This window comes from Vibrio penaeicida (assembly GCF_002933855.1).
Classification (GTDB): Bacteria; Pseudomonadota; Gammaproteobacteria; order Enterobacterales; family Vibrionaceae; genus Vibrio; species Vibrio penaeicida_A.
In genome coordinates this window covers 57,195-149,995 of record NZ_BFAQ01000017.1, presented here as the reverse complement: position 1 = coordinate 149,995, position 92,801 = coordinate 57,195, and the positions used below count along the sequence as shown (strand labels likewise).

Here is a 92,801-nt window from a genome sequence, read left to right as displayed (position 1 = left end):
CGAAAGAATTCTACGCTAACTAAAAGGACGAAATGATGAAAGAACTGAATGCACAAGATGTACAAGACGTAAATGGTGCATGCCTCAACAATGTTTGTGTTTTCGACATTATTGACCGGTTGATTAACTAGTCACTTCAGTTAGAGATAAGCCTGGATCTTTTCCAGGCTCTCAATTCAACCAGACATCAGTGATTAAAACTACAGTTTATCTGGTGCAATAACGCCGCCAATGATGGCTTTAGCGATAGCATGATGTCGGTTGACCGCATCCAATTTATTGATGCAATTCTTGATATGGAAATTGATGGTACTTTCAGACACACCAATGATTTGAGAAGCTTCCCAAGAGGTTTTACCCTCAGCGGTCCAAGTCAGTACTTCTTTTTCTCTGTCTGTTAAGGTTTTTGGCTCACACACATTCACTCGGCTCATAGCAGAATGAAGATAAGGCCAAATAGAAAGCATGTTCGCTTCAATTTCAAATGCTTTATCATCTGGTATATGTTCACTGTTCGCGACAGAAAATACACCGATGGTGCCACCTTTCCCATGGATAGGAATGGAAATCCCATCTTTTAGCCCATATTCGACGGCTTTTTCCATGACTTCTTGTTGGTCTGTTGGCATAGCATCAAAGTCGCGGTGCCACAATATTGGAGCGACTCCACTTTTGGCATACTCTAATACAGGATCGCTTTGGCGGTAATTGTGTTCGAAGTACCACTCCATCCAGTCTTCTGGATAGTTATTGATCAAAAACACATCATAATGCTGTGTGTTCAATGGGGTAAATAATGCGATTAGGTAGTAATCGACTCCGAGTGTTTCAGTAATGTCGGCACATAGCCGCTTTAACTGAGGTTGAGTGGTCACTCCGTGACTACTTGAAATTAACTGTTTAACCATTCACCAGTTCCCTCTCTAATGGTTATTTATTCCCTGAATTTGTAGCATTATTCAATGATTAAGCGGTCGATAAGTATAATCTTGTCAATCGTTTAGATATTTATGTCATGCCGCCAATAGTAATAAAGTGCGAGTGATCTCACTGCATTTCGCTAAATTATTTGAAACGGGCTGATCAAAAACAAAGAAGTTGTCCAATATTCCACAGGGTGAATTGAGCGAAGGTTCGAGAGTCAACGTGGTGTATGAGAGTTTACCCAGCGTTGCAAAAACTGAATAAAGGCTAAAAGTGCTTCACTGTGCTTGAGTTGCTGAGGGAAAACCAAGTAGACCTCTCTTTTTTGGGTATAGTAAGGCTCCAATATTGCTGAAAGCTGACCTCGGTTCAGTGCTGGTTTAACAAGATAATCAGGCAGTTTAATGATGCCTTCACCCTCTATTGCGGCGTCATAAAGTAAAAAGTTGTCGTTGGCGTAAAACGTTCCTTTTGTTTCAGTTTCCTTTATCGTCCCTTGATCGGTGTATTGCCATGTGGTGAGGTGTGGGTCTGACAAACAGTTGTGTGAGCTCAAATCATCAGGTGTTAATGGCGTACCAAAAGTGTTGAGATAATCTGGTGATGCACAACATACATGTCGGTAATCCATTAAATGCTTGGCTATCATGTTTTCTGGCGGGGAACTCGTGGCTCTTATCGCAAGGTCAAAGGGCTGTTGAGTCAGATCTTGATTTGTGTAGCCAACATCGATATCAAAAGTGATGTCTGGATGGAGTTTACGAAAGGCTCGGCACGCAGGTACTAAATAACGTTGCCCAAAAATTGCCGCACTGGTGATGTTTAACTTCCCTTCAATTGCAGAAGCAGACTGCCTAATTTCTCTCTCCATAAGATGCACGGAAGAGGTAACACCTTGCATTTGCAGCAATACTTTTTGTCCTGACTGAGTCAGTCTAACGCTTCGCGTTGTACGTATCAGTAAGGTGACATCAAGATCACGTTCTAGGGCGTTAATCTGGGTAGACAAATAGCTGCGTGAAATCCCCAATTTATCGGCGGCTTGCCCAAAATTCAGGCATTCAGCCACAACACTAAATAAATAATAGCGTTCGAATCGTTTATGCAATCGCATTTCTTGTGGCAGTTTCATCTTTCACTCAAATCTTGAAGCGTCTATTGTTCCTTATAGTACATTTTATTGTTCTCTATAGAGAATAGTTAATTCTTAATGTGAGGTTTAATCGCAACGAAGCACCGTCTAATATTTAGGTATTACGTTTATGAGGTTTGAGGTAAAAATGTCTAATAATCAACAAAATAGTTTGGGCGTATATCGAAACGATCCGTTAGCTGATATTGAATTTATACAAGGGTACTGGCGAATGGGTGAGTGGGGGATGTCACCTGTTCAGAGGCTGGAATTTGTTAAGCAGCACATAGAGTTGGGAATAACCACCGTAGATCATGCTGCTATTTATGGTGGTGATGTCCCTTGCGAAACCTTGTTTGGTGAGGCACTAGCACTTGAGCCCTCCATCCGAGAGCAACTCCATATCATCACTAAGTTAGGCATTATCGCTCCTCAAACCGAAGGGGGAATTGCCTACTATGACAGCGGTCGTGGTGAGATAATCGGATCGGTAGAGCGCTCACTCAAGCAGCTGGGTGTAGAGCATGTCGATACACTGTTACTGCACCGACCTGATATTTTGCTTCAACCCGAAGAAGTCGCCGAAGCATTTGAAGTGTTAAGACGCTCAGGTAAAGTGTTGAATTTCGGTGTTTCTAACTTCACGACACATGAATTTTCTTCTCTTCAATCCTATTTAGATGTCACGTTAGTGACCAACCAAGTAGAGATTAACCCCATCAATATGCAAAGCCTCGAAGACGGAACATTGCATCAGTTGCAAGCCCAACGTCGCCGCCCAATGGCTTGGTCATGTTTGGCTGGAGGCAACCTTTTCAACCCATCAACTGAGCAAGATAACCGCGTGTTGACTGTGCTGGAAGAGATAAAAGAAGAAGTGTCAGCCGAATCGATTGATCAAGTGGTGTTTGCTTGGGTGATGGCATTACCATCTCGCCCAATCCCTATCATTGGAAGTGGTAAAATAGAACGCGTAAAAACCGCAGTCGCAGCCAAAAACATCTCGTTAACCCGTGAACAATGGTATCGAGTATGGACAGCTTCAAAAGGGCATGGTGTCGCGTAACTTATTGAAAGCAAAAAGGAGGCTATTGCCTCCTTTCTTCTTTAACTTTCTAACTATCAGCGATTTTTTGCCATTTCACGTAGCGCTTCTTTCTCGGCTTCGGATAGGAATGCGATGTCCAAGCCGTTGATTTGTGCTTGGCGAATTTGCTCTTGGCTCAAGCCTGCTGCTGGAGCTGCCACTTCAAATTCATAAGGCTGTTCGATGCCTTCAACTGCTGGGTCATCGGTATTAATACACGCTTTCACGCCATGCTCTAGGAACGTTTTCAGTGGGTGGTTAGCCAGTGATTCAACGGTGCTAGTTTGGAAGTTAGACGTTAGGCAAGATTCAATACCAATACCGTGTTCAGCAAGGTAATCCATCAGCTTAGGATCGTGAATCGCTTTCACACCGTGCCCGATGCGGACTGCGCCAAGTTCTTGAATTGCTTGCCACATACTTTCTGCGCCTGCCGCTTCACCTGCGTGAATCGTGACTTGTAGGCCTGCGTCTTGAACCTGTTTGAAGTGATTAACAAAGCGATCGCCTGGTTGACCAAGTTCATCACCTGCTAGATCAATAGCAACCAATTTGTCTTTGTGTGCAAGCAAACCATCCAGTTCTTGTTGGCAAGCATCTTGGCCAAATGTACGGCTCATGATTCCGATAAGGTTGGTTTTTACACCGTAGTCGCGCGAACCAGCTTGTACCCCATCAATAACCGCTTCTACTACACCTTCAATAGGCAGTTTATGTTTCATTGCCATGTAGTAAGGCGAGAAACGAAGTTCAGCGTAATCGATTTGAGCATTCAGTGCGTCTTCTACGTTTTCGTAAGCAATACGACGGCATGCATCCAAGTCACCCAGTACGGCTACACCCCAGTCTAACTTGGACAGGAATGCAACGAGTGAAGGCTCAGCTTCAACAATCTGTACGTGCGGACGAAGCGCTTCCAAATCGTATGCGGGAAGTGCCACGCCAAATTTTTTGCCAAGATCAAGAATCGTCTGGCTACGGACGTTACCGTCAAGGTGGCGGTGAATATCAGTTAAAGGCAGGTTTTTGGTGATCATGTTTACTTCCTAAATGCGACGAGTTTCGGCTAATTCGCCTAAGTATAAAAATCATTTAGTAAACTGTCAGTACCATAAGAACAGATTATTGTTTGATCAGTGCTGCTTTTCTTTAATGTTCACTAAATCTGTTGGCCATTCTGAGAAAGGAACCGGTCGGCTAAACAAAAATCCTTGCGCTTGAGGGCAGTCGAGTAAGCGAAGCAGTTCGGCTTGTTCTGTGGTTTCAACTCCTTCAGCCACAAGATTCACCTTGAAGCCTTTTGTGATGTTCACAATAGCGGCGACGACAGACGTCTCTATTTGTTCTCTTTCCAATTGAACGATGAACGATCGGTCGATTTTTAAGCAATCAAAGGGCAGTTTGTGGAGGTAGGCAAGCGATGAATAACCGGTTCCAAAGTCATCAATGGCGATCTTAATGTTTAAGTCTTTAATGGCTTGCATGTTTTTCAAGATGATTGGGTCGTTATCGACGATTCTTGATTCTGTAATCTCAAGCGTTAAGTTTTGGGCGTTTAGCCGCGTGTACTTAAGTACCATTTCCAATTCTTCGGTAAACCCTGGTTGGGACAATTGATTAACTGAAAGGTTAACGTGCAAGCTGAATTCGGAATGCCACTGACCACTTTGAATGGCATTGGCGGTATCACTGCATGCTTTCAGTAAGATTTGCGAACCAATGTCGCCAATTAAGCCGCTTTCTTCTGCAATAGGAATGAAGTCGAGAGGTGGTACGACACCATTTTCTTCAGAAACCCAACGTGCCAAGGCTTCAGCACCTAGAATTTCGCCACTTTCTAAATCAATGATGGGTTGATAAAACGGGACAAATTCACTGTTGGCAATCGCTTCATTTAAGTTGGCGAGAGTTTGTGTTTTCTTGCGAGAAACATCAGCCATTTCAGGGCGGTAGTACACAACGCGGAGCGCATCCTGTTTGGCGTGACTCAAGGCGATACTGCTATTGCGTAGCCACGTGCTCATATCATTTTTATCGCACGATAGAACAATACCTATGGAGACATTGACGACTACTGTTTCTGTACCCATATTGAACGGTGAGCTAAACGATTGCTTAATTCGGGTAATTAACTGCTCGACGGCCATTTCAGAGCCATTTCTCGGATCATAAATGGCGAATTCATCGCCCGCGACTCTGGCAAGCAATACGCGTTCGTGGCAGATATTCTTTAGTCGTTGAGCAATAATAGTTAACAGTTGGTCGCCACTGTAATGACCTAGGCTGTCGTTGATGTCTCGGAAGCGATCGATACCAATGAGTATCAAAGATCCGGGCAGGGAGGATTTCAGGTTACTGCTTGTTTCGATAAGACCTTGGCGGCTGTACAGCTGAGTTAAGGAGTCGTAGACCAATTGAGTTCGTAATGCTTCAAACGACGTTTTAAGGTTTTGAGTCATGTTGTTGAATGCCGACACCAACATACTGGTTTCAAATATTTTTCCAGGCTCTGGCATGGGGCTGTCCCAATCGCCTTTGGCTATTTCTCGTGCCGCATTTGCTGTCGTTGTAATCGGGTGTGTGATGCGATTAAACACCAATACGCCGATCAAAAAGCCCAATAAGCTGAAGGTCATACCAATAAGCCAACCACGCTGCTGTTGCTCTGGTAAATCGCCTAACAAATCGTGTTCAGAGATGGTAACGACGATGTACCATTCCAGCCCGTATGGGTTGGTGTAGCGAGACAATTTATTGAAGTAGCGTTCACCATTGGCAACGTAGTCAAACATAGCCGGTTGGCTTTTAGCTTCCAATTGGTTGCTCGCAATGTACTTTGCACTGGTTTGTACAATAGGGTTGGTGCTCTCTGTCGTTTGTAGCCGCTGCCCTTTTATGGTCATCGGCGTGCCTTTAGAAACCACACTCGAATTATCCGAATGCGCCACTAAGCTGTTATTTTGGTCGAAGATAAAAATTGAGGCAGCTGTTCTCTGCTTTTGATCAACAAGGAAGTTGTTGAATGTGTCGATTTTAATATCAGCGACCATGACTCCAATCAACTCATCGCTCACAATCACAGGAGTCGTTGCGGATAAGGTAATCTCTTGGCGTTCATCCGCATTGGTGTAGATGTTAGACCACGATGGGGAGCGCGATTCTGCCGCTGGGACATACCATGGGCGAATTCTGGGGTCGTAGCCTTGGAAGGTGGATTTGGCACCTGATTCGACATTTCTTCCAGAGTAGATAATTAAATCATATTTGGTGCGTTTGTCTTGAAGCATCAAGGTAAAATCAGAGGAGGATTCTCGTCTAAAGCCGACAAACTCACCTTCTTTGCCACCAAAACCCACCACATCTAAGTGGGGTATGTTTTTGTATAAATGATTAAAACTTATGGAGAGGAAGTTCTCGATTTGATCGAGATTACCGGTCTGATATAGCTCGTTAAATTCGACGGATTTACTTAACGTAATATTGGCTTGATAGGGCTCATCTAAAAAGATCGATAAACGGCTTTTCACGTTCTCAGTAAAAGCCATGAGCTGCTTATGGCTCAAATTAGACACCATATTCTCGAAGCTGCTCTTTTGTACGAATGCAATTACCCCAAATGTGAACATGAATACGATCACAAAGGGTAAAATGACAGCCATGCGTAAAGTAATCTTTTTATTCGCCATTGCCCTACATACAGTTAGTGAACGACATTCTGTAATCAAGATAAGAGGCGCTATTGTAAAGGCTAGATATCAAGCTCGCGAGTCTTTTTTGAACAATTCGACTAAATGTTTAACTCTTTTAGCTTTCTGGTGAGCGTATTCCGTCCCCATCCTAGAACTTTAGCGGCATCCTGCTTATGACCGTTAGTATGATTTAGCGCTGTTTTTAAAAGTATACGTTCAAATTCAGGGAGTGCATAAGAAAGGAGCTCAGTTTCGCCGGAAGTTAGAGCTTCTTTCGCCCATTCTTCAAGTTGAGACTGCCAACCGTCATTTTCATGCGAATTGGGCACGGATTTTGTCTCTTCGAACAATTCTCGCGGTAAGTCAGAGGGCAAAACTTCATTCCCGCTGGCCATTACGGTTAGCCAACGGCAAATATTTTCTAATTGACGAACGTTACCAGGCCAAGGCAGTTGATTGAGGTTAAGAACCGTGTCTGGATGTAAGGTTTTCATTTCTACGCCCAGCTCTTCTGCTGCGAGGTTCAAAAAGTGTTGCGTGAGTTTTTCAATGTCTTGCTTGCGTTCACGTAGGGCAGGGATGTGTACGCGAATAACATTCAAGCGGTGGAAGAGATCTTCACGAAAGTCCCCATCATGAACCAGTTTTTCTAGGTTTTGGTGTGTGGCGGCGATAATGCGTACATCCACATTGATAGGAGAATGACCACCAACGCGGTAAAACTGCCCGTCTGCCAAGACTCGCAGCAGCCGAGTTTGAATATCGAGTGGCATGTCACCAATTTCATCTAGGAACAAAGTGCCGCCGTTGGCCTGTTCAAAGCGCCCCTGCCGAACTGTGTTCGCTCCTGTAAATGCCCCTTTTTCATGCCCAAACAACTCGGATTCGATCAAATCTTTAGGGATCGCAGCCATGTTCAAGGCGATAAACGGGCTTTTGGCTCTAGGGCTATGGCGATGCAGAGCATGAGCGACCAGCTCTTTACCTGTACCAGATTCTCCGTTTATTAAAACGGAAATAGAAGAACGAGATAAACGTCCAATAGCACGAAATACTTCCTGCATAGCAGGGGCTTCGCCGATGATTTCTGGGGCGTCGCTGATAAGGGGATCAGTGCTTTCCTGATGCCTTTTCTGTTCGTGGCTGTGCGCGATGGCGCGTTCGACGAGTGTTAGGGTTTCATCAATATCGAAAGGTTTGGGCAGATATTCAAATGCCCCTTTTTGATAGGCATTAACCGCGGCGTCGAGATCCGAATGCGCCGTCATAATAATTACAGGCAAATCTGGGTATTGCTGATGAACTTCTTTAAGCAGATCTAAACCATCGATGCCGGGCATACGAATGTCAGACACCAGTACATCGGGTACTTGTCTTTCTAATGCCATAAGCACGCTTTCGGCATCGGCAAACGTTTCACACTGAATTTGTGCCGAGGATAAGGTCTTTTCCATAACCCAGCGGATAGAACTGTCGTCATCAACGACCCATACAAAGCCTTTACTCATTGCGCTCTCTCCTAACAGCAATACCTGATCATTTGATTGGTAAAATTATGGTGAATGTGGTTTTTCCTGGCCAGCTTTCGACATCGATTTTTCCCTGATGCTGGTCGATTAAGTTTTGTGAGATGGATAGTCCGAGCCCCGTGCCGCCCTCGCGTCCACTAACCATGGGGTAAAATAGTGTGTCTTGAAGCTCTCCAGGAATACCTGGACCGTTATCGATAATGTCTAACTTGGCAGCCAATTTGTAGCGCTGCCCATGAATGTTGGCTTGATGCACCGTTCTGGTGCGAAGCACAATTTCCCCGTGTTCTTGGTCGCCCAGAATTTGTGCTGCGTTACTGACAATGTTCAACAATGCTTGCTCAACTTGGTCTGAATCCATCATGAGCGGCGGTAAACTCGGATCGTAATCGCGCCGAATGGAGAGGGATTTTGTAGAATCTAACTCAACCAGCTGGCGGACTTTTTCTAGCGCGAGGTGAAGATTCGCTTCACGCTTTTCACCTGGTTTTTGTGGACCAAGTAGACGGTCGACCAATGCGCGAAGCCTATCGGCCTGTTCGATGATGATTTGCGTGTATTCACCAAGGCTTGGATCGGGCAACATTTTGGATAAAAGCTGCGCCGCCCCGCGAAGCCCCCCTAACGGGTTTTTGATTTCATGAGCTAGACCTCGAACCAGAACTTTTGCTGCTTGTTGCTGAGCGTGTTGATTCAACTCTTGGCTTAATCGGCGTTGCTGACCAATCTTTCGAAGCTCAACTAATAGGAGCAGTTGTTTTTCCCAAGTGAAAGGGCTGACCGTGACTTCGACCATTGTCGGTTTTCCATCAATCACAAAGGTGACGTCGCTGTCTGTGATGCTTTGGCCTGTCTGTAATGGTTGGGTCAGCATGCTTAAATCCATCGAAGCATGCTGGATCAGTTCTGCGAGCTTGTAGGTTTGAAGGCGTTTTGCACTTTGTGAGAAAAGCAGCTCTGCAGCAGGATTGGCGTAGTGCACAGCTAGCTGCTCATCCAGCAGCATGGTGGCTGTGACGATGTTCTCTAGAATGGCGGTAGAGCGCAGATCGAGGGTGGTCATGTCCTTACCTTATGGTTTGCACCAAAATGGTGCGACGCTTGTTTAGTATGGGGCATGAACCTTAAAAGAAAAAGTTAATAAGCCGAAATAAGCTCGTTAATCCTTATTATCCCGTGGATTTCACCCTCGCTCGATGCAAATGCACCGTTACTAAAGAGGTAGATGCAATAAGCTTGCCGTCTCTAATTGCTTGTACAGCAAGCACATGAGTACCTCTATCCACATTAACAAGCTGCCACAGTGGTTTATTTTGTGGAGCACCATAAGGCTTACCATCGAGCATCAATTGGAGCTGTTCACCAATACCAAGTTTTCGGTTTTGATCCACCTGAATATTGATGATGCCGCGATTGCTCCGGATGGTTTGATCTTGCTCTAGATTACTGATGGAAAGAGACAGTGGAGCCGCCTTCTTCGGCTTTTTCTTTTCATCAACCTTGGTCTTAGCTGTTTGTTTACTTTTCAGAGGTTTTGCCGGCGTAAAAACCGGATCTGGAGCACTTGTTTTGGCGTTTGGTAAAACAAACGATTCTTTTTTATTGGCAGGACCATCGGGTGGTGTGTCGCTGATGTGAAGGATGCCGTCGTCATCGACCCATGAGTAGACAGTTTGGGCAATGGCGGCAGGAGCAATCATCAAACTAAGCACAGGAAGTAGGGTGATCAGTTTCATTGTAAGCACCAGTGTAGAGTACGTTAAAAGTTATAAGCTGCGCCTCTTATTTTGTTTTTAAGTAAGGTAGGGCGTCACGCTAAAATGCTTGAGTTTTAACCTAATGCTAAGGGCTTGTTAATTAAAGTGAAATATAAAAAAGGCCCGCCTGCGAGGCGAGCCTAATAATTATGTAAATAATTACATCAATTTTACACTGAGTAGTAAAGTTCAAACTCAAGTGGGTGAGTCGTCATGTTGATTTGCTCAACTTCTTTAGACTTCAATGTGATGTAAGAATCGATGAAGTCATCAGAGAATACGCCACCTGCTGTTAGGAACTCACGATCTTCGTCTAGTGCTGCAAGCGCTTCTTGTAGAGATTCCGCAACTGTTGGGATCTCTGCCGCTTCTTCAGCTGGAAGGTCGTAAAGGTCTTTATCCATTGCTTCACCAGGGTGGATCTTGTTCTTAATACCGTCAAGACCAGCCATAAGCATACAAGCAAACGCTAGGTATGGGTTTCCTGTTGGATCTGGGAAACGTACTTCGATACGACGTGCTTTCGGGCTTGGTACCACAGGGATACGGATAGAAGCAGAACGGTTACGTGCAGAGTATGCAAGCATTACAGGTGCTTCGAAGCCAGGTACAAGACGCTTGTATGAGTTCGTAGAAGCGTTCGCGAATGCGTTGATTGCGCGAGCGTGCTTGATGATACCGCCAATGTAGTGAAGCGCCATTTCAGATAGGCCGCCGTACTTGTCGCCAGCGAACAGGTTAACACCGTCTTTCGCTAGAGATTGGTGTACGTGCATGCCGCTACCGTTGTCACCAACAAGTGGTTTAGGCATGAATGTCGCTGTCTTACCAAATGCGTGTGCAACGTTATGTACAACGTATTTGTAAATTTGGATTTCATCCGCTTTTTCAGTCAACGTGTTGAAACGTGTAGCGATTTCGTTTTGACCAGCAGTCGCAACTTCATGGTGGTGTGCTTCAACAACTAGACCCATTTCTTCCATGATCAAACACATAGCAGAACGGATATCTTGAGATGAATCGACTGGTGCTACTGGGAAGTAACCACCTTTAACGCCTGGACGGTGACCTTTGTTACCGCCTTCAATTTCAGAACCTGTGTTCCAAGCCGCTTCGATGTCGTCAATCTTAAAGAAAGAACCAGACATGTCAGTGTTGAATTTCACGTCGTCAAATAGGAAGAACTCTGGCTCAGGACCAACAAGAACTGTGTCTGCTACGCCAGATGAGCGCATGTATTCTTCAGCACGTTTAGCGATAGAGCGAGGGTCACGGTCGTAGCCTTGCATAGTAGCAGGCTCTAGAATGTCACAACGTACGTTTAGCGTTGCATCTTCAGTGAATGGGTCAAGAACTGCGCTTGATGCATCCGGCATCATCACCATGTCTGACTCGTTGATGCCTTTCCAGCCAGCAACAGAAGAACCATCGAACATTTTACCTTCTTCGAAGAAGTCTGCATCGATTTGGTGAGCAGGGATAGAAATGTGCTGTTCTTTACCTTTAGTGTCGGTAAAGCGTAGGTCAACAAACTTAACTTCGTTTTCTTGGATTAACGATAGAACGTTTTCTACTGACATCTTGGATAACCTCCAGTGTTATTAAAGCGTTGGTGCACAAGTTTAGTTAAACCGGCATTGATTAATATAAACATTTAATAGCATTAATCGATGACAGTTCTGTGAAAGCTAAAAGTGTGCCAAAAAATAGATCCTTTAAATATCATGTAGTTATAAGTTCATTCGCAATTTTGGTGCTTCATGTTGCACCATAATGATCTGCATTTGCACTTATATGGTGCAAACAAAATGAACTTACTAACACGATAGAGTCAGACCTATTCAGCGATCAATTGGCATGTTTGTCAATCGACTTTTTACGACCCGAAAATCAAGTTTTTTGGCTTTAAAATGGTTTAATTAACTCAAATGTTACAAATAGCGCCACTTTTCGCCGCTTGAGATCACATATTCCTAGGCTTTTTCCTAAAATCTGGTACATTATTGACCGTTTTTTAAATCAAGTAAGCGGCTATTCGTCATGACACAAATGTGATGGGGGAGGCGGCTTCTTTTATAAGTGAATCTAGATCCATGGCTACCCCACAGATTGATAAATTGAGAAATATCGCGATCATCGCGCACGTTGACCACGGTAAAACGACTCTGGTTGATAAATTGCTACAACAATCAGGCACCCTTGAGTCTCGCGGCGAAGCGGAAGAGCGAGTCATGGACTCGAACGACATCGAGAAAGAGCGTGGCATTACCATTCTTGCTAAAAACACAGCAATTAACTGGAATGACTACCGCATCAACATCGTAGATACCCCTGGACACGCCGATTTCGGTGGTGAAGTTGAGCGTATCATGTCGATGGTTGATTCTGTTCTGCTTATCGTTGATGCGGTTGATGGCCCAATGCCTCAAACGCGCTTCGTAACGCAAAAAGCGTTTGCACACGGACTTAAGCCGATTGTTGTTATCAACAAAATTGACCGTCCTGGTGCTCGTCCTGATTGGGTTATGGATCAAGTATTCGACTTATTCGACAACCTAGGCGCAACCGACGAACAGCTAGACTTCCAAGTGGTTTACGCATCAGCACTTAACGGCTGGGCTACGCTAGAAGAGGGCGAAGAAGGCGAGAACATGGAACCATTGTTCCAAGCAGTTGTAGATACTGTTGAAGCGCCTAACGTTGATATCGACGGTTCACTTCAAATGCAAATCTCTCAACTTGATTACAGCTCATACGTAGGTGTTATTGGTGTTGCTCGTGTTACTCGTGGTTCTGTTAAGCCAAACCAACAAGTGACCATCGTGAGTTCAGATGGCAAGCAGCGTAACGGTAAAGTGGGTACTGTACTGGGTTACCTAGGTCTAGAGCGCCATGAAGTTGAACAAGCAAACGCTGGTGACATCATTGCAATTACAGGTCTTGGTGAGCTGAAAATCTCAGACACTATCTGTGATCAAAACAACGTTGAAGCAATGAAGCCGCTTTCTGTTGATGAGCCAACAGTAACCATGACGTTCCAAGTAAACACTTCTCCGTTCGCGGGTAAAGAAGGTAAGTTCGTGACGTCTCGTAACATTCTTGAGCGTCTAGAGAAAGAATTGGTTCACAACGTAGCACTGCGTGTTGAAGAAACGGATAACCCAGATCGTTTCCGTGTATCTGGTCGTGGTGAGCTTCACCTATCTATCCTAATTGAAAACATGCGCCGTGAAGGCTTCGAGCTAGCGGTATCGCGCCCTGAAGTTATCATCAAAGAAGAAGATGGTCAGCTGATGGAACCGTACGAAACGGTAACCATCGACGTGCTAGAAGAGCACCAAGGTGGCATCATGGAGAACATCGGCTTACGTAAAGGTGAGCTAACAGACATGTCTCCAGATGGTAAAGGTCGTGTACGCATGGACTTTATGATGCCTTCTCGTGGTTTGATTGGTTTCCAAACGGAATTCCTAACGCTAACGTCTGGCTCTGGTCTTCTTTACCATACGTTCGATCACTACGGTCCACACAAAGGTGGCGTAATTGGTCAGCGTAACAATGGCGTATTGGTTTCGAACGCAACAGGTAAGGCACTGACTTACGCACTGTTCAACCTACAAGATCGTGGTCGTCTATTTGCAGAGCACGCAGACGAAGTTTACGAAGGTCAAATCATCGGCATTCATAACCGTTCGAACGACTTAACTGTGAACTGTTTGAAAGGTAAGCAGCTAACTAACGTTCGTGCATCTGGTACAGATGAAGCGCAGGTTCTGTCTCCACCAATCAAGTACACGCTAGAGCAAGCACTTGAGTTTATTGATGAAGATGAACTAGTCGAAGTAACGCCAGAAAACATTCGCATCCGTAAGAAATTACTTACTGAGAACGAACGTAAGCGTGCTGCGCGTCCAGCAAAGTAATTCATAACGCCGGAAAATAATGAAGCCCTGTCAGTTTTGCTGGCGGGGCTTTTTGTTATATTGGATCCAAACCCTCTCTTGCCATTTCAAGTTGTTCTAAGTTGTTGGACTTTGGGTTAATATTAGATTTATAAAATTGATAATATGCGACGATCGCCATAATGTACTTTTCCAATTCAATATAAAGGAAAACGTTATGATCAGAACTTCGCTACTGTTATCGTCTATGTTGTTATCCTCTGCGGCGTTCGCCGATTGCCAGGTTCCGGAATCTCTCGCAGGCATGACACTTGTGAGTGTGGTTGACCCCATCTATAGCCAACAAAACCCTAATGCAGGCGCAATTGCTAAAGTTTCGTATTCTGCTGAAGAGTACCTTACTGAGTTCCTCAATCGAGAAATAGGTCCCTTCAAAGGGAAATATCGATACAAAGTATTAGATAAAGACAACGGTATTGGTTTGTATATTGGTGATGAATCTTTACCAGAAAATAAACCCACTCATACTGTTCTATTCAAGTGCCTAACAAACAAACGCGGTTTGGCTATCTTTACCCAAAGAGTTGGACAAAATGAGTCTGTAGGTCGGCAAAACTCTCTCGTCTATACCATCGAATCTCATCGTTAATTTGATGTCCCTAATCGTTGTTATCATTAGGGGCTTCCAACAGCTTCGGATTGTTAACCCTTTCAAATATCGAAATTTTTGAGTAACTATTCAGTCAATATCTTTGCTTGGAATTTGTCCTAAATTGGATGCGCCTCATGATCAATAATCAATGATGACTTTGTCATTTTCACATTCCTCACATCATCGACACATATTTCCTAAAAAGCTCTCAGTCAAATTTGTTGAATCAAAATTCTCCTTCTAAGTGTTAATAGCCTTTGGGTAGTAGGCAGATGCATTGGGCATGGAAGTTTAATCAGTAACGTGCCTTTAACATTAAAAATCAATGGAGTGTAGAATGAAACTCAACACCACTGGGCTATTTTTAGCCCTTTCAGTCACAAGTGCGTTAACGTCCCAGGCTATTGCAGCCAATCGAGTCAACTTGGATGAAGGTGCGGAAAGAAGCCAACTAATGTCTATTTCAGAGCTGGTCGAGCAACATCAGTTTGAAACAACGGCTTCAGTAAAACTCAATAATGACATCTCAAAAACCAAGCTACAGCAAATGTACAAAGGGATCCCTGTTTATGGTGAAAGCTTAGTTTCGACCGCGAGTGCACTTCGGTCGGCAGAGAGCTTTTCAGGCGATTTGATCACGGGAATCGAACAAGACCTTTCCGATGTGATCCCATCAATATCAGAAAATGAAAGTGTTTCCATATTGGCTCAGCATTGGAATCACGACCTGATAAAAGTGTCCCAACCTGAGAAGAACTTAGTGGTATGGTTGGACGAAAAAGACACGGCACATTTGGCGTGGCAAGTCTCTTATGTCGTCTATGCAGAAGATCCGTCCCGTCCTTATGCATTTATAGATGCTAAAAGTGGCGCTATTTTAGATACGTGGGATGCGATCGCTTTTGCACAAGGAACCGGACCTGGGGGAAACGCGAAAACAGGTCGCTATCATTTTGGTACCGATTACCCTGCGTTTGACGTGAAAGAGATAAATGGCACTTGCAGCCTTGATTCTGCCAATGTTGAAACGCTAGATATGAAGCAGCAGCAAGCGGGCGGCTCAATCCACTCCTTTAACTGTTATGAAAACACCAGTCGCGAAGTGAATGGCGCCTATTCACCACTGAACGATGCCCATGCCTTTGGGCAAGTGGTGTTCAAAATGTATAAGGACTGGTATCAAACAGCGCCGCTAACCCAAAAGCTTAGGCTACGCGTTCATTACGGTAACAGTTACGAAAACGCATTTTGGGATGGTCGCCAGATGACCTTTGGTGATGGTGCGACGCGCTTTTACCCATTAGTCAGCTTGGATGTGGTCGCCCACGAAGTCAGCCATGGTTTCACTCAGCAAAATTCCAATCTTGAATATAAAAACCAGTCAGGTGGGATGAACGAAGCGTTTTCTGACATTTCTGCTGCTGCCGCAGTTTATTACCATACCGGGAGCTTTAACTGGAAAATCGGCGATCAGATATTCAAAGGCTCAGGTTCTATGCGCTACATGGATACGCCATCACGTGATGGTAAATCCATTGATCATGCTAAGGATTACCGCCAGGGGCTGAATGTGCATTATAGCTCTGGCGTATATAACCGTTCATTTTATCTGTTGGCTAATACCCAAGGTTGGGATATTCGCAAAGCCTTCGACGTATTTGTGTTAGCTAACCAGATGTATTGGACACCGCGATCGACTTACGACCAAGGTGCCGTGGGTGTTGTGAAAGCGGCAGTAGATTTAGGGTACTGTGTCGATGACATCGTTTATGCCTTTAACAAAGTGGGAGTGAATGCTGGCGCACTGACAGGGCAAGGATGTAAGGATATTCCTACAGATCGTCCTCCTTTAGCGGTTTTTGACGCTTCTGTATCGGGTAAGCAAGTCACGGTCACGGATCGTTCATCTGATGACAAAGGAGTCGCTGGTCACCAGTGGTCGTTCGGTGATGGGGCGATGTCCACACAACCTAATACCGCGCATACTTACAATGCTGCAGGGAGCTATACGGTTACCCTAACGGTCACTGACACCACAGGGCAGACCAATTCGTCGAGCCAGTCCATAACCATTGTTGATAACGGGAATTGTACGACACCGCTGTGGGATGCAGACACCATTTACCTGAAGGGCGACAAAGTTTCCCAAGCAGGTAAAAACTACGAAGCCAAATGGTGGACTCAAGGTGAAGACCCCACTCAAACAGGTACATGGGGAGTTTGGCGAGACTTAGGGGCTTGTCAGTAAATAGAAGAAAGTAAAAGTCAGTAACTAAAAGCGAGAGGGGGCATTTCTGCTCCCTCTTTATAATACGCCGAGTAAGCTGAGCCCGTAGACGCAAAGCCAAGCTGCAATACCCGCCAAAATGTCATCCAACATAATGCCTAGCCCCCCTTTTAGCTTTTTGTCTGCCCAACTGATCGGATAGGGTTTTAAAATGTCAAAAGCACGGAAAAGGAAAAACGCTGCGAGCAAGTAACCCCATTCAAACGGAAAGGCGATCATCGCTATGTAAAACCCCGCCACTTCATCCCATACGATCATTTGCGGGTCTTTTTCTCCAAGCTCTTTTGCGGTTTTATCGCAGCAGAGAATGCCATACACGCAAATTACTAGCCCTAGAGCGAGTTGCCACATCACGCTGGTTTGGCCTACGACATAAATAAGTGGAATAGCGGCTAACGCACCAATGGTGCCAGGTAGTTTTGGTGCAAGCCCAAGCCCAAAACCGAGGGCGAAAAATTGATGTGGTTTAAGAAGATTAATTTTCCCTGAAGTATTCATGCAAAGTCTCTTTGTAAAAGTTGATAGCCCAATTTCTTTCTGATCGCCCGCATTGCTAATCCATTTTGAATGAAGAGCGAAAAAGTGCAGCCAAGCGCTGCCCCGTAAGCACCAAATTGCCAGCTTAATGTGAGGGTCACAAATGCACTGAGTATGCAGCTGTAAATCAGTACCCAACTGAAACTCTTCTCGTTATGCGTCATCATCAAAATGACTCCCACCGACCCTGACCAAACGTTAAACAATTGACCAAGAAGAAAGACAAAAAAATAAGGTATCGCTGATGAATACTGTCCCCCAAGGTAGTAGAGAGCGATAGCTCCAATAACACAAATGGCGAAAAAATAGGGAGGTAACCATGCTCTTAAAATTCGAATGGATAACGCTACGAGTTGCCTTAATTCACCAGATGCTTGGTCTAAATAAGCGGCGGCGAGCTTAGGGGCAATGACGTAATTCATCGAAAACAGCGGAATTGCCAAGGTCACAGAAAGCTTTTGTGCGAGAGAAAGGAGAGCAAAGTCCGAGTCACTAATAAAAGGGCTTGCCAGTAGTAAACCGCCCCACATGAGCCATTGCTGCATCAGCGCATTGAGCGCGAACGTTTTCCACGATTTGTGGTTTGCATCTTCAGTTTTACTATTCGAGTTAGGTGAAGTGCCGGATAACAACCAAACAGTAAATGATAATGCTGTAACGGAAGCACAACTCATTAAATAGAGCTCCAAAAGCTTGGTGTGTTCCAGTGAACTTTTAGATTGGGAGAGGAGTAAAGTGCCCATAACAATAGGAATAGCAAAAAATTGCAGTGAACTTGCCAAAATAGGACGATTTTTTCCTTGTAAAAGCCCGCACCAAAGAAACAAAAATGTTGTAAGTGAAGTGCAACTAACAAGAAGGAGCATGACTTTGGTCAGATAATCACGATTCAGCCAACTGGTCAAATCTGATGAGTATTGTACGAAAAAAAGACTAAAAAGGGTCGTGACCGCCGCAACTATTGTAAATAGCTTGCCGATTTCTGGTGTCCAATTTTTACCGTTAAGCGTTTGGCTCAATCTCACCAAGAGCGGAGGTAAGCCTAAAGTCAGCATGCTTGAAAATAGTTGTATAAAAGTTAAGCCAAACAAAAACTTACCGATTTCATCTGCCGTTCCTCGACTGGTAATGAGTGAAAGCATAATGAACTCAATGGCTGCACTGCATAGGATGATATTTCCGACCAATAAAACCTTTCTTTTTGTCTCTTTTGTTTTAATTGTCAATACTGACCTCTATTTTATAAAGTAATTGTTGGTTATTTGAATGGTATTTCAGCATGTTTACAGTAAGTTTTCATCATATTAATATTTTGTTGCATATTGGTTGGCTAATGAAATTATCTATAAATCATTCATTTATAAAACCCGCTTGAAATTCATGACGGTTGGATAGGTGGAAGTAAGATTTACAGAATGGATTTCTGCATATACGGATATTTATTGATATTTAAGGATGATTGATGGGAAAGATTAAGGTTGCGATTGCAGGCGTTGGTAACTGCGCCAGTTCACTGATTCAGGGTATTCATCACTACGGAAAACCAGAGAACCAATCCGTATCGAATGGTCTTATGCAAGATAAGATTGGACCGTGGCGTTGTAGCGATATTGAGGTGGTCTCGGCTTTCGATATCGATGAGAGAAAGGTTAACCAACCACTCCACAAAGCCATATTTGCCAAGCCAAACTGCACTCAGGTATTTGCTCCGGATGTTCCTAAGTCTGATGTGATTGTTCAAATGGCACCCGTGCTTGATGGATTCAGTAGTCACATGGAAGAGTACCCAGACGACCACGCTTTTCGTATCGCTGATCAAGCGCCTGTCGATATCGTCAATACACTGAAGGAAAGCGGTGCTCAAGTGCTGGTTTGCTACCTCCCCGTTGGGTCGGAGCAAGCGGTAAAGCATTTCGCAGAAGCGTGCCTAGAAGCCAAAGTTGCCATGGTGAACTGTGTTCCTGTTTTCATTGCTTCTAACCCTGAGTGGGCAGAACGCTTTCGCCAAGCGGGCGTACCGATCGTCGGTGACGATATCAAGAGCCAAGTGGGCGCAACCATTGTTCACCGAGCGCTGACGAAGTTGTTTGACAATCGAGGTGTCTCACTGAAACGTACTTACCAGTTAAACACCGGTGGAAACACAGATTTCTTGAACATGCTTGCTCACGAGCGTTTGAAATCGAAAAAAATCTCTAAAACTCAATCCGTTAATTCTCAGCTGGATACACCGCTGGATGCGAGAGACATCCACATCGGTCCTTCCGACTATGTGCCATGGCAGGAAGACAACAAGCTGTGCTTTATTCGCATGGAAGGCGAAGGCTTTGGAGGGCAACCACTGGAGTTAGAGCTTAGATTGTCGGTACAGGACTCTCCGAACAGCGCGGGTGTGGTTGTGGATGCTATTCGCAGTGCTGGATTAGCTGTTCAACGTGGATTAGGTGGCCCTATTGAGTCGGTTAGTGCTTACTTTATGAAGAGCCCGCCAGTACAAATCCCCGATGCACGAGCCCATGAATTAGTCGAAGCCTTCTTTAGGGTTCAACAGGATGTTGAAGAACCTGTCGCGGAACTTTCAACCTGCTAATCAAGTTGAAGAAGACATCTGGGAAAGGGATTTATGATCACCAGCTATAAGCAGTTTTTCAGCGCGACGTTTAAAGCGCCTATTCATTTAAGTGCCAAATTGACAATTAAATGTGGATTCAATGCCAATGCCATCACGCTTTTGGCGTTACTGCTCGCCATTGCCGCCAGCGTTATGCTGGTGGTAACGGAGAACTTTCTTTGGTTTGCTTATGCCGTAGCAGGTATTGGGTACTTAGACTTGTTAGATGGTGCGGTGGCGAGAGCGTCCAATACATGCAGCCGTTTTGGCGCGTATTTCGATGCCATGTGCGACCGTATTGTGGACGCCGTCACCGTATTTGCTATCGCATGGGTGAGTGGATTGTGGCCTCTGTGTTTCGCGTATGTGGTTGGCTCACTGCTGGTGAGTTATGCCAAATCGCGTGCCGCGATGGAAGTGTCTGTAAGCAATACTTCTTGGCCAGATCTCATGGAGCGTACGGAGCGTTTTATTCTATTCACACTCATTCTCCTTACCTACGGGCTGTTCCCAGACTTTCTTTTTGCGGGTTATAGCCTTTTAGCTTGGGGCTTTGCGGTGAGTTGCGTTCTGATTTACTTAACATTGCTTCAACGTTGGTATCGAGCTTGGAGGTTGTTGCAGTGAGCGGGTTACAACCCATTGCAAGTTGGACCCATACTTGCGCCACTCGCACACAGGTATCTCAAGCCCCTGCGCTTAACGAACCTAAGCCATACATTGCGCGAGGTGGTGGATGCAGCTTTGGTGATGCGGCTTTTTTGTCGAACGATTTAACGGTCACCAATATTGCCAAGCCCTCCATTTCCATTAATGCGGATACCTTGAGTTGTCGAGTTTCTGCAAACTTTGAAATGGGAGAGTTGCACCGAACATTGCTCATGAATGGATACCAGTTCCCCGTTTATGGTGGAACGCAATGGGCAACCGTGGGAGGAGCAACGGCAAGCGACATTCACGGCAAGAATCACCATCGAGTAGGAAGCTTTGGTCGGCATGTGAATGCCATTGAGCTTCAACTGGCGAGTGGTGAAGTCGTCATTTGTAGCCCCTATGTTAATGCAGAGCTTTTTGCCGCAACGATAGGGGGAATGGGGCTGACGGGTATGATTCTAAACGTCGAACTAAAAATTCGACCCGTTGAGTTCACATCCGTTGTTGAGCAAAAAGTGCTTTTCTCTAGCTTTGATGAAATGCTGGCACTTCTAAAGCAGAACCCAGACTTTCATTATGCGTGCCTTTACGTTGTGGATGAACCGATAAACGGGTGGTACCTCAGCGCGAATTACAGCGATGAACAATGCGATATACCAAAGCAGCCCAAAGATTGGACGTGGTTGCCTCACCTGCCAATTGTTCGCGACTCTACATTAAAGTTGGCGAACCATATCGCCCGAAAAAATACACATAACAAGCAAAAGATAAAGCACGTGTTTGGGTATAACTACGGCGGTCCTCACCAAATGGTGAAGCAAGCAAACCGTTTTTTGCCGCGTTCTGGTGTGATTGAATTTCACTACCATCTTAGTGATGAGTATTTTGCTCACTCATTGGAATTGCTGGTAGCAATGTCGCGCAGTGCGAATGTCCAACTCACGCATTTGGTGGTCAAGAGAATGGGCGATTTTGAATCTCCCGGAATGCTTTCGTTTACTGCGTCTGGCTGGGCTATCAATTTTCAGCTTCAGGACTCATCAGAATCGAGAGCGTTCTTATCTGTCTTTGCCCACGAACTCTCTCCTATGAACCCTCGATATTATTTGGCGAAAGATTCGAGCATCAACGCTGAACAGTATCTTGCCTCAGAGCCGAATTTAGCACGCTGGCAGGCGCTAGTGAAAAGTGTTGATCCAACGCATTTGCTTCGTTCCGATCTTTCGCAGCGGCTTAATTTAAAACCTTGGTAAAAAAGGATTTGCCATGAAAATTCTGGAAACGGAAATCATCATAGATTCGAATATTGAGCATGTTTGGGATGTGCTCACTGATTTTGAAAAATACCCTGAGTGGAATCCGTTTCTAACTCAGGTTAAAGGCGCACTAAAACCACTTGAAACTCTGACGGTGACGGCTCATCCAAGCTCGTCGGTTGCAAGAACATTCTTTCCACAGATGGTATCGGTAGAAGACGGTGTTGAGTTCAGTTGGCTTGGTCAGTTCCATTACCCCAAACTATTGGATGGTCATCATATTTTTCGTCTAGAAAAACTCGACGAAAACCGCACTCGCTTTGTTCACAATGAAAACTTTAAAGGCTTTCTACTGTTCGCCCACTTACTGTTGCGCTGGAAACACACAGAATTGGGTTTCAATGAAATGAACGAAGCTTTGAAACGTCGATGTGAGGAACAAGCAAAGCAGGTTGAAGGGGTCGCAGCATGACGGCAAAAACAGATCTGGATAATGACCTTTGGCTGTGGTTTAGCGTTCGGTGGCAACGCTTTGTCGACCAAGCTCAATTTTCTTTGCAGAAGAAGAGTATTGCGACCGATTTTGAGCAACTGAAAACGTGTGCATTATTTATTGGGTATCCGCGCAGTGGTCACAGCATATATGGTTCAATACTGGACGCGCACCCAGACATGTTGGTCGCACACCGCTTGGATGCCTTAGCGTGCGTAGGCAAAAAGCCAAACATGCAAAAACTCGGATATCTGATTAAACGCAATTCTGAGCGATTTGCTCAAAACAGCCGAATGCTCACGGGTTACGCTTACGATATCGACACAGGTTGGCAAGGCAAACACAGAAATTTGGTTGCCGTTGCCGATCAAGAAGGTAAGCGTACAACCCTAAAATTGGGAAAAAACCCCGACATGATAGATACGTTACTTGGGCAAGATAAGCCTCAAGTGAAGTTTATTCATATCACTCGCAATCCATTTGACAACATTGCTACCTGGTCGTTGAGAATGGGGCGTTCTTTGGACTACACCACAGACAAGTATTTAGAGCTTTGTCGTCACAACCAAGCGATCATCAGCCGGTTACCAGAAAACAGGATATTAACGCTTCGTCATGAAGACTTGATCGATGGCTTTGATAATACTGTCGCGACGTTACTCGATTATCTGGCATTGGAAAAAGATCCGCACATTATTGAAAAGTGCAAAGAAAGTGTTTATTCCAGCCCAAATAAATCCCGCCATAAGGTGAACTGGTCGCCAGAGTTGGTTCATCGTATTGAAACGTCCATTCAGGAATTCGATTTCATGCGCGAATACCACTTCGGAAATTGATGAGGGACCGAACATGATGATTCCCCGTCATTCTGTGGGCATGAAGTATTCCGACTATTGGCCCTACATAGCGTCTCGCTTTGCCCCGTGGATCTACCGAAGCCAGGATATTTCAGCAGTGACTGCCTCTTTGATGCCAAAGGCAACTACGTTGGGTACACCTACTGGACGCCATGCTTTGTGGTATTTTCTCGATTTGAAAGACTACCCGTTGGGCAGTGAAGTGCTCATTTCTGCTTACAACTATTACGTTGTCGTTAGGCTGGTGGTTCAAGCGGGTCTGGTGCCTGTATTTGTCGATATAGAATCCGATACTTTGTGTATGGATCCAAACGACCTCGCGAAGAAAATTACCCCTAATAGCAAGCTGATTATTACGACGCATATGTTTGGGAATCCGGCGGATATGCCAACAATATGCGAGCTCGCGAACCAAAACAACATCGATATTTTTGAAGATTGTGCGCATGCGGTAGGAAGCTATATTGGTGAGACACATATGGGGCAGTTTGGCTCGGGGGCGTTATTCAGTTTCGGAGTCGCCAAAATAGTGAACTGCTTTGGTGGTGGAATGTTGGCTCTCACGGACAGTAGCGATAAAGCGTACCAGCCCCCTACACACGGAGCCGGTTTTCGCCATTCCATGACAGATACCTTTGCTCGTGTCCTGCTCACCACTATCTATCACCCCAAAATTTACAAAATGACCATGTTGCCATTGGTGAAGTGGGGTAATGCTCTCAGTCGACGGGGTAAACATTGGCTTCGAAATCTTATTGCGCCTTCTAAAAATGACGGAGCGTGGTTTTTCGAGCCAGATAAACGCGCCGAATTTAAACCTTTCATGGTGAGTATGCTCAGCCGTCAATTGTCGAGAATTGAAGAAAACGTCAGTCAGCGTCGAAGAAACGTGTCGAAGATGAAATCCGAATTGGTTCATCACCCTGAAATTCAGTTGCTCAATGAAGACAAGCACGGTCACTCAAATGGCTCTTATTTTGGGGTGTATTGTGAAAGTAAGCAGCAGCTCTCCGAATATTTATTGGCTCACAATGTGGATAACAACCCACAAGAATTTTTCGATTGTTCGGCGCTGGCTCAGTTTAGTGAATTCAAAGCAGACTGCCCCAATGCGCAGTATGCGTCTCAGCATCTAATACGTTTGCCAAGTCAGCCCACCTTGGAAGTGCATCAACTCGATACCATTATTCGTCTACTAAAAGGATTTAGTACAGATCATGCCCGTAAGTGAAAAAATGAAACGTAGAATTCCTACGGCACCCGGTTACGCACAATACAAAGACGATGCCATTCAAAGCCGATTAGAATGGTGTGAGCAAGTGTCTGAAACGTCGCTTTCCCACGTCAATCAAAGCCACCTCGATCCTCAATCACTGGCGGGGAACATTGAAAACTACATCGGTGCGGTACATGTGCCAATAGGGTTAGCAGGCCCGGTCAAAATCAATGGTGAATTCATCAAAGGGTATGTGCCTGTTCCGATAGCAACAACGGAAGGTTGCTTGGTGAGTTCCATTTGCCGTGGCGCTAAGGCGTGTGAGCTGGCGGGGGGGATAGATGTTCATGTTATCGCGCAGAATATGGTACGCGCGCCTGCCTTTATTTGCGATGACATGGCATCTGCGGTTGCGTTGCAGAAATGGGTCGAAGCGAATCATTCCGCGATCGCTGAGAAGGCAGAAAGCGTTTCTTCTGTTGCGAAGTTAACGCGTATTGAGCCTCAGGTTTTTGGCGACAGTTTGCATCTGCGTTTTTGCTACGAAACGGCTGATGCCGCAGGGCAAAATATGACGTCTGCAACCACTTGGATTGCGTGTGAGTGGATGATGGAGCAGTTGAAGTCTTTGCCTCATATCGGTGTGAAGCAATATCTGATTGAAGGCAATATGGCAGGCGATAAAAAGGTTAACGCGCTTAGCCTGACTCGTGGCCGTGGGGTGAGCGTAACCGCGCACTGCCGTATTCCTGATTCCGTTCTTAAACGAATTCTACGTGTTACCTCCGACCAATTGGTTGAGAGCTGGCACCAAGGCGAAATTGGTGCTGCGTGCGCCGGTATGGTTAGCACAAACTTGAACTTTGCTAATGTAGTGGCCGGTATATTTACCGCGACAGGGCAAGATATTGCATGTGTTCATGAATCGTCACTCGGCACACTCAAAGCTCGAAAAGAAGGGGACTCGCTGGTGATCAGCGTTTACATGCCTTCACTGGTGATCGGGACGGTCGGTGGTGGCACAGGGCTGCCTACTCAAAATGAATGCCTGTCTTTGATGGGGTGCGCGGGTAAAGACAAAGTAAAGCGTTTGGCAGAAATCATTGTGGCGACGTGTTTATGTTTGGATTTGTCCACGGGGGCAGCCATTGTATCCAACGAATTTGTGCAAGCGCATGAACGCTTAGGGCGAAACCGACCTAAGCCTGATCAAACGCTCTCTCCTGAGTACCTTAATCAAGTGCTGTATCCGGAATACGCTTGGCTGACCGATCTCAAAAGATTGGAGCTAGACACCCAAAATGGGGTAATTAATACCTTGGTATCCAATTCAGAGTCGGTGTATGGGATTCATCGATTACAAGTGGATGAAGCCGCAGCTGATAAAATAGGGTTTGAGACGTTCATTGCCAAAATCAAACCGCACAGTGATGAAATTAAGTTGCTGGGTGCACAGCTTGCACATATCTCTGGAGACGATACGTTATCTGGCTTATATCAAGCGCAAGCTAAGGTGTTGGGGTTCGATAACGCACATAAACGCGAAATCGCTTTGTTTTCCCATCTGAATGCGCTGGGTGACAGTGAGCTTTTGTCTCTGTGTCCGACGGTATTTGGTAGCCATGCCGACGACAAAGCACAGTTGTATACCTTGTTAATGGAAGATCTCAGCCATTGTACGCATTTGGATACCATCCATATGCCAACGTTGTGGCAGGACAACGAGATCAAAACCGCATTAAGAGGGCTTGCAAAGATTCATGCCAGTTATTTCGACAATGTGGATGCGCTTGAACCTCTGGTGATAAGTGGTGTGCTCGACAAATTCCATTCAGCGGCGTTGCTAGAATCCAAAACGTTGTTGAATCGAATCACGGAATATAACCATCAACGCTACCCTGATTTGGTACCGGAGTCGTTAACGAACCGAGTGTCTGACCTGCTCGATTCTAACTCGCCTCTGTTGGCTGCAATGTCTGACTTCCCTCTGTGTTTGAGCCACAACGATTTCAATATCCGTAACCTCGCACTTCGTCATTCTGAAGATGGTGCACAGCTGGTGGCGTACGATTGGGAGTTGGCTTGCATTCAAAACCCACAGCGAGACTTGATTGAGTTTTTGATCAGCGTGATTGATACCCTCGACACCGGATCGGATGTGCAGAGCTATATCGAATTTTATCGAACTGAGTTGTCGGCGTTAACAGGGTATCAGTGGGAATCAGCGCAGTTCCATGAAGTGCTATTGGGGAATGCTCTATATCTATTTGCAACGCGATTCAATGCGTATCTTCTCACCAATAATGTCTTTAAATTGGATTTCATTCCTCGCCTCACAACAAACTTGCTGAACTTCATTGAGGTTGTTGATGCCCAGCTTTCGCACGCGAAACTGGAAGGTATTGCATGATCAGTTGGGGAGATATTGGTGCCATCCTGTTCTTACTACTGCCCATTATCGCAGCGGGTATTTTCAATATGGTTTTCGTCAAACTGCCCGTGCTTAAAGCCATTCATGTTCCTATGGATGGCGGCAAGACGTATCGCGATGGTCGGGCATGGTTTGGTCGCAATAAAACATGGAAAGGTTTCATTGGTATGGTGGGGTTTTCCGCCCTTACCTTTTGGTTGATGGGTATTTGGGTCAACCAATCAGAAAGCTTACAAGCCCTTTCTTTGATTCCCTACTCGCAATTTAGCCAGCTTGAGCTGCTATTGTTAGGAGCAAGCTGTGGACTGGGTTATGTCTTATTTGAACTGCCCAACAGCTTTATTAAACGACGATGCAATGTGCCTCCCGGTGGTAATATTCGTGGAGTAAAAGGTGTGCTGTTTAACTTTTTCGATCAATCGGATTCTGTGCTCGGCTGTTTGTTGTTCTTAATGCTGTTCTACCGCCCGGAATTACCAGTGTGGATCGCCATATTCATTACTGCGACATTGGTGCATTATTTTATGAATATCGTTCTATATACCCTTAGGTTAAAGTCGAGCCCTTGGTAGAGACTTTTGCTACATCTTTGAAACAAATTGAATCAATATATTCAAAATATTGTTGGTTGAATCGTAATTATTCGTAACGACACTTGATAAGATAGTGGAAAGTTCTTAACTTGAAGAGTTAATTTCGACCTGTTCGAATCGACTCTCAGTTGAGTCTGCTTGGCAGGAAGCCAAGTAAATCCGGTTTTCACTTATTTCATTTCGACGAGTTTTCAATGAGTTCCGATAAAAATACCAACGCATGGCAAGCACCTATGCCAGCTTCCCAGTTTGAATTTATGGCTGATATCTTAGACGCTCCATCTCCAATTGGATTTGAAGCAGCGATGAGCTACGGCGTAATCAAGCCTGAATTTGAATCTTTCATGCCGAAAGACTGGGGTATTCACCAATTCAAAGGCAATGCAGGATTAGTCTTCGATTCACACCCTGGACGTGATGATTTGGTCAGCGTAATGATCGTTGGTCACGCGGACAAAATTCGTATGCAAGTACGTAAAATCGATAGCGATGGTAAAGTTTGGATCAACACTGATTCTTTCTTGCCAACCACGCTGATTGGTCACGAAGTGAAAGTCTTCTGTCAGAACCCTGAAAAAGCAGGCGAGTTCAAGACAATCGAAGGCTGTACGGTAGAAGCCTTGGGCGCTATCCACTTCTCAACTCCGGGTCAACGTTCAGGCGATCAAGGCATCAAGCCAGAATCTATCTACCTAGAACTTCACACGCACGGTGAAGATCGTAAAGCACAAGTTGAAGCACTAGGCCTACGCCCAGGTGACCCAATCCTGCTTGATCGCCGCATCAAGCGCGGCGTGTCTTCAGACACGTTCTACGGTGCATACCTAGATAACGGTTTGGGTTGTTTTTCTGTAACTGAAATCGCACGTCTATTGGCGAAAGAAGGCTTGGACAACGTTCGCGTTCTTTACACGATTGCAACGCACGAAGAAATTGGTCGTTTTGGTTCAACTGCTGTAGTTGGTGAACTAAGACCAGACGTGCTTATCGCGACAGACGTAAACCACGATTACGAAGCTGCACCAGGCATTGGCGCAAGAAAGATGAACCCGCTGAAAATGGGTAATGGCTTTACCATTGGTCGTGGTTCTGTTGTATCTGAGTTCCTAGTGCAATCACTAGAGAAAGTATGTAAAGAAAACGACATTCCATACCAGCTAGACTTCAGTGGTCGTGATATGGGTACCGACGGCATGGCGGCAGTATTGGCGGGTGTTGATAGTGCAGCAATCACGGTAGGTTACCCTATCCGTAACATGCATACAGCATCTGAATCAGCGCATACTGGTGACCTATTAGCTTCTATTCATGGTTTGACTGAATTGCTTCGTCACTTCAACAGCCTAAACGATGGCAAAGGCATCACGCGTGATGACCTACTAAACAGCCATATCCGTTTGGATTAAGTTCTACCTAGAATCAGTAACACTTAAACCAAAAGGGCAACCTAGTGGCTAATGCCGGTCAGCTAAGACGTTAATCGGCAAGTCAATTGAATGACCCTACCAGTATGTAAAAAATCCGATGAACCTTGTTTATCGGATTTTTTTATACACGTTTCCAAACTCTCGACATCATTAATCGGTACAAACCAAGTTGAGACACTCGCTGATCTCCTAGAAAAACAATGCCGCTCACCTAAGTGAACGGCATTAGAGCAGGAGCTCTCTTTAGTGTTGGGTTGCTTACATCGGTTTAACGACCGTGATTAATCTTCTTGTCGTAGAACTTTTGCCAGTAAGGATAGCGCCGCCGCAAGCAATACAATGTCTTTCAAGAGGAATTGACCCGGTACGACAGAGATTGCTGGGAAACCACCTAAGCTTGCTTCCGCGATTGGCGCGGTAAACAGAAAGCTTGTTGTAACGGCAAAGATAACCGTAGCACTAGCAGCGCCGACGAGTGCAAACACGCGATGCACTGGCGCGAGCAACAAAGCAACCGCGGTTGCCACTTCAACCAAACCGATGAGGTTAGAAGCACCTTGTAAGCTGAAGATACTGTATAACCAGCTGGTCAGTGGGCTTGATGCCACAAGACCTTGGATTGCATTTGCTTCGTAGCTGGTAAACTTCATTGCCCCAATCCATGCCAGGACGATGATGATAGAAAAACGTACCGCTTGGTCAGAAATGTTGGTCAGTGACTGTGTACCTGCTACTCGATGATTGACGGTGTTATTGAAAGTTGTCATGGTCTTGTTCCTTATCATTTCTTTGAGCTATTTGGCGTTATTTGTGATGCCTTGGCGCTCTAATATCTGTTCAAAATCGCCACTTCTGATGCTGGCGACTAAATCATCGTTTCCGCCAATATGGTGGTCGCCGACAAAAATCTGTGGAACAGTTCTTCGTTGGCTACGGTTTTTCATCTCGTTTAGTCGCGTTGGGTTATCACTGACTTCAATTTCTCGATACGTTAAACCTAAACGCTTTAAAGTGTGCTTTGCGGCTTTGCAATGAGGGCAGTAGTGTTTGGTATAAATTTCGATTTTTGCCATGGTGTTTCTCCGCTTGTTGTCTGTAGGGTTAATTTAGCTGTTGCGGAAAATACTATCTATGCATGATAATCTTGATTTAATACACAGATCGTCTAGCTAACCTCTTGTCCCGAGTTCAGGTTAGTTAAGGGAGAGGCTAAATATGGAAGTGATGAGCGACATGCTGCGCACTATTCGTGTCGTCGGCAGCGTCTACTTTTGCAGTCAGGTGGAAGCGCCGTGGAGTAAAACCTTTAATGACCTAGAGCACGCCAGTTTTCATTTGATTCGACGCGGTGGTTGCTGGGCGATTATTGATGATCAAGTGGAACGATTGGAAGCGGGAGATTTGATCTTCTTAGGTCCAGGGCAAGACCACGTATTGTCGAGTCAATCTCCGGATAGAGGCCAGCCAGACCTAGAAGAACCAACGTTGTTACTTTGTGGTTCTTTTAGCTATACGCGAACAGTGACGACGCCAATACTGGAGATCTTTCCTCGGGTGACGATAGTGCGTGATAAAGACCTAGCGCAATATCCTTGGTTGCGAAGCACTTTTGACCAGTTGAGTTCAGAATACCTATCTCAAGGACCAGGCTCGGAGCTGATCGTCAATAAGCTGACCGAAATTATCTTGGTCGAACTGATCCGAATTAACTTTGGGCGAGAGCAAAAAAGCCCGTTTTTAGAAGCGCTGAACGACAAACGTATTTCTCGCGCTCTGCAACTGTTGCATGACCATCCTGATAAGAGTTGGACGTTGGAGTTGGTTGCAGGCGAGATTGGTATGTCGCGCGCAGCGTTTGCTAGCCGATTTTCCGCTTTGGTTGGACAACCGATGTTTGAATACTTAACTAATCTCAGGATGGGAAGGGCACAAGAACTATTGCGTGAATCGTTGTTGTCGATTGATGACGTAGCTGAGCAAGTTGGCTATGAATCGGAGCGCGCTTTTACGCTCACGTTTAAAAAGCATATAGGCACAACCCCCAAGCGCTTTAGAGCGCAGCAATAACTCGGTATTGCTTGATATACAGATAACAAAAAAGACCCTAATACTGATTCAGTTAAAATGTTAATCGGCAGGTCAATTGAATGGTCCTATTAGTATGTGAAAATCCGATGGACCCTGTTTATTCTGTGGATACAGAATAAACAGGTTTAACCCGTGCATGCACTTGGGGTATCTACTGAGTATCGTTACGCTCGCACTTTGTCAGCATGCACTTTAACCCAGCGACCTGACATCAAACGCTGAATACACAAGCCAATTTTTATGACCTCTTCAACGATCATCAACAAAAGGATTTGCTTTGGTTCAATACCCGTCGTGATGAAGTAATAGGTAAGAGGCAGTAAAACGATCCACTGGCAGAATACATCCACGCCTAGGCAGTATTTCGCATCTCCACCTGCACGTAAAATGCCGATCATAAACATGAGCGACAAGCCTTTTAGTGCCATTGCTGCCATCAATATTTGATAAGCAAACTGAGCGGTATCGTGCAACGTTGAATTGTCACTCGCGATAAAATCAAGCACCAATGGCTGACACGCGTAAAGCAGTAAAGAGAGCATCAAACCAGAGATTAAACTCAGCCCCAGATAACGCGGCAGTAAGTATTGAATCTCATCGGTCGCTTTTTGCCCAGAGTGATTGCCAATAACAACGGAAGCAGCACTCGCAAAGCCGATCAGGAGAGCCGCTGCAATGGATTCTATCGGTGCTAACGCGCCTAAAGTGATGAGCAAGTCATTACTTTGTTTCCCGATCAGTGAATGGAAAACATACAAACCCAGCGACCAGATAACACTGTTAAGAGCAGCAACAGCAGAAAGCTGAATAACCACGACCGCGTCGCTTAGGTGTGTGGACGCCCAAACTTGCTTGATTTGTGTGAGCGAGAACCAGCGCTTGAACATTACAAATCCAATCAGGAGTAAGGTTTCTACACACGCTGCGATCAAAGAACCAATTGCGACACCAGCAATGCCCCATTTAGGAATGAAGCTGATGTTGAGGGCAATGTTAAGTGCTACACCAACCAAGCTGACCACTGTCGCAGTCATCGGTTTAAACATAGTGCGCAGCACCGTTGCCAATGAGAGTGTAATGGCGAATAACACAAAGGTCGGCGCAATGATTTGTAGATACAGGCTACCTTGCTCAATGATGGTGCCGTCACTGGTACCAAAGACCACACTGCCCACTAAAACGAATCCAGCACAACCAAGTGCAATGATCACGGCTAACACGAGCATAATTAAGCAAACGCGAACAAACTTGTCGTTGACCTTGTCGCCGTAACATTGCGCCGCAACTTGCCCACCGCCAATCGCGACACCAATAATGCAAAAGCTCAACACCATGTGTGCTTTGGTTGCCAGTCCCATTGCTGCCATATCCAGCGGGTTGAGATTGCCGAGCATGATGGTATCAATCATGCTTTTACTGGAAAAAAGCGCGGTTTGAAATGCGATAGGCAGTGCAAGGCTAAGCAGTGCAAGCAGCCAATGCTTTTGCGTCTTCATTGTTGCTTCCTTGTTCAAGGTATTTCACGACTACTGCTGGGTTGCCGATGGCAATGGCGTTATCCGGAATGTCTTTGTACACCACACTGTTGGCACCAATGACAGCATTGCGGCCAATGGTCACGCCCTTCAAAATGGTGGCACCCACGCCAATCCAAGCGCCAGAGCGAATGGTTACCGGGGCTGTGCGAGTGCGTTCTACTTCATCCGGTTCACCTCTGCCTGTCACTGGGTGACCACTGCAATCCATTATGGTGACGCGCGGACCAAAGCTGACATGGTCCTCAATTGTCACTTTTTCGTAACTGACGATATTGGTTCCCTGCATGATCACATGGTTGCCAATCTCGATTTTTCCGGCCGGACGGTGGTTGGCTTTGACCAGTGTTAAGCGGACAGGGGTATTTTCAAAGGCAATATCATTTTGCGAGTAGATAAGGTTGTGCTCGCCAATCGAGATACGACCAATAAAATCATCACTGTTGATCAACCCAGTTTCTTGAGGCAATGCGCCATAACTTTCATCGCGAACAAAGGTGAACCCTACGTGTGGTTGACCGATTAGTGAGCTCGTTTTTCCTATGGTGAAGTGCGGCTGATACTGGGGTAGAACCTGTGGTGTCGCGGAATCTTGATCCATAGGGTAAAGGTTTTCATAAAAGGTGGTCATGTATCTTCTCTTTGATAGCAACGACAGACCCTAGCGGATTGGAAAATCGTTAACGAATGTCGAAATAGAATCTTGCATTAGGTGCCACTGCTTGTATGTTCATCACGTGAGCAAGCACCTAGAACTTGAATTTAATTTGGTGGTCGTTGAAATTAACCAATGTCCATAAATTGGAATGCCTTGAAGGCTGGATTTTCTTGTGGACGATGCAACTTAATGATGCGATTAAGTGGGACACCACCCTCGCGGTGATCAATGTTATAAAAGCTGGTCTGCCAGATGTTGTATTTCTCATGAATACGTTGTGCTGCGCTGTTTGAATGTTCATCGCTGTCTGCGACTTCTTTAGGGTGTGGCCAATGCAATGAGCAGATTGCCTTATTCATCACATATTTATTTTTATTGAGGAATAAACGGATACCTAAGTCGACATCTTCTCCGCCCCAAGTGTTGAATGACTCATCAAATAAGCCCGCTTTTAGTAACTCATCTCTTTCTGCAGACACATGACAGGTCCAAAATAGATCGAACGGTGCTGGCCATTTACTCAAGTCTTCACCCATAATCTTGTATTGATCGTGGCGAATATCATAAGCACCGTTTTTCTTTAGGTGCATCAGTGTTTTATCTACATCTTTGCTATTGAGGTGGGGTTTAAGTGCTTCAAGTTCTTCGGCACCTACGTCAAAGCCATAAACGTAGCCGACTATGGTAATCGGCGTATCTGCTTTTTCATGGGCTTTTAAGTGTTCTTCTAGCGTGATACTTGAAAGTAATACACCCGTATCAATATAAATAATGTATTTTCCATCGGCAATCATAGTACCGACATTACGTGCTTTACCGGCGCGAAAACCTTTATCGGGTTGCCAAAAATATTGTAAATCCAATTCTGATTTATATTTCTCAATAACGCTCTCGGTATTATCTTGGCCACCATCATTAACAACAATGACTTCAAATAGATCTTTATCGAGTGTTTGTGCAACTAATGAGTCAAGTGTATAAGCCAATAAATCTTCTCGATTATAAGTCGGAATAACCACACTGATCTTTTTCATTTTATTCCCTTAAATATTTAACGTTCTGTTTGATAACGTGTTTATATCGTTACAATAAAATATGTGCAAGGTCTCATATTTAATGTTTTTTCATTGAAAGCAACTAAAGTGCTATTTTTTTGTTTAAAAAACAATCACTTGAATAAGGTGATTTTTATTCCAAAAAATTAATGTAATGATGGGTTTTTTACATGAAAAAGAAACTTATAATCAATTATTTATATTATTTTAATGATATAAAGCATTATATCGGGTTGAAAAATGCCCAATATTTATTTTATAGATTACTATTTAATTTAAATAATGATGAGGTTGCGAGGTGTATTTATATTTTATGGTGTTGTTTTTTGATGAGATATTATCTTTAATAAAGGCGAAAAGGTCATTTATTGAACAGATTGTAGGCTGTGTTTTATTCTATTTTTAATAAAGGTGTTCTTTTGTTAATATTAATAAAATTCAACATGCCTATATTCTACTGTTATATTTTTCATATTAAGATGCTTGAGAAATAATAGCCTTGTCACATTGAAGCACTAAACAACTTCATAAGTGGTTTTGGGAATATTTTTCTGAGTAACCTTACTTGGGAAAAATGAGAACACTTTTTCAGGCGCACTTGCATTCAAACGCTGAGTCACGTTGCCATGAATAAAACCGATTTTATCTTTTGCTACTCCAGCATCATCTAATGTCAGTTTCAATGCCAATCCATCCTTTCCACTTTCAGCAAATACGATGTCGTTTAAATCTAGCCAAATCATATAAGGGCTATAAATCGACTGATAAAAATAAGTGTTGGAGATTTGGTTTGCCATATTGATGAACCAAGTCCTGCTCTCGTTTGGTTTATCTGACGTTGAGTCTGTATTTAGACCAATTGGTCGAGATACGTTGTGCATTACGCTAGCAACCCCAGCAATTGCGGTGTCATTGTTGCAGTCTCGCTGTAAATGGCGAGTGTAGTAGGACGCTCTAACAAACCGATCTATGGAGTTGCTTGTACCCGGTAGGTTTATCGGCCACTTTTGCACAGATTTGTATTCATTGGTGAGTCGCCAGTAGTTGTTGATTTCAATTTGCTTTGAAAAATCGGGCTCATTTGTCATCACACAAATTTCGCGAATATCGTAATAGTGATAATTTGGAATATCACAATCAGGTACAGCATTGGAGCTGATATGCAATTTGCCATCTATATACTCAAAAATGGCCACTTTTCCGCCTTTGTCAGCAACAGCTAGGTGGCATAGTGCTTCTTTGTTGGAAGAAGGCAACACGCAGTCCTGAACATAGACGTGCTGCATCGCTTCAATGGCACTTTCAACTGAATCACAAATATCCAAAATGAACTGAGCCCAAATGCTCACACAAATTGGCTTTTTGTTTGTAGGTTGCTTTTTAAGTTTTGGGTATTGAGCGTCGGTAAACCAAAGTAAATTAGCGACTAACCCTTTTTCATTTATTCCATCGTTTACTGCTCCTGTAAGGACAGAATCTATTTCATCAACATAGGCAGAAGTTACAGCCGAACGATATTTAGATGTCCAATTCCATGAGTGGTTAGGGCAGGAGTTGTTTCTTTTCAGTTCATGAGGAAACACCCAAAGATCGGGTTTTAGAGATTCATACCAATCCAGTGTTCTGCCAGAAAATACCCCTTTTTCGGTGATATGGCTGATCCGTGTGCACATGATGGTTTCCTGTGTTTGCCTAAGTGAAAAGTTCTCTACTCACTTTAGAAAAGGTAAGAGTAAATGGCGATTACACGGGGTTACACGAAGGTTGGTTGAAACAAGAACTCAACGAGCAGACAAGGAACATGTCTACTCTTAGTTCTGGGTGAAAGTTATTGAGGACTGCTGACTATGTTGATCCTTACTTCACGAATTTCTTCTGGTTCTTGGCTACCTGGAGGGCAGTGTTGAAATAGTATGGCTCCAGTGCCTTCGCGAAGTGTTTTAAATTCATAAATCGCTTTTCCGGGGGTGCCCAGCAAGCCAATCCTAGTTTCTAAGTTTAGTATCTCTACTAACTCATAAGTGCCAGAATTGTCAGGTATTACTGACCAGTAGGATCCCGTAGAAGGGTTGGTCTCGACAATAAATCTAGCGGACTGACCTAAATTGACTGTGTTGATCGCATCGGCAACGAGCAGTGTTTCGTTTTTCTCAATAACCATTTCTTTCCCTTAGATCCAGTTAAGATAATAGAGCTGGCACTGTTATCAGTGCCAGCGGCTCAAATTAAGGTGCAATACGCTCAATTTGGGTAATGGAGTAATGGATTTTTCCTTCTGAATCAGGAAGGGATGCAAAGACAGTTGCTCGAGTTAAAAACGCCTCAGCTTCTGGGTAGACTGGCTGAGCCTTACAGAAGAAAGCATAGTTTAACCCAGCAACCACTTGTTTTTGAGCGGCAAGAGGAGTGTATTCAACACCAACAATAGAATGCAAAACTTCCGCAGCATTGATCGTTTGCTCATCAAAATCTTGCGCCAAAATTAGAGTACCGTACCCACCAACTGTGTTTTCGAATGACATGTGTATCTCCTTTTTTAATTGTCTTTTACTGATTAGGTTGAGTACCAGTTTACCCACCGAGTTGGAAATGACGATTACGCGGAATTACACGAACGTCATGCACGTTTTCGAACAGTAGATACAATTTGTCCTTCTCTATTGAGAAGGACAAATTGGTTTGAAGCCACTAAGTGGATGAGTGATTCACAACGAGTGATGTCTTTTGGGTGAGGTAAACATTCAGTGTATGTTTAACCTACGATTCCATTAATCACTCTTTCCATCGGTCGACCTTCTTCCATTTCCCATTGAACGCCATATGGATCTATCCAGTAGAAGAATGTTTGAGGATCCGGTGTCAGCTTCTGAGGAGGAGAGTCATTAAGCATTCGAACGCCGTCTTGCTCCTTCAACCAGTGATAAAGTTGCTGGATATTATTGACCGCTAGCGCGACGTGCCTAATACCTCCTACATCATTCGTGTTGTGGAATGAAATTTCTTGGCAACCTTTTGGTGATTCGTAATACATCAATTCCAGATGAATCTGAGCGTTAGGATGAACAAGGAATCTCACCATCACTCTGCCGTTACTCTCATCAAATCCAGCATCAACCATAAAGTGTTCACAGGATTCTGGAGACAGCCAAACGCTCCAGGACTCTCTAAAGCCGAGGGTTTTCTTATAAAACTCTGTCGCTTCATCCATCATCTTTAAGTCTTTGACTATGATGTTCAGGTGCGATAAACCCAGCACAAAAGAGGCAGGATCCATGTTGTGAGATGTAAAGGAATAAGGTTGAGGAATCCCTCTAGGTACGGTGTACTCAAGTACTTCTTTGGCCAGAGTTTGCATTCTGTCCAACCCTTGGTAGAGGCTTACAATATGAAGAGACAATGCAATACCGCAAGTGACACCGCCAGAGGTCATAAACTTCGATGACGGGTCGTGAAGGTATTGTTCGGCATTCCTTGTGTCATAGACACTCAAGCCAAGGTCATACTTATCGCTCAACTCTTTTAGTTGGTCGAATCTTGTATGGTGTGTGGTAGCTGGCGTGTTTCTTAGTAGTTTTGTCTGCGCCAGCAGGAGTGCGCCTGAGCAGGTTGCGGCGACATACTCGACGTTGGATGAGACACGACGAATCCAATTTGTCAGGCAAGAGTTCTTTTCTTCTTTAGCCAGTACATCATCCACGCCTGGACCGCCAATAATGTAAAGCACGTCAATTTCTGGATGATCGCTTAAGGTGTAGTCCGGAGCGAATTGGAAAAAACTGCTTGGTGATCCTTTTGGTTTCACACCTGAATTACAGGTAATCGGATTTTTGCTCTCAGCAATAGTAAAGACATTAAATACCGAAGAGTTGTCGTCATTTCTGGCGGCTGAGAACGTTTCGAATGCGGCTGAGAAATCTTGAATCTCCACTTCATTGAAGACTAGAATGGCCACATTTTTCTGTACGTTCTCCCCGGATAGAGGTGTTAGCGGAGAGTTCACTGCCTGAGCGAATAGTTCTTTAAACTCATTGGACGAAATGGAAGTCACAACCTCTATCTCTGGTACGCTTGCATCACGTGTTCTGTAGGTTCTTCCACACGTATTGTCTTGCTGATACTCCGTTGTTTCAACGGCAACTCGTATCATTTCAGATCTTGATTTCTTTGTGTCATTGGTCATTTCAATCGCCGCTAGCGGGTCAAAAACAGGCAAAGGAACGTTTTCTACGGCATCTCCCATCGTTTTCTGATAGAGCATGTTGTAAACAAATGCCGCAACATCGTCTTTGAACTTGTATTTATTGTCTTCACCTTCCACTTTGTCTTTACTCACAAGGTCAAGGTAGCTTTTGTCTAGAATTGCATAGTTGCAGGCATCTAGGGGTACCAGCTTAATTGGAATACCGGAGTTAAACGTCACTTTTGCAGACATTGGGTCGAGGAAAATATTCCATTCTGCATAGGCATTGGAGGAGTAGGCTGCACCTTGATCAAACCCGTGTTGATCGTCCGAGTTATTGAGTGCTGCGACATTTCCATCCACATCAATAGCACCACCCATGACAACAATACGTTCAATATTTTTAATATTCGGCTCTGGCGTCATTTCAAGAAGGCGTTGAATGTTCGTTAAGCCTCCCAAAGATAGGATAGTGATTTGGTTTTCCTGCTTGGCTAATTCGTCTGCAATGAAACCCCAAGCTTTGCGGTGATCGGGCTTACCAGCTGCCTTTGGAAGGTATTTTTGCAGACCACAGGCATCATCCATTGTGTCACGGAATTGTTTAGGGAATTGATGGTCATACTGCCCAGGCTTGCTTGCTCCCGCGCATACTACAATGTTTGGCTTTTTGGCTAAGGTGACAAGTTGAAGTGCCAGTTCTACCCCTTTGTCCAAATGGGTTTCACCACAGCCTGTGACGGTAATGCCAAGGATATTGTAATTGGGGTTTTTGAGTAACAAGAGTATCGCTAGGATATCGTCCCAACCCATATCTGTGTCGATAATCAAGTTCTTAGTTAGTCCAACTTTATTCATATTTACCTTTCCAATTGGTTTATGGCGAATGAGCTTTCACCGTTTGTATCGATAATAATCCTTATTTATCAGGTTCTTTTTCTCAATTACGCGGGGTTACACTTACGGGGATATTGAAGGCATAGGTGAGTAAAATTAGGTCTGAATTAGTACATATCATTGAAAACTCACGTATGCCAGCCATAAGCATACGTGAGTAGAGTTGGTTTAAAAATTGATAGGGTTATTTGATTAAATAATTGTTTTTATTGATCTTAATTGGTTGTAGTCGAGGCTCTGTTGTACTGTTTCCAGTTGGCTGCCTTGTATTTGGGTATATTACCTAACACGCAACGCGAAACTCAAACGGCTTAGAAGGTTTGAATAGCGACACGGCATCTCCAGCTACATGTTTGTTGTCTGGCATCATTGCGACTCCCAGATTATTTAGCGCTAGCTTGTGAGTTGTAGACAGCTGATTTAACCCACATTTGGTAAAGTCAAACCATATCATATAGGGGCTGTGCAAGGCCTGATAAAAATACCGTACTTCTAAACCATCATTGATAGGGGTACGCGAAGAAATCGTGGTATACCAAGTAGGATATTCATTAGGTTCGTCAAATTCTTTAGGCGGGTTGACTCCTACAGGTTGTGCAACGTTTCGCATTACACTTAATACACCTGCAATTGCAACTGTACTGTCAGTGTCTTCGCTTAGTCTATTGACATAGTGCGACGCTCTAACAAAACGAGCTGGTGAAGCATTAGATCCTGGCAAGTGAATTGGAAAACCTTTATTCTCATCGCGGCTATTCGTTAGTTGCCAATAGCGATTGAGCGCGAGTTGATCTGAAAATACTGGACTATTAGCTATCACTTTCATTTCATCTCGAGTATGTTCGTGATAAGTCTGATACAGATCTAAGTTTTCTCTCAATTTCGATTGAGGATAATCAGAGTGTATATTCAGGTAGCCATTATCATATTCAAAAAACGCTGTGTAACCGTCAACATCGGTCGTCACAAGGTGGCATCCTGCTTCGCGTTGAAAAGCATCTGGTATAGTGACTCCACGAACGTAAAGCGAGCACATGGACTCTATCGCCTCTGCCACGTTGGCACACCTATCTAACATATATTGGGGCCAGATTGATAGACTCAATACCAAAGCCCTTCCATCTGACTTTACAATCGCTTCATTGACTTTATCGTCAGACGGATATATTGATTCTCCGAGCCAAAGTAGACCTGCCGTCAGACCTTTTTCATTCACTCCATCACAGGTAGCAAATTCATATATCGAGACGGTGACTGAATTGTATTTAGAAACCCAAGAAGCTTCATATTTGCAGTAAGGACTTTCAGCATTTATTGCACCATCTCTGGATAAACCTTTGGGGTAAAACCATATATTTGGTTCAGCCGAATCATACCAATCTAAGTTTCTCCCTGTAAAAATTCCCGAACTATTTGCGTCTTTGATTGAATGGGTAATACTTGTACACATAACTTAATGCCTTGTTTTAATTTTTTACGGCGTCTGTCCCTATTTTGTTCTGCCGTTTATTATTTATTGAGGGGGATCACACAGAGAACCCTATTTTTGAAGTTGGTAATTTACTCTAGCTGAGTAACAAGTAGATGCTCGTCGTTACCTGAATCTAAATTGTATGAAACAGAAGAACTAGCATCCCTTACTGCCCATTTTCCTCCACTGACAACGTGCATTTTTATTTCTCCCAGTTCTTTGCCCTCAAAATTAGTCAGTAACAAGGTAAAATCTCCAGCATCAGGAATGAGGAATTTTGCATGCCCTTCTACACGCTGGCTTTTTGATGTACTTCCTGGCTCAACTCTCAACCCAATTAATCTTTGAATATTATCTACTTCATGATAGCTAGGAACTTTAGTTATGATTTCTTGACTACTATCATTGCGTACTCGTACAAATAATCCACGTCCCATTTTTATTTCCTCTAGTTTTATTCAATATGTTTGTAAATAACAAAAACTTAGCCCATTTTTATTTAAGCGGAATACTCATTCTGCTAAACCAGACAATTTCTGCAAAAGTTTATGATTTTCCTTTTTATTCTCCGTGATTACTTTTCTTAAAACGCTTGCTCCAGAGGTATCCCCAAGAGTCTAATCGTAGATAAAGGCATTACACCTGATAACTCATGCAGTTGCTGTAGTTAACTGGATGGAGCTTAATTGGTATAGAACTTCCTTGTTGGAAGGTCTTAGGTGGGGTTTGGCTGACCTTGAAATTATTACCGAAGTAAGTTCAATTAATTAGCAGTGACCCCAAATTGTCCAAAGAGCTTGGCTTCTAACATAAACAGTCGCTTTGACTCCCATTGTTGTCAGTAATCTTCGAAGAATATTGTCTTCGAGAGGGATAATATGTATTCATAAACTGGATGGCGATTACGCGGGGTTACACTTACAGGGGCATTGAAGACATAGGTGAGTAAAAATAGGGGGAAACACTGACATGTTGTACAACAGAAGATTGAGTTTCAGATTAATATCATTGAAAACTCACGTAGACCAGCCATAAGAATACGTGAGGCGAGTTGAAGTGTCAGATCTAGTCGGAACTAATTTATATAAGCTTCAAATAAAGTGTCTTGTTTTTGTTCCTCACTGATTTTCGTTTGTTGGATATAAGCAAGTAAACGAGCCTCTCTCACTATCCACTGATCAAATTGTACAACAGTCATATCTGTGGAATGGATGGCTTGGCTCACCTTTTGAAAGTCAGGTTGTCCGTCCTCTTTTAAGCACTGCCACTTAGTGGCGATCCTGAGAAATGCCGTGCGGATCCAAGGTGTTTCATCAATACTATTTTGTTCAGCGTGCGCCAGTGCGCCAGCCCTTAATCTACTGATCCATTCTGACTCGTTTTGCAGCGACCGATGAATATCAAAAGTTTTGACGGCCTCAGCCTGTTTTTCTCGCTCAACATTGATGATAAGAGTTTGCCATGCATCGTTTTCATTAAAGGCAAAGTCGACTACTTTGGCGGGAAGCGCAGCCAGATCAACGGATGCAATGATTTGAATCAGTGCGACGGCATCTTTGTTTTTCAGCGAAGGTGGGTTACGACCTAAGAACAGGGTGAGCGAATTCAACTCTTCTTGAGAAAGGTAAGGTTTAGCGAATTCGTACAAAGCTTCAAGAGTTCGGTTGGGATACCATAAGGCTTTTAAATCGTGCTCTATGCAAGTAGCCAGCGATGTGGAGATCAGGTTACGCTCAGTGGTTCGAGATAAATCGTTACGCAAATCGACCATGGCTCTGGATATTGGTTGATACCCCAAATGAGCCGGTGCGTGGATGAGCGCGACTTCATCATCGTCTTCTAGTTTACCGGAAGTAAACTGCTGATAGATTTCACCTATACCCACCATGCCAAAAGAATCCAGTTCTGCTGCCCTTAATGCCCCCATACTTGAGCTGCCATAAACGTGAATACCTCGAGACATCGCATATAAAATTTCTTTGTGCCACACCGCAGGTACACGCTCAAAAAAACCATCGATCAAAGCGATAATCTTAGGTTCTTCCTGAACGGCGATATAAATATCCCCTTGTTTTGCTGGCGGTCTAATATCGGCATCTGGAAGGTGATGTTTGATGTCATCTATAGAGATGGAAGGTCCCGAAAATACAATGATGCTCATGGTGTTTGCCCTTTGAATTCTTGCATAACGCGTTGCCCCCGCAGGCCAAATACATACCCCGGTACCTCGTGCAGCCCTTCAAGACCGGGGGCAATAACACGAACCACTGGGATTTCAAATTCTGGTTTGGTGAGATCGACAGCAATGGGGTTAGGGAGGGCTTGTTGCTCCAACTGAGCACAGAGTAAAACCAAATCCTCTTCGAGCGTATCGTTGTCCCAGCTATCAATGGTGTCAAAGTTGATATATGAAGGCGCACTCATTATTTCGTCGCGAATATAGCGCTGTTTTTCGAGTTGTTGTCGAGACTCGTATTTGTTCAAGCTGATGTCATCGCGTGACCCTGAAATTAGGGTTAAACGGGATTGAATGGCTTCGGTTATGGCTCGCATGATGGCGACGTGTTTGTCAGGGTGTGTTCCTGAGCCTGATATAGCGTAAAGGGGACGATATTGATTTTCATGTTCGTTGATGATCATACAAAAGAAGGTGGGTGTGCCAATGTTGGACGTCACGTCCCAAACACCGATCATGACACCTGCTTGATCGATTTGCTCTAAAAGCGCTCGAATGGTTGGGTCATTAATGGTCGAGGTATCGACTTTCTTTTTTGCTTGATGCGTTTTGGGTAACAGAGACCATAAGGCGAGTGCATCGCGCTCAATCACTTCACAAAGCGCGTGGCAGGTGGCTTCTTCAATGGTATTTCCAGATGCCAGCCCATTAGTACTGAGCTGAAAACAGCCACTTCCTTGCGGTAATGGGAGAGTAAAATCGCAATGCACCAGATCGTAGGGAACAAATTGAGCTCGCTTTGATTGAATCTGTCCGCCTTGAATCCAAACCCGCCTAGAATCTGGGCAAAACGAACTCACGTCCATTTTGGGTAGAGTGCGGATGTCCACCACTTCATTGCTCTTAGTCAATTCGTTATAGCTGGTAAAATGAACGGGAAGATTTATGTTTTCAGCGTGGTAAGTCTCTATCGCTTCCATCGCTGCAGACGTTTTTGCGGCTGCCAGTGAAACGCCTTTGCCTTGAGATACGGCGACGGCTTTTGCATTGGGTCGACAAGCGGTGACAACAGGAATACCGATGTCATCCAGCCCGGTAACATTGGCAAGTCGGGTAATGCCCATAGCAGAGAAGAGCGGACGAATCCGCTCCAATGTTTGCTCGGGACTGACGGTACGGTGAGTGCCAATCCGATATGTTTTCATGAATCAGCCACTCAATCAGGACTTGAATGTTCTAAGGTTTGCAACATAGCAAGCCGCAGCGGAACCACCTCTAAGATACTGACTACTTTCAAAATCGTCAGGGTTCATTGCGCCAGACTGGACACAAGTTTGCCCATAATAAAATTCTAAGAGCGACTTAGTGTCTTCTAAGCTGGCAATCTTATTGTCAGAAATTTCATATTCATCTAAGACACTTGCTGGAATATAACTGATGCAATAGCCGTAGGCATTGTTAGGTGAGCGCACCTTGGCAGGGTGTTTATAAAATGCGATGTAAAGGTTGTCTTCATCAGGGTTTTGCCCCAATTGATACAGTCTGTTTTCTGGCACTTCTTGTAAACCGTCACGCGCGTCACTTGTTAGCGGCTTGTCTCGCTTTAATTTGCTATCGGGCTTTAAGTTTAACAAATCTAGGCGATTCAGTGTGATACGGCGGAGGTCAATAAAGTACCCAGGTTTTTTTTGTGGGTGTGAGCTAGGTTGATTTTCTAAATTCCAATCAATGACTTTGGTCACGTTAGGACCGGCTAAGTTGAGTGGAAAGCTGCCGTTTTTATCATCTGTAAAGAAGTACTTTCTTTTGTCTGCATTTCGAGTGATTGACTCAATGATTACGCTTTCATTGGCGTAATCCTCGTATTCAAGGTGCGCAATCTTTCCATTAGCGCGCAATATGAAAATATCATTCATGGACTCGATGGCGGTTTTTTCTGGTGTATCTGACATAGTGTTTCCTTTTACTACTTAAATAAATTGATGTGATTTAGACAGAACGGACAGCTCCATAAGGTATGTGTGTCGATTATCTCTACTGGAATGAGTGAGATTTTCGAGGCAGCTTTCAATGTCACTTGGTAATTGTGCTTGGTGCTGGTTTAACAAGCAGGTTGCTAGCATTGATATATCTGGTGAGCATTCATTAGCAACACTGTCGTCGACTAGACAAATTGCCATTGCATGAAGGTGAGAAAGCCATAGGAACGGGAATTGAGTCGAGGGGGTGTTCCATATATTTAAACACTGATCGAGATATGTATTGGAAAGGCTAATATCTCCTTCTCTATAGCTGCACCATGATAGGTTTGCGAGAGCAGCGGCGACGTAGTCGTGCATTGATGCGCTCTCGGATAAGCTCAGCGAATGGGCGGCGAACTCGCGTGTTTTTTGAGTATTTCCCATCAACCGATAAGCAACGGCTAAATAGGTGTAACACCGAGTTTGAAGAACTTTATCGTGCAGGCGCTCTGCGTACTTTAATGCCTCTTCCAAATAGACCAAAGCAGGCTCGATATCTTGAAGGTGGCACAAACAAAAACCACGGTTAAATAGAGCATTGGCAATAAGGGGTTCATGCCCACTCAGCTTGGCTGCTTCTAATCCTTTTTGTGCTATCTCCAATTGGTTGTTATCGAGAACGTATCGCTGTGTGCGTAGGTAAAAGAGAAGTAAGTTGTTGTAGTGCGCCGATATCTGCTCATGGTCCGACAACGCTAACACGATAGGCTCTACCTCTGAGTGGATAGCGTGCATGTTCTCGGTGTTTCCTAGCCAATACTGAACATATAATTCGGCATTTTTCAGATCCAGCCAGGTTTGCCACCATTCCGATTGAGTTGGTTCTGGAGAATGTTCGAGTTGCTGGAGCGTAATTTTTGCTCTCTGGTAGTAGTCCAATGCTTGCTGGTGTTCGTTGACGACTTCGTGGGTTTTTCCTTGCGCTAGCTGAGTTTTGGCTAGTACTAAATGGTGATGATTGATCTGATAGATAACGGATAAATCTTCAAAAATCTCACGTGACTCTGTGTGCTGCCCATCGAGCACTAAGTTGGACGCATAACCTTCCAATATCCTGACTTTAAGCTGAGCTTGCTCCTGAGTTTCGTCGCAGGAGAGACAGAGAGGCAGCGCCGCTTGGTACAACGTGATGGCGTCTTCAACGGCGTAAATGGCGGAGGCGCCCTCAGCCGCTTTTTCGTACCACCAGCTTGCCTCAAAGTGTTTTTCGGCTCGATTAAAGTGCAGGGCAATTTGGTGGCTAACCAATCTGTCTGGTTTTTCGAATAATGAAGCCATGCCGCGTGCAACTTGTAAGTGCATATCGGGACGGGTTTGTGCTGGTATGGTGTCGTAACTCACTTCTTGAATTAAGGCGTGTTTAAAAAGGTATCGATCACCTTCTACATTTCTTTGTTGAATAATGATTTGATTTTCGAGAAGCGCTTCAAGATCGTTTTGGACTTGAAGGCGACTTAGTAAAGACACCTCTGTGAGTATCTGATAATCAAACTCTCGCCCCAGTGTTGCGGCGAGTTGCAGTGTATCCTTAGCGTAGGTCAGCCCATCAATTTTGTTTTGAATCGACTCTCGCAGTGTCAGCGGGATTTGGAGCGTTTTTTCTGAATCTTTAAAAGAGACTTTTCCATCAATGACGTGAGTTAATTCGTGTTTCTTTAGCATTTGTACCAGCTCTTCGATAAAAAGCGGTACGCCATCCGTCCGAGTGAGAAGAACTTGGTTTACCTCTTCAGATACCAGAGCACCATCAAAGAGGGTAGATATGAATTGGTGAGTATCCGGTGTCTGCAGAGGTGCTAATTGCATCGAAGTGATGTCGCATTCCTCTAGACATTCTTGAAGTGGAGAACGCGATGTCATGAGCAATGTTTTATCTGTGCCAGCATTTTGTGCGATGAGGTAATGGATAAACTCTAACGTCATTGGATCTGCCCAATGCGTGTCCTCAACTACATAAAGGGTCGCCTCTGGATTTGACTGTTGCAGAAGACAGTTGAGACCTTCAAACAGCAGCGATTTGTGTACGGATGGGTCGATGTTTGAGAGCGTCTTTTTTTGGGAAGACTCTATGCTTAACCAAGCAAAAAGCAACGTGGTGATTTCGTCTTTTTGTCCTGTTACTTTCCCCTTCTGAATCAACTCGGCCAGCCGTTCACCACTATCTCGGGTATGCCTGAACAATGTGTGTTTGAGAAAAGCCAAAATGGGAAACAGAGCATTGGATTTGTGCTCCGGCAAGCACTGAAAAATCAAGTGGGGTCGATTTTGGTGAAACTCATGAACTAACCTTGATTTCCCAATTCCCGCCTCTCCTTGAAGGTGAATAGCAGGTGTTGTTTGATTTGTGGTGAGTGTTTTCAGCTGGCTCACTTCCAGTGAACGACCAACCATGGAACGTTGGTTGCGCGTACCCCGAAGGAACCCAAATGCTTCGAGAGTTCGTTCAGACTTCAGTGCGACATGCGCTATGTTTTCAGACGCTGTGGCCGTCTCTTCAAAATGATAAAAAGATTGCAGTAAGGTTTCGCTATCGCTAGAACAGAGAATGTTTCTGTCTTCTGCTAATCGCACCAAATCAGTGACAATATGGTTCGAGAGTCCATCAGGCACTTGATTATTTCTAACCAAATATTGATCGCTATGAATGGCTATATGAAACTGGAATCGATACCCGTATTGCTGCCGAATGTAAGAATCTTGTTGATTGGCTAGGCTGATGATCTCCAGTGCAGTACGCGCCGCAAATCGTGTGTCATTGTCGCTGGCAACAGGGTAGCCGAAATAGAAAAGGGACAAATCGCTTAAGTTGCCAACGTGAAACCCACCGTATCGCTTGGCAATATCAATGCATTTATTGCGCGTCGATTGGAATACAGCCTCGATGATGTCGGCGTGTTCCGATTTACCCTCAATGCTTATAGCGCTAATGCGCAATGCTAGCGAAGCTATCTGTTTTTTGTGTGAAGAATCGACTTGGACCGCTGGAAAGTGTGTCGAGTCATCTTGCCTTAGCGCAACGGTTATCTCTTCACTTGACTCGTTTTTTTGAATAGGGCAGCTTTGAATGAGATTGGTGTGAATTCGACCGACCAAATTGCTGACGATCATACTATCGAGTTGGTTGTAAGTTTCTTCAGCGCTTACGGTTCGTTCACTGACTCGTTTTTGTAAAACTTGCCGCAGCAAACTCCCAAGAGGATGAGACAACAACTCCTTAGGCACAGGAATAGGCGTATCGCTTAGGTGTTGGTGGTAAGTCTCAGCAATGCCTCCCCCTTTTACGGCTGGCGAGCCCGTCAGGCATTCAATGAAGACCAAGCCCCACATATAGAGATCGGAGCTAAAGGTAACGGCTTCTCCCCGTAATTGTTCCGGCGCACAATAAGTTGGTGTGCCCAGTGTTTCTTGGTCTAGCGTGAGCGTTTGGTAACTGGATGTTCTATTTTCAAACGCTTGTGTACTGATGCCAAAATCGAGCAATTTGGCATGAAGCTTGGCGCCGTTGTGAGACAGCATGATATTTGAAGGCTTGATATCGCGATGGATAACGCCACATTGATGTGCATGAACAAGGGCATCTAAAACCTGAAGCATGATGGAGCGGGTGCTTTCGATATCAAGTGCACCGTAGGTATGAAGGTGCTCGTTCAGCGGTGTGCCTTCCACATATTCAAACACACTGTAGATACAGCTTGTCGCGACGCTTCCCTTATCCAAAAGCCGCACAATATTGGGGTGGCTAAATTGACTAACAAACTGGCTCTCGCGATCAAAGCGCGCGATTTCTCGTTGTCTTTTTTGTTCGTTGAACCCCGTGTCTAGTTGCAAAAACTTTATCGCAACGCTTTGTTCGGTATTCAAATATTTGGCTTTATAGACGGAACCAAAACCGCCTTCGCCAATCTTGTGTTCTAATTCGTACCCTTTTGCAGACAATGCCTGCCGGATTTCTAGATTAGGTAACATAACGGGGCATATCGGCTTAGCTTTCGAATTTGCGATTGTGGGTTAGCTTTCATTCTTTCCGCTTTTCACTATGTCTATGTTGGCGGTATTTAAACGAACTTCGCCTCCTTGAAGCTGTAAGATTTGGCAAGCATCTATGCCGCTAAAGCTGGCTGTATCTCTTAAGCGAGTACGCAATCGATGAAGGCGTATTCGGGTATTTTCAGGTTCGATGCCGAGTGAATTGGAGAGCTCATTCAAATTCACCCATCCGCAATGAGCAGGTTCATACCCTTGCGCGCGATCAGAATTAGATTGTCTAGCCAAACAAAGGAACAAATAGAGTTGGTTGTATAGACGGTGCCCACCAATGGTTGCCGTGTGTTCAGAATCATTAATCGATAACTGAATTTCTTCTTCATCACTGGAAACATTTATGTGGAACGTCAAATCTTCAATGGTTCGCACTACCGGACGGTTCTGGCAGGTTTTTTCTTCTATGCGGTTGGTTTGAAGTGTGTATTCTCCACCATCAATGTGAATGGTGTCGCCATCATAAACTTTGGTGCTTTCCCAGTTGTCGCCAACCAATGTTTCTAGATACCAAATCCCATTTTCACAGTAGAGAGAAAGCTGCTTGGAGAGTTTGGTGAACGGCTTATTCAAGCAAATGGAAGGAAGAGACTTGGAATTAATCAGCATATCGCTTGGTTCATCGCTCGATACCAATGTGAAAGCATCACCAGCCTTTGAAGATAAAGCGATCTTATCGTTTTTCTGTAGAGCGACGGTTTGGTCTTTAGTGATTCTTTTACTGTTTACCCAAACACCATTTGTGCTTTTATCTTGAATGTACCAACCGTTTTCTTGCCAAAACATGACGGCATGTATTCGAGATATATCGTTTCGTGATAATGGCGTATGGCAATCTTTTGAACGACCAATCGTGTGGTACTGCCTTAAATAGATGCTGTCACCCGAAGATGAATTCAGTATCCCTCCATGAAAATAGACGCTTTCTGATAATGGAGAGGCTGATGCACTATCGGATGTAGATGGTTTCTGATCGAATGATTGAGCTTTATGATTGATCGACATGAGTATGTATCCAGACAGTATCTTATGAATGTATATCGATTCAGTTTTATAAGGATAATACGCATATAGTTTTATGAATGACAACGGTTATTAGTACGTAGTGTAACCATTTGCAAAAATAATGAGTGCCGTTTCACTATATTGCAATGAATATCTTAGATGTGTGAAAGCAAAAAATAAGGTTATCTATTGCAACAGGTGAGCTGTTTACTCATTTAACTCTATTAGCATCCTCTCTGCTTCTTCAATATCATTGAACCAAGCGTCTAACCTCGAACCATCAATATGCAATGCCCGCCCTCTGATACTTTGCTTTAGATCTTCTTTTGGATAAATGACTGCACGAAGGCTATCCGATCCAAGTTCAGCTTTTTTGGCTACCATAACTCCCGCCTTTCGGCATAACATATGGTTATATTGACCGTTGTGTGCAGATACGGAGTATTGTTCGAATTGATCTACTTTGTCGTACCACTGAAAAAGGGTTTCTTTTAATTGATAGAGTTCTTTCTGAGTCCGTTCTAAATGAGAAGATAACTTGTGATTTAATACTGTACTGTATTTAAACAATTCGCTTTCAACTGAGTTTAAATACTCATTTTGGATCAAACCAGATAACTCTACATCATACTGGAAGATATCTCTCAAATTCTCATCTCGGAAGCTTGACTTAGATTCGATCCAAAATTCGGACAGACTATCATCAAGGCTTTGTTCTAATGCGATTATTTCATGTGTGAGGTTGTCGGTTGAGTGGACTTTTTTCGACTGCTTATGAAGTAAAAAGAATGAAACAGCCAAAGTACCAAGTACTAATAAATTAATTGCGTGTGGAGGGCTAATTATGTCCACAACTATAGCAAGACTAGTGGCAACCGAAAGAGTCACCCCTCCTTTCACTAAGTTTTGTATCTTCTTTGATTTTTTAAGGTTTGTTTGTAAGATACTTTTTTCTCTTTCAGCCTCTTCTCTGGATTTGATTATTTGGCGGCTTTGAGCAATGATATTTTTTGCATCAGCCTGTTCATTTTGGAAGTGTTCAGCAATAGATTGGTATGAATTTCTTTCTGCTTTCAGTTTACTGTATTCATTAAGCATATGTAAGGAAGCATAGTGTAGCGCTTTGTATTTATACCAAATAAGCTGGGAGGCGAATAAAGCACCTTCAAAGGAATTATCGTTGAGGTTTAGCGGGTGAAGCATTCGAGGAGTGTAGGTAAATTGGGTAGATACCCACTCTTGCGTTTCGTTGGTTGAATTATAGGTTTTCGTAAGAAAAGCTTTCCACTTTTTTAGCAAACAGTGGTTCACTTGCGCAAAGCTAGTGGGGTATTGCTCTTCAAACTTTTTGCAGACGATCAAAAAATGGGAGAGTTTAGCTTTTTGGATGGCTCCCAAGTCATTGGTTGCACCCTCAACCCAAAAGCTGCTGGGCGACTTCTCAAGCTGTTGTAGGCATAGCTCAGCTCTATATTCATAGGAGTCATAGGTTTTAAATGTTGTTGTTGATTCCTCAAAATATTGTTTTGCTTTATCAATGTTACCAGATTTGTTAGCAGCAATAGCCATGTGAGTGAAGCATAAGGAATGAAGTAGTGTTTCATCACTATCTAACATGCTAAGAGCTCGCTCATTGATGGCGAAACATTTTTTTAATTGTTCATCACGGTTTCCGTAAATCGCATACAGTCGACCCAACCAAAAGCAGCTAAAAAAATCGGAACCGAATTCGTCTATTACTCTTTGTAAATTTTTAATAGCTTCTTCAACGTGCCCAAAATTTAGGCTTTCATAAGCCCAATTTTTGCGTTGAGCAATGTCGGCCGATAGTGGGCTAACTTGATGTTTTAGTTGTTCCCGCCTATAAACTTTACGTAATTGAGTAGATATTTGTTCTGGCAATTTGTCTAAATGTTCCAATGGGAATCCGGAGACATTTAATACGCCATGAGAAAGAGAAAACTTGTCATTTTCCCCTAGTGTTTTCCAGATATCACCTTCTAGAGCTTGAGTAATTTTTCGGGCGATTACCTCTGGATCTTCGCTTGCAATAGTACCGACAGTTACATGGCTTGAAAGCAAATGATAGATACGGGATATATCGGGTCGCATTCTATTGGAGTGTTGGTACTCATCGCCGATCATGAATGCGAAAATATCTACATCATCTTCAATTGCTTGTTCTATTTCCAGCTCAATATAGGTTTTTTCCTCTACCTTACTACCAACATCCTGTCCAAGTATGCAAACGAGATAGCGACTATTGCTTACATGCTGCAAGCTGTTTTCTAGTGGTGCGCTTTTATAAGCTTCAAGTCGAGCAAGATGATGGGGTCTAAGACCACACCTTTGCAATGTAACTGATTCACCCACTCGCTTTGTAACGTGCTCAACAAGAGGCTTAAACTCAGAAAATGAGAACGAGAAGAAGATATTATCCATTAACTGTCCTTGGTATTAACATTTTGACAGTTCTGATATTGTAATTTTTGAGAACATCAGAACTCGGTTCCTTTGCATCAGGCATCATTTACCGCTTTACAGACTGAGTCAAACTTAAACGACATTGTCCAAGAGGCACCTACGCCATATATTTCACTAGGGGCAGCGTTACCGCGATCTGTTTTTACAGCGACAATCCTTTTCTTAAGCTTCACTGCTTTTTCAATCTCCCATTTTACCCAGTCACTTTTGTAGGTATCTTTACCTACAATACATAAGAAATAATGGGCATTGTTTATTTTTGCGGAGATAGCACGCTTGATAATGGTAGCGTCGGTGCTATTAACCGAAACATCGGCAGAGTGGTCGTGGAAACCAAATTTAAACTGACCATTTGCATCCCAAGCCAATAGTAAGTTTTTATAATGGCGATCATTGTCGTAGCTGATAAACTTCGCCATTACTTGCAGCTCCGATTGTAGGTGAATCGCTCTCTAGGATTTAGTATCCAAGATTTGTGAGTATCTCTACGTTCAAATGCGTCATCAATGGCATTGAATAGGGTATCTTTTCTCGTTGGGTAGTCGATTACTCTAGCATAGCAATCGAGTTGTTCGTTATTTTGTAGCAAATTTAGGTTAAGGCGATCGGGGTATCCTTCTCCAGTATAGCTAGGTAGCTTAATACCTAATAACCCATTAGGCTTTGATAGCGATGTATTTTTTAAAGAAGATTGGATTTCCCAGTCAACGTATTTTCTTGCCCACGTATATTGTCCGAGCATAATTAAAGTTACTGTGGAGCTGCTTAAATAAAGTTCTCGAATACGGCGCATTATGTAGTCTGGGTTATTACTATCAATAATATCTCCAGGCATCTCTTCACCGATGCCACGCGCAATGAATATATTACGCTCATGGTCAAAGGTGCTGATAAAGTCATTGACTTCGTTGGCGTCTTCTTTGTGATAGGAGATAAAGCATTTATGTCTAGCCATAATGGATCTCCTTTATCACTTCTTTCGATTTTTTGAAGGTATCAACTTCCCAATCTAAAGGACTTTCTTTAATGAAAAATTGTTCATATTTAGAGGCTTCAGTTGTATCTTTTAATGCGAAGTAGCAGTTAGAAAGTGAGGCGTATATCCACTTTTTATCCAAGCGGTTATCGAAATCACCAACTTCAACCAGATCAGTTAAGTTGCCAATTATGCGTTTACGAGTCTGTTTTGCTTCGTAACAGCAGTAGGTCTCTTCCTCATCGTGTTGTGTATTCAAGGCCTTTTCATCTAAGCAAAGTGCATAGTTTTCACCATTATAGTAATCATCAGTGATCTTAAAACACTTGCCGTAATATTCGATAGCTCTATCCAGACTCGATGCTTCTTTTGTCACCCACCACATATTTTTGTAGATGGCGCCTGTGATCCCTAGAGTTTCCGGATCATTGGTGCTCTGATTGTCAGGTGTGAGTTTACTGATGATAGTTAAGGCATCGATTAGTGCAGTGATATCTTGAGGGTTACTTTTGTAACGAGATAATGCCCATTGCTGGATAAAGTAAGGTTCAGATACAGAAGAATTACTAGCTTTTTCCCAGAACTTAACAGCCTGCTCAAAATTGTTACTCCGCATCATCTGCGTAGCTTTTTCAACCAAAGCAAACAGCAGTTTCTCTTTTTCTGCTAAGTCATCAATGAGCTGGACATACTCGCTCTTCGGAAGAATTGGTGGCTTAATGTCATTAATAAATTCATATAATGGGCTATCAACCTGATTCTGTTCAGTAACTGTTGTTATCAATTCTATAAGGTGTTGCTTACAGCGTTCAGCTTCATCAACACCAATATCTTCACCGAGATGTGAGTACATACACATTCGATTATGATCTAAATCGAATGGAATTTTACCATTCTTCTCTTTGAGGATAATCGTAGAATATGGTCTTACACCATGGCGGATACCTAGTTCATAGATAGCGTTCGGATTGAAAGTAGTGATGTCTGCGACAACTAGATCTGCTTGCATAAGCAACGCGTACATACTTTTATCAATAAGACCTGAGTCAAGTACTTCATCAGCACGGACACATTCATAACCAGATGCCGTAACTGCTGGACGAATAATGTTTTTGTAGGTTTTATCTAGGTCGTAGGTTTTACCTAAGTCAGGATCGCTTTTTTTGCCAAATCCCATGATGACAAAACAGATTTTGGTTTGATTTTTCATCTTATGGTCAATTTTATCGATAAGGTGTGGAAGAAAAAATTATTTTATATGAGTTTTGTTGTATTTATTTTGATGTATGTAAAACTATGAGAGAGAAAATGAATGGGTGTATGTTTCAGTAATGCGTCCAAGGTTGTATGAAAGAATATTTTATGATTGTAGTGAGCATTTGGGTATGCCCAGCATTATAATTTCGAGATTTGCTCTGGGTAATATCTAAGAAAATTAATGAGGACTCTGTCAGAAAAGTGAGCTGTTACCTAAATTTGTTTTAGTTTCTGAATTATTAATGTAGTTTTGCCGACCATATAAAATAAAAACACCTGAACTGTGAAGTGACCCCATAAAGTTGGTTGTCCAATTTTGAGGGCAGTTCAGGTGTTTTTTAAATAGAGTCTTTCCGTTACTGGTGGGTGTAAAAGAGTTTGTTATCTCATAGTAACAAACTCTTCCGAGCCCGTTGGGTGGATAGCCACCACGCTGTCGAAGTCTTCTTTAGTTGCGCCCATCTTCATGGCGACGCCGAAGCCTTGAATCATTTCGTCTACCGCGAAACCGATGCCGTGTAAGCCAACGACTTTTTCATCGTCGCCTGCACAAACCAGTTTCATTTTGCATGGTTGACGATGCTGAGTAACCGCTGTGTACATGGCCGTGAAGCCCGAGGTGTACACTTTAACGTTCTCTTCGCCGTATTGATCAATGGCTTCTTTCTCGGTTAAGCCAATGGTGCCAATTGGTGGATGGCTGAATACCACGGTAGGCACGAGGTTGTAATCCATTTTTGCGTTTGGCTTGTTGTTGAACAAACGCTCAGACAACTGGCGACCTGCTTTAACCGCTACAGGTGTTAGTTCGATACCGCCTTCCATGATGTCGCCTACACAGTAAATACCATCAACGTTGGTTTGCTGGTATTCGTCTACTTTGATGTAGCCGTAATCGGTGGTTTCAACACCTGTTGATGCAAGGTTGATAGCATCAGTAGCAGGGTGACGACCGATCGCCCAGATTAGGGTGTCGACATTTTGGCTACGACCGCTTTCGAAATGCAGTGTTAGGCTGCCATCGTCTTCTTTTACGACTTCTTTTGGAACTGAATTCGTATGAAGTGTTGGACCTTCTGCTTCCATCACTTCCATTAGCGTTTCAACGATAAGCGGGTCAAAGCTGCGAAGTGGTGACTCTTTACGCACAAACAGATGCGTTTCCGTGCCCAGTGCGTTAAGTACGCCTGCGATTTCAACGGCAATGTAGCCTGCACCCACAACCGCTACGCGTTTTGGCTGCTCTTCAAGGTCGAAAAAGCCATTGGAGTCGATGCCGTATTCAGCGCCAGGAATGTTAGGGATAGTCGGGCGGCCGCCTACTGCAATCAGAATGTGGTCTGCAGTGTAATGCTCGCCGTTCACTTCTACTGTCTTCGCATCAACAAACTTAGCAAAGCCTCTAATCACATTGACTTTGTTGTTGCCCAATACGCGGTCGTAAGACTGATGAATACGGCCAATGTAAGCTTGACGGTTTTCAACCAGCTTACTCCAATTAAACCCTTTTACATCAACATCGAAGCCATAGTCTTCAGCATACAGATTCATTGCTTCTGCGACTTGAGCGCCATGCCACATCACTTTCTTTGGAACGCAACCTACGTTTACGCACGTACCGCCAAGATCTTGAGCTTCAATGAGCGCGACTTTGGCACCATACATCGATGCACGGTTTGCAGAGGCAATGCCGCCGCTGCCGCCGCCGATGCAAATATAATCAAAATGTGTTGCCATGACTTTCTCCGATTATTGTTTCATTTATTATTGGGTTGCGCTCTGAATGATTCGTTCAAGCTTATTCTGGAACGATCCATTCCACCTTAAAGTGACCCGTTACTGGCGCAATTACTTCCTTTAAATATGGAAGAATTTCTTTCATTTGGTTTTCTAGCTTCCATGGCGGGTTGATTACAATCATCCCAGAAGCAGTCATGCCGCGCTCATTAGTATCGGCAGAGACGCCCAGTTCTACTTGTAATATCTTTCTAATTCCGAGTTTTTCAAGCCCTGAGAGCATGTCATCGATATCGTGACGGTTCACCACCGGGTACCAGATCGCATAAACACCCGTCGCCCAACGTTTATGAGATTGGGCAATGGCATTCACCACATCGCGGTATTCGTGTGCTAATTCATAAGGTGGATCAATCAAAACAAGACCGCGTCGCTCTTTCGGTGGCAAGCTTGCTTTTAAACGCTGAAACCCGTCTTCTTTGTATATGCTGACTTGGCGATCGCGATGAAATTCTTGTTCCAAAAGAGGGTGATCGCTCGGGTGAAGCTCGGTTAACACCATTCTGTCTTGCTTGCGAATATGAGCACGCGCGACACGAGGTGAACCAGGGTAGTAACGTAAACTGCTATCCTGATTCAAAGACTGGACGGCTTCAAGGTAAGTTTGTATTTCTTCCGGCAGGTTGTTTGCTTGCCATAAGCGAGCGATACCTTGTTTGTATTCGCCTGTTTTTTCGGACCATTCGTGCGTTAAGTCGTAGCGACCCACACCAGAATGCGTATCGTGATACACGTAAGGTTTTTCTTTTTGATTCAATGCGTTCAATATTAAAGATTGAACGATATGTTTCAGTACATCGGCATGGTTGCCTGCATGGAAGCTGTGACGGTAACTTAACAAAATAGTCTCTTACAAGTTTGAATTGGCGAGCGCAAGAGGCTCATTATATCAAAGGCAGGGTTCACTGTGTGAGCCTTGCTGACGTTGGCTATTGAAAAATCCCGTCCCGACCTACATTTAGTAAAGGACAAAATGATAAAAGGAATGAAAAATGTCTAACCCATTACTGACGTTTACTGATCTTCCCCCGTTTTCCGACATTAAGCCAGAGCACGTAAAACCTGCCGTTGAGCAAGCGATTGATGCGTGTCGTGCCAAAGTGGATGAAGTGGTCGCAAACAATGCGACACCAAGCTGGAACAGCGTATGTGCACCATTAGCGGAAGTGGATGACAAACTAAATCAGATTTGGTCTCCAGTGAGTCACTTGAACTCGGTAAAGAACAGCAACGAGCTGCGCGAAGCGTATGAAAGCTGCCTTCCATTGCTGTCTGAGTACGGCACTTGGGTTGGACAACACAAAGGTTTGTACGACGCTTACAAAGCAATAAAAGCTTCAGATGAATTTGATACTTTGTCTCAGGCGCAGAAGAAAAGCATTATTGATGCGCTGCGTGACTTTGATTTGTCGGGTATCGGCTTACCAGCAGACGAGCAGCATCGCTATGGTGAAATCAGCAAGCGCATGTCGGAATTGAGCTCTCAGTTTTCGAACAATGTGCTGGACGCTACCATGGGATGGTCGAAGCAAGTTACCGATGAAAAAGAGCTGGCAGGCATGCCTGAATCGGCATTGGCGGCAGCAAAAGCCGCAGCAGAAGCCAAAGAGCTGGATGGCTGGTTGCTGACACTGGATATTCCTTCTTACCTTCCGGTTCTGACTTACTGTGATAACCAGGCTCTCCGTAAAGAGCTGTACGAAGCCTACGTGACTCGCGCTTCTGATCGCGGTCCTAATGCAGGTAAGTGGGATAACACAGAACTGATCACAGAGCAGTTGAAACTGCGTCATGAAATTGCTCGTTTGCTCGGCTTTAGTGCGTTCAGTGAAAAATCACTGGCGACAAAAATGGCGGAAAACCCACAGCAAGTGCTGGGCTTTTTGAACGAGTTGGCGGTGAAAGCCAAACCACAAGGTGAACGCGAAGTTCAAGAACTGCGTGATTTTGCAGAGCAAGAGTTTGGCGTATCTGATCTGAATCTTTGGGACATCGCTTACTACAGCGAGAAACAAAAGCAGCATCTATTCCAGATTTCTGACGAAGAGCTGCGCCCGTACTTCCCTGAAGACAAAGCGGTATCTGGTCTATTTGAAGTCTTGAATCGCGTTTTTGGCATGAAAGTGACCGAGCGTGAAGGCGTAGACGTATGGCATGAGTCGGTGAAGTTTTACGACATCTTCGACAGCAATGGCACACTGCGTGGCAGTTTCTACCTAGACTTGTACGCTCGTGAGCACAAGCGTGGTGGCGCGTGGATGGATGAATGCCGTGTGCGTCGTACTAACGCCGATGGTGAATTGCAAACTCCAGTGGCTTACTTGGTGTGTAACTTCAACAAGCCAGTGGGCGATAAGCCAGCACTATTCACTCACGATGAAGTTGTTACCTTGTTCCACGAAACAGGTCACGGCATCCACCACATGCTGACGCAAATCGACGTATCGGCGGTATCGGGCATCAACGGTGTACCTTGGGATGCTGTTGAACTGCCAAGCCAGTTCCTAGAAAACTGGTGTTGGGAAGAAGAAGCGCTGGCGTTTATCTCGGGTCATTACGAAACGGGCAAACCGCTTCCAAAAGCCATGTTAGATAAAATGCTGGCGGCGAAAAACTTCCAATCTGCGATGTTTATTCTTCGCCAATTAGAGCTTGGCCTGTTCGATTTCACGCTTCACACCGAATACGATCCAGACATCGGAGCTCGTGTATTAGAAACGTTGGCGCAAGTGAAAGAGAAAGTCGCGGTATTGCCAAGCGTTGAGTGGAACCGTTTCTCTCATAGCTTCAGCCATATTTTCGCGGGTGGTTACAGTGCAGGTTACTACAGCTACTTATGGGCGGAAGTCTTGTCTTCAGATGCGTACTCACGTTTCGAAGATGAAGGTATTTTCAATGAAGATACCGGACGTTCATTCCTGAATAACATTCTGGAAATGGGCGGCAGTGAAGAGCCAATGGAATTGTTTAAGCGTTTCCGTGGTCGCGAGCCTGAAATCGATGCCTTGCTACGTCACTCTGGTATTACGGCATAATTGCCCAGCTTGACTTAGATTTGCAAAAACCACCTTCGGGTGGTTTTTTTATGGGTTCACGTTTCTATTGATGGGATTTTGTAGGGAAATTAGAGTCTCTGTGGACTGAACTTCATCGATGGCTTGAAGTTTGTCTATCAGCACAAATTGCAATTCTTCGATCGATTTACACATCAGCTTTACAAAAATGTTGTATGCCCCAGTGGTGTAATAAGCTTCGACCACTTCATCCAAAGCATTCAGTTTTTCTAGAGCGGAATGGTAATCGCGGGCCGCATTGAGGTTGATCCCGATAAAACAGCAGACGTCGTAACCCAGTTTTTTGGTATTGACGATCACTTCGGTGCCTTCAATCACATCCGCCGCTTTCATCTTTTCGATACGAACGTGAATGGTGGCAGGGCTAACGTTGAACTGCTTCGCCATTTCAGCATAAGGGGTTCTGGCGTCTTCCATCAGCGCTTTAAGAATTTCACGGTCCAGATCATCAAGACGTGCTGTGGCGGTTTGCATACGTGTTCCCTCTGATTCAATGGCTACATCCTATCTTGCAAACTCATGCTTCACAACAGCTCTTGTTGTCGTCATCTGATATACTCACTGAAATTAAATGGATATAGAGAGAGCGTACCGAGTGCGGATTGTTGGGGTAATACTAACGCTCATGCTGAGCTTTGCCGTACAGGCGAGCGAGAACGTATTGGTGGTTCATTCATACCATCAAGGTTTCTTCTGGACGGACAATTTTCAAGAAGGCCTGGCTCAGCGCCTCGATGCTCATCAAATCCCAAATCGAGTGTTCTATCTCGATTCCAAACGTTTACAAACACCAGAATATTTTGCTCAGCTAGAAAACCTATTCAAAACCAAGCTAGAACAAGAGTCTTTCAAAGCCATTATCGTGAGCGATAACAACGCGCTCAATATGATGCAAAACCTGCATGAATACGTCGGTGACACGCCCGTTATCTTTGGTGGTATCAATAATTACTCACCTAAACTCCACCAAGATCTTAATGCCACGGGTATCTCGGAGAATATTGACCTCCACAACAACATTCGGCTGATAAAGAAGTTACAGCCAAATGTGGAACGCGTTGTAGTGCTGACGGATTATTCGGTAACAGGGGAGGCGGCCAGAGCCCAAATTGCTAAATATTTGAATGAGAACCCAGATGACAAATCATTGGTGGAAAGTGTTGTTCCAGAAACATTTGATGAACTGTTGAATGTTGCCTCCGGCTTAAATGCAGAAAACAGCATCCTATTTTGGATTTACTTTCGCGATAAGCAGGGCAACGTGATTGAGGATGTGTCGTGGAAAACTCTCAATGAGCGAGCGAATGCTCCAGTGTATATGGCTTATAACGCTGGTCTCGGGCTGGGCAGCGTCGGCGGTTTTATGCAAGACGGGTTTGCCAATGGCGCAGCGGTAGGAGAGCTGCTTTTTACGGTCTTGAACCAGAAAGAAGGAGAGCCATTACCTACTCCTCGCCCTATTCGTACCCATTTAAAATTGGATTATCAAGTTTTGCAAAAATGGGGCATGAAAGATTCGGCAGTGCTCGCAGATACCATTCTGAACAAACCCGAACCGTACTTTGTGCAATACGCACGTGAAATAAAAGTGCTCTCTACCGCTGTGTTTATACTACTTGCCGTTATTGGGTCGCTGCTTTATTACATGAAGCGTCTCAAGCAGAGTGAAACACAAGCCAAGCAAAGCCAAGTACTGCTGGAGTCCATATTCGATCAAAGTTATCAATACATTGGTATTGTGGATCAGTTTGGAAAATTGGTGTCGAGCAACAACAAACTTCAAGACTTGCTTTACGTGAAAGGGGCCCAGTATGGTCGCCCCATTTGGCAATATCGAGGGTGGTGTGAAGAGTCAAAGAAAACATTCAAAGAATACCTTGAGCAAATAGGACAAGAAGACTCTGTTCGATTTGAAGCCGAATTGATTCGCCAGCATTATGGATTGAGTGTTCTGGATGTTGCGATTAAACCGCTCCCCCATGAGATTGGCGATCAATGCCATTTCCTGCTGGAAGCGCAAGACATCACAGCGCGTAAAGCGACCGAGCAAAAATTACTCGCCAGTGAAGCCGATTTTCGTCATTACTACGAAAAGCAACCCGTGATGATGATGACACTGGATGAAAACAACCGAATTCAAGCGGTGAACCGATTCGCACAAGAGTTGCTTAGCTATTCCGCACAGCAAATGCTCGGACGGAAATTAGAAGATTTCTATGCTGGTTCGGTTGAACTGAATGCGCGCCAAGTACTGCTTCAGCCCAAACCTCACCATCTTTCTGTTTGGCGACGTGAAATTGAATACACGACTGCGAGTGGCTTCACCATTTGGGTTCGAGAAAATATCCGCCCATTAACCGAAACTCACCAATTGCTGATTGTGGGTGAAGACATCAGTGAAACCCACGATTTGTCACAGCAATTGGCGTATCAGGCTCAACACGATTTACTGACAGGCACTTACAACCGAAACTTCTTTGAGCAGCAATTGCAAAAAGCCATGGTGGAAGTCGAAGGGCATGTTCGCACTCATGCCATGCTGTTCCTCGATCTCGATCAACTCAAGGTGATTAACGATACGGTTGGGCATGAAGCCGGAGATGAAGCCATTGCTTTTTGTGCGTTGTTGATTCAACAAATTTTGCCCAATAGTGCCATTTTATCGCGCATGGGGGGGGATGAGTTTGCTGTGTTATTGCGAGATTGCGCTAAAAGTGAAGCGACTGATATTGCTCAGTCGATCATTGATCAATTGAATCAGCACCCATTTGTTCGTGATGATCTAACATTGAATATCAGCTGTTCCATCGGAATTCGGCTTATTGACCACACCGCAGACTCGCCTCAGATGGTGCACGCGCACGCCGATACTGCTTGTCATGCCGCTAAGGAAGAAGGCAGAAACCGCTATCAGCTTTACTTGCTAGACGATGAAGAGCTCAAGCAACGTGAGCGCGAGATGGAAAGCGTGAATTTGGTACATGAAGCGATTGCGAATGATCGCCTGCAGCTATTTGCCCAACAAATTCAGGGCTTAGAAAAAGAGAATGCTCACCAATGCTACTTTGAAATATTGGTTCGGCTGGTGGACTCTAATGGGGAATACATTTCCCCAGGTGTCTTCATGCCTGCGACCGAGCGTTACAATATTGCGCATTTAGTTGATAAGTTTGTCGTCACTAGGACGTTGAGTTGGCTAGACGAACATCCAGAGCAAGCGGCGCATCTAGACAGAGTGTCGATTAATATTTCGGGGCAATCGGTGGGTAACCAAGACTTTATGACGACGTTGAAAGGTGCGTTGCAGCAGAGCAAATTTCCTAATCACAAAGTCTGCTTAGAGATAACTGAAACCGCTGCGATTCATAGTATTAAGCAAGCGAGCCAAGCGTTTACCGAATTGAAATCGTTAGGTTGTTTGGTGGCGTTGGATGATTTTGGTTCGGGGCTATCTTCCTTTGGTTATCTGAAAACTCTCCCCGTTGATATCGTGAAGATTGATGGTATTTTTGTGCGAGAAATAGACCAAAATGAGAGCGATTATGTCATGGTTCGCTCCATTAACGATCTCGCTCAGCAAATGGGCAAAGTCACGGTTGCTGAATTTGTGGAGTCGTCTGCCGTGATGGCTTGTTTGAGCAAATTAGGCGTGAATTACGGGCAAGGCTACCATATAGGTATGCCCAAGCCACTGTCAGAACTAGTGGACGAGCTCGTTCTGGAAAAGCGCACTTTACTCGCGGAAAATGACTAGCGGTATTCACTAAGCTGTTCGTGATTGCCATTCGTGATTATTGTGTGAATCTGAGGTTATTCAGGTAAACTGACGCAAAAATTTCCCCTTGGAGCCAACCGTGCAGCTGAACCTTATCTGCGAAGCCCCTCATCGACAATCTGAACTCAACGCCATTGCTGGGCAATGGGGACTGACTCATGACCCTAAATCTGAATTTGGTTTGGTGCTTACTCATGAACGCTTAGAGCTGCGCAAGTTAGATGAAATAAAACTTGGGGCGATATACGTCGACTTAGTGGGTGGAGCCGTCGGTCACAGGCGCAAATTCGGTGGTGGTAAAGGGCAGGCTATCGCCAAAGCTGCGGGTTTGAATAAAGGTGCGACGCCTACGATTTTGGATGGCACTGCGGGGTTGGGTCGAGATGCATTTGTGTTGGCTTCTCTGGGGTGTCATGTTCAAATGGTGGAGCGAAACCCAGTGGTTGCAGCGCTGTTAGATGATGGCTTATCCAGAGCTAAACTCGACTCAGAAATAGGCTCGTGGGTGAGTGAAAGAATGTCTCTTCTTCATGCGTCGAGCCTCGATGCCTTAAATGAATTGCGTAATAACGCAGAGTTTGAAGCCCCTGATGTGGTCTACCTCGACCCAATGTATCCTCACCCAGAGAACAAAAAGAAATCAGCGTTAGTGAAAAAAGAGATGCGTGTATTTCAATCATTAGTAGGCGCAGACCATGATGCTGACGGGTTATTAACCCCTGCTTTTGAATTGGCAAAAAAACGCGTTATTGTTAAACGTCCTGACTACGCCGACTGGTTAGATGGCGAAAAACCGTCCATGGCGATAGAGACCAAAAAAAATCGATTTGATGTATATGTAAAGGCATCAATGACATAACAATTCGACGTAAATTACCGCTTGCTTCGGCGCATTCCTATCTGTATATCTAAGTAAGAATGATTCTTATAGTTAATTGCTTTCTGTAATTGACGTATATTGGAGCCGGAGCAGTAAAATGGCAGAGCGTTTTTGCAAACTAAATCGTCGTGACATCAGCGCCAGTTTGGGTGAAATCCATGCTTTGGTGTCTTCCCCTAAATATCTCTGCCGTTCTTGTGCACGTTCTTCCTCTGACAAAAAGAATCTGTGTAAACCTGCCGCAATTCCGCCCGCTTCTTGCATGGAAAATGCCTCAGAGAAACAAGCCAAATGTGGTTTGGTTGCCGAATCCCTCGCCGCTGATCGCGTTTTACAGCAAGCCACCTCTGGTGCCGATGGAGTTGAAATCTCGATTGAACCATCTCAGCCAATACTGACCGAAAGCAATGAATTGACGTTGTCGAAAAAAGCATTGAAAAAACAAAAGAAAGGTCAGAAAAAGCTGAAAGGTATATTGAAAAAACAGAAGAAAATACTTAAAAAGCAAAAGAAATTACTCAAGAAACACAAGAAATTAGAAAATCGCTTCAGTCGAATTAATCAGGGGGTTCTTGTGGCACAGGGGAGCTTGTCTCAACACCAGCACATTCATTGATCAACGCAGCCTAAAAAATTCATAAAAATGGCGAGCTCAATGCTCGCCATTATCATGTCTTAAGTATTTGGTTGGGTTTAGAATCTAGACTTAACAGACCTTAGCTATCTTGCAGTGGCACCACCAGCATATCAACCGGAGTGCAATTGATGAGCTGCCTAGTAGAAGAAAGCAGCTTGCTCCAAAAATCTTGATGGTGCCCACAGACCACCAAATCTATTTTAAGATCGTTGATGGCTTCGCATAGCTCGCCGCTCAAATCCCCTGTTCCAACTAAAGTGAGCTTAATCGGGTAGCTGGCGTGGTCGGCCAATATTTGCAGCTGTTTTTGGGAAGCTTCCATATTGTGGTGTTGAGTATCGGCAAGGTTTATATCGATAAGCCCGGTATAGAGCTCGGCATAATTCACATCGATGTGAATAAAGGAGACAGCGGCTTCAAGAGGGGAAGCAAGTTTGACGGCTTTCTCAATCAGAATTTTGCTGTCGTCTGATAGGTCGACAGTGACCAATATATGTTGATAGCTCATAATCTATACTCCAGCCCGTACTCGGACAATTCCCTTCAACAGTTCTGATTTAAGACTAGCATTTCATCTATCAATATTTTGCCAAAGAGATCCCATTGCTATCTTATACGTACCTACTCATATTAAATTAAGGTAGATTTTTGGTTCACGATAGGGTTTTTTGGGGCTAATTGTTCTTATTCTCAATGAGAAAATTGAAGCCTCGACGCTCCCAAATATCGTGTTATAGTGACAATAATTACAAGTAGTTAACAGGAGCATTTCATGCTGTCTCAGACAATGGTCGAACAACTGAATGAGCAAATAAACCTCGAATTCTTTTCATCCAATCTATACTTACAAATGAGTGCTTGGTGTGAAGATAAAGGATTTGAAGGTGCGGCCGAGTTTTTGCGTGCTCACGCAGTAGAAGAAATGGAGCATATGCAACGTCTCTTTACTTATGTGAGCGAAACAGGAGCAATGCCTATCTTAGGTGCTATAGAAGCGCCAAAGCACGAGTTTGGTAGCCTTGGTGATGTTTTCCGTGAAACGTTTGAACATGAGCAAATGATCACTCAGAAAATCAACAAACTGGCGCACGGTGCATTTACTAGTCAGGACTACTCAACCTTTAACTTTCTTCAGTGGTACGTTGCAGAGCAACATGAAGAAGAGAAATTGTTTAAAGGGATTTTAGATAAGCTGGAACTTGTAGGTGAAGATGGTAAAGCACTGTTCTTTATCGACAAAGATCTAGCAGCCATGGCAAAAGAAGGTTCATCTTCTATCATGGACGCTTCCGCTACGGTATAAGTAGCGAGTTAAAGTCAATTTGATTGTCTTTTCCTTTTGGCGTCTAAGAAGATGTAGGGAGGAAAAGATGATCAGTGTCGATACTATTCTATTCACGCTTATGCTCGTCAGCTGCGTTAATATGGCGAGATACCTTACCGCGTTACGCGCACTCATTTATATCATGCGCGAAGCCCATCCATTACTTTATCAGCAGGTAGATGGTGGTGGTTTTTTCACTACGCACGGTAACGTCACCAAACAAGTCCGACTTTTTCATTACTTGAAAAGCCGCGAGTATCTGCATCATCACGATCCTATTTTTACCGGGAAATGTAATAAAGTCAGAGAGTTGTTTGTACTCACGACAACATTACTTGGTGTGACTTTATTTGCTGCCATTATGTTGTAATCAAAGGCTAAACAAGACGAGGTAGAAACCCAGCGTAACTCTGGGTAAAATACCCATCAGATTTGCAAGGATGCGCGATAATTCGCGCATCCTTTTTATTTTGATTGAGCGCAGCAAACCCAAAAGCTCAAGTCGTTGTGGAAGAAGTAATGAGTTCAGAATTTGATGTCGTAGTCATTGGTGCCGGAGCGGCAGGCTTAATGTGTGCAGCCGAAGCGGGCAAGCGTGGTCGCCGGGTACTGGTGGTGGATCATGCCAAAAAGCCGGGGCGAAAAATTCTGATCTCGGGTGGCGGTCGTTGTAACTTCACCAACTACGATGTGACGGCAAACAACTTCTTGTGCCAGAACCCCCATTTCGTGAAATCCGCCTTGTCCCAATACACCAATTGGGACTTCATCTCGCTTGTTTCAAAATATGGCGTCGATTTTGAAGAACGCGATCATGGGCAGCTGTTCTGTCTCGATTCAGCCAAGGACATCGTGGACGTTTTGCTAAAAGAGTGCGACCAACCGAGCATTACCCAACGTTATCGCGCTGATATCCACAACATTCAAAAAACAGACAGCGGTTTCTCACTTCATATAGACACCGACGAAATCACCTGTGAATCTTTGGTGATAGCCACGGGTGGTTTATCCATGCCGAAATTGGGTGCCACACCATTTGGTTATCAAGTCGCCGAGCAATTTGGTTTAGAAGTGATTTCGACTACCGCTGGTTTAGTACCTTTTACTCTGCATAAAGAAGATAAGGAAGCGTTTGAGCCGCTGTCTGGTATTGCCGTTCCTTCTGAAATCACCGCCGAAGACGGCACCGTTTTCAAAGAAGCACTGCTGTTTACTCATCGTGGTTTATCTGGCCCTGCGGTGTTACAGATATCTTCATTTTGGCAAGCTGGTCAGAAGGTTACGATTAACTTAGTTCCTGAATCAGATGTAGTGGATCTGCTGACCACTTCTCGCGAGAAACACCCAAATCAAAGCTTAAAGAATACGCTTTCCAAAGTACTTCCCAAGCGTTTGGTTGAGACCCTCATCGACCGCAAAGATCTAACGGATAAGCCGCTAAAACAGTTTAACGACAAAGATCTGCAAGCAATTGAAGCTTACTTAGAAAATTGGCAAATCCTACCTAATGGTACCGAAGGGTATCGCACGGCAGAGGTTACTTTGGGTGGCGTGAATACCGATCACCTATCTTCCAAAACCATGGAGTGCAAGGATATTCAAGGGCTGTACTTCATCGGAGAAGTGATGGATGTGACGGGCTGGCTTGGTGGCTACAATTTCCAATGGGCATGGTCGAGCGGTTTTGTTGCTGGGCAGTGGGCATAGGACAAGTTGCTAGCTATAAACCTTGATTCAAGGTTCAGGCGAGACAATTCTATCTAAAAAGCCAGTCAGCTATTGCTGACTGGCTTTATTTACTGCTGTTATGGTTTTTTCCTTACCAAACGCATCATACTGTAATTTTGTATATGGGCTCTCAGTGGTGAACTGTGACCAGTGAATGGAACCGTATAAAAGAATAAGTAGTCGCCCGGTTGATTCGAGTCTGTACTGACTTGAAGTGAATGATAAGCTCGCCCTCTATTTATTTTTTCAGACGCGGCCGCTTGTTGATCGTCTGGCCAGTCCCAATCAAAATCCGTCTCTTTTAAGGCAATGATCTCTTCCGTTGTTAGGCCAATGTTATAGCTAAACATGGGATACGTAGCTGGAACACATCGCTTATTATAAATAGTGAGCATATCTTTCATATTTGGCAAATGCCACAAATGGTTAGATTCCCCTAATCGCTGATTTTCTGCTTCAACGATTTCTAGGGTTTTTTCTCTCACATTCGGGTAGAACCTACGCTCTGGGAACAGATCCATAGCTACGGTAGGTACACCCTCGCAACTCATTTGATCACTACTCAGTGTTTGCCCGATAAAGCAGTAACTCCACTGCAGGCCCGTCGCTGCATCATTCACTACTTTGTAATCTCCTGCATCGGTGGTGATCACTTCATGAGTAAAGCGGTTACCTGGGTTCATTTCTGTATCGGCTAAACATACGCGTAAGTCTTCATTGGCCCATGCAGACGTGACCACCAAAGATAAAAATGCTGTTAAATATTTCACTCGTTTGTTCCTTTTACTCTGCATAGTAACCATCACTGATTAATACCAGCGGGTTATGATCCGAATTATTAAAGTGCTTAGCTTCTAGCCACGACGCATTCAGTGCTCGATTTTTTAGACCATCCATACTTGGCGCATCTAACCAAAATCCATGGAATGTGCTGCTGTTCATTCTTGGGAAGTGCAAATTAGGGAAATAACGAGTATCTAGGTTGGACGCACGGTTTCTACCAAAGTCGAATAAGGCGTAACCCTCTTCCAGCGTAGGAATACGCCAGTTGTTTAATCCGCAACGTTTTTTGCTGTTTATCCAAGTAATCTGGTTCTCAACCGTACACTGCTTTGGATCCGTAGAAAGGACGTTTAAGTTAGGTAACGCACAGGTGCCATCAAACACATCGCCAGCGTTGGTTGCATCTTTAACAAACATGTTGTCACCATCAAAAATGGTGTAAGGCTCATCATCTTGACGTCCATGTTTGGTTTCCCAAACCAGTCCAGTATGGGCATCAAGGACACAAGAAAATGGACTTTGCTTATACGTCAGGTCTTGTCGAATCAATGGTACGCCACCATTGTCCAACTTGACGTAGCGAGCACCCAACATGCCATCTTTATTGCTATTTCTGGCTTTACCACTTAGTGGATCACATGCGGTGTCGCTGTCTCTACCACGGTGGCTATCATCAGACTCAATACCAGCAGTCACACGTGAGTCAGCAATATGGATATGTTGAGGGGAATAGGTTAACAGAGCACTTGGCGTTCCAATATTACTCTGAACACGGATATGATAAGCCTGCTCAAATGTCAGCCCTGTGATGGTTGCCCTTAATTTATTCGTCGGTTTTTGATGTTCTGCATCGACAACATTTTCAAATTGATTGTTGCCCCAACCTAATGTGTATCGAGTGGCGCCAGCTTGTTTATCCCATCCAATGGTCACCCAGTGGCCATCTTCATTTTTGCCTTTACCATCAATACGAACACCCAGCACTTGATCGTGATTAAGAACCACCTGACAGGTAGGATCCAACACGCTAACCGGGTAGACGGTTACCCAACTTCCTGCCCTTGAAAACTCGAAGTAGTATTTGTCTTCCTCTGAGTTGGCTAATAGCTGAGTCATATTTTGAGTAATGTGAGAGACATTGACATCAAGGTTATCAATGAGCACTTCACCAATGGCAAACTTAGCCGCAAATCTGTCTTGCAAGTTCTCTATATCTGGCAGCAAGTTATTACTGGATACCACGCCGTAGTTTCCTAACATGTCGATACCAAGAATATCCAGAACATCCATATAAATGTCGGCACTTTCAACCAGATCGATCGCTTGACCAAACAACTTGCCTTCCACTTGCAGTGCAAATATTGCAGCCAAAAATTCAACTTGCTGACGAGGTAAAGCATTATATCGATCAGCGATTTCATCAAGGGTAAATGGGTAGAGGTAACCCGCGTATCCATGCTTTGATAACGAGGTTTTGTACATTAACGCCGTTTGCGCACTCGAGATATAGCCGACGCTTAATCGTTCCAGTTCGCTGATTTCTAAAGTGCCATTACCATTGGTATCACGTTTCACTAATTCACAGAATGATCCCAATACCGACCTTAGCTGGACGCCAGTTTTGTTATCGCGGATATGAATGGTCAACGTGTCCTGCATTTCATCTTCCGTGTACTCGTAGTTGTACTCAAACTCTGTGTTCGGAATTGGCGGTTTGCCTGGCTGACACCTCTCTAAATTATTATCGACATTGCGCAATGGAATGGTAAAAACGAAGCCATTTTTGCCTGCGTAATCCATGGTTTTTTTGCGTTGACCATCAAGATCAATCAGAGCAATTGGTTCATGGCGTCCAATAGGCTGACGTCCTTTGGTGTCTTGGCTTTTTGGCTTGTTTAGGCGAGTACCCAATACCACTTCTACTGATGCTTCTTCTAACTCGACTGGGAAACGGCCACTGATACGAAGGTGCTGTTCAGGCGCCAATCCCATTATCTGCTTCTTAAGCGGATGGTGGTAATTGGCATTCTCCAAATTACTCCAAGATCTTAGGTGGCGCCTCTCTATCTGTTCATCAGGGGTAATGTTCATCTGAGGGTAAGTAGGCACCGTTTTGCCCACTTGCGCTTTATAGTGTTTCCAGATCGGCTCTTTAGGGCTAGCAGCGAGAGCAACCAGTATTTTTTTGCCTAATACTTGTAATTCCGTACCACCGCCCGGCCAAGTGGTATTAGCCAGCGTAAAGTACTTGCTATGACGACTGTCTGGATCGGCAGCAACATCCTGCTTATGCTGTTCATAAATACGTTCAATATCAGCCGGACTCAATGTCCAAGTAATGGCGGTGCCTTTACCGGTTTCGATGTCGAGAACATCATAGAGCCCAAGCAAATCATACTGACTATCACGCCATGAGTCGCTAATAACAAGATCAAATGGTGCATCAAACACCGTAGGTTCACCATCCCCCGGGTTTGCTATGGCGACATGCTCTTTAAGTTTCCTGTCCTGACCCCAATCAAGAATCAGATCACGCTCTCCTTGATCCGCCATTTGCTCATAAACCGCAGCCAGTTCCATCACTAGCTGTTGGGTATAAACCAGCTCTCCACGAGCATTGGCAAGTTGCTGAGTCGTCAATCTAAACAGCCAATTCAACATTGCCCTGTTATGGTTACGCGGGTTAATGACTTTTAGCTGGGCGGTATTTATCTCAACCACCTGCTCGTCTAATGGCGTATTGGGATTACCTTTAATCAGTAACCATTGTTCGGGGGTGAGACTTAGGGTGTAACTGCCATAATAAGAAGAGCGCCAGCTACTGTTACTAGTGGTCTTCATATGGTCATTGATAGCCGTTCTTTGATCTTGTGTTAAATGTACCCAAGTGCTGCTACTTTGCTCCGACAGATAACGCCTAACTGCTTCATTTTTTTGCATAACGGGCAGATTGGCATACTGGGTTAAACTGGTAGAAAGCAGATGCTTAGCGACGGTATTAAATGCTTGGGTAATGGGATCTAACGACAGAGTCACTAACTCGGTTTCATCAATCACACCATCACCAGAACTATCCATTTGAATGATGCTCGCTAAGGTGTCTAACTCCGTCTTAAAGTACTTACTTTGCGCTGTTGTAGTGGTGGCTGCGCCTGCATTGCTGGTTCTAGTACTCGCCGTTGATTGGCTTGCGATCCAGCCTTCCACAGAAATAGGTTGATTGTCAGGCCATTGTGAGACTTCAAAGGTGTATTCATAACTGCCTTCCGATACAGCACTCTGCCATGTGTCACAAGTGTTTCCCGCACACACTTTAAACTCAAAAATATCTGTAGCCGTTGCCAGAGGCACAGGTCCTGAAATAGTAATATCCCGAATCTGAGTAGGTGGTTGCGGAGGGGTAACCACTCCCCCTGGGTTACCGGGCGTTGTTCCTGGGTTTCCGGGGGTCGGTGTTCCCGGGTTTCCCGGCGTAGTGGTTCCACTGCCCCCTCCTCCGGGGGTCGACGCTACTCCATCTGTTGGTCTATCGCTACAACCTAAGGTAGCCAAACCAAGCAAGCTGGTAATAACTATACGTTTAAAGAGCATGATTATTCCTTAAAAACACTATCCCAGCCAAAATAAAACAGTTTATCGTTCTGCAAAAGCGTCTCATATATGATTATATATGACTGGCATTCTGTATAATTACAGATCATTATTCTGTATGTTAATGATTATTTAGAGTTTATTATAATATTGTTATTGATTTTCTCAATGATATTAATAATAATTCTCATAATCATTTGACTACTGAATGCAATTAAAGGGATATTTCAATGAATGGTTTCACCAACCTTCTAAAACGCTACTTTAAAGATGAAAGTGGGGCTACAGCTATTGAATACGGGATTCTTGCGGCAGGTTTAGCTGCGGGGATCTTGGCGATTTTTGGTTCTGACGGTCTATTCATCACCGCTCTAAAAGATAAATTCCAGGCCATTATTGACGGTATGAACATGGGTGCCAGTGGAGAGTAATTTCCTTTTATTACTTAAAGCCATCACTTTTGCTCTGCTATGCATAGTTTCACTGACTGACATAAAAAATCGAACAGTCCCAAACTGGGCGTTATTGATGCTAGCGATTGTGGTGTTCACTGCAGTCCCGTTTAGTGTTTATCACGCCACCATTAGTTTGATCATTTTGTTCCTAGGCATTGTTGCCTTCCACTATCGCTGGCTAGGGGCTGGTGACAGTAAGTTGCTGGCAATATGCGCCTATGGCTCCATCGAACATTGGCAGTGGTTGTTACTGCAAACCGCTTTGGTAGGTGGAGGATTAAGTATAGCCATCCTCGTATATAACCATTTAGTTGGTTTGGGTTTGATAAAACACTCCCCTATAAAAACGGTGCCTTATGCCGTTGCTATTGCTGGCAGTGCCATAACAACCATTCACTACATTTAAAAAAGCAAACACCATGAAAAAGTTACTTTTTGTGCTCATTAGCATAGGTTTACTACTCGTTACGCTAATGTTTGTCTGGTCAAATACGGCGGCAACGCCAGTATCTAAAACAGAAGAACAGGTCAAAGTAGAAGAACCTAAAGCGATTGCTCCAAGGATTTTGGTTGCCAAATACCCTATTCAGGTCGGTTCTTTACTTCGCTCTCAGGATTTCACCTGGGCACCGTTCGATGACTCTGAACATCAATTGATTGATCTATTTTTAAAAGATTTTGTCGAACTCAAATCATTAGAAGGCAGCTTGATCACTCAATCCCTTGTCGCTGGTCAGCCTTTAACCTCCTCTGTCATTATCCGTCCGGAACAAAGTCACTATCTCTCTTCTATGCTTGCTCCCGGGATGAAAGGCGTCACCTTAGATATCACCTTTGCTGGCAGCAATTACGGATTAATTCGAGCTGGTAACTATGTCGATATCCTCTTAACCACGACCAAAAAACATCAAGATGATAAAGGGTTTGGGGAAGTTACCAAACACGCTAACAACTTAGTTTTAGAAAATGTTCGCTTGCTAGCGGTAGACAATGTTTTGACCGACATTCTGAGTGGTCCAGAGAAGCAAGATTCATCAGGCTCACTCAATCAAAACGGGGAGCGCACCATCCCGGTCACTTTTGAAGTGACGGCCGATCAGGCGCAACGCTTACTGCTGGCTCGTAAGCTTGGTTCTTTGTCTCTTTTACTTCGTAGTGCCTATCAAGATGCTAGCTTAGCTCAATCAGACAACGTCACGCTATGGGATGAGGAAATTTCTGATAACCATAATCCACGCATGCTGCGACAGCACTCTATCCGAATTTTTGACGGCAAGGATGCCCGTACACAAGAAAAACCGACAGCGAGATAACTCATGAACACTTTCAAAACACTCTGTATATGTGTGCTGACACTGCTTTGCTCTGCTCAGACCTATGCAAAGGTTAACACGCTAGAAATCTCCGTTAACGAAAATCGTTTAATTGCTGTTTCCGGTGAGGTGCAAGACGTCTTTGTGTCTGATCCTGATTTACTTGTTGTACATGCCCCCTCCAGTCAACACATTATGATTGCGGGTAAAAAGCTAGGGGAGACAGACTTACTTGTCCTTGGTGCTAACGCTTCTACATTGGCCCATTATAAAATCGTGATCAGCGCTGATCTCTCTGATCTTGAGCAAAATGTCCGACATGCTTTCCCAGATGCTAGTGTCTCCTTTGCCTACAGCGGCGGGGCCATTATCGCGATGGGGGAAGTATCGACACCACTGCAAGCTCATGAAATTCTCAGCATGGCTTCTGGTTATGCGAAATCTCTTCAAGAAGAAGATACACAAACCATGGGCGCGCCTTCTTCACAGGACGGGAACGGCGCTAGGGCAAATGGAGCAGCGAAGCCTGGTGGTGGTATGGGTACTTACCCGTTAGTGGTTAATCAACTAAAAACCGCAGGAAGCACCCAGGTTAATATCTCCGTACGTATCGTCGAGATGGAACGGGCCACCAGCGAACAACTGGGCCTTAGATGGAGCTCTGTTGGTAACATGCGTTGGGGCACTTGGGACAGTTTGCAAACTGCTCTTGGGGTAACGCCAGGCAATAAGTTTCCTACTAACAACTTGCCTAGTGGACCCGATCAGCATGGTTTAAACGTGATCATTGATGCCTTAGTCGAAAACAGTCTAGTGAATGTCCTTGCTGAGCCAAATCTAACGGCCAAGTCCGGAGAAGCTGCCACGTTTATGTCTGGAGGAGAGTTTCCTTTCCCTGTCGACAATGGCGACGACGGTGTCAGCATTGAGTTTAAAAAGTTTGGTATCGCTTTGGAGTTGACACCAACCGTACTGAGCAATAACCAGATCAGTTTAACGGTTGCACCAGAAGTATCGACGTTAAGCCGTGAAAACAGCGTCTCCATTGCCGGTGTTGAAGTACCGGGAATCGAAACCCGTCGAGCCACCACCACCATAGAATTGGCAGATGGACAAAGCTTTGCGCTAGCCGGTTTAGTCCGCACTTATCAAGATCATAAAGTGGAAGCTTTGCCTTTCCTTGGCGAAATCCCTGTACTGGCCCCTTTTTTTAGTAACAACAGTTTCAAAAACTCAGAAAGTGAGTTGGTAATTATTGCCACAGCCCGTTTAGTTGAACCCACAAGTGACCCCTCTCTTCTTACCACACCTCTGGATCGTTACAGACCAGCGAGTCGTTTTGAGCGCGTATTCCTGCATAAAACAGGGGAAACACACGATCAAAACAGCAGATTGTTCGGCAACTACGGATACAACTATTAGGAATAATGATGAATCAATTAAAACTTTGTTCAGTGGCTTTGTTGTTGCCCGCACTGGTCGCTTGTGTGGCACCAAATCAAGTACTTCCGCATCATAGTTACACCGACACGGCTGAATTTAACGCTAACTTGGAAACACTGCCTGTTGTATTAGATCAGTTAACCGCGCCCCTTATTCATCGAGAAGAGGTGGGAGTGATAAATATTACTCTGCAAGGCGGCTTGCTTAGTCAATCAGCAAAACAAGAGATTGAAAGCCATCTTTCAAACAAACTCTTAATGCAAGTCGAGCTGGATCATACCCCTAGCGTGGAAGAAACCATGCAGGGAGATATCGAAGTGACTTTTGCACCGGATACGTGTCGATACAATAAATCCGCCGTTCCTGTGACTCGTCAAGCCTGCCAGCACTTGCGAAATCAGTACTTCAGCGTCAGCAATAAAGTGGCATGGCATCAGGGGAACACCTACCAAGAGCATAACACTGCACTATCTGCCGGTGCTGTTCAAAGACTTTACAACAACAAAATCAAATCTGCGGAAAAGCAGTCAGTAACCGGAGAGGATTAACCCGTGTCAGACAGTACGTTTAACGTCGTTGCTTTTGTATTAGACGACCACAGTCAACAAATCATCACTCAACTGGCTGCCGACATTGATAACCAGAATATTCAGGTACAAAAAGGCGACATTAACAAGGCAAAAGAGTGGTGCACAAAACATGGCGCCCCCGATCTTTTGTTGGTTGATGGAGGTGACTGTGTAAACTTAGATAGCGCCCTTAGTGAGCTGTCACATCATTGCCCTCCTCAGATGAAGTTGATCGTTCTGGGGAAAAAGCAAGAAGTGACCCTTTATCGTCACTTAATGTTTGCCGGAGTGAATGATTACCACACAACCCCCCTTGATGCTGATGCATTAAGACTGAGTTTGCTTCATCTTCAAGGTCATCAGGTGAAAAAATCCCTACGTACGGGCAAAATCATCTGCGTTCTTGGTAGCTCTGGCGGTTGTGGTGTCAGTACTATTGCCAGCAACTTAGGCTACTATCTTGCAGAAAAGCAAAGTCAGCACGTTGCGCTTGTCGACCTTGATGTCTTCCATAGTCAGCACCCTATTTTACTTGGCACTGACTATGAACCAAATTTAGAAAATATTCTAAAAGATGCGGATCGTATTGACGAAACTCTGCTCGCTCACAGTAGCCATCAGTTTTCAAAAACACTGCACCTGTTTTATGGTCAAGATAGCCAATTACCCTCCGACAATCATGGATCGATAACGGAGACCATTCAGGCTCTGGCAGAGCACTATGGTACGGTGATTATTGATATACCCAACCTCCATAACCCAGCCATGTTAGACGTCATTGAAAAAGCCGATAACTGTATTTATGTCACCGATTACAGCCTCAATAGTTACCGCTTCTTAGCCAAACTTAGAGCGCGCGTTCAATCGACACATCAAAGACAGATTTTGGTAGGTAATTTGTGCAGAAAAAACAAAGGGCGAGTACCTAAGACTGAACTGAGTAAGTCTCTAGGCTTAGATTTGTCCCTTGAGCTCCCTTTTGATGCCAAAGCGTTCGACAAGTCAGAACTGTTAGGCAAACCTATTATGGCTCAAAGTACTCGATTCAGTAAAAAGCTTGCTCAGCTTGGCCAAATGGTCAGCTCTGTATCATCGGCAGCAAAAAGGTAATTGCTCATGTTTAGACAAAGCAGCCTTGCGCCCAAGCAGAGAACTCATCAACTGTTAACCATGTCAGATGAGGCGAAAAGTGCCTTTTATGAACTGGTTGATCCATCGGTCGCCGCTAACCTAAGCAGAGATGAGTTGCTACCGAGAGTCCGAGAAGCTTTAGCTAATATTGCTTCAAAAAAAATGCTGCCATACAACAATCAGGAGTTGGCTGTTCTTGCGCTTCAACTGGTTGATGAAATGGTGGGCATTGGCCCGATTCAACCTTTGTTAGAAGATCCAAGTGTTTCAGACATTTTAGTGAATGGTCCTGATACTGTGTATGTAGAGCGTCAGGGCATTCTACAAAAAACCGATATTCGCTTTAGGGACAGTAAGCATGTTTTGAACGTCGCTCAGCGTATTGTGAATGCAATAGGGCGAAGAGTGGATGAGTCAAACCCTATGGTTGATGCAAGACTTAAAGATGGCAGCCGAGTAAACGTCATCGCTCCGCCACTTGCATTGCACGGTACCTGTATCTCTATCCGTAAATTTCCAGCCAGCAAAATGATGCTGGATAGCCTGGTGAGCAAACAGAGTTTATCTTCCCAAATGGCTGATTTTTTGGCCATCGCGACACACTGTCGCTGCAATATCCTTATTTCAGGAGGAACGGGCTCAGGTAAAACAACCCTGTTGAATGCGTTAAGTCGACATATCAGTGAAGACGAACGCATCATTACCATAGAAGACGCAGCAGAGCTCTCTTTAGCACAGCCACACTGGGTTCCTTTGGAAACTCGTAACGCGAGTACGGAAGGGAACGGAGAGGTGAATGTTCGCGATCTGGTCAAGAACGCACTTCGTATGCGTCCGGATAGAATTGTTTTAGGTGAAGTTCGTGGGGCGGAAGCCTTTGATATGTTGCAGGCGATGAATACGGGACATGACGGCTCGCTTTGTACTCTTCACGCAAACAACCCCCAAGATGCCATTGTTCGTCTGACAAACATGTTGCAAATGGGTGGTGAGCGACTGTCGGATCAAATCATACGCAGTCAAATTGTCAGCGCTATTGATATCGTAGTACAACTGGAAAGGATGAGAGATGGGCATCGTCGTATTACCGCCATCAGTGAAGTCGTAGGGAGCCAGGGCGAGCACATTGAGCTCAAGCCGATTTTCCGTTTTGATCTAAAACGCGCGGATAAACATCAGATCCACGGTGACTACAACGTATTCAATGTCTCTGAAGCCCTGCTAGAAAAAGCCTGTCACTTTGCTCTGGAAGAAGAGATGCAAACCAGCGTGGAGAGATCATAGTGGCTTTGCTGATTGGGATCACCTTGGTGTGGTTAATTGCCGGAGCCTTTGCCTGGCATCATATAGAAATGAAGGACGGTTGGAAAAAACAGCTCAACCGATACACCCTAGTGGCGCTGTCCCAAGAGCAGGAGAGCGTCGCCCCTTTCTGGGAGCGTTGGCAATGGTTCCAAAACTTGGTGACCTTTCTGGGGTATGAAAAGCTTCGTCAATGGGCGGCGGGAGGCATAGTCGCACTGGTGGCTTTTTCGACTCTGCTGATTATCAACGGCATGGACTGGTACGTTTCAATTCCATTGAGTACCGTCAGTATTGGCTTGGCCGTCTATTTTTTCTATCTTCAGCAACAACAAAAAGCCATGGACCATTTTCGTAATGAGCTGCCAGACATCATCGATGGTCTATTAAGAGCGTTACGTGTTGGCGCTCCAATGGCGGATACCTTTCTTGAAATATCTCACCAGCACGATGGCATCACTCGACGTCTATTTGAACGAATGCACGATGAGCTCAGTGTCGGCCAGACTTTACCTGACGTAATGAAATATGCTGCGAAAAGAATGCCCATTGCTGAGTTTCGATTCTTAACCATAGTACTGAGTCTGCAACAAGAAACCGGTGGTCGCCTGACAGGCGTACTGGAAAGGCTCAGCCATACATTAAGAGCCCGAGCCGAACTTAATGCCAGTATTCTCAGCATCACATCGGAGTCCCGTAACTCAGCTAAAGTACTAGCGGCTCTGCCTGTTCTGGTCAGTTTAGTGCTATTTACCACAGGGAAAGAACACTTTGACTTTTTAATGGCTTCAACGGGAGGACAACTCGTTATGGCATATGTCGTCACTAGTATTCTGTTTGGCCTGTTTCTCATTCGACGCATGACACAGTTAAAAGGGTAAGTATCATGGAACTGACCATTATCCCAAACTTTTGGATTGCCTCATTGGCATTGGTGATGATTTTCATCCTAGTGCTAGCGACTTTTTTCTTGTCTCAACAAACCCTTGCGCGTTGGCAGGAACAGTGTGCCCGATACACAAAAATCAACGACGATGAAGACGTCGGCGTAGCCCAACAAACTCCGTCATTCTGGAGCTCGTTAGGGGTGCTGTATCCGGTATCAGACAAAGAGAAAAAACGCCTTGTTCAAATGTTAGAACAAGCGGGGATACAATCACCAACCGCACTGAACTCAACACGTGGTGCCAAGCTGTTTCTTGGCTTGATGGCGGCCGTTATCGCCCTTTTTTGGCGTTGGTCTCAAGAAGAGCTTCTTGAAGCCATGACCGTCATGTTTATTTTAATTAGCTATGTACTTGGTTCAAACCTTCCTGAGTACTGGCTTAAACGTTTATCCCGTCAAGCGATACAAAAACAACAACAAGTGGTTCCAGATGCCATCGATCTGATGGTCATTAGCGTAGAAGCCGGATTATCTCTTGAACGTGCTTTGGAAAAAGTCGGTACATACCTACTTGATGTAGAACCCATGTTGGCCAACCAGTTTTTGCGTACCCACGCTGAGATTCAAGTGCGGGGAGAATCTTCTGAGTGCTTGAAAAAAATGGCATGGAGAACCGGATTAAAAGAACTTGAGCGTTTGGCAAGCACCATTTCTATGGCCGAGCGATATGGATCTCCTCTTGCGGAAACCATGAGAACCATCAGTGATGATGCACGCCAAATGAGAAAAATGGCCCTTCAGGAACAAGCCGGTAAGCTGCCCAGTCGCATTACCTTGGTTCAGATGGCACTTATTATGTTGCCTCTGCTTGTTCTTATCATTACCCCAACAATGAACCTATTACTAGAGAGCTTACGATGAGTTCATTTTTTACCTTTAAAGGCCTAGCCTCCATTTACCTTTGTCTTATGCTGCTAGGCTGCGCAACGCCGCAAAAAGTGAAAAAACAGACGGAAAATAACGAAAAAGTTCTGGCTGAAGCTTCCTTTAACTACGGTCAGTTTGCAAAGGCTGAAGAGCAGTACTTAAGGCTGCTTAGCGCTTCCCCAGACAAACTTGAATATCAGCTTATGCTTGCCCGAAGCCAGTATAACCAAGACAAAAAAGAAGCGGCTATCGCCAAACTAAAACACGTCACCTTAGCTGAAGATCCTATGGCTGCCCAAGCTAGTATGTACTTAGGTCGCTATCTTCTGGCAGCTGCAAGAGTGCCAGAAGCCATCGCCGTCTATGAACTGGGGGTCAGTAAAGCGAATAATAGTCGTATTAAGGCTCAACTTCATAACGGGCTAGGCATTGCTCTACTGGAGTTTGATTTAGAACGAGCTCGTTCAGAGCTCACTCAAGCCGTCGCTCTTGCGCCCGACAATCCTCATTATCGCTCCAATTTAGCGCTGAGCTATCTGCAGGACAATCAGTTGGCTAAGGCACGACAGACTTTTGAGCCTTTGTTGGCGTATCAGCAGTTGCCTATTCAGGTTGAGCTTAACTTTGCCCTATTGCTTCTGGCAGAAGGCAATGAAGATCAAGCCAGGGCTCTGTTAACTCGCCATTTACCAGCCAGTGAAGTGGAAAGAGATCTGTCCATACTCAAAGGTCGTTTAAATGGTTCAGGAACCCTACTATGACAACCTCGTCAAAACGGCAAAAAGGGGTGATCAGCCTTGAAACCGCTTTTTTGATGCCCGTTTTTCTCGCGATCACTTTGATGTTTTTTGATGTATCGCGACTCCATCTTCAATATGGATTACTCGAACATGCCATGCGTCAATCTCTTCGCGAACTGCTTACAGAAAATTGGTACAACAACCCTTTAACCAGCGGGAAAGTAAAACGTATGGTTGAAGAACACGGCTTTGGGTTTCTCGACTCGGTCACCGTTGAACTGATCAAGTTTGATTCGATGGATGCACTGTTGCAAGTGGAAGATGAAGAAGAGGAGGTCGATCCTATTTATCGTCCTTCTGATCCCGTTTACCGAGTGACGGCGACCTTGACTACTGAGTTGAAATTCAGCCCACTGGGCTTCTTTGAACCTGAAAAACTCAAACAAACCAGCACCGTCATTATTTCTCAGGATTTATTGTTTAACTAATTATGTGCATAAAAAAGCTACGTCAGTCAGGTCTCCCTTCCCGAGTCAAAGGAAGCATAAGTCTAGAGATGGCCATGATTACTCCTATGTTACTGACCATCATACTTGCATCGTCGGAGCTACTCACCATCATGCGTGTTGAACAGAGACTCATCAACTTAAACTACAACATACTGACACTGGTTGGGAATCAGAGAACACTAACAAGAGAGAACAATATCGCTCAGCTTCCTTATTTCCGTGACTTTGCAGAAACCCAATTAGAATTTATAACCAAAGGACAAGCCGGCTTATCCATTGCAACTTATAACGCCGCAACCGATGAAACCACCGTCATTTTACTTGATGGTCGCTGCCCATTGACTAAGCGCTGGCCGGATTTTGCATTAGGGAGTTTGGTTGAAGTCACCCTATGTTTTGACCCGGAAGAGACCAATCCTATTTGGAACCTGTGGTCTAAAGGTCGCTTTTCCTCAAACATGATCCGAGAGGTCAACTAAGATGGGTATCTCTCAAAGACAAAAACAGCGAGGCGTTATCTCTGTATCAACCGCTCTGTTTCTGTCCGGCATGCTCACATTCTTTAGTTTTGTTCTGGTGGTCATTATTTCAAGCATCACCGACAGCCGACTCTCTATGCTGGCCGACTCCATCTTGTATTCTGCTTCAGACAGTCATACTTCCGCTCTGGATGCCCAGCAGCTTTTGGAAGCGAACATAGAGTCAGATACTTCTGGATTAAAAAATCCTACGGCGTCATTGCATAAACAGGAAAGCGATGCCTCAGTTAGCGTAAAAGGGACGGTGGACCTAGATCAACTGGTGCTCACGGACCAACTTCAAACTGGCGATTTAAATATAAAACATCACGCAAAATCCCAACTTCATCAATTGACCCTAGAAATTGCTGTTATGCTGGATGTGTCCGGTTCCATGATGGACAAACCTATGGAGCAAGCGTTAAAAGGCTTACGAGATTTTGCTGATATTCTCTATGCACAAGAGAGACGTAACTTAAGTAAAACCGTTAGCATTGTTCCAGCGACTGGCTATGTCAATATTGGCCTTAGACCTGAGTTTTTTAAACCTAGCGCCATCAAGGTTCCTAGAGGCCTTAAGCCTTTATTTGCGGAAATGCGCTGGAGGGATCTGCTGAGCGATAAGATGCCAGATCGTTGGCGTGGAGCCATGTGTACCCAACTCACGGAAGTTCAAGACGGTTTATCCAACGCCAGCGCCATGACGCCAGCTTGGATTAGAAACTTGGAGCGTGGCCCACAACATCAGGATCTCAGGTTTGTTCTGCAAAACATTCCATCGGGAGTAGCAGAGTTTCAAGATGATACGCCACTATTAGCGTTTCACCCAAAAGACAATAACGATCCCTACCGTCCTAACTGGAAACACTTACTGGCTCTGTTTGACAATGCCGACTGTGGTGTCAGTAAGGTTCTACCTTATTTATCCAACCATAAAGAACTCGTCAGAGGGCTTAAAACTCTGTATCCAGAGATGAACACCAATAACGCTGAAGGAATTGTTTGGGCTTGGCGTTTACTCTCTCCAGAATGGAAAGGAAAGTGGGACAAGAAAAAATCCGAGCTGCCTAGAGATTATGGTTTGCCTAACAATAAAAAAGTGATGATCTTATTTACCGATGGCGATCACTTAATTGACCCTAAAATGCGCGACCGGAAGCAGGTCTCCCTATGTCGAGAGATGAAAAAGAAAGGCATTGAGATCATCGCCATTGACTTCAATAATCGCTCTCAATCCATGAAGTCGTGCGCCAGTCCGGGTCGGTACTTCCCTGCCAATAACCGAACCATAAGAACGGTGCTTCAACAGGTAGCCACCACGCTTAACAAGATTGAACTGGTGAAATAAACCACGCAGCCTCTTAGTTCACTAAGGGGCTGACTTTATTATTCCTGTACAAGGTACAACCTTTTATTCCTCAAGATCTCTCCATTATTTGGTACGACAATATTTATCAATCAGAATTGAGTTATCCAAGCTTACAACCGTCGACATTCCGCTGAATACTATAGCCACATAGCCACATAGCCACATAGGCACTGGATGGTATTCAAAGAAAGTTTGATGAAGAAGACGCGTTATGCGAAATCAAAATCAAACCCCGCTTAGTGATTCGAGGTTCGGTGTCCAATGTTTAGTAGAAGGACGCTAGGGATCTTTTACGTCGCTTTATACACATTCAGCGTCTTTTATCTTTCTATTGAGTTTTTTGTTATTTTACATTTTGAAATATATATAATTATCAAAGTGTTAAAGTGCTTTGAACTTCATTTAAGCTGTTGCTTTCGATACTTGACTGAATTTTCGAAAATCTAAAACTCATTACTCTGATAGCGTGAATAGTCACGTTTTTAATGACTGCTTATCACTAAATAACTAACACTTTATTCTTTAAAAACAACGCTCTGCTGTTTCATCTTGAAAAGTTGAGCTCTGCCGCATGCATTTATAAAACAAGTTGTTGTAAGTTTTGTTGTGTATAGCATCAACTCCGCATAAGCACTGCCATATCGACGTGTTAAAAGCCCAATTATCCCTATTAAAATTATGTATTTTTTGGGGAAGTAGTTAATTGACTTTTTATTAAGGGACTATTTTGTTTAAAAATATTGATTTGCCTGGTTTATATAAGAATTCATCTTCTTTATTTATGAACAAACAGGTTCTGGCTATTTTCCTTCTTGCGAGTGCAAGTGCGGCAGTTAATCCCTATAAAAATATATTTGGTATTGATGTTGTTGGTGTTTCTGAGCTTTCTTATAGCTTGGTGATGTTATTCTCTGGAATAGTCATAACGATATTCAGTATTTTCTTTGGGATGCGATCCGATATAAATGGTAGCTTTGTTAAGTACATTTATATTTGTGCGTTCTGCGGTATTGTCGGTAACCTCAGCCTGTATTTTTGGCCGAATGAAATTGTCTATTTTGTTGCTAACTGCTTACTTCTGCCTGTCTTTTTTGTTATCAACTCACTGATATTTGGGTATGCGGCAGCAAAGCGCCAAAACGTTGAAGGCAACGACCAACATAAAGAAAATGCGGCGTTGCGATCAGTATACTCAATGGGCTATGTGGCAACGCTAGGTGTGATTGGCTCTTTAGCACTAGAAAAAAATCAACTTATATATGTATGGCTGTACGCAGGTATTTTTGCTGCACTTATATTAGGGGTGTTTTCTAATGAACCCTTAAAAAATGTCGAATATAAATCAGATAAGGCATCTGAATCATTATTAAAAGTATTTAATAAAGAAAATGTCATTAAATTAATCAGTGTTTCTCTTGTCACCAATATGCTTTTCACATTAGATGCCACGGTACCGCTTATTATTGTTAATCAAGTTCAAGGTGGATATTCGGGTATTGGTGCTTTTGAAGCCAGTATTGCTATTTTTGAAGTGTTCTTTATTTTTTATTGGTCGCGTTTAGCATCAAAAATGCAACCATCCAGTGTCATTATTATCGGTGCAGTGATCTTCGCTATTTCTATTGCGCTACTTTCCTTCACACAAACCATGACGCATATTTATTTACTCATTCCTATGCTCGCACTTGGTGCTGCGTGTTTAATCAGTATTCCTATTGGTTTCTTGCAATCGCTGGCAACAGGTCGTGCTGGTGTGGGTGGCTCGTTACTTTCCATCTCTTTCTTTATTTCTTCGTCAGTGTCCTCTGTGGTCTATTTCGTTGGTATGTATTACTTCGAGACCAAAGGGGCTATTTGGTTATCGTCCATCGTTGGACTGGTTGGCTTGCTCGTACTGTATTTCATTGACAGAAAGAAACACCAATAAAAATAATACAAGGAGAAAGTATGAGTAACCTATGTGTAGTAGGTGGTGGCTTATCGGGGTTAGAGTTTGCCCTCTATGCCGCAGTAAGGGGAAAACGTGTACATATCTATGAAGCGGGTCCAAGCCTTCGTCAAGAACACGTGCATTTCGATACCAGAATACTAACGGGTGATGAAAAATTAAGACCTTGGACGGCGAACAACCATTGGGGACAAGGGGGGATCAGTGAGCGGCTTGGTGGACGGTCACTATGCTACCACGGGGTTATGTTGCCTCTTGAGGAGGCTGCACTTGCCTCATGGCCTAAGAGCTGGCAACAGATCTTGGCAGGCAAGAACGGCTTATATCCAGAGTTAACTCAAGGCTTCTCTTCTCAATTTCCTGAGATGACACCTTCCAACCCCGTAGCGGATTTCTTAACACATGTGCCTCAGGCTGCACGATTTATGGAAGATGGCCGATTCACTTCCTACAGCCCAATGCACTCCCTAGAGAGCTTTATCCGAGACGGTGTAATTACCATCGAGCGCGCTAAAATTGCGAAGGTGGCAAAATCAAATGGTCAATTTTACCTAACAGACAGCAGCGGTAAAACCGTGAATCAGACAGGGTTCTCAAAGTGTGTGCTGGCTGCTTCTGCGATGGTGAACAACTCCATAATCGCTAGCTCGATTGGGCAAAGCTTTACGTCTGAACTGACGGATCATTACTGTTTGGGTATTGCGGTCAAAGTGAAAGAAGGAACCGAAATTGGTGCCTACAGACACGAAATGTTGTGGCATGGCTACAGTAAGCACCACGACCTGAATGCCAATATTTTTGTGGTTGAGCGACCTAGAACGCCCGATGGCGACAGGTTGTTATTGCTGATGGCGGTAGTAGAACAAAACCCGGAAGATTCACCGTTGAGCCAGTTGCGCTGTCAAGTTAGTGGTGGCAAAGCAGAGCTTGCGATCGACGCCCACCATTCAGAGCGTGATATCGATAACTACAACAAAGTAGCTAATAGATTAGTGGAATTTGCTCGCGAGAAGCTGAATGCGGACCTGCGTGCTTTATCCCCTACTGAAGATGAAAAACAAGGTAAACACTTCAAATCTTTTGCTGATTCATCCATTCAAGATGAATTCGACATTGCGCTCAATAGTTTAGATACCACTTCTCAAACCAATGTTTTTACTCGGTTCACCTTTCCTTATGGCGCTTACGAACATGAAAGCGCTTGCCACCCGCTGGCAGGAAAAGGCGTTAATGCATTAACCGAGGAACTTGAGTTAGCCGCGATGCCTGGGCTGTATGCCATTGGCCCTGGTGCGTTCCCAAGGCTAGGCATTGCGAACCCTGCATTGACGATTTGTGCTATGTCCCGTTGGCTAGCATCACATATTTAGGAATAAAAAATGAGTAATAAAACCTTAGCATTATTAGGTGGTGAGCCGATTGTTTCTGAGCCGCTTCCAGCGTGGCCGAGTTTGGATAAATCGGTACTGGGAGACATTGAGAACATTTTAGAAACCGGAGAAATTAACTACTGGACGGGCAACCGAGGTCGCCAGTTTGAGGCCGATCTTGAGTCTTACCTTGGTGATGGTCATGTGATTACGACCACCAATGGCACGTCGGCTTTGCATACGGCATTCACCTCCTTGGGAATCAGTGACGGCGACGAAATTATCTGTCAGCCATACACGTTTATTGCCTCTGCTTTTTCCATCATGCAAGCCGGTGCTAAACCTGTTTTTGCCGATGTGGACGAAAGCCACACATTGGATGCCAGTAAACTAGAGCGTCATATTACGCCAAAAACCAAAGCCATTCTTGTTGTCCATACTTTTGGTGTACCCAGCGATATAGATGCAATCAATGCCATTGCAAAAGCTCATAATTTATTGGTGATAGAAGACTGTGCACAAGCACTAGGGTCACAATACAATGGTCAGTTATTGGGTACCGTGAGTGATGCTGGGTGTTTTAGCTTCTGTCAAAGCAAGCACATCACCACTGGTGGTGAAGGCGGTGCGATTTTTGTCGGTTCTGAAGATCTAGCGTGGAAGTGTCGTTCGTTCCGAGATCACGGCTTTGATGTTGAAAAGCGACTGCATCTGTTTGAATTGGAGCAGAAGCTACCCTACATTCACGTGAGATTGGGTTTCAACTTCAGAATGACCGAGATTCAATCGGCAATTGGTATCAAAGAATTAGCGAAGTTTAACAGTGGCAATTTAGAACAGCGCATCAAGAATGGTAAGCGTTTGACCGCGTTGCTAGAAGAACATCCTTTAGTGTCAAATTTGCCTATTGACGATGAAAAAAGAGTGAACTCTTACTGGTGGGCACCGTACATTTTGGATATGTCTCTGTTGGATTGCGACATCAAAACGTTTGCGAATGCGATGGCTGCTGAAGGGGTGCCTGCTTACCCTGTTCCTTGGCCAGAGATCTATAAAGAGCAAGCGTTTGCCAATATGGAGGGATCACCTTCATTAGAAGAATGGCAAGCGGATTGCCCGATGGCAAAAACGCTCGGTGAAACCACGTTGGTATTTCACACGCACCCAGTGTACGACGAACATTTGATGGAAGCCTTCTACGCCGCCTTTAACAAGGTGTACGAACATTATAAAAAATAAAATGTCGGACTAAGAGCAATGAGTCTAAAAGGAGTGCCTAACGATGCGCTCCTTTTTTATGTTAGGTAGGGCATATTGCTGAAGGTTGCTGGACGACTGAAAGCTAAACCTAAACGCCCATTTCCCCAGCTTGTTGCAGGCTGAATGCAGTGAGTGGGTCGATGTCTTTCACCATACCTTCGATACGCTGCACCGCTTCAATGGCCGACGTGTCCTTTCGATAACTCAGGTAAATAGGTCTATACCACGGTTCTATGTCTTTGATTTGATGAAGCTGACCGGAAGCAACAAAGGGTTCAACAATCGAAGCGGGCAAATAGGCAGCGCCACCCTTATCCAAGATAAAATCCAGTGCAATACGGGCAGTGGACGTTCTAAGTAATGGCGGAGCAATTTTGCGATGCCGATCGGCGTGTTCCGAAGCAAATCGAGTCCCCCAGTCGACGTACACGTAGCGGTTGTTCAAAGCACTATGAGCATCGGTTTGTTCAGTCGAAACCAAAAGCAGAACCAAATCAGCCACTTTCTTACAAGCCAGTTCGTCTGATTTGAGGGGGTCAAACGCAAACGCCATATCGAGCGTTTTTTCCAATAAACGCCGGTTAAGGTTTTCTCTCGCTAATGCTTCTGCTTGAAAGGCATAGCCGCTAAACGTGTCTGCGATAACACTCAAACAGTTCTGCAAATACGCATCCCAGATATTGGGCGTGCCAGCCAAAGTTAATTGGATTGATTTATCTTCTGCTAAAGAGAGTTCTGTTTTGGCTTGCTGAAGCGTGTTCACCATGATCTCCGCGTAGGAAATCAACTTTTCTCCGGCACTGGTAAGCTTAATGCTGTTCCGATCGCGGATGAACAAGCTGGTATCGAAATAGCTTTCTAACTGCTTGATCCGAGCACTGACTGCAGCTTGCGTGATATAGAGGTTTTCTGAAGCTCGTCCAAAGTGACGAACTCGGGCAACTTCGAGAAACGTACGGAATACTTTTACATCCATAATTTATCCAGAGTGGCTTAGCTGTTTTGATACCCAATTAACGCTCATTGGAACCAGTATTTTTTTATATGCATTTTTAGATCTATGGGACTCACAAATCAATAATAGATTTTTGTGTTTACGATAAAAATAATTTGTTTTTCTTTTTTCAGTTTACGTCCTAATTTTCACCTCATACGACACCTTTTTATTTGTATCAATACCTGAGGCAACTATGTCAGACATCGAAGTTCGTGTTGGACAAAAACGTTTTTTCGATAATAAGAAGTTTCCACGTGGATTTGGAAAATCCGGAGACTTTACTCTTATGGAGTGTGACCTTCTCACTACTTATGGTGAAACGCTCAATGCATTGCAACATGGCGAGCTAGAACCAGACAACAGCGAAGAAAAGCATTTCCTTAAGGTGCTGGAAAACCCTGGAAAAGCGAAGACAAAGCTTGAAAATGTGTGGTTAAAATATCATAAAATCGCTTATGGTCGACGTACTTTCCATACGCTTCACACGATAGGTAAACAGAGTGAAGAAGAATCGGAAGAGTTGATCGCAATCGACGACGAATAAAGTGAGTTAAGCTGATTTAATTCCAAAACTGACGGCACCGATGAGGTGCCGTTTTAGTGGCTTGAGTTGTTTAGGCTTCTTTAATGGTTTTAGGTTGACGTTTGATTTGCTGAATAAGTAAGCCAACGACGATCATCACTAATCCGATGAAGGTGGAAGGGTGAATCTCTTCGCCAATAATAGTCGCGAGCAACATAAGCGAAATAAACGGCGACGTGAAAATGAGGTTACTGATTCGTGCCGTATTTTTCGTTGCCTTAAGTGCGCTCAGCCATAAAACAAATGTTACACCCATCTCAAAGAGCCCGACATACGTTACGGCCGCCCAGCCCTTTAGGCTAATGTGCTCCCAACTTGCTCCTTCATAAAAGCTGATGGCAAAAGCAAACGGCAACGCGACGAGAAACCCAAGTAACACACCCAAAACAGGATCGGCTTTGTTTTTGGTGTTTAATATCCAATAACCTGCCCACAAAACAGTGGAAAGCAGAGCTAGTCCAACGCCCAATGGGTTTTCAAATTCCAGCGCGAGCACATTGCCTTTGGTTGCAATGACGACCACGCCAGCATAACCAAGTAGGCATGCCGCCCAGTCTTGCTTACGAATCTTTTGCCCTAAAAACACCGCCGCCATTAATGTCAGTGTGATTGCCCAACTGTAATTGAGGGGCTGAGCCTGTGAAGCCGGTAACAAGTCGTAAGCTTTGAAAAGAATCAAATAGTAGAAGAGTGGGTTGATGAGCCCAAGCAACAAATAAAACCAAGGGTTAGCGGCAAATGTACTTTTTAATTGGCTGAGTTTCCCCTGAACACCGCAAATCACAAACAACGCCATGGCTGAAACCAAACTGGCCACAGTAAGCATCTGGATAGGCGTGAATTCCGCCAACGTCAATTTGAACGCGGTGGCAACCGTAGACCATAAAAGCACGGCACTTATGCCATAAATCAACGCCTGTCGCTCATTTTTCATTCTTCATTTTTCCTTACTTCTGGGCGCGAAAATGGATTGGACTGAAGCCAAAAACTGGACATTTATCCAGTGTAAAAATACTATCAAAGAGTTAAGTCAAAAACTTAGGCAAACATTATGCAGTGGATAGTGGAGAATCAGCAGCTTCTTTTAAGCGCTTTTGGCATTTTTGTCACTGGAATGATCATTTCAGGCTGGTGGGTGAAACAAAAAATGCGGATGGAACTCCAGCGCCAAGAGCAAGAACTGGAGACAGAAAAACAACTCCACCAAAAAACCGCCGAGCAACTTGCTTCCGCACAGCAAGATCTTGATGAACTTGATAATGCCCGAGACCAATCTGCGTTTGAGTTAAAACAGACTCATGGAAAAATGTTGGTCGCGATGGAAAAACTGAGGCACCTAGATTCACTTCGCCAAGAGAAACAAGTACTGGCTACGACCGTTGACCAGCTCCGACGTGAACTCGCAGAAGCACAAGCCAGCCAGCGTGAACAGGATGCACGCCATCATCAAGCCCAGCAAGCCAGTGAGGAAAAATTGGCTTTGCTAGAGAACGCAGAGCAGCGCCTCAAACAACAATTTGAACACTTAGCCAATCAACTGTTTGAAAATAAAACCGCCAAAGTTGATCAACAAAATCGCCAGAGTTTAGAAGGGTTACTCAACCCACTCAAAGATCAGATTGAAGGGTTTAAAAAACAAGTGTCGGACAGCTTTGGGCATGAAGCCAAAGAGCGCCATACGTTGGTGCACGAACTTCGTAACCTACAAAAACTCAATGAACAGATGGCGCAAGAAGCCCTGAATTTGACCCAAGCGTTGAAAGGGGACAACAAGCAGCAAGGGAATTGGGGGGAAGTCGTGTTGGCGCGCGTGTTGGCAGAATCTGGTCTTCGTGAAGGGCACGAATACCAAACGCAAGTCAGTTTGCAAGATGAAGCCGGTAAGCGTTATCAGCCCGATGTGATTGTTCACTTACCCCACGACAAGCAAGTGGTTGTGGACTCCAAAATGGCGTTAGTTGCTTACGAGCGATATTTTCACGCCGACACCGACTCTGAACGCGATGCAGCATTAAGTGAGCACCTACTCGCGTTGCGTGCGCATATAAAAGGGCTCAGTCAAAAGGATTACCAGAAACTCAAAGGTATTCAGAGCTTGGATTATGTGCTGATGTTCGTGCCAGTTGAGCCCGCATTTCAGGTTGCCATTCAAGCCGACCCAAGCTTGGTGAAAGATGCCATGAGGCACAACATCATCATAGTGAGCCCAACCACTTTGCTGGTGGCTTTACGCACCATCGACAATTTGTGGCGTAACGACAGGCAAAATCAAAATGCCCAAATCATTGCTGAGCGAGCTGCCAAACTTTACGACAAACTCCGTTTATTCCTGACAGACATGGAGAGTTTGGGCGGAGCACTGGATAAAGCCAATCAGAATTTTCAGGGTGCCATGAACAAATTGGCTACCGGAAGAGGCAACGTTGTGCGGCAAGCGGAGAGTTTCAAAGATCTTGGGGTCGAAGTTAAACGTAGTATTCCAGATACCCTATTGGAAATCGCGCAAAATGACACGTTAGTGGAAAGACAACCGCTTGAGGATAAAGTAGACTAAGCGCTCGCAATGCCCAAGGGATTGTTTACGAGGAAAAATGATGACAGAAACAAACGTTCAGAATACCCCTGCTTCACCCGTTGACGACACAACACATTTTGGCTTCACAACCGTAGCCAAGGAAGAAAAAGTGGAGAAAGTGGCCGAAGTATTCCACTCGGTTGCAGCGAAATACGACATCATGAATGATTTGATGTCGGGTGGTATTCATCGGTTGTGGAAACGTTTCACGATTGACTGCAGTGGCGTACGCTCTGGTCAGCGTGTTCTCGATTTGGGTGGTGGTACGGGCGATCTGACGGCGAAATTTTCTCGTATTGTCGGTGAAAAAGGGAACGTGATCCTTGCCGATATTAACAATTCCATGCTGAATGTCGGTCGCGATAAACTGCGCGATAAAGGCATCGTGGGTAACGTTAATTATGTTCAAGCCAATGCGGAAGAACTGCCTTTCCCAGACAAT

The 92,801-nt window shown here is 44.3% G+C and carries 78 protein-coding genes (1 of these 78 only partly in view); 40 read left to right on the top strand and 38 right to left on the bottom strand.

What is annotated here, in order from left to right:
• Window positions 1–200: 200 nt before the first annotated feature.
• Together VPNCDNU1_RS10465 and VPNCDNU1_RS10460 are read right to left on the bottom strand one after the other, a co-directional pair.
• Complete coding sequence (locus VPNCDNU1_RS10465) at window positions 201–908, bottom strand: helix-turn-helix transcriptional regulator (protein ID WP_104400280.1); 708 nt, start codon at window positions 906–908, stop codon at window positions 201–203.
• 233 nt (window positions 909–1,141) lie between these two features.
• Window positions 1,142–2,056, bottom strand: coding sequence for a LysR family transcriptional regulator (locus VPNCDNU1_RS10460; RefSeq protein ID WP_104400279.1), 915 nt, complete (start codon window positions 2,054–2,056; stop codon window positions 1,142–1,144).
• 148 nt (window positions 2,057–2,204) lie between these two features.
• Between VPNCDNU1_RS10460 and VPNCDNU1_RS10455 the strand changes: the two genes are divergently transcribed.
• On the top strand, window positions 2,205–3,122 hold the full coding sequence (locus tag VPNCDNU1_RS10455) for an aldo/keto reductase (protein ID WP_104400278.1): 918 nt from the start codon (window positions 2,205–2,207) through the stop codon (window positions 3,120–3,122).
• 56 nt (window positions 3,123–3,178) lie between these two features.
• On the opposite strand, the gene add is transcribed toward VPNCDNU1_RS10455, so the two are convergent.
• The 6 genes from add to glnA all read right to left on the bottom strand — a co-directional run bounded on the left by add (window position 3,179) and on the right by glnA (window position 11,698).
• Window positions 3,179–4,180, bottom strand: a complete 1,002-nt coding sequence (add, locus tag VPNCDNU1_RS10450; RefSeq protein ID WP_104400277.1) for an adenosine deaminase — start codon at window positions 4,178–4,180, stop codon at window positions 3,179–3,181.
• A 96-nt stretch (window positions 4,181–4,276) separates the two neighbouring features.
• Window positions 4,277–6,829 (bottom strand): bifunctional diguanylate cyclase/phosphodiesterase, encoded by a 2,553-nt coding sequence (locus VPNCDNU1_RS10445; protein WP_104400276.1) that lies wholly within the window; start codon window positions 6,827–6,829, stop codon window positions 4,277–4,279.
• A gap of 101 nt (window positions 6,830–6,930) precedes the next feature.
• Complete coding sequence (glnG, locus tag VPNCDNU1_RS10440; RefSeq protein WP_104400275.1) at window positions 6,931–8,340, bottom strand: nitrogen regulation protein NR(I); 1,410 nt, start codon at window positions 8,338–8,340, stop codon at window positions 6,931–6,933.
• A 28-nt stretch (window positions 8,341–8,368) separates the two neighbouring features.
• The gene (gene glnL / locus VPNCDNU1_RS10435) at window positions 8,369–9,424 is read right to left on the bottom strand and encodes a nitrogen regulation protein NR(II) (protein WP_104400274.1); all 1,056 of its coding nucleotides are present in this window, start codon (window positions 9,422–9,424) and stop codon (window positions 8,369–8,371) included.
• 106 nt (window positions 9,425–9,530) lie between these two features.
• The gene (locus tag VPNCDNU1_RS10430) at window positions 9,531–10,097 is read right to left on the bottom strand and encodes a DUF4124 domain-containing protein (RefSeq protein ID WP_104400273.1); all 567 of its coding nucleotides are present in this window, start codon (window positions 10,095–10,097) and stop codon (window positions 9,531–9,533) included.
• A gap of 191 nt (window positions 10,098–10,288) precedes the next feature.
• On the bottom strand, window positions 10,289–11,698 hold the full coding sequence (gene glnA, locus VPNCDNU1_RS10425) for a glutamate--ammonia ligase (protein ID WP_104400272.1): 1,410 nt from the start codon (window positions 11,696–11,698) through the stop codon (window positions 10,289–10,291).
• Window positions 11,699–12,211: 513 nt separating this feature from the next.
• Here glnA and typA point away from each other — a divergent pair.
• The 3 genes from typA (at window position 12,212) to VPNCDNU1_RS10410 (ending at window position 16,920) form a co-directional block, all read left to right on the top strand.
• Window positions 12,212–14,041: a translational GTPase TypA gene (gene typA, locus VPNCDNU1_RS10420; protein ID WP_104400271.1), complete on the top strand. Its 1,830-nt coding sequence runs from the start codon at window positions 12,212–12,214 to the stop codon at window positions 14,039–14,041.
• Between the two features lie 196 nt (window positions 14,042–14,237).
• Entirely contained in the window at window positions 14,238–14,669 is a 432-nt protein-coding gene (locus VPNCDNU1_RS10415; RefSeq protein ID WP_104400270.1) for a hypothetical protein, read from the top strand.
• Window positions 14,670–15,009: 340 nt separating this feature from the next.
• The gene (locus VPNCDNU1_RS10410) at window positions 15,010–16,920 is read left to right on the top strand and encodes a M4 family metallopeptidase (protein WP_104400269.1); all 1,911 of its coding nucleotides are present in this window, start codon (window positions 15,010–15,012) and stop codon (window positions 16,918–16,920) included.
• Window positions 16,921–16,977: 57 nt separating this feature from the next.
• Here the strand turns inward: VPNCDNU1_RS10410 and VPNCDNU1_RS10405 are convergent, their stop codons facing one another.
• Both VPNCDNU1_RS10405 and VPNCDNU1_RS10400 read right to left on the bottom strand, forming a co-directional pair.
• Window positions 16,978–17,457 carry a phosphatidylglycerophosphatase A family protein gene (locus VPNCDNU1_RS10405; RefSeq protein ID WP_104400268.1) on the bottom strand — a complete coding sequence of 160 codons (480 nt, stop codon included), beginning with the start codon at window positions 17,455–17,457 and terminating at the stop codon, window positions 16,978–16,980.
• On the bottom strand, window positions 17,454–18,587 hold the full coding sequence (locus tag VPNCDNU1_RS10400; RefSeq protein WP_167404767.1) for a lipopolysaccharide biosynthesis protein: 1,134 nt from the start codon (window positions 18,585–18,587) through the stop codon (window positions 17,454–17,456). Before VPNCDNU1_RS10400 ends, VPNCDNU1_RS10405 begins: the two co-directional genes overlap by 4 nt.
• 371 nt (window positions 18,588–18,958) lie before the next feature.
• On the opposite strand from VPNCDNU1_RS10400, the gene VPNCDNU1_RS10395 reads away from it, so the two are divergent.
• From VPNCDNU1_RS10395 to VPNCDNU1_RS10355, 9 genes are all read left to right on the top strand, one after another.
• Window positions 18,959–20,086 (top strand): inositol-3-phosphate synthase, encoded by a 1,128-nt coding sequence (locus VPNCDNU1_RS10395; RefSeq protein ID WP_104400266.1) that lies wholly within the window; start codon window positions 18,959–18,961, stop codon window positions 20,084–20,086.
• Window positions 20,087–20,119: 33 nt separating this feature from the next.
• On the top strand, window positions 20,120–20,734 hold the full coding sequence (locus VPNCDNU1_RS10390) for a CDP-alcohol phosphatidyltransferase family protein (protein ID WP_104400265.1): 615 nt from the start codon (window positions 20,120–20,122) through the stop codon (window positions 20,732–20,734).
• Window positions 20,731–22,014: an FAD-binding oxidoreductase gene (locus VPNCDNU1_RS10385; protein WP_167404766.1), complete on the top strand. Its 1,284-nt coding sequence runs from the start codon at window positions 20,731–20,733 to the stop codon at window positions 22,012–22,014. The genes VPNCDNU1_RS10390 and VPNCDNU1_RS10385 overlap by 4 nt, the downstream gene beginning before the upstream one ends.
• A gap of 13 nt (window positions 22,015–22,027) precedes the next feature.
• Window positions 22,028–22,489: an SRPBCC domain-containing protein gene (locus VPNCDNU1_RS10380; protein ID WP_104400263.1), complete on the top strand. Its 462-nt coding sequence runs from the start codon at window positions 22,028–22,030 to the stop codon at window positions 22,487–22,489.
• A complete protein-coding gene (locus VPNCDNU1_RS10375) occupies window positions 22,486–23,346 on the top strand; it encodes a sulfotransferase (protein WP_104400262.1) in 861 nt (286 codons plus the stop codon). Before VPNCDNU1_RS10380 ends, VPNCDNU1_RS10375 begins: the two co-directional genes overlap by 4 nt.
• Before the next feature lie 13 nt (window positions 23,347–23,359).
• Complete coding sequence (locus tag VPNCDNU1_RS10370) at window positions 23,360–24,598, top strand: DegT/DnrJ/EryC1/StrS family aminotransferase (protein ID WP_104400261.1); 1,239 nt, start codon at window positions 23,360–23,362, stop codon at window positions 24,596–24,598.
• A gap of 4 nt (window positions 24,599–24,602) precedes the next feature.
• Window positions 24,603–26,993, top strand: coding sequence for a phosphotransferase (locus VPNCDNU1_RS10365; RefSeq protein ID WP_167404765.1), 2,391 nt, complete (start codon window positions 24,603–24,605; stop codon window positions 26,991–26,993).
• Window positions 26,990–27,586, top strand: a complete 597-nt coding sequence (locus VPNCDNU1_RS10360) for a CDP-archaeol synthase (RefSeq protein WP_104400259.1) — start codon at window positions 26,990–26,992, stop codon at window positions 27,584–27,586. The genes VPNCDNU1_RS10365 and VPNCDNU1_RS10360 overlap by 4 nt, the downstream gene beginning before the upstream one ends.
• Window positions 27,587–27,801: 215 nt before the next feature.
• Window positions 27,802–29,013, top strand: a complete 1,212-nt coding sequence (locus tag VPNCDNU1_RS10355) for a M20/M25/M40 family metallo-hydrolase (protein WP_104400258.1) — start codon at window positions 27,802–27,804, stop codon at window positions 29,011–29,013.
• Between the two features lie 302 nt (window positions 29,014–29,315).
• On the opposite strand, the gene VPNCDNU1_RS10350 is transcribed toward VPNCDNU1_RS10355, so the two are convergent.
• Window positions 29,316–29,801: a YkgB family protein gene (locus tag VPNCDNU1_RS10350; protein WP_104400257.1), complete on the bottom strand. Its 486-nt coding sequence runs from the start codon at window positions 29,799–29,801 to the stop codon at window positions 29,316–29,318.
• Between the two features lie 27 nt (window positions 29,802–29,828).
• Window positions 29,829–30,107: a glutaredoxin 3 gene (gene grxC / locus VPNCDNU1_RS10345; protein ID WP_104400256.1), complete on the bottom strand. Its 279-nt coding sequence runs from the start codon at window positions 30,105–30,107 to the stop codon at window positions 29,829–29,831.
• Window positions 30,108–30,249: 142 nt separating this feature from the next.
• Here grxC and VPNCDNU1_RS10340 point away from each other — a divergent pair, with 142 nt between their 5' ends.
• Complete coding sequence (locus tag VPNCDNU1_RS10340; protein WP_104400255.1) at window positions 30,250–31,101, top strand: AraC family transcriptional regulator; 852 nt, start codon at window positions 30,250–30,252, stop codon at window positions 31,099–31,101.
• 185 nt (window positions 31,102–31,286) lie between these two features.
• On the opposite strand, the gene VPNCDNU1_RS10335 is transcribed toward VPNCDNU1_RS10340, so the two are convergent.
• The 20 genes from VPNCDNU1_RS10335 to VPNCDNU1_RS10240 all read right to left on the bottom strand — a co-directional run bounded on the left by VPNCDNU1_RS10335 (window position 31,287) and on the right by VPNCDNU1_RS10240 (window position 57,513).
• Window positions 31,287–32,618, bottom strand: a complete 1,332-nt coding sequence (locus VPNCDNU1_RS10335; protein WP_104400254.1) for an MATE family efflux transporter — start codon at window positions 32,616–32,618, stop codon at window positions 31,287–31,289.
• Window positions 32,581–33,288, bottom strand: coding sequence for an acyltransferase (locus VPNCDNU1_RS10330; RefSeq protein WP_104400253.1), 708 nt, complete (start codon window positions 33,286–33,288; stop codon window positions 32,581–32,583). Before VPNCDNU1_RS10330 ends, VPNCDNU1_RS10335 begins: the two co-directional genes overlap by 38 nt.
• Before the next feature lie 152 nt (window positions 33,289–33,440).
• Window positions 33,441–34,349, bottom strand: a complete 909-nt coding sequence (locus VPNCDNU1_RS10325; protein WP_104400252.1) for a glycosyltransferase — start codon at window positions 34,347–34,349, stop codon at window positions 33,441–33,443.
• 536 nt (window positions 34,350–34,885) lie between these two features.
• On the bottom strand, window positions 34,886–36,043 hold the full coding sequence (locus VPNCDNU1_RS10320; RefSeq protein ID WP_104400251.1) for a linear amide C-N hydrolase: 1,158 nt from the start codon (window positions 36,041–36,043) through the stop codon (window positions 34,886–34,888).
• A 155-nt stretch (window positions 36,044–36,198) separates the two neighbouring features.
• Window positions 36,199–36,531: a protease inhibitor I42 family protein gene (locus VPNCDNU1_RS10315; RefSeq protein WP_104400250.1), complete on the bottom strand. Its 333-nt coding sequence runs from the start codon at window positions 36,529–36,531 to the stop codon at window positions 36,199–36,201.
• Between the two features lie 64 nt (window positions 36,532–36,595).
• A complete protein-coding gene (locus VPNCDNU1_RS10310; protein ID WP_104400249.1) occupies window positions 36,596–36,892 on the bottom strand; it encodes a hypothetical protein in 297 nt (98 codons plus the stop codon).
• A 230-nt stretch (window positions 36,893–37,122) separates the two neighbouring features.
• Window positions 37,123–39,408 (bottom strand): nucleoside hydrolase, encoded by a 2,286-nt coding sequence (locus VPNCDNU1_RS10305; RefSeq protein ID WP_104400248.1) that lies wholly within the window; start codon window positions 39,406–39,408, stop codon window positions 37,123–37,125.
• 322 nt (window positions 39,409–39,730) lie between these two features.
• Window positions 39,731–40,897, bottom strand: a complete 1,167-nt coding sequence (locus VPNCDNU1_RS10300) for a linear amide C-N hydrolase (RefSeq protein WP_104400247.1) — start codon at window positions 40,895–40,897, stop codon at window positions 39,731–39,733.
• 110 nt (window positions 40,898–41,007) lie between these two features.
• Entirely contained in the window at window positions 41,008–41,355 is a 348-nt protein-coding gene (locus VPNCDNU1_RS10295) for a hypothetical protein (RefSeq protein ID WP_104400246.1), read from the bottom strand.
• Window positions 41,356–41,993: 638 nt separating this feature from the next.
• Window positions 41,994–43,079, bottom strand: coding sequence for a TfuA-like protein (locus VPNCDNU1_RS10290; RefSeq protein ID WP_104400245.1), 1,086 nt, complete (start codon window positions 43,077–43,079; stop codon window positions 41,994–41,996).
• Entirely contained in the window at window positions 43,076–44,299 is a 1,224-nt protein-coding gene (locus VPNCDNU1_RS10285) for a YcaO-like family protein (RefSeq protein ID WP_104400244.1), read from the bottom strand. The genes VPNCDNU1_RS10290 and VPNCDNU1_RS10285 overlap by 4 nt, the downstream gene beginning before the upstream one ends.
• Window positions 44,300–44,314: 15 nt before the next feature.
• Window positions 44,315–45,046: a hypothetical protein gene (locus VPNCDNU1_RS10280; protein ID WP_104400243.1), complete on the bottom strand. Its 732-nt coding sequence runs from the start codon at window positions 45,044–45,046 to the stop codon at window positions 44,315–44,317.
• Between the two features lie 18 nt (window positions 45,047–45,064).
• Window positions 45,065–49,081 carry a TOMM system kinase/cyclase fusion protein gene (locus tag VPNCDNU1_RS10275; RefSeq protein ID WP_104400242.1) on the bottom strand — a complete coding sequence of 1,339 codons (4,017 nt, stop codon included), beginning with the start codon at window positions 49,079–49,081 and terminating at the stop codon, window positions 45,065–45,067.
• A 42-nt stretch (window positions 49,082–49,123) separates the two neighbouring features.
• Entirely contained in the window at window positions 49,124–50,158 is a 1,035-nt protein-coding gene (locus tag VPNCDNU1_RS10270; RefSeq protein ID WP_104400241.1) for an FHA domain-containing protein, read from the bottom strand.
• A 207-nt stretch (window positions 50,159–50,365) separates the two neighbouring features.
• On the bottom strand, window positions 50,366–52,600 hold the full coding sequence (locus VPNCDNU1_RS10265; RefSeq protein WP_104400240.1) for a tetratricopeptide repeat protein: 2,235 nt from the start codon (window positions 52,598–52,600) through the stop codon (window positions 50,366–50,368).
• A 77-nt stretch (window positions 52,601–52,677) separates the two neighbouring features.
• A complete protein-coding gene (locus VPNCDNU1_RS10260; RefSeq protein ID WP_104400239.1) occupies window positions 52,678–53,061 on the bottom strand; it encodes a TIR domain-containing protein in 384 nt (127 codons plus the stop codon).
• Entirely contained in the window at window positions 53,061–53,597 is a 537-nt protein-coding gene (locus VPNCDNU1_RS10255) for a TIR domain-containing protein (RefSeq protein WP_104400238.1), read from the bottom strand. Before VPNCDNU1_RS10255 ends, VPNCDNU1_RS10260 begins: the two co-directional genes overlap by 1 nt.
• Entirely contained in the window at window positions 53,590–54,828 is a 1,239-nt protein-coding gene (locus tag VPNCDNU1_RS10250; protein ID WP_104400237.1) for a TRAFs-binding domain-containing protein, read from the bottom strand. Before VPNCDNU1_RS10250 ends, VPNCDNU1_RS10255 begins: the two co-directional genes overlap by 8 nt.
• Before the next feature lie 428 nt (window positions 54,829–55,256).
• Window positions 55,257–56,612, bottom strand: coding sequence for a glutathione-disulfide reductase (gene gorA / locus VPNCDNU1_RS10245; protein ID WP_104400236.1), 1,356 nt, complete (start codon window positions 56,610–56,612; stop codon window positions 55,257–55,259).
• A gap of 61 nt (window positions 56,613–56,673) precedes the next feature.
• Window positions 56,674–57,513 carry a 23S rRNA (adenine(2030)-N(6))-methyltransferase RlmJ gene (locus VPNCDNU1_RS10240; protein WP_104400235.1) on the bottom strand — a complete coding sequence of 280 codons (840 nt, stop codon included), beginning with the start codon at window positions 57,511–57,513 and terminating at the stop codon, window positions 56,674–56,676.
• A gap of 151 nt (window positions 57,514–57,664) precedes the next feature.
• Here VPNCDNU1_RS10240 and prlC point away from each other — a divergent pair, with 151 nt between their 5' ends.
• Window positions 57,665–59,707 (top strand): oligopeptidase A, encoded by a 2,043-nt coding sequence (prlC, locus tag VPNCDNU1_RS10235; protein WP_104400234.1) that lies wholly within the window; start codon window positions 57,665–57,667, stop codon window positions 59,705–59,707.
• A gap of 48 nt (window positions 59,708–59,755) precedes the next feature.
• On the opposite strand, the gene asnC is transcribed toward prlC, so the two are convergent.
• Window positions 59,756–60,220 carry a transcriptional regulator AsnC gene (gene asnC, locus VPNCDNU1_RS10230; protein ID WP_101114587.1) on the bottom strand — a complete coding sequence of 155 codons (465 nt, stop codon included), beginning with the start codon at window positions 60,218–60,220 and terminating at the stop codon, window positions 59,756–59,758.
• A 97-nt stretch (window positions 60,221–60,317) separates the two neighbouring features.
• Between asnC and VPNCDNU1_RS10225 the strand changes: the two genes are divergently transcribed.
• The 3 genes from VPNCDNU1_RS10225 to VPNCDNU1_RS10215 all read left to right on the top strand — a co-directional run bounded on the left by VPNCDNU1_RS10225 (window position 60,318) and on the right by VPNCDNU1_RS10215 (window position 65,017).
• Entirely contained in the window at window positions 60,318–63,500 is a 3,183-nt protein-coding gene (locus tag VPNCDNU1_RS10225) for an ABC transporter substrate binding protein (RefSeq protein WP_104400233.1), read from the top strand.
• 100 nt (window positions 63,501–63,600) lie between these two features.
• Window positions 63,601–64,380: a class I SAM-dependent methyltransferase gene (locus tag VPNCDNU1_RS10220; RefSeq protein ID WP_104400232.1), complete on the top strand. Its 780-nt coding sequence runs from the start codon at window positions 63,601–63,603 to the stop codon at window positions 64,378–64,380.
• 118 nt (window positions 64,381–64,498) lie between these two features.
• Window positions 64,499–65,017 (top strand): hypothetical protein, encoded by a 519-nt coding sequence (locus tag VPNCDNU1_RS10215; RefSeq protein ID WP_104400231.1) that lies wholly within the window; start codon window positions 64,499–64,501, stop codon window positions 65,015–65,017.
• A gap of 100 nt (window positions 65,018–65,117) precedes the next feature.
• Here the strand turns inward: VPNCDNU1_RS10215 and VPNCDNU1_RS10210 are convergent, their stop codons facing one another.
• Complete coding sequence (locus VPNCDNU1_RS10210; RefSeq protein WP_104400230.1) at window positions 65,118–65,546, bottom strand: universal stress protein; 429 nt, start codon at window positions 65,544–65,546, stop codon at window positions 65,118–65,120.
• Between the two features lie 264 nt (window positions 65,547–65,810).
• On the opposite strand from VPNCDNU1_RS10210, the gene ftnA reads away from it, so the two are divergent.
• The 3 genes from ftnA (at window position 65,811) to VPNCDNU1_RS10195 (ending at window position 68,069) form a co-directional block, all read left to right on the top strand.
• Window positions 65,811–66,341 carry a non-heme ferritin gene (ftnA, locus tag VPNCDNU1_RS10205; RefSeq protein ID WP_104400229.1) on the top strand — a complete coding sequence of 177 codons (531 nt, stop codon included), beginning with the start codon at window positions 65,811–65,813 and terminating at the stop codon, window positions 66,339–66,341.
• A 67-nt stretch (window positions 66,342–66,408) separates the two neighbouring features.
• Entirely contained in the window at window positions 66,409–66,732 is a 324-nt protein-coding gene (gene uspB, locus VPNCDNU1_RS10200) for a universal stress protein UspB (RefSeq protein ID WP_101114581.1), read from the top strand.
• A gap of 149 nt (window positions 66,733–66,881) precedes the next feature.
• Window positions 66,882–68,069, top strand: a complete 1,188-nt coding sequence (locus VPNCDNU1_RS10195; protein WP_104400288.1) for an NAD(P)/FAD-dependent oxidoreductase — start codon at window positions 66,882–66,884, stop codon at window positions 68,067–68,069.
• A gap of 98 nt (window positions 68,070–68,167) precedes the next feature.
• On the opposite strand, the gene VPNCDNU1_RS10190 is transcribed toward VPNCDNU1_RS10195, so the two are convergent.
• The gene (locus VPNCDNU1_RS10190) at window positions 68,168–68,860 is read right to left on the bottom strand and encodes a hypothetical protein (protein WP_104400228.1); all 693 of its coding nucleotides are present in this window, start codon (window positions 68,858–68,860) and stop codon (window positions 68,168–68,170) included.
• Window positions 68,861–68,873: 13 nt separating this feature from the next.
• Window positions 68,874–72,464, bottom strand: coding sequence for a DUF1566 domain-containing protein (locus VPNCDNU1_RS10185; protein ID WP_104400227.1), 3,591 nt, complete (start codon window positions 72,462–72,464; stop codon window positions 68,874–68,876).
• Between the two features lie 230 nt (window positions 72,465–72,694).
• Between VPNCDNU1_RS10185 and VPNCDNU1_RS10180 the strand changes: the two genes are divergently transcribed.
• The 16 genes from VPNCDNU1_RS10180 to VPNCDNU1_RS10105 all read left to right on the top strand — a co-directional run bounded on the left by VPNCDNU1_RS10180 (window position 72,695) and on the right by VPNCDNU1_RS10105 (window position 88,183).
• Complete coding sequence (locus VPNCDNU1_RS10180) at window positions 72,695–72,895, top strand: Flp family type IVb pilin (RefSeq protein WP_022551875.1); 201 nt, start codon at window positions 72,695–72,697, stop codon at window positions 72,893–72,895.
• Window positions 72,879–73,325: an A24 family peptidase gene (locus tag VPNCDNU1_RS10175; RefSeq protein ID WP_371410785.1), complete on the top strand. Its 447-nt coding sequence runs from the start codon at window positions 72,879–72,881 to the stop codon at window positions 73,323–73,325. The genes VPNCDNU1_RS10180 and VPNCDNU1_RS10175 overlap by 17 nt, the downstream gene beginning before the upstream one ends.
• A gap of 13 nt (window positions 73,326–73,338) precedes the next feature.
• On the top strand, window positions 73,339–74,232 hold the full coding sequence (cpaB, locus tag VPNCDNU1_RS10170; protein ID WP_104400226.1) for a Flp pilus assembly protein CpaB: 894 nt from the start codon (window positions 73,339–73,341) through the stop codon (window positions 74,230–74,232).
• 3 nt (window positions 74,233–74,235) lie between these two features.
• Window positions 74,236–75,654 carry a type II and III secretion system protein family protein gene (locus VPNCDNU1_RS10165; protein WP_104400225.1) on the top strand — a complete coding sequence of 473 codons (1,419 nt, stop codon included), beginning with the start codon at window positions 74,236–74,238 and terminating at the stop codon, window positions 75,652–75,654.
• Between the two features lie 8 nt (window positions 75,655–75,662).
• Window positions 75,663–76,223 carry a hypothetical protein gene (locus VPNCDNU1_RS10160; RefSeq protein WP_104400224.1) on the top strand — a complete coding sequence of 187 codons (561 nt, stop codon included), beginning with the start codon at window positions 75,663–75,665 and terminating at the stop codon, window positions 76,221–76,223.
• 3 nt (window positions 76,224–76,226) lie between these two features.
• Entirely contained in the window at window positions 76,227–77,354 is a 1,128-nt protein-coding gene (locus VPNCDNU1_RS10155) for an AAA family ATPase (protein WP_104400223.1), read from the top strand.
• Between the two features lie 6 nt (window positions 77,355–77,360).
• On the top strand, window positions 77,361–78,659 hold the full coding sequence (locus VPNCDNU1_RS10150) for a CpaF family protein (protein WP_104400222.1): 1,299 nt from the start codon (window positions 77,361–77,363) through the stop codon (window positions 78,657–78,659).
• Window positions 78,659–79,558, top strand: coding sequence for a type II secretion system F family protein (locus VPNCDNU1_RS10145; RefSeq protein ID WP_104400221.1), 900 nt, complete (start codon window positions 78,659–78,661; stop codon window positions 79,556–79,558). Before VPNCDNU1_RS10150 ends, VPNCDNU1_RS10145 begins: the two co-directional genes overlap by 1 nt.
• 5 nt (window positions 79,559–79,563) lie before the next feature.
• A complete protein-coding gene (locus VPNCDNU1_RS10140; protein WP_104400220.1) occupies window positions 79,564–80,484 on the top strand; it encodes a type II secretion system F family protein in 921 nt (306 codons plus the stop codon).
• Window positions 80,481–81,251, top strand: coding sequence for a tetratricopeptide repeat protein (locus tag VPNCDNU1_RS10135; RefSeq protein WP_104400219.1), 771 nt, complete (start codon window positions 80,481–80,483; stop codon window positions 81,249–81,251). Before VPNCDNU1_RS10140 ends, VPNCDNU1_RS10135 begins: the two co-directional genes overlap by 4 nt.
• Complete coding sequence (locus tag VPNCDNU1_RS10130) at window positions 81,248–81,718, top strand: TadE/TadG family type IV pilus assembly protein (RefSeq protein WP_101114570.1); 471 nt, start codon at window positions 81,248–81,250, stop codon at window positions 81,716–81,718. Before VPNCDNU1_RS10135 ends, VPNCDNU1_RS10130 begins: the two co-directional genes overlap by 4 nt.
• 74 nt (window positions 81,719–81,792) lie before the next feature.
• Window positions 81,793–82,218, top strand: a complete 426-nt coding sequence (locus VPNCDNU1_RS10125) for a hypothetical protein (RefSeq protein WP_237324115.1) — start codon at window positions 81,793–81,795, stop codon at window positions 82,216–82,218.
• A 1-nt stretch (window position 82,219) separates the two neighbouring features.
• Window positions 82,220–83,605 carry a VWA domain-containing protein gene (locus VPNCDNU1_RS10120; protein WP_104400217.1) on the top strand — a complete coding sequence of 462 codons (1,386 nt, stop codon included), beginning with the start codon at window positions 82,220–82,222 and terminating at the stop codon, window positions 83,603–83,605.
• A 748-nt stretch (window positions 83,606–84,353) separates the two neighbouring features.
• On the top strand, window positions 84,354–85,553 hold the full coding sequence (locus VPNCDNU1_RS10115) for a hypothetical protein (protein WP_104400216.1): 1,200 nt from the start codon (window positions 84,354–84,356) through the stop codon (window positions 85,551–85,553).
• A gap of 20 nt (window positions 85,554–85,573) precedes the next feature.
• Window positions 85,574–86,944 (top strand): FAD-dependent oxidoreductase, encoded by a 1,371-nt coding sequence (locus VPNCDNU1_RS10110; RefSeq protein WP_104400215.1) that lies wholly within the window; start codon window positions 85,574–85,576, stop codon window positions 86,942–86,944.
• 9 nt (window positions 86,945–86,953) lie between these two features.
• A complete protein-coding gene (locus VPNCDNU1_RS10105) occupies window positions 86,954–88,183 on the top strand; it encodes a DegT/DnrJ/EryC1/StrS family aminotransferase (protein WP_104400214.1) in 1,230 nt (409 codons plus the stop codon).
• Window positions 88,184–88,292: 109 nt separating this feature from the next.
• Here the strand turns inward: VPNCDNU1_RS10105 and VPNCDNU1_RS10100 are convergent, their stop codons facing one another.
• Entirely contained in the window at window positions 88,293–89,180 is an 888-nt protein-coding gene (locus VPNCDNU1_RS10100) for a LysR family transcriptional regulator (RefSeq protein WP_104400213.1), read from the bottom strand.
• 214 nt (window positions 89,181–89,394) lie between these two features.
• Between VPNCDNU1_RS10100 and VPNCDNU1_RS10095 the strand changes: the two genes are divergently transcribed.
• Complete coding sequence (locus tag VPNCDNU1_RS10095; protein ID WP_104400212.1) at window positions 89,395–89,745, top strand: DUF413 domain-containing protein; 351 nt, start codon at window positions 89,395–89,397, stop codon at window positions 89,743–89,745.
• Window positions 89,746–89,815: 70 nt separating this feature from the next.
• Here the strand turns inward: VPNCDNU1_RS10095 and VPNCDNU1_RS10090 are convergent, their stop codons facing one another.
• Entirely contained in the window at window positions 89,816–90,718 is a 903-nt protein-coding gene (locus VPNCDNU1_RS10090) for a DMT family transporter (RefSeq protein ID WP_104400211.1), read from the bottom strand.
• Between the two features lie 117 nt (window positions 90,719–90,835).
• Between VPNCDNU1_RS10090 and rmuC the strand changes: the two genes are divergently transcribed.
• On the top strand, window positions 90,836–92,338 hold the full coding sequence (gene rmuC, locus VPNCDNU1_RS10085; protein WP_104400210.1) for a DNA recombination protein RmuC: 1,503 nt from the start codon (window positions 90,836–90,838) through the stop codon (window positions 92,336–92,338).
• Between the two features lie 40 nt (window positions 92,339–92,378).
• Window positions 92,379–92,801, top strand: the 5' portion of a protein-coding gene (ubiE, locus tag VPNCDNU1_RS10080; RefSeq protein WP_104400209.1) for a bifunctional demethylmenaquinone methyltransferase/2-methoxy-6-polyprenyl-1,4-benzoquinol methylase UbiE. The gene runs 360 nt beyond the window's last position; only the first 423 of its 783 coding nucleotides appear in the window; it begins with the start codon at window positions 92,379–92,381; its stop codon lies off the right edge, out of view.

Coding starts and splice junctions, on each gene's coding strand:
- VPNCDNU1_RS10465 (WP_104400280.1), bottom strand. CDS start 908: ATGGTTAAACAGTTAATTTCAAGTAGTCACGGAGTGACCACTCAACCT.
- VPNCDNU1_RS10460 (WP_104400279.1), bottom strand. CDS start 2,056: ATGAAACTGCCACAAGAAATGCGATTGCATAAACGATTCGAACGCTAT.
- VPNCDNU1_RS10455 (WP_104400278.1), top strand. CDS start 2,205: ATGTCTAATAATCAACAAAATAGTTTGGGCGTATATCGAAACGATCCG.
- add (WP_104400277.1), bottom strand. CDS start 4,180: ATGATCACCAAAAACCTGCCTTTAACTGATATTCACCGCCACCTTGAC.
- VPNCDNU1_RS10445 (WP_104400276.1), bottom strand. CDS start 6,829: ATGGCGAATAAAAAGATTACTTTACGCATGGCTGTCATTTTACCCTTT.
- glnG (WP_104400275.1), bottom strand. CDS start 8,340: ATGAGTAAAGGCTTTGTATGGGTCGTTGATGACGACAGTTCTATCCGC.
- glnL (WP_104400274.1), bottom strand. CDS start 9,424: ATGACCACCCTCGATCTGCGCTCTACCGCCATTCTAGAGAACATCGTC.
- VPNCDNU1_RS10430 (WP_104400273.1), bottom strand. CDS start 10,097: ATGAAACTGATCACCCTACTTCCTGTGCTTAGTTTGATGATTGCTCCT.
- glnA (WP_104400272.1), bottom strand. CDS start 11,698: ATGTCAGTAGAAAACGTTCTATCGTTAATCCAAGAAAACGAAGTTAAG.
- typA (WP_104400271.1), top strand. CDS start 12,212: ATGGCTACCCCACAGATTGATAAATTGAGAAATATCGCGATCATCGCG.
- VPNCDNU1_RS10415 (WP_104400270.1), top strand. CDS start 14,238: ATGATCAGAACTTCGCTACTGTTATCGTCTATGTTGTTATCCTCTGCG.
- VPNCDNU1_RS10410 (WP_104400269.1), top strand. CDS start 15,010: ATGAAACTCAACACCACTGGGCTATTTTTAGCCCTTTCAGTCACAAGT.
- VPNCDNU1_RS10405 (WP_104400268.1), bottom strand. CDS start 17,457: ATGAATACTTCAGGGAAAATTAATCTTCTTAAACCACATCAATTTTTC.
- VPNCDNU1_RS10395 (WP_104400266.1), top strand. CDS start 18,959: ATGGGAAAGATTAAGGTTGCGATTGCAGGCGTTGGTAACTGCGCCAGT.
- VPNCDNU1_RS10390 (WP_104400265.1), top strand. CDS start 20,120: ATGATCACCAGCTATAAGCAGTTTTTCAGCGCGACGTTTAAAGCGCCT.
- VPNCDNU1_RS10380 (WP_104400263.1), top strand. CDS start 22,028: ATGAAAATTCTGGAAACGGAAATCATCATAGATTCGAATATTGAGCAT.
- VPNCDNU1_RS10375 (WP_104400262.1), top strand. CDS start 22,486: ATGACGGCAAAAACAGATCTGGATAATGACCTTTGGCTGTGGTTTAGC.
- VPNCDNU1_RS10370 (WP_104400261.1), top strand. CDS start 23,360: ATGATGATTCCCCGTCATTCTGTGGGCATGAAGTATTCCGACTATTGG.
- VPNCDNU1_RS10365 (WP_167404765.1), top strand. CDS start 24,603: ATGAAACGTAGAATTCCTACGGCACCCGGTTACGCACAATACAAAGAC.
- VPNCDNU1_RS10360 (WP_104400259.1), top strand. CDS start 26,990: ATGATCAGTTGGGGAGATATTGGTGCCATCCTGTTCTTACTACTGCCC.
- VPNCDNU1_RS10355 (WP_104400258.1), top strand. CDS start 27,802: ATGAGTTCCGATAAAAATACCAACGCATGGCAAGCACCTATGCCAGCT.
- VPNCDNU1_RS10350 (WP_104400257.1), bottom strand. CDS start 29,801: ATGACAACTTTCAATAACACCGTCAATCATCGAGTAGCAGGTACACAG.
- grxC (WP_104400256.1), bottom strand. CDS start 30,107: ATGGCAAAAATCGAAATTTATACCAAACACTACTGCCCTCATTGCAAA.
- VPNCDNU1_RS10340 (WP_104400255.1), top strand. CDS start 30,250: ATGGAAGTGATGAGCGACATGCTGCGCACTATTCGTGTCGTCGGCAGC.
- VPNCDNU1_RS10335 (WP_104400254.1), bottom strand. CDS start 32,618: ATGAAGACGCAAAAGCATTGGCTGCTTGCACTGCTTAGCCTTGCACTG.
- VPNCDNU1_RS10330 (WP_104400253.1), bottom strand. CDS start 33,288: ATGACCACCTTTTATGAAAACCTTTACCCTATGGATCAAGATTCCGCG.
- VPNCDNU1_RS10325 (WP_104400252.1), bottom strand. CDS start 34,349: ATGAAAAAGATCAGTGTGGTTATTCCGACTTATAATCGAGAAGATTTA.
- VPNCDNU1_RS10320 (WP_104400251.1), bottom strand. CDS start 36,043: ATGTGCACACGGATCAGCCATATCACCGAAAAAGGGGTATTTTCTGGC.
- VPNCDNU1_RS10315 (WP_104400250.1), bottom strand. CDS start 36,531: ATGGTTATTGAGAAAAACGAAACACTGCTCGTTGCCGATGCGATCAAC.
- VPNCDNU1_RS10310 (WP_104400249.1), bottom strand. CDS start 36,892: ATGTCATTCGAAAACACAGTTGGTGGGTACGGTACTCTAATTTTGGCG.
- VPNCDNU1_RS10305 (WP_104400248.1), bottom strand. CDS start 39,408: ATGAATAAAGTTGGACTAACTAAGAACTTGATTATCGACACAGATATG.
- VPNCDNU1_RS10300 (WP_104400247.1), bottom strand. CDS start 40,897: ATGTGTACAAGTATTACCCATTCAATCAAAGACGCAAATAGTTCGGGA.
- VPNCDNU1_RS10295 (WP_104400246.1), bottom strand. CDS start 41,355: ATGGGACGTGGATTATTTGTACGAGTACGCAATGATAGTAGTCAAGAA.
- VPNCDNU1_RS10290 (WP_104400245.1), bottom strand. CDS start 43,079: ATGAGCATCATTGTATTTTCGGGACCTTCCATCTCTATAGATGACATC.
- VPNCDNU1_RS10285 (WP_104400244.1), bottom strand. CDS start 44,299: ATGAAAACATATCGGATTGGCACTCACCGTACCGTCAGTCCCGAGCAA.
- VPNCDNU1_RS10280 (WP_104400243.1), bottom strand. CDS start 45,046: ATGTCAGATACACCAGAAAAAACCGCCATCGAGTCCATGAATGATATT.
- VPNCDNU1_RS10275 (WP_104400242.1), bottom strand. CDS start 49,081: ATGTTACCTAATCTAGAAATCCGGCAGGCATTGTCTGCAAAAGGGTAC.
- VPNCDNU1_RS10270 (WP_104400241.1), bottom strand. CDS start 50,158: ATGTCGATCAATCATAAAGCTCAATCATTCGATCAGAAACCATCTACA.
- VPNCDNU1_RS10265 (WP_104400240.1), bottom strand. CDS start 52,600: ATGGATAATATCTTCTTCTCGTTCTCATTTTCTGAGTTTAAGCCTCTT.
- VPNCDNU1_RS10260 (WP_104400239.1), bottom strand. CDS start 53,061: ATGGCGAAGTTTATCAGCTACGACAATGATCGCCATTATAAAAACTTA.
- VPNCDNU1_RS10255 (WP_104400238.1), bottom strand. CDS start 53,597: ATGGCTAGACATAAATGCTTTATCTCCTATCACAAAGAAGACGCCAAC.
- VPNCDNU1_RS10250 (WP_104400237.1), bottom strand. CDS start 54,828: ATGAAAAATCAAACCAAAATCTGTTTTGTCATCATGGGATTTGGCAAA.
- gorA (WP_104400236.1), bottom strand. CDS start 56,612: ATGGCAACACATTTTGATTATATTTGCATCGGCGGCGGCAGCGGCGGC.
- prlC (WP_104400234.1), top strand. CDS start 57,665: ATGTCTAACCCATTACTGACGTTTACTGATCTTCCCCCGTTTTCCGAC.
- asnC (WP_101114587.1), bottom strand. CDS start 60,220: ATGCAAACCGCCACAGCACGTCTTGATGATCTGGACCGTGAAATTCTT.
- VPNCDNU1_RS10225 (WP_104400233.1), top strand. CDS start 60,318: ATGGATATAGAGAGAGCGTACCGAGTGCGGATTGTTGGGGTAATACTA.
- VPNCDNU1_RS10215 (WP_104400231.1), top strand. CDS start 64,499: ATGGCAGAGCGTTTTTGCAAACTAAATCGTCGTGACATCAGCGCCAGT.
- VPNCDNU1_RS10210 (WP_104400230.1), bottom strand. CDS start 65,546: ATGAGCTATCAACATATATTGGTCACTGTCGACCTATCAGACGACAGC.
- ftnA (WP_104400229.1), top strand. CDS start 65,811: ATGCTGTCTCAGACAATGGTCGAACAACTGAATGAGCAAATAAACCTC.
- uspB (WP_101114581.1), top strand. CDS start 66,409: ATGATCAGTGTCGATACTATTCTATTCACGCTTATGCTCGTCAGCTGC.
- VPNCDNU1_RS10195 (WP_104400288.1), top strand. CDS start 66,882: ATGAGTTCAGAATTTGATGTCGTAGTCATTGGTGCCGGAGCGGCAGGC.
- VPNCDNU1_RS10185 (WP_104400227.1), bottom strand. CDS start 72,464: ATGCTCTTTAAACGTATAGTTATTACCAGCTTGCTTGGTTTGGCTACC.
- VPNCDNU1_RS10180 (WP_022551875.1), top strand. CDS start 72,695: ATGAATGGTTTCACCAACCTTCTAAAACGCTACTTTAAAGATGAAAGT.
- cpaB (WP_104400226.1), top strand. CDS start 73,339: ATGAAAAAGTTACTTTTTGTGCTCATTAGCATAGGTTTACTACTCGTT.
- VPNCDNU1_RS10165 (WP_104400225.1), top strand. CDS start 74,236: ATGAACACTTTCAAAACACTCTGTATATGTGTGCTGACACTGCTTTGC.
- VPNCDNU1_RS10160 (WP_104400224.1), top strand. CDS start 75,663: ATGAATCAATTAAAACTTTGTTCAGTGGCTTTGTTGTTGCCCGCACTG.
- VPNCDNU1_RS10150 (WP_104400222.1), top strand. CDS start 77,361: ATGTTTAGACAAAGCAGCCTTGCGCCCAAGCAGAGAACTCATCAACTG.
- VPNCDNU1_RS10140 (WP_104400220.1), top strand. CDS start 79,564: ATGGAACTGACCATTATCCCAAACTTTTGGATTGCCTCATTGGCATTG.
- VPNCDNU1_RS10135 (WP_104400219.1), top strand. CDS start 80,481: ATGAGTTCATTTTTTACCTTTAAAGGCCTAGCCTCCATTTACCTTTGT.
- VPNCDNU1_RS10130 (WP_101114570.1), top strand. CDS start 81,248: ATGACAACCTCGTCAAAACGGCAAAAAGGGGTGATCAGCCTTGAAACC.
- VPNCDNU1_RS10125 (WP_237324115.1), top strand. CDS start 81,793: ATGATTACTCCTATGTTACTGACCATCATACTTGCATCGTCGGAGCTA.
- VPNCDNU1_RS10120 (WP_104400217.1), top strand. CDS start 82,220: ATGGGTATCTCTCAAAGACAAAAACAGCGAGGCGTTATCTCTGTATCA.
- VPNCDNU1_RS10110 (WP_104400215.1), top strand. CDS start 85,574: ATGAGTAACCTATGTGTAGTAGGTGGTGGCTTATCGGGGTTAGAGTTT.
- VPNCDNU1_RS10105 (WP_104400214.1), top strand. CDS start 86,954: ATGAGTAATAAAACCTTAGCATTATTAGGTGGTGAGCCGATTGTTTCT.
- VPNCDNU1_RS10100 (WP_104400213.1), bottom strand. CDS start 89,180: ATGGATGTAAAAGTATTCCGTACGTTTCTCGAAGTTGCCCGAGTTCGT.
- VPNCDNU1_RS10095 (WP_104400212.1), top strand. CDS start 89,395: ATGTCAGACATCGAAGTTCGTGTTGGACAAAAACGTTTTTTCGATAAT.
- VPNCDNU1_RS10090 (WP_104400211.1), bottom strand. CDS start 90,718: ATGAAAAATGAGCGACAGGCGTTGATTTATGGCATAAGTGCCGTGCTT.
- rmuC (WP_104400210.1), top strand. CDS start 90,836: ATGCAGTGGATAGTGGAGAATCAGCAGCTTCTTTTAAGCGCTTTTGGC.